This window comes from Tautonia sociabilis, assembly GCF_003977685.1.
GTDB classification, from domain to species: domain Bacteria; phylum Planctomycetota; class Planctomycetia; order Isosphaerales; family Isosphaeraceae; genus Tautonia; species Tautonia sociabilis.
The window spans coordinates 1-94,781 of sequence record NZ_RYZH01000027.1; the positions used below are offsets into that span (position 1 = coordinate 1).

Annotated in this window: 80 protein-coding genes; 36 read left to right on the forward strand and 44 right to left on the reverse strand. The window is 69.6% G+C overall.

Going from position 1 to position 94,781, the window contains the following annotated elements; all coding sequences use genetic code 11:
- The first annotated feature begins 515 nt into the window (after positions 1–515).
- A complete protein-coding gene (locus TsocGM_RS14340) occupies positions 516–797 on the forward strand; it encodes a hypothetical protein (RefSeq protein ID WP_126726158.1) in 282 nt (93 codons plus the stop codon).
- A gap of 100 nt (positions 798–897) precedes the next feature.
- Here the strand turns inward: TsocGM_RS14340 and TsocGM_RS14345 are convergent, their stop codons facing one another.
- The 7 genes from TsocGM_RS14345 to TsocGM_RS14375 all read right to left on the reverse strand — a co-directional run bounded on the left by TsocGM_RS14345 (position 898) and on the right by TsocGM_RS14375 (position 9,489).
- A complete protein-coding gene (locus TsocGM_RS14345; protein ID WP_233578885.1) occupies positions 898–1,782 on the reverse strand; it encodes a cation diffusion facilitator family transporter in 885 nt (294 codons plus the stop codon).
- A gap of 47 nt (positions 1,783–1,829) precedes the next feature.
- On the reverse strand, positions 1,830–3,032 hold the full coding sequence (locus tag TsocGM_RS14350; RefSeq protein ID WP_158633567.1) for a TolC family protein: 1,203 nt from the start codon (positions 3,030–3,032) through the stop codon (positions 1,830–1,832).
- A gap of 182 nt (positions 3,033–3,214) precedes the next feature.
- Entirely contained in the window at positions 3,215–6,376 is a 3,162-nt protein-coding gene (locus TsocGM_RS14355; RefSeq protein WP_126726161.1) for an efflux RND transporter permease subunit, read from the reverse strand.
- A 14-nt stretch (positions 6,377–6,390) separates the two neighbouring features.
- Positions 6,391–8,112 carry an efflux RND transporter periplasmic adaptor subunit gene (locus TsocGM_RS14360; protein ID WP_126726162.1) on the reverse strand — a complete coding sequence of 574 codons (1,722 nt, stop codon included), beginning with the start codon at positions 8,110–8,112 and terminating at the stop codon, positions 6,391–6,393.
- 110 nt (positions 8,113–8,222) lie between these two features.
- On the reverse strand, positions 8,223–8,735 hold the full coding sequence (locus TsocGM_RS14365) for a hypothetical protein (RefSeq protein WP_126726163.1): 513 nt from the start codon (positions 8,733–8,735) through the stop codon (positions 8,223–8,225).
- A 196-nt stretch (positions 8,736–8,931) separates the two neighbouring features.
- On the reverse strand, positions 8,932–9,219 hold the full coding sequence (locus TsocGM_RS14370; protein WP_126726164.1) for a type II toxin-antitoxin system RelE/ParE family toxin: 288 nt from the start codon (positions 9,217–9,219) through the stop codon (positions 8,932–8,934).
- 6 nt (positions 9,220–9,225) lie between these two features.
- Positions 9,226–9,489, reverse strand: a complete 264-nt coding sequence (locus TsocGM_RS14375; protein ID WP_126726165.1) for a type II toxin-antitoxin system ParD family antitoxin — start codon at positions 9,487–9,489, stop codon at positions 9,226–9,228.
- A 469-nt stretch (positions 9,490–9,958) separates the two neighbouring features.
- Here TsocGM_RS14375 and TsocGM_RS14380 point away from each other — a divergent pair, with 469 nt between their 5' ends.
- The 14 genes from TsocGM_RS14380 to TsocGM_RS14445 all read left to right on the forward strand — a co-directional run bounded on the left by TsocGM_RS14380 (position 9,959) and on the right by TsocGM_RS14445 (position 23,803).
- Positions 9,959–10,324 carry a hypothetical protein gene (locus TsocGM_RS14380; protein ID WP_126726166.1) on the forward strand — a complete coding sequence of 122 codons (366 nt, stop codon included), beginning with the start codon at positions 9,959–9,961 and terminating at the stop codon, positions 10,322–10,324.
- 2 nt (positions 10,325–10,326) lie between these two features.
- The gene (locus TsocGM_RS14385) at positions 10,327–10,884 is read left to right on the forward strand and encodes a hypothetical protein (RefSeq protein WP_126726167.1); all 558 of its coding nucleotides are present in this window, start codon (positions 10,327–10,329) and stop codon (positions 10,882–10,884) included.
- A gap of 675 nt (positions 10,885–11,559) precedes the next feature.
- Positions 11,560–12,633, forward strand: coding sequence for a DUF932 domain-containing protein (locus TsocGM_RS14390; RefSeq protein ID WP_126726168.1), 1,074 nt, complete (start codon positions 11,560–11,562; stop codon positions 12,631–12,633).
- Between the two features lie 71 nt (positions 12,634–12,704).
- Complete coding sequence (locus TsocGM_RS14395) at positions 12,705–13,022, forward strand: hypothetical protein (protein ID WP_126726169.1); 318 nt, start codon at positions 12,705–12,707, stop codon at positions 13,020–13,022.
- A gap of 641 nt (positions 13,023–13,663) precedes the next feature.
- Positions 13,664–14,317, forward strand: a complete 654-nt coding sequence (locus TsocGM_RS14400; protein ID WP_126726170.1) for a hypothetical protein — start codon at positions 13,664–13,666, stop codon at positions 14,315–14,317.
- A 624-nt stretch (positions 14,318–14,941) separates the two neighbouring features.
- Positions 14,942–15,205, forward strand: a complete 264-nt coding sequence (locus TsocGM_RS14405; protein WP_126726171.1) for a hypothetical protein — start codon at positions 14,942–14,944, stop codon at positions 15,203–15,205.
- Positions 15,206–15,283: 78 nt separating this feature from the next.
- Positions 15,284–15,841, forward strand: coding sequence for a hypothetical protein (locus tag TsocGM_RS14410; protein ID WP_126726172.1), 558 nt, complete (start codon positions 15,284–15,286; stop codon positions 15,839–15,841).
- 52 nt (positions 15,842–15,893) lie between these two features.
- Positions 15,894–16,472 carry a hypothetical protein gene (locus TsocGM_RS26070; protein ID WP_158633568.1) on the forward strand — a complete coding sequence of 193 codons (579 nt, stop codon included), beginning with the start codon at positions 15,894–15,896 and terminating at the stop codon, positions 16,470–16,472.
- A gap of 50 nt (positions 16,473–16,522) precedes the next feature.
- Entirely contained in the window at positions 16,523–17,290 is a 768-nt protein-coding gene (locus TsocGM_RS14420) for a class I SAM-dependent methyltransferase (RefSeq protein ID WP_126726174.1), read from the forward strand.
- A 330-nt stretch (positions 17,291–17,620) separates the two neighbouring features.
- Complete coding sequence (locus TsocGM_RS14425; RefSeq protein ID WP_126726175.1) at positions 17,621–18,001, forward strand: hypothetical protein; 381 nt, start codon at positions 17,621–17,623, stop codon at positions 17,999–18,001.
- A 4-nt stretch (positions 18,002–18,005) separates the two neighbouring features.
- On the forward strand, positions 18,006–18,623 hold the full coding sequence (locus TsocGM_RS14430) for a hypothetical protein (RefSeq protein ID WP_126726176.1): 618 nt from the start codon (positions 18,006–18,008) through the stop codon (positions 18,621–18,623).
- A gap of 20 nt (positions 18,624–18,643) precedes the next feature.
- Positions 18,644–19,387, forward strand: coding sequence for a hypothetical protein (locus tag TsocGM_RS14435; RefSeq protein ID WP_126726177.1), 744 nt, complete (start codon positions 18,644–18,646; stop codon positions 19,385–19,387).
- Positions 19,384–22,320, forward strand: a complete 2,937-nt coding sequence (locus TsocGM_RS14440; RefSeq protein ID WP_126726178.1) for a type IV secretory system conjugative DNA transfer family protein — start codon at positions 19,384–19,386, stop codon at positions 22,318–22,320. The genes TsocGM_RS14435 and TsocGM_RS14440 overlap by 4 nt, the downstream gene beginning before the upstream one ends.
- Positions 22,321–22,351: 31 nt before the next feature.
- Positions 22,352–23,803, forward strand: a complete 1,452-nt coding sequence (locus tag TsocGM_RS14445; protein ID WP_126726179.1) for a coiled-coil domain-containing protein — start codon at positions 22,352–22,354, stop codon at positions 23,801–23,803.
- 288 nt (positions 23,804–24,091) lie between these two features.
- Here TsocGM_RS14445 and TsocGM_RS14450 read toward each other — a convergent pair whose 3' ends face one another.
- The 4 genes from TsocGM_RS14450 to TsocGM_RS14465 all read right to left on the reverse strand — a co-directional run bounded on the left by TsocGM_RS14450 (position 24,092) and on the right by TsocGM_RS14465 (position 28,995).
- Positions 24,092–24,757, reverse strand: coding sequence for a hypothetical protein (locus tag TsocGM_RS14450; protein ID WP_126726180.1), 666 nt, complete (start codon positions 24,755–24,757; stop codon positions 24,092–24,094).
- A complete protein-coding gene (locus tag TsocGM_RS14455) occupies positions 24,750–27,839 on the reverse strand; it encodes an HsdM family class I SAM-dependent methyltransferase (protein WP_126726181.1) in 3,090 nt (1,029 codons plus the stop codon). The genes TsocGM_RS14450 and TsocGM_RS14455 overlap by 8 nt, the downstream gene beginning before the upstream one ends.
- A gap of 64 nt (positions 27,840–27,903) precedes the next feature.
- Positions 27,904–28,437: a helix-turn-helix domain-containing protein gene (locus tag TsocGM_RS14460; protein ID WP_126726182.1), complete on the reverse strand. Its 534-nt coding sequence runs from the start codon at positions 28,435–28,437 to the stop codon at positions 27,904–27,906.
- A 237-nt stretch (positions 28,438–28,674) separates the two neighbouring features.
- Complete coding sequence (locus TsocGM_RS14465) at positions 28,675–28,995, reverse strand: hypothetical protein (protein WP_126726183.1); 321 nt, start codon at positions 28,993–28,995, stop codon at positions 28,675–28,677.
- Between the two features lie 746 nt (positions 28,996–29,741).
- On the opposite strand from TsocGM_RS14465, the gene TsocGM_RS14470 reads away from it, so the two are divergent.
- From TsocGM_RS14470 to TsocGM_RS14490, 5 genes are all read left to right on the forward strand, one after another.
- Positions 29,742–30,809 (forward strand): DUF932 domain-containing protein, encoded by a 1,068-nt coding sequence (locus tag TsocGM_RS14470; protein ID WP_126726184.1) that lies wholly within the window; start codon positions 29,742–29,744, stop codon positions 30,807–30,809.
- Positions 30,810–30,854: 45 nt separating this feature from the next.
- On the forward strand, positions 30,855–31,169 hold the full coding sequence (locus TsocGM_RS14475) for a hypothetical protein (RefSeq protein WP_126726185.1): 315 nt from the start codon (positions 30,855–30,857) through the stop codon (positions 31,167–31,169).
- 136 nt (positions 31,170–31,305) lie between these two features.
- Positions 31,306–31,641, forward strand: coding sequence for a hypothetical protein (locus TsocGM_RS14480; RefSeq protein ID WP_126726186.1), 336 nt, complete (start codon positions 31,306–31,308; stop codon positions 31,639–31,641).
- Positions 31,625–32,545: a hypothetical protein gene (locus TsocGM_RS14485; protein WP_126726187.1), complete on the forward strand. Its 921-nt coding sequence runs from the start codon at positions 31,625–31,627 to the stop codon at positions 32,543–32,545. The genes TsocGM_RS14480 and TsocGM_RS14485 overlap by 17 nt, the downstream gene beginning before the upstream one ends.
- A 60-nt stretch (positions 32,546–32,605) precedes the next feature.
- Positions 32,606–33,922, forward strand: a complete 1,317-nt coding sequence (locus TsocGM_RS14490; protein ID WP_126726188.1) for an aminotransferase class V-fold PLP-dependent enzyme — start codon at positions 32,606–32,608, stop codon at positions 33,920–33,922.
- Here the strand turns inward: TsocGM_RS14490 and TsocGM_RS14495 are convergent.
- The 3 genes from TsocGM_RS14495 to TsocGM_RS14505 are packed head-to-tail and all read right to left on the reverse strand — an operon-like array spanning position 33,916 to position 35,536.
- Positions 33,916–34,743, reverse strand: coding sequence for a hypothetical protein (locus TsocGM_RS14495; RefSeq protein ID WP_126726189.1), 828 nt, complete (start codon positions 34,741–34,743; stop codon positions 33,916–33,918). The two genes, TsocGM_RS14490 and TsocGM_RS14495, sit on opposite strands and share 7 nt — an antisense overlap.
- A 6-nt stretch (positions 34,744–34,749) precedes the next feature.
- Positions 34,750–35,265 (reverse strand): GNAT family N-acetyltransferase, encoded by a 516-nt coding sequence (locus TsocGM_RS14500; RefSeq protein WP_126726190.1) that lies wholly within the window; start codon positions 35,263–35,265, stop codon positions 34,750–34,752.
- Positions 35,258–35,536, reverse strand: a complete 279-nt coding sequence (locus tag TsocGM_RS14505; RefSeq protein ID WP_126726191.1) for a type II toxin -antitoxin system TacA 1-like antitoxin — start codon at positions 35,534–35,536, stop codon at positions 35,258–35,260. Before TsocGM_RS14505 ends, TsocGM_RS14500 begins: the two co-directional genes overlap by 8 nt.
- Before the next feature lie 688 nt (positions 35,537–36,224).
- On the opposite strand from TsocGM_RS14505, the gene TsocGM_RS14510 reads away from it, so the two are divergent.
- Positions 36,225–36,551: a hypothetical protein gene (locus tag TsocGM_RS14510; protein ID WP_126726192.1), complete on the forward strand. Its 327-nt coding sequence runs from the start codon at positions 36,225–36,227 to the stop codon at positions 36,549–36,551.
- An 85-nt stretch (positions 36,552–36,636) separates the two neighbouring features.
- On the opposite strand, the gene TsocGM_RS14515 is transcribed toward TsocGM_RS14510, so the two are convergent.
- The 4 genes from TsocGM_RS14515 to TsocGM_RS14530 all read right to left on the reverse strand — a co-directional run bounded on the left by TsocGM_RS14515 (position 36,637) and on the right by TsocGM_RS14530 (position 43,192).
- Entirely contained in the window at positions 36,637–39,888 is a 3,252-nt protein-coding gene (locus tag TsocGM_RS14515; RefSeq protein ID WP_126726193.1) for an efflux RND transporter permease subunit, read from the reverse strand.
- 33 nt (positions 39,889–39,921) lie between these two features.
- Complete coding sequence (locus TsocGM_RS14520) at positions 39,922–41,280, reverse strand: efflux RND transporter periplasmic adaptor subunit (protein ID WP_126726194.1); 1,359 nt, start codon at positions 41,278–41,280, stop codon at positions 39,922–39,924.
- Positions 41,277–42,665, reverse strand: a complete 1,389-nt coding sequence (locus TsocGM_RS14525; protein WP_158633570.1) for a TolC family protein — start codon at positions 42,663–42,665, stop codon at positions 41,277–41,279. The genes TsocGM_RS14520 and TsocGM_RS14525 overlap by 4 nt, the downstream gene beginning before the upstream one ends.
- A gap of 146 nt (positions 42,666–42,811) precedes the next feature.
- A complete protein-coding gene (locus tag TsocGM_RS14530; protein ID WP_233578886.1) occupies positions 42,812–43,192 on the reverse strand; it encodes a hypothetical protein in 381 nt (126 codons plus the stop codon).
- Positions 43,193–43,505: 313 nt separating this feature from the next.
- On the opposite strand from TsocGM_RS14530, the gene TsocGM_RS14535 reads away from it, so the two are divergent.
- The 3 genes from TsocGM_RS14535 to TsocGM_RS14545 all read left to right on the forward strand — a co-directional run bounded on the left by TsocGM_RS14535 (position 43,506) and on the right by TsocGM_RS14545 (position 48,900).
- A complete protein-coding gene (locus TsocGM_RS14535) occupies positions 43,506–43,883 on the forward strand; it encodes a hypothetical protein (protein ID WP_126726197.1) in 378 nt (125 codons plus the stop codon).
- Positions 43,884–44,054: 171 nt separating this feature from the next.
- Entirely contained in the window at positions 44,055–45,695 is a 1,641-nt protein-coding gene (locus TsocGM_RS14540) for an efflux RND transporter periplasmic adaptor subunit (RefSeq protein WP_126726198.1), read from the forward strand.
- Between the two features lie 25 nt (positions 45,696–45,720).
- Positions 45,721–48,900, forward strand: coding sequence for an efflux RND transporter permease subunit (locus TsocGM_RS14545; RefSeq protein ID WP_126726199.1), 3,180 nt, complete (start codon positions 45,721–45,723; stop codon positions 48,898–48,900).
- Positions 48,901–49,141: 241 nt separating this feature from the next.
- On the opposite strand, the gene TsocGM_RS27085 is transcribed toward TsocGM_RS14545, so the two are convergent.
- Positions 49,142–49,504: a hypothetical protein gene (locus tag TsocGM_RS27085; RefSeq protein WP_233578887.1), complete on the reverse strand. Its 363-nt coding sequence runs from the start codon at positions 49,502–49,504 to the stop codon at positions 49,142–49,144.
- 310 nt (positions 49,505–49,814) lie between these two features.
- Between TsocGM_RS27085 and TsocGM_RS14555 the strand changes: the two genes are divergently transcribed.
- The 5 genes from TsocGM_RS14555 to TsocGM_RS14580 all read left to right on the forward strand — a co-directional run bounded on the left by TsocGM_RS14555 (position 49,815) and on the right by TsocGM_RS14580 (position 59,632).
- Positions 49,815–51,377 carry a TolC family protein gene (locus tag TsocGM_RS14555; protein WP_158633571.1) on the forward strand — a complete coding sequence of 521 codons (1,563 nt, stop codon included), beginning with the start codon at positions 49,815–49,817 and terminating at the stop codon, positions 51,375–51,377.
- A gap of 103 nt (positions 51,378–51,480) precedes the next feature.
- Positions 51,481–51,858, forward strand: a complete 378-nt coding sequence (locus TsocGM_RS14560) for a hypothetical protein (protein ID WP_126726201.1) — start codon at positions 51,481–51,483, stop codon at positions 51,856–51,858.
- Between the two features lie 381 nt (positions 51,859–52,239).
- Positions 52,240–53,562 carry an efflux RND transporter periplasmic adaptor subunit gene (locus TsocGM_RS14565; RefSeq protein ID WP_158633572.1) on the forward strand — a complete coding sequence of 441 codons (1,323 nt, stop codon included), beginning with the start codon at positions 52,240–52,242 and terminating at the stop codon, positions 53,560–53,562.
- Positions 53,563–53,615: 53 nt separating this feature from the next.
- Complete coding sequence (locus TsocGM_RS26525; protein ID WP_199756791.1) at positions 53,616–57,104, forward strand: efflux RND transporter permease subunit; 3,489 nt, start codon at positions 53,616–53,618, stop codon at positions 57,102–57,104.
- 173 nt (positions 57,105–57,277) lie between these two features.
- Entirely contained in the window at positions 57,278–59,632 is a 2,355-nt protein-coding gene (locus tag TsocGM_RS14580; protein WP_126726203.1) for a heavy metal translocating P-type ATPase, read from the forward strand.
- Positions 59,633–59,829: 197 nt separating this feature from the next.
- Here the strand turns inward: TsocGM_RS14580 and TsocGM_RS14585 are convergent, their stop codons facing one another.
- From TsocGM_RS14585 to TsocGM_RS14595, 3 genes are all read right to left on the reverse strand, one after another.
- A complete protein-coding gene (locus TsocGM_RS14585) occupies positions 59,830–60,774 on the reverse strand; it encodes a hypothetical protein (protein WP_126726204.1) in 945 nt (314 codons plus the stop codon).
- A 210-nt stretch (positions 60,775–60,984) separates the two neighbouring features.
- Positions 60,985–63,567, reverse strand: coding sequence for a heavy metal translocating P-type ATPase (locus TsocGM_RS14590; RefSeq protein WP_126726205.1), 2,583 nt, complete (start codon positions 63,565–63,567; stop codon positions 60,985–60,987).
- 22 nt (positions 63,568–63,589) lie between these two features.
- Complete coding sequence (locus TsocGM_RS14595; RefSeq protein WP_126726206.1) at positions 63,590–63,880, reverse strand: metal-sensitive transcriptional regulator; 291 nt, start codon at positions 63,878–63,880, stop codon at positions 63,590–63,592.
- Positions 63,881–64,099: 219 nt separating this feature from the next.
- Here TsocGM_RS14595 and TsocGM_RS14600 point away from each other — a divergent pair, with 219 nt between their 5' ends.
- Together TsocGM_RS14600 and TsocGM_RS14605 are read left to right on the forward strand one after the other, a co-directional pair.
- On the forward strand, positions 64,100–65,464 hold the full coding sequence (locus TsocGM_RS14600; protein WP_199756792.1) for a hypothetical protein: 1,365 nt from the start codon (positions 64,100–64,102) through the stop codon (positions 65,462–65,464).
- A 5-nt stretch (positions 65,465–65,469) separates the two neighbouring features.
- Positions 65,470–66,240: a transporter gene (locus tag TsocGM_RS14605; RefSeq protein ID WP_126726207.1), complete on the forward strand. Its 771-nt coding sequence runs from the start codon at positions 65,470–65,472 to the stop codon at positions 66,238–66,240.
- A 52-nt stretch (positions 66,241–66,292) separates the two neighbouring features.
- Here the strand turns inward: TsocGM_RS14605 and TsocGM_RS14610 are convergent, their stop codons facing one another.
- The 3 genes from TsocGM_RS14610 to TsocGM_RS14620 form a co-directional block, all read right to left on the reverse strand.
- Positions 66,293–66,613, reverse strand: coding sequence for a four-helix bundle copper-binding protein (locus TsocGM_RS14610; RefSeq protein ID WP_126726208.1), 321 nt, complete (start codon positions 66,611–66,613; stop codon positions 66,293–66,295).
- A 160-nt stretch (positions 66,614–66,773) separates the two neighbouring features.
- Positions 66,774–66,959: a hypothetical protein gene (locus TsocGM_RS14615; RefSeq protein WP_126726209.1), complete on the reverse strand. Its 186-nt coding sequence runs from the start codon at positions 66,957–66,959 to the stop codon at positions 66,774–66,776.
- A gap of 336 nt (positions 66,960–67,295) precedes the next feature.
- The gene (locus TsocGM_RS14620; protein ID WP_126726210.1) at positions 67,296–67,682 is read right to left on the reverse strand and encodes a hypothetical protein; all 387 of its coding nucleotides are present in this window, start codon (positions 67,680–67,682) and stop codon (positions 67,296–67,298) included.
- 674 nt (positions 67,683–68,356) lie between these two features.
- On the opposite strand from TsocGM_RS14620, the gene TsocGM_RS14625 reads away from it, so the two are divergent.
- Complete coding sequence (locus TsocGM_RS14625; protein ID WP_126726211.1) at positions 68,357–70,207, forward strand: copper resistance system multicopper oxidase; 1,851 nt, start codon at positions 68,357–68,359, stop codon at positions 70,205–70,207.
- A gap of 199 nt (positions 70,208–70,406) precedes the next feature.
- On the forward strand, positions 70,407–71,021 hold the full coding sequence (locus tag TsocGM_RS14630) for a copper resistance protein B (RefSeq protein WP_233578892.1): 615 nt from the start codon (positions 70,407–70,409) through the stop codon (positions 71,019–71,021).
- A gap of 26 nt (positions 71,022–71,047) precedes the next feature.
- On the opposite strand, the gene TsocGM_RS14635 is transcribed toward TsocGM_RS14630, so the two are convergent.
- Both TsocGM_RS14635 and TsocGM_RS14640 read right to left on the reverse strand, forming a co-directional pair.
- Complete coding sequence (locus TsocGM_RS14635) at positions 71,048–71,467, reverse strand: hypothetical protein (protein WP_126726213.1); 420 nt, start codon at positions 71,465–71,467, stop codon at positions 71,048–71,050.
- Positions 71,468–71,480: 13 nt separating this feature from the next.
- Positions 71,481–71,927: a four-helix bundle copper-binding protein gene (locus tag TsocGM_RS14640; protein WP_126726214.1), complete on the reverse strand. Its 447-nt coding sequence runs from the start codon at positions 71,925–71,927 to the stop codon at positions 71,481–71,483.
- An 857-nt stretch (positions 71,928–72,784) separates the two neighbouring features.
- Between TsocGM_RS14640 and TsocGM_RS14645 the strand changes: the two genes are divergently transcribed.
- Positions 72,785–74,320: a TolC family protein gene (locus TsocGM_RS14645; RefSeq protein ID WP_126726215.1), complete on the forward strand. Its 1,536-nt coding sequence runs from the start codon at positions 72,785–72,787 to the stop codon at positions 74,318–74,320.
- A gap of 65 nt (positions 74,321–74,385) precedes the next feature.
- On the opposite strand, the gene TsocGM_RS26530 is transcribed toward TsocGM_RS14645, so the two are convergent.
- Complete coding sequence (locus TsocGM_RS26530) at positions 74,386–76,044, reverse strand: multicopper oxidase family protein (protein WP_199756793.1); 1,659 nt, start codon at positions 76,042–76,044, stop codon at positions 74,386–74,388.
- 518 nt (positions 76,045–76,562) lie between these two features.
- On the opposite strand from TsocGM_RS26530, the gene TsocGM_RS14655 reads away from it, so the two are divergent.
- Together TsocGM_RS14655 and TsocGM_RS27090 are read left to right on the forward strand one after the other, a co-directional pair.
- Complete coding sequence (locus tag TsocGM_RS14655) at positions 76,563–78,038, forward strand: YncE family protein (RefSeq protein WP_158633573.1); 1,476 nt, start codon at positions 76,563–76,565, stop codon at positions 78,036–78,038.
- Between the two features lie 241 nt (positions 78,039–78,279).
- A complete protein-coding gene (locus TsocGM_RS27090; protein ID WP_126726217.1) occupies positions 78,280–78,528 on the forward strand; it encodes a hypothetical protein in 249 nt (82 codons plus the stop codon).
- Positions 78,529–78,836: 308 nt separating this feature from the next.
- Here the strand turns inward: TsocGM_RS27090 and TsocGM_RS14665 are convergent, their stop codons facing one another.
- The 16 genes from TsocGM_RS14665 to TsocGM_RS14740 form a co-directional block, all read right to left on the reverse strand.
- A complete protein-coding gene (locus TsocGM_RS14665; protein ID WP_126726218.1) occupies positions 78,837–80,906 on the reverse strand; it encodes a heavy metal translocating P-type ATPase in 2,070 nt (689 codons plus the stop codon).
- A 134-nt stretch (positions 80,907–81,040) separates the two neighbouring features.
- On the reverse strand, positions 81,041–81,856 hold the full coding sequence (locus tag TsocGM_RS14670) for a class I SAM-dependent methyltransferase (protein WP_126726219.1): 816 nt from the start codon (positions 81,854–81,856) through the stop codon (positions 81,041–81,043).
- A gap of 135 nt (positions 81,857–81,991) precedes the next feature.
- Positions 81,992–82,177 (reverse strand): hypothetical protein, encoded by a 186-nt coding sequence (locus TsocGM_RS14675; RefSeq protein ID WP_126726220.1) that lies wholly within the window; start codon positions 82,175–82,177, stop codon positions 81,992–81,994.
- A gap of 53 nt (positions 82,178–82,230) precedes the next feature.
- Positions 82,231–83,520, reverse strand: a complete 1,290-nt coding sequence (locus TsocGM_RS14680) for a site-2 protease family protein (protein WP_199756794.1) — start codon at positions 83,518–83,520, stop codon at positions 82,231–82,233.
- A gap of 162 nt (positions 83,521–83,682) precedes the next feature.
- Complete coding sequence (locus TsocGM_RS14685; protein ID WP_126726222.1) at positions 83,683–83,919, reverse strand: hypothetical protein; 237 nt, start codon at positions 83,917–83,919, stop codon at positions 83,683–83,685.
- A gap of 28 nt (positions 83,920–83,947) precedes the next feature.
- Positions 83,948–84,763, reverse strand: a complete 816-nt coding sequence (locus TsocGM_RS14690; protein ID WP_126726223.1) for a cytochrome c3 family protein — start codon at positions 84,761–84,763, stop codon at positions 83,948–83,950.
- Positions 84,760–85,512, reverse strand: a complete 753-nt coding sequence (locus TsocGM_RS14695) for a hypothetical protein (RefSeq protein ID WP_126726224.1) — start codon at positions 85,510–85,512, stop codon at positions 84,760–84,762. The genes TsocGM_RS14690 and TsocGM_RS14695 overlap by 4 nt, the downstream gene beginning before the upstream one ends.
- A gap of 1 nt (position 85,513) precedes the next feature.
- Positions 85,514–87,340, reverse strand: a complete 1,827-nt coding sequence (locus TsocGM_RS14700) for an FAD-binding oxidoreductase (protein WP_233578891.1) — start codon at positions 87,338–87,340, stop codon at positions 85,514–85,516.
- Positions 87,341–87,513: 173 nt separating this feature from the next.
- The gene (locus TsocGM_RS14705; protein WP_126726226.1) at positions 87,514–87,975 is read right to left on the reverse strand and encodes a hypothetical protein; all 462 of its coding nucleotides are present in this window, start codon (positions 87,973–87,975) and stop codon (positions 87,514–87,516) included.
- 114 nt (positions 87,976–88,089) lie between these two features.
- The gene (locus TsocGM_RS14710) at positions 88,090–88,395 is read right to left on the reverse strand and encodes a glycogen-binding domain-containing protein (protein WP_126726227.1); all 306 of its coding nucleotides are present in this window, start codon (positions 88,393–88,395) and stop codon (positions 88,090–88,092) included.
- Positions 88,396–88,445: 50 nt separating this feature from the next.
- On the reverse strand, positions 88,446–89,312 hold the full coding sequence (locus tag TsocGM_RS14715; protein ID WP_126726228.1) for a Spy/CpxP family protein refolding chaperone: 867 nt from the start codon (positions 89,310–89,312) through the stop codon (positions 88,446–88,448).
- Positions 89,313–89,570: 258 nt separating this feature from the next.
- A complete protein-coding gene (locus TsocGM_RS14720) occupies positions 89,571–90,665 on the reverse strand; it encodes a tetratricopeptide repeat protein (protein WP_126726229.1) in 1,095 nt (364 codons plus the stop codon).
- 82 nt (positions 90,666–90,747) lie between these two features.
- Positions 90,748–91,488 (reverse strand): hypothetical protein, encoded by a 741-nt coding sequence (locus TsocGM_RS14725; protein WP_126726235.1) that lies wholly within the window; start codon positions 91,486–91,488, stop codon positions 90,748–90,750.
- A gap of 342 nt (positions 91,489–91,830) precedes the next feature.
- A complete protein-coding gene (locus TsocGM_RS14730) occupies positions 91,831–93,306 on the reverse strand; it encodes a PP2C family protein-serine/threonine phosphatase (RefSeq protein ID WP_126726230.1) in 1,476 nt (491 codons plus the stop codon).
- Positions 93,307–93,493: 187 nt separating this feature from the next.
- Positions 93,494–94,135 carry a DUF305 domain-containing protein gene (locus tag TsocGM_RS14735; protein ID WP_126726231.1) on the reverse strand — a complete coding sequence of 214 codons (642 nt, stop codon included), beginning with the start codon at positions 94,133–94,135 and terminating at the stop codon, positions 93,494–93,496.
- A gap of 20 nt (positions 94,136–94,155) precedes the next feature.
- Positions 94,156–94,653, reverse strand: coding sequence for a hypothetical protein (locus TsocGM_RS14740; RefSeq protein ID WP_126726232.1), 498 nt, complete (start codon positions 94,651–94,653; stop codon positions 94,156–94,158).
- Positions 94,654–94,781: the final 128 nt, after the last annotated feature.

Genomic DNA, 94,781 nt, shown 5'->3' on the forward strand with positions numbered 1-94,781 from the left:
CGCTGCCCCTACCAGGTCCTGGGCCTGGTGCTGCCGACCGCCGACTTCTGGGAGCTGCTGCAGGCCGACCCCGCCGCATTGACGCAACAACTGTCAACCCAACAGGATGGCGGATGAGACAGTGCCCCGCATGTCACCGGATGTCGCGACGCAAGTCCTAGCGGCCGGAGAAATTCCGCGAATTGACCACGAATCCTCGCAGGCGCCGCAGCTACCGGCGGTTAGACTGGGATCCGTGCGAGGCCCGCGCGGCCCCGCTTCGAGATCTTTCTTTTCCCCCCCAACCCCTCACCGGGGCGTTTTCCAAACGAAGCAATAGGTGAGGCGTTTCCCCGACCCGCCGGGCGGTTCGCAAACCGAGCAATAGGCGGGGCCGTCGCGAGGCGGCGTTATCAACATGCCTTGCGGCCGACCTCAGAGGAGGCGTGCCGTGCGGCCGGCTGTGCCGAGGTCCGATCGCATCCCGAACAGAAAGGAGGGCCGGGCGCCAAGTACAGCATCATGCAGGAGTGACTATGTCACGCTACAAGTTCAAGGGGAGAGATCCCCGCCACACCATCGTCATCGGCTGGGACAACCCGCTGGAGACCTTCTTCGCCCAGGTCTGGGACGGAGAGCCGGCGGACGACGACGGAGTGGAACTCTGGGTCGGTTGCGAGATCGGCGAGATCGAGGACGTCGAAGAGCTCGTCGAGATCGTCGCGCCGTATGCCGAGATCCCAGCCGAGGTCGTCGCCAAGCTGGTCGAAGACCAGCGGAGCTGGATATCGGCCAGACTCAAGTTGATCCGGCGATGACGCGATAGGCGTACCGGGGGAGGGCGGACAACGTTCCGCCTTCCCCCTCTTCGCTTTCCCGCGGCATCGCTTCCGCTGCAGCATCCACAGAGGCGCATCATCAGCGGGGCGCCGGCTCGAACGGTTCCATGTGGATCGACGCCCCGGTCACGGCGGGGACCGCGCGTCGGATGGCGGACTTGACCTTCCCGCTGATCACGTGCGCCTCGTGCAGGGAGATCGCGGGGTCGGCCTGGACGTGCAGGTCGACGAAGTACTCCATGCCGAACTTCCGCACGCGCAGCTTCTCGGTCGCGAGCACGCCCTCGACCTCCCGCGACGCCTGCTCGATCCGGTCCAGGATCGGCCCGTCCGGCATCCGGTCGAGCAGGTCCTGAGCCGCCGGGCGGAGCAGGCGCAGGCCGTTGGCGGCGATGATGGCCGAGGCGACCAGCGCCGCCCAGTCGTCGGCGGACTCCCAGCCCGGACCGCCCCAGATCGCGAGCGCAATGCCGACGAACGCCGCGGCCGAGGTGAGCGCGTCGCTGCGGTGATGCCAGGCATCCGCCTTGACCGCCGTGCTCCCCGTCTCGTCGCCCACCGCGAAGACCCGGCGGAACAAGACCTCCTTCACCAGCACGACCCCCGCGACGACGGCCAGGGTGAACGGGGCGGGGACTTGGTGCGGCGTGAGGATCTCTCGGACGGCGACGACGGCGATGCTCAGCGCCGCGCCGAGTAGCATCAGCGCGACGACCGCCGCGGCGAGCGGCTCGGCCTTGCCGTGCCCGTAGGGGTACGCCTCGTCGGCCGGCCGGGCGGCCCGACGCAGGCCGCCCCAGACGATGAGCGAGGAGAAGATGTCGGTCGACGATTCGACCGCGTCGGCGACGAGCGCGTACGAGTTGCCGACGATCCCCGCGAGCAGCTTCGCGACGACCAGGCCGGCGTTCACCAGAAGGCCTACCTGCGCCGCGCGGATTCCACTGACGATGCTGCCATTCATGCTTCGAACCATATTTTCCTCATCCGAGCTGTCGACGCTCGAGAGCCTCACCCCTGAGCAGGCCGTCCGGTGACCCTTTCGAACTCGATGGAGGCCAGCGCCGCCTCCTCCAGCGCCCTGGCAAACTCGACCCGCGCCCCGAGGAGGCTCCGCTGCGCCTCGAGCATGGAAGCGATCGGCAGTTCGCCCGCCCGGTACGCCTGGCGGACGAGCTCGAGGTTTTGCTCCCGCTCGGGCAGGATCTCCGCCTCATACAGCCGGCAGACGGCGAGCGTCGAGGCGAGCCGCTCATGCGCCGCGCGGGTCGCCTGCGTCGCCTCGACGAGGAGGGCGGAGAGGAGCTCCTCCGCCTGCCGGTGGGCGAGCGCCGCCTTCGCGATCTGGGCCCGATTCTGGTCGAACAGCGGGATCTCCAGCGCGAGGCTCGGCCCCAGGATCGCGCCCGACGAACCGCCTCCCTCTCCGGTTCGCTCCTCCGGCCGCTCGTAGGCGGCACCCAGGCCAAGGAGCGAAAGGAACCCGAGCCGCTCGTAGCGGAGCGTGGCCTGCGCCGCCTCCACCGCCCGCCTCGCCGCGGCGATGTCGAGGCGGCCGTGCGGGATCCGCGCCAGCACCTCCTCCAGGGCTGGAGGAGTCGCGTCGGGCCGCGAAAGCGACTCGGAGAGCACCAGTTCCGCCGGGGGCGTGATCAGGCCGAGGCGGCCCGCCAGTTCCGCGCGTCGCTCGAAGGCGGCGAGCGACGCCGAGCGGAGCGCCACCTCGGCCGAGGAGAGCTCGGCGCGGGCAAAACCGACGTCGATGCCGCTCCCCTCGCCGCCCTTCCTGCGGGCAAGGGCCAGTTCGAGGAAGCGGGCGGCGATCTCGCGGTTCTCGCTGGCGATCGTCGCCAGCCGGTCCCCCGCGGCGGCCCGCACGTAGGCAGCCTTCGCCCCGTACGCCAGGCCGCTCACCTCGCGCGCGACCGCGACGATTGCCCGCCTGAGAGAGGCCTCCGACGCGCGCCTGCGGGATGGCAGCCGCCACAGCTCCGCGACATTCTGCAGGAGGCTCGCCTCGAGGTTCGCGCTCCCGCCGCCCGAGGGGAAGCGGAGCGCCATGGCGAGCGAGGGATTCTCCGGGAAGCTCGCCTGGGCGAACTCCGCGCGAGAGATGCCCGCGTCCAGCAGCACCGCGCGGAGCCGCGGGCTGTGCCGCAAGGCGATCGCGACCGATTCGTCCGCCGTGAGCCCACCTTCGAGGATCTTGCTCACCTGGCCCTCGGCGTCGCGTTCGTCGCCGGGCAGGCCAAGCTCGGGATGGCCGGTCGCCCGGGCGACCAGCCTCCCCACCTCCTGGTAGTCGGGCCTGGGGTCCAGCGACGCACACCCTTGCAGGGTGGCGACCAAGACGATCATCGAGCCGAGGAGCGTTTTGCTGATCCGTTTCATGTCCCTCAGGTGTGTGCTGCTACCGGTTCGTGCCAGGCAAGCTCCCCGCGACTCGCGGCGGGCTCGCGCGCCGCCGGTCGGCCGAAGCGGAGGTAGAGTGCCGGGAGCACGATCATGTTGAGCGCCGTCGAGGAGAGGAGGCCGAAGAGGATGACGATCGCCATCGGCGTCTGGATCTCGCTGCCGGGCTTCCCGCCGCCGAGCGCCAACGGCACGAGCGCCAGCCCGGCGCAGAGCGCGGTCATGAGGATCGGGGCGAGCCGCTCCATCGCCCCCCGGTAGACCGCCTCGCCGAGGTCCGTCACCCCGTCGAAGAGCTGCAGGTGGCGGATGTGGGAGACGAGCATGATGCCGTTCCGCGTGGCGATGCCGAAGAGCGTGATGAAGCCGACGAGCGAGGCAATCGAGACCACGCCGCCCGAGAGGTAGAGCCCGAGGACGCCGCCGATGAGCGCAAACGGCAGGTTCGCCATCACCAGCAGCGCATCGCGGGCCGAGCCGAACGACAGGTTCAGCAGGAAGGCGATGCCCAGGACGACCACGGCGCCCAGGACGGCCAGCAGCCGCGTCGTCTCCGCGGCGCTCTCGAACTGGCCGCCGTACTCGATGTAGTAGCCCTCGTACTGCCCGCGGCCGAATGGCACCGCGGCCGCGACCCTCGCGCGGATGTCCTCGACGACGCCGCCGAGATCGCGGCCGGAGACGTTGGCCATCACCACGATCTTCCGCTGCACGTTCTCCCGGCTGATCTGGTTCGGCCCCGTGCTCCGCTCGATCCGCGCCAGCGCCTTGAGCGGCACCTTCGCCCCGCCCGGCGTGTCCACCGGGAGGTTCTGGATGGCCTCGGGGGTGATCTCCCTCGGGTCGCCGACCCGGACCACGAGGTCGAACGCGTTCTGCCCCTCGAGGACCTGCGAGACCGCCTCGCCCCGGAACGCCGTCTCGACCGTCGACGCCACCTCCGCGACCGTCAGCCCGTGCCGGGCGATCGCCTCCCGATCGAAGCGGACCTTCAGGACCGGGATGTCCACCTGCTGCTCGACCGAGAGGTCGACCACCCCGGGGACGGCCGAGGCCTGCTCCCGCACCGCCTCGGCAAGCGTCCGGAGCTTGTACAGGTCGTCCCCGAAGATCTTCAGCGCGATGTTCGCCCTGGTGCCCGAGAGCATGTGGTCGATCCGGTGCGAGATGGGCTGCCCGATCGTGATGTTCATCCCCGGGACGAGCGAGAAGTCCTCGCGGAGCGCCGCGAGGAACGCCCCCTTGTCCCGCCCTTCGGCCAGCCGGAAGGAGACGTCGAGCTCGGCCGCCTCGACCCCCTGGGCGTGCTCGTCGAGCTCCGCCCGGCCGGTCCGCCTCGCCACCCCCGTCACCTCGGGGCGGGAGAGGAGCACCCGCTCGACCACCCGCCCCAGCTCGTCCGACTGCGCAAGCGAGGTCCCGGGGAGCGTCACGGCGCTGATCGTGAGCGATCCCTCGTTGAACTCCGGCAGGAACGATTGCCCGACGCGCGGCAGGTAGAGCAGCGCCCCGAGCAGGAGCAGCGCCGCCGGGGCGTAGACGAGGCCCGGGTGCCTGAGCGCCCGGGCGAGGACCGGCGAGTACAGCCGCTTGCAGGCGGAGACGATGCGGGGTTCGTGCTCGACCAGGACCGCCCGGCTCTCCGGCAGGAGGAGGGAGCAGAGGGCCGGGGTGAGCGTCAGCGCCACGACCAGCGACGCGAAGAGCGAGACGATGTAGGCCAGGCCGAGCGGCTGCAGGAGCCGACCCTCGACGCCGCCCAGGAAGAACAGCGGCAGGAACACGAGCAGGATGATGAAGGTCGCGAACACCACCGAGGCGCGCACCTCCAGGCTCGCCTGATACACGACCACCAGCGGGTGGCGCCGCCGATCCTCCGGCAGGCGGGCGTTCTCGCGCAGCCTGCGGAAGACGTTCTCGACGTCGATGATTGCATCGTCGACGAGCTCGCCGATGGCGATCGCCATCCCGCCGAGGGTCATCGTGTTGATCGTCGCGCCGAGGGCCTTCAGGACCAGCACGGCGGAGACGAGCGACAGCGGGATCGCCAGCAGCGTGATGAAGCTCGCCCGCAGGTTCGCCAAGAACAGCATCACGATGACGACCACGAGGATGCCGCCGTCCCGGAGCGCATGCTCGACGTTCCGGATCGCCGTCTCGATGAACTCCGCCTGGCGGAAGATGTCCCGGTTGATCGCCATCCCCTCGGGGAGCGATCGCTCAATCTCGTCGAGCGTGCGATCGAGGGCCCGCGTGAGCTCGAGCGTATTGGCCCCCGGCTGCTTCTGGATCCCAAGGATCACCGCCGGCTCGCCCTGGGCCGAGCCCTCGCCCCGCTTGATCGCCTCCCCGATCTGCACCACGCCCAGCTGCCCGACCAGGATGGGCACGCCGTCGCGGACGGCGACGACCGTCTGGGCGATGTCCGCCGGCGTGCGCACTCGGCCGAGGCCCTGGATGAGGAGCTCCTGCCCGCCCTGGACCAGGAACCCGGCCGAGGCGTTCTGGTTGGTCCCGGCAAGCTGCCTGGCCACCTCGGCGACCGAGAGCCGGTAGGCCTGGAGCCGCGCGGGGGAGAGCACCACCTGGTACTGCTTCTCGCCGCCGCCGATGGGGGTCACCTGGGAGACGCCGGGCACGGACAGGAGCCGCCGACGGACCACGGTGCTCGCGACGGTGCGGAGCTCGATGCCGCTGTGCCGGTCCGAGGTGAGCGCGAGGAAGAGGATCTCCCCCATGATGGACGAGATCGGCGCGAGGATCGGCTTCTCGACCTCCGGCGGCAGCCCGCCGGCCACCAGGCTCAGCTTCTCCGTCACGACCTGCCGCGCGGTGTAGATGTCCGTGCCCCAGTCGAACTCGACCCAGACTACGGAGATGCCGACGGCCGTCGAGGAGCGGACGCGGCGCACGTTCGCCGCGCCGTTGAGCGCCGCCTCGATCGGGAAGGTGACGAGGGTCTCGACCTCGACCGGGGCCATGCCGTGGGCCTCGGTGATGACCGTCACGGTCGGCGCGGTGAGATCCGGGAAGACGTCCACCGGCATCCTTGAGGCGACGTAGCCCCCGGCCGCGAGCAGCAGCACCGAGAGCACGATGACCAGGGCCCGGTTGGTGAGCGAAAGGCGGATGATGGCGTTCAGCATCGGGGCTCCCTCCGTCAGTGTGCGTGGCCGTGGGCGGGGATGACGGAGGAGACCGACGCGAGCCGGATCGCGTAGGCGCCCCTCGTGACGACGCGCTCCCCCGGTTCGATCCCGCGCCGCACCTCGACGAAGCCCGAGTCGCGGATGCCGAGCTCCAGGTCGCGCCTCTGGAAATGCTCCCCGTCGAGGAGCACGTAGGCGGTCGGGCGCCCGTCCTCGTCGACGATCGCCGTTTCCGGCACGGCAACCGCCTCCTCCCGGCGCGAGGTCTGGATCGCCACCTCGGCGAACATGCCGACGCGGAGCACCCCCTCGCGGTTCTCCAATTCGTAGCGGACCGGGAGCGTGCGCGTCGCGACGTCGACGACCGAACCCACGTCGATCAACCGGCCACGACCATCTCCGAGGATGTCATAGAGTCGGTCCGGGTAGGCGGCGAGCGTCAGGCTCGCGCCTGGCGCCTGCTCGACCCGCTCCAGGTCGAACTCGGAGACCTTCGCCTCGACCCAGACGCGGCCGAGGTCGATGAGCGTGAAGAGCGTGTGCTCCGGGTCGACATACTCGCCCTGCGTCGCCGCCGCGGACGTCACCGTGCCGGCGATGGGCGCGCGGAGCGGGAGGAGGGAGGAGGGGAGCGGCTCGGCGGGGGCGGCCGCCCCCGCGCTCGCGCCCGGATCTCCGCCCCGAGAGGTCGTGCCCGCCAGCGGGGTCAGCCGGCTCTCCTCGTAGATCCGCTTCGCCTCGAGCCGGCCCTGGTACTCGGCCTCCGCCGTGCGGAGCGCACGCTCGGTCTCGTCGAACTGGCGCCGGGAGATTGCGTCGGAGGCGACGAGCGTCTTCTGCCGTTCGTACACGGCCCGCGTGTGGTCAAGCTCGATCTTCGCCTTCCGGATCTCGATTTCCGCCTCGCGGAGCTTCTCCCCCAGGTCCGACTGCAGCACCTGGACGATGGCGACCACCTGCCCGGGCTCGACTCGCTGGCCGACCCGCGGGAACGCCCCGCCCGGCGGCGGGAGCAGCCGGCCGGCGAGCGGCGGGGTGACGACCGCCTTCGCCCCGGCGGCGGGGGTGATCTCCCCGGGTACGATCAGCCGCTCGACCAGCAGCCGCTTCCCCGCGGGCTCCGTGATGAGTCCGATCTTCCACGCCTGCTCCTTGAGGAAGGTGATGGCGCCTTCGGGCTCCTCCTCCGCGTTTTCGGAGGCGGCCTTCAGCGCCGCGGCCGGGCTCGGGTAGACGGCGACCGGGACGCGGATCGTGCCGCTCGCCTGGGGGCCCTCCAGCACCAGGCTCAGCTCGCTGGTCCCCGCCTCCGGGAAGGCGATGGTCGGCCCGTAGATGCCGGGGGTTTTGGGCCCCTCCTGGACGACCGTGACCGACTTCCCGCCGGGGCCCTTCGCCGTGGCGGTCAGCGTCCCGGCCCGGATCGGCATCCCGTCGGCGAGGACCGTGAGGTGGACGTTGAACTTCGCCCCCTGGCCCACGACGAGGTAGGGGTGCTCCATGAAGAGCTCCAGGCCGCCGGAGGCGAGGGTGACCGACTCGGTCGGCGCCTCCGCCTCCGCAAGTTGCGACCCTTCGTCGTGTCCCGCGGAGTCGTGGGGGTGGGCATGCTCGGCGGATTCGTGCGCGTGGTCGTGCTCGTGGCCGCAGCCGAGCGTGAGCATGAATGCGCCCAGGGCGGCGATGAGGGAGCCTCCTCGCCGGCCGAGCGGGATGAGTCGTCGGGATGTCATGTCGTTCTCTTGCCTGAATTCTGCCGATGTGGGGGACCGCCAGCGACGCAGCGCCACCCCTGGGGCGGTGCCGGCCACTTAACGCCGAGGAGACGCGGCGCAGACGGACATCAGCAGCGGAGAACGACGCCCCGGGAGCGCGGAGTGAGCGCCATTGCGGAGCGGACGGAGTCCGGGCTCGTGCGCGAGGAGAAGGCGAGGATCCGGGCGTCGCCCAGCGGTGAGACGAGGGCCGGGACCGGGTCGTACCAGACCGGCCGGGCCTCCGGCCGGTCGACGAGGGAGAAGTCCCGGGCCGAGACCGACGCGACGTGCGGCTCGGTGAAGGGGAAGGAGCCGCCGGGGGAGACCTGGGATCCGGCCGAGGGGATGGTCACCAGGAGGCCGAAGAAGACGCCGTGGAAGTGATGGAACGAGCCGGAGAGGGTGGGCTCCGCCTCGTGGTCATGCTCCGCGTGTTCGTGGGCGCGCCGGTGGTCGTCGGAGAGGAGTGCCGGGTGCCAGTGGTCGGCGTCGAGGCCGCCGTGGCTGTGCCCGAAGCTCGGCGCCGAGCAGAGGCTTGCGGCCAGCGTGACGAGCGCCAGCAGGAACCGCAGCGGGCTGGTGAATCGGGCTCGGCGCATCGTTGTCTGGAATCTCGGCTGGATGACCCTCATTCAACCCCTAAGCCTAATGGCCATCGCTCTTAGCGTCAAGTGTATGCGTCGAACCCCGCTCCCCGGTGCTTGAGTCGCTCGCCTGGCGACTGTTCTCTGAGCAAGCCTGGGGGCGGCGGAGCAAGGCATGATGCCCCTGCCGCACCGCCGCATGGCAGGGGATTCAGAGCTGCTCCTCGACGTCGCGCCGGCCGTGGAGCACGCGAACGATCTCGATCCCCCCGGCTGCCTCCCGGTAGAACACCACGAAGGACTCGATCGGGAAGCTTCGCAGGCCGGGTCCAAGTACGGGACGCTCCCGGCCCATCTCGGGATGCTCGGCCAGCGTCTGCAATGTGTCGTTCAGTTTGTCGAGCAGCCGGTCGGCCGCTTCCAGGTTATCTTCGGCGATGTACGCCCAGATCTCGATCAGGTCCCGCTCCGCCGCCGCGGAGCGAACAATTCTTCCCATCAGTCCTCATCGGCGTCGACCCGCGAGATGCTGCCTGCCCCTGGCCTTGATCGACTCGATGTCGAGCAGGTCGGATTCCCCTCGCTCCAGTTGCTCGAGGCCGAGGTTGATGTCGCCCTGGAGCTGCTTCAGCCGCAACTCGTGCAGCCGATCGCGCTCCTCGAGGAGCCTGAGCGCCTCGCGTACGACCTCGCTCGCGGTCAGGTACCTGCCCGACGCAACTTTCTCGCGGACGAACTCTTCAAGTTCGTTCGTTAGTGAAATGTTCATTTCAATTCACTGGGGCCTCCGCCTGCCCGGGCCGGGTCCCCGGCGGCGATCGACGCGCCGCAGGACCACTCCGAACAGTCGGGAAGTGCTCTTGATCGAGCCTCCATCAGCCCGGAGCGCGCCCTCAGGGGTTGCGTCGGCGGACTGGTGGGATGCCACACCATGATAATGAGGACATCGTGAAGGAGTTAGCAATTTTTGTCAAATCTTGTTATCCGGGCAAGCAGCTCTGCGCGTGGCCCTGGCCTGGGCGAGTTGGATCGACGGATGCTCGGGATTGCCCGTAAAATCACCCGGTCAAGTCGCGGACGGTCGGGACCCGGTTGAGGCCGCTTCGGCGGGCAACTATAGTGGACACGCGAAGAATGAACCAAATTCGGATCCGACCATGAAGCGAGTAATGCGCTTGATCCTCCCGGCCTGTACGTCCCTGCTCCTGACATCCTCCGCCCTTGCCGAGGGACCGACCATGCAGCAGGTCTGCGACGGCGTCCCGCAACTGATCGAGCAGACCCAGGTCGTGATGAAGCAGGAGCGAGGATGGCGGGAGGTCTACGTCAACAAGATGTGGGGGCGTCTGACATACGATGCAAAGAAGGGCATCGTCACGATGATCGCGAAGTGCATGCAAGAGCTCGAGGCCGTGACCGTCTACGACGGCTACAGCGGCAAGGAGGTCGCATCCTACGGGCCGTGGCAGGGGCTTCAAAGTGCACTGAACGGCGTTCTGGGCTCCGCTCTCTGCGGCGAAGATACTGCTCTACGAACAGTGGTTCTCTGGTTGAACAGCGAGTGGTACGACCCGAGGTCGCGGGACTGCAAATCGGGATTATGAAGTTGAGAAGGCTTTCAATTGAGGCGGTCCTGGTCATTCTCCTCGCCTGGACCAGCCAGGCTGGAGCGCAGGAATCGGGCAAGAAGGTCGAGGTGCGTGGGCTCTCCTTCGGCGCCGATGAAGCGACAATCCGCAGGGCCGAGAAGTCCAAGTTCGTCCGCGAGCGGCGAATCGGTGCGGTCAAGATCCTCCATTACTCGGACTCGCTCCTCGGGGAACCGGTGGCCGTCGGCTATCGGCTCCTGAACGGTGCCCTCTACGAGATTCGCTACATCTTCGAGAGGCCGGGCGGCTGTTCGCATTCTTTGTCCCTCTACGAGAAGCTTCATGCCGAGCTGGCGGTTAAGTACGGCGAACCGAAGGCCAAGTCCTTCGACGACGAACGCAAGTGTATAAGGATTACCGAGTGGAACTACAGCGGGGACGGCCGACCGACCACGATATACGTCGGCCTTGACGGCACCAAACATCGAAGCTCTCTCGCCGTATTTTACTTCGACCAAGAGCAGGCTGCCCGCGTCGACGCCGCCCAGGACGCCGTGGACGAGGGTAAGCTCTGAAGCCCGGGAGCACGACATCGGGACAGACGCGACTCGCCCAACCATCTCTCCTCTTCTACCCGACCAAAAATAAACGGGCGTTGCCCTCCGGGCCCGGGCTGCTCCGGGCTGCGCTTGCGCTCCGGTCCCGCCTGCGGCGTGACTGCTGCGCACCCTGCACATCCCTAACGCGCAAATAGCGCCGTCGCTGCGCTCCGCCGGCTTGTCCCGGCTCCGATCCTCTGCGCCGGCGGGGCTACCCCCCAATCCCGCTCCGCGGGAGTTGCCCGCCCCGTTGCCCCCGGTCGATTCCTGCTCCGCAGGACATCGACCTGCCACGCCCCGCGCGGGCCTCGCTGATTCCCGCTCGCGCGGGAGATGCTCTCGGCCCGCTCCCCGCCGCTGTCGACGGGCCCGGCCCGGGGCCCGCCGCCCGACCCCCTCGACGCAGGCCGCGCGGCCGTCAAGGTCCGCTCCGCTCTCCACCTGGACGGCCGCCCGGCCTGCCCGCCCCATCCCCGCCGTCGGTCGCCCGGGCCCGCGCCGTCCCCGAGGTTTCTGGTTGTTGCCACCGGGGCGGAGCTGGACCCCGGGGGGTTCCATCAGCTCCGCCCCGGCGGCAACAACATGCCGCCCGGCGGCCTATGACGAACCGGCGCCCCCGCGGACATGGGGCGCCCAACGAAGGCAACGACCATGAAAGAAGGAAGAGACCTGAACGCACTGCTGGCGGAAGTCCTGCGGCAATCGGAGACCAAGCACGATTACCTCGCGCCGTCCCGCTGCCTGGCCGTCACGACGTCCGAGGCGGGGACGTCGCTTGAGCTTGCAACGACCCGAGACCTCGCCCCGCTGCCGCTCAAGGACACCGCCCACGGGCAGCTTGCCGAGCGGTTGGGCATCCCCAAGGTGTACTACGACCGGATGCGGGAGGAGGCGCCGACGCTGTTTGACGCAAACGTGAACCACTGGCTTGCCTCGAGCGAGGACCGGCGGTTGGTCCGCACCCTCGACGGCCGCGCCCGGGCCATCCTCTCGGACCGCTACCGGGTGCTCGACAACCTCGACCTGGCCAGCGTCGCCGTGCCGGTGCTCCAGGACCACGGCTTCGAACTCGTGAGCGCCGAGCTGACCGAGAAGAAGCTCTATCTCAAGGCGACCACGCCCAAGATTCAGGCCGAGGTGAGGCGAGGGGACGTGGTGCAGGCCGGGGTGGTCATCAGCAATTCCGAGGTCGGGCACGGCACGCTCAAAATCGAGCCGCTCCTGTTCTTCCTCGTCTGCACCAACGGCCTGGTGATGCCCGAGGCGGCGATGCGCCGCCAGCACGTCGGCCGCCACATCGGCGACCTGGAGGGCGGGGAGCGGTACTACCTCGACGAGACGCGGCAGGCCGATGACCTGGCCTTCTGGCTGAAGGTGCGCGACACGCTGGTCGGCACGCTCCGGGAGCCGGCCTTCCTCCGCCACCTGGAGACGCTGAAGGGCGCCACCGAGCAGCCGATTCAAGCCGACCCGTTCGAGGTGGTCGAGGTGACCGCGCGGCGCTTCCGCCTCGCCGAGGCGGAGAAGAACGGCGTGTTGAGGCACCTGCTCGCCGGCCACAACGGCCGGGTCGAGCTGAACAAGTACGGCCTGATGCAGGCGGTGACACGGGCGAGCAAGGACGTCGACGACTACGACCGCGCCACGGAACTGGAGCAGCTCGGCGGGCAGATCATCGAATTGCCGCCGAGCCAGTGGAAGCTGATTGCCGAGGCGAGGGCCTAGCCGACGAACGCCGACGACGCCGGCCGGCCACGCGCCGGCCGGCACTCCCGAATGAATCACCCAGTAGAGGAATGACCATGACCCTGAGACTTGCAGGCGACAACGAAGAAGAGTTCAACGCGATTCGGCCCGACCGGCCGGCCAAGGTGTGCGGCCGCGGCGACATCCGCGCCCGAATCTGGGCCGACCCGACCCCGTGGGGCGACGTCGAATGGCGGGTGTCCTTCGCCCGCTTCAGCCCCGACCGCCCCGCCGTCATCTACACGCACGCCTTCGAGCGCGACGAGCTCGCCGACCTCATCCAGGCGACCTTCGACGCCCGGCGGTGGATTGCCCGGGCCGAGCGGCGCATCCGGCGCTATCGGCGCGGGCCGCTTTCATGGTTCTGAACTGATGATACAGGGGGCCGGGCGGCGGGCCCGGCCCCACCCCCGGACGGCGAGGCGGCGGGCGATGGAGATTGTCCCGTACGCTCGTCGTTTTTTCGCGCGGGCCGGGGTTCCCGATCGCGTGCGCGATCAGGAGACCCCGGCCCGCTCCCCGCCGCACCGCACGCCGTGCGGTGCTCCCCCTTGGCATTCCCCGGTACGTGCGTACCAGGGAGATGCCTCCCGCGGGATTCCCGACCGCTGCGCGGTCAGGACATCCCGCCCCCGCCGGGCTGGCGCATCGCCCTGCGGGCGATTCGGCATGTCGGCGGCTTCCCTGCGGTCGGCCGCTGGCGAGACAGGGCATCTCCGGCAATTCCGCCGATCGCTTGGCCAGTGGCCGGGCAAAAGTATATACATCCTAATTTGGAAACAGCAGAGCGTCAGAGGGCCATTCCAGGCAGGTTCTCGCTTGCCTAGTACAGAACAAAGTAAATGAGCATTTTAGAATTAAAATAATTCAAAGTAGCGCACAGTAAATTTTGATTTCGGATATCTTCCACATAACGCTTACGGCATTCCTAATCGTCGCCACCTTGGCCTTGCTTCCGGCCGCCTATTCGGTTGCCTCCGTCATTCTGATTGTAACATCAAGTTTGGCCATGAAAACGGCGCATTTCCTGGTCGTCGCTATCATGAGCATATTCGAGGAAGTTTGCATTTCCGTTTTAGAGTTCATCTGCGGCGTATGCATTGTTCTCCTGGAGATTGTTTCCGCAGTGTGGCGGCTGATCACCAATCCGCGGCGACTCGCAACGGTAGTGCTCGCGGTAGTGCTCGCGGTGGTGTTCCTTGTGGTGAGCCCCTTCGCTCTTCTGCTCGCAGTCGTCTCTGCTCGAGATGCGTTCTATCTCTCGAAGGCCTCCGCCGCTACCATCGGAACGTTCGGGGTTGCGGCATACTGCAATGCACTCATATGTTACTACGCGCTGAAAAACGCGATCGAGGTGAACCGCGCGAAATTCCTAGCAACTGCTTTCCTGTGGTCCTTCGTCCTGGCAACAGCTCCTCTCACCGCTGCCGGAATTTTTATTTTCGGAGGTACGCCCTTTGATCGCAAGGATATGACGCAATTGTCGTTGACGCTCCTTAGCTTCGTTGCTTCCGGACTGGGATGGCATGCCATCGCGTTCCAACGTCATCGGCCCTCAATCCAGGCCTTCCTCGAAATGATTGGTACCGCACGGATCTTTCGATCCAAGCTCGCGGAAGAATCCGAAGATCGCATTAAAGAAATCGTACCTGCGACAGATTGATGGCGAGCGCCCAGTGCAAATCGCGCAGTATTCGCAGGGCCGGTCCTCTTACGGATTGAGAGTCGGCAGTCAGTCAGATGTGTCTACGGCCGAGAAACGGGGCCACCACGATCACGCGTGCCGATCATCCGCAAGGCCGCGACGGCCGGCGCATCGGCATCTGCCAGTGGACTGGGAGCGTGGGACAGGGTCGAAACGTCTTACGTCAAGAATCACTTTGAGACCATTCAGGCGTTGCCCTCCGGGCCGGGGTGCTCCGGGCTCCGCTTCCGCTCCGGTCCCGCCTGCGGCGTGACTGCTGCGCACCCTGCACATCCCTAACGCATGGCCGCCCCGCGGCCACCCTGCGGGCCTCGCTGCGCTGCGTCCCGCCCGCCTCCGAGGACGGCCCGGGCGCCGGCAACTCTGGTCGCTGTGCTGCAGCCGTCGCGCCGGGACCTCTCCGCTGCGCTTCGAGAACCCGTCACGCCGCCTGCGGTCGCTCCGCTCCCGCCGTCCCGGTGCCCGCGCCGGGCTGCTTCGTTTTCCCACTGGGTGGGCCTCCAGGCAGGGGCGAGAGGCCCACCCAGCGGGAAAACAACGCGGGGGAGGGTCGAGGTGCGAACGAGACGGGAGCGACGCGCGATGAACGAGATGAACGGGACCAGGACCATCTGCCTCTGCTGCGGGAAGGAGTGGGCCATCGCGGAGGTGGCCGAAGATGACGGCAAGCGATTCATCCGCCGGGGATGCCTCATCGGCGCCTGCCCCGCCTGCGGCGGGACCAGGCCGGAACGGCTGGCGGAGGACGAGCGGCGGAGGCTGGACACCTTCAGCGGGCTTGCCGCCGCCTGCGGCGAGGACCTCGAGGCCTTCGGCTGGTTCCTCGAGGTCTTCAAGGTCATCTAGCGCCTCACGCCGCGCCTCATGCGAGACAACCCGCCGGGCGGCGAGCAAGGCCGCCCGGCCATCATCGGACGGGAGACCATGGCGGGGGAAACGGAGAAATACGACGGATTCAGCAACTACGAGACGTGGGCCGCCTGCGTGCTGCTGACCTACCTCGAGGAGTCGCTCACCTACTGGCTCGCGGAGGCCGAGGCGGTGCGCCGCGAGGTGCGAAGGGCCGGCGGGGACGGGCCCGAGGCGGAGTCCTGCCGGCGCCTGCTCGCCGAGCGGCTGCGGCGGATGGACCGGGCGGGGGGCCGGGGCGAAGCCCTCGGCGTGCGGTGGGAGGAGATTGCCCAGGAACTGCTCGTCGAGCCGCCGCCGGTGCGTCGCGAGCGCTTCCCGCTCGGCCGGCAGGTCATCACTCGCGAGGCGTTCGCCGTCCTGTCGCCGCTCGACGTCTGCGTCGCCATCGTGCTCCACAGCCGCGGGACCTGGGGCGAGCTTGATGAGGACGATTGTGAGGGGAACGAGCGGTCGCTGCGCGAGGGCGGGCGCCTGTTCTCGGCCTACGACGCCAAGGACGGCACCCGCTTCTACGTCGTGACCGAGCATGACCGCTCGGTCACCACCGTGCAACTGGCCGAGGAGTACTGAGCTTACGAACCTGCCGGGCCCCTGGCCCGGCCTTCACCATCCGGGGAGGACCATGGGACAGCAGAGATGTCACCACGAGCAACATCCGGCGACGGGAGACGAAGCGAAGGGCGGCGACGGGCTCGGAGACTATGAGCGGTGGGCGGCGGTCGTGCTGATGGGCTACTACGACTCGCTCCGCGACCTGCTCGCCGAGGCATGCCGGTTACAGGCGGAGGGCGACGGCTTCCAGAAGAGCTGGGGGGCGGCGCTCGCGAGACGGCTCGGGGCCGGACACCTGGCGGTGCCCTGCGGCGGCGCGTTGGTGGACTGGGACGAGGTCATGCGGGCGCTGAAGGCGGCCGGGCTGCCGAGGCGCCGTGCCCTGCTGCCGCTTGGCCGCCACGACGTGACACAGGCCGCCCTCGAGGACCTCACGCCGCTCGACGTCTGCGTCGCCGCCCTGCGCCACGGCCGCGGCGTGTGGGGCGAACTCGACGAGGACTTCCGTGAGGCAAACGAGCGGGGGCTGAGGGAGGGCGAACGGCTCGTCTCCGCCCACCGTGCCCGGGACGGCACGCAGTTCTTTGTCGTCACGGACCCCGACCGCGCGGTCACGAGCGTGATCGTGCCCGCAGAACTCGGCGACTGAAGGACCACCGCCGGGCGGAAAACCCGGCACGCAACCATCGAATGAGGACCATGCAGACCGAAGACACCCGACGACGAAGAGACGAACCACCCCCGGGGCCGACGCCCAAGGCGCCGCCCCTCAGCGACGGCACGCCGCTGCCCGAGGCGCCCCGGACGGGGAGCCCGGTCCCGTGGCTGACCAGCATCCACGCCCGCCCCGGCCGCGGGCCCTACGGCGACCGGCGCTATCGCGGCAACTGCTCGGGGCTCCTCATCGAGGACCTCATCCGCTTCTATAACCCCCGCCGCGTGCTCGACCCGATGGAGGGCGGCGGCACCTGCGGCGACGTCTGCCGGGCGCTCGGCATCCCCTACGAGGGGCGCGACCTGAAGCGGGGCTTCGACGCGACCGACCCCGAGCACTACGCGCGGCTCGGCCGCTTCGACCTCGTCTGGCTCCACCCGCCCTACTGGAAGATGGTCGCCTACAACCCCGGGGACGCCCGCTGCCTGTCGGGTGCCCCGACCGTCGCGGCCTTCGTCGGGCGCCTCAGGCAGGTCTTGCGGAACTGTCGCGACGTGCTCGCCGCCGGCGGGGTGCTGGCGCTCCTCATCGGGGACGGCCGGCACGAGGGGCGTTACCTCGGCCTGCCGTTCCGGGCGCTGGACGCCGCCGCGGCCGAGGGGCTCTGGCTCGCCGCGCCCGAGATTATCCGCTTCGGGCACGGCAGCACCTCCGCCCGCCGGGCCTACTCCGGGAGCTTCATCCCGCGGCTGCACGACGTCTGCCTCATCCTGCGGCGCGACCCCGCCGCGCCGCAGCTCTGGAGGGGCTGAGCGGAATCGGCCAACTTGCGGCCAGGCCCTCAGCCGGAGCCTCAGCAAGGGTGTTCCCCCCACCTTTGCGGCTCGCTGAGGGCCAATTCGACGCAACCCGTTTCCGAGCAACGCTGTCGCCTTTTCGGCGCCGCGCGCCCCGCCTCTTTCCGTGCGCGACGTCGCCTCGGGGGCACACTTCGGGCCGCGTCGCAGGGCCGCTGTCACCGGCTGTCGTCGGCTGTCGCACGCATCAGCATTTTCTGTTGGATTGGCCTTGAAGGGCCCGAAACGGCCCCGTACCTTCGATCTGGCACCGGACCCGATGAGGCTTCAGTCGGAGGTACCGCGATGGGGCTGCCGTTCATGGACTGGCTGGAGAAGCGGACGCGGGACGCGATCCTGCGGGGCGCGGCCGAGGCGGGCAAGGTCCTCACGGAGGGGGCGGAGGTGGTGGTCGAGCGGACCGAGGTGGTCGTCACGCTCGAGCGGGTGACGGAGTACGACTCATCGCCGGGCGCGGATCGCCCCGGGCTCGTGGAGGCATCCGACCCGCCGGGCGCGAAGCCGGCGCTGCCGCCTTCGGGCCAGGGACCGGGCACCGGCAAGCGTGAGGCAGGGCCGAAGGCGGGGCCGCCGGCGCGGGGCCGGCAGCCGGAGCGGGGACGTGCCCCCGCGACGACCTCCAAGACCGAGGCGATGTTCGATGCCAGCCCGGGCTCGAAGCCGTGAGCCGGTGCTGACCGGCCGCGACGAGGCGCTGCTGGAGTGCCTCACCGGCCGGTTCCGGCTGATCACCCCCGCGCTGCTGGCGCGGCTCTGGGGCTGCTCCGAGGCCTGCGTCCGCCGCAGGCTCCGGGCCCTCGACGCGGCGGGCCTGGTCCTCACCGCCCGGGTGCAGGCCCGCCCGCTGCTCGACCTCAGCGGGCCGCTGGTCCGCTGGGAGCCCGGCGGGCCGGAGCCGGACTTCGGCCGGGTGAGCTACCGGCTCAAGGCGCGCTGGCGCGAGCCGCCCGTCACGACCACCGTGTACCTTGCCGGCCGCCGGGCCGTGCACCTCTTCGGCGGCTCCGGCGGACGCCTCGACTACCCGCTCCAGGCCACCCACGACCTCCACGTCGCCGCCATCTACGCCCGGCTCGCCGAGGCGGACCCCGGCCAACTCGCCCGCTGGCGCGGCGAGGAGACGCTCCGCCGGGGCCGCAAGCGCGGCAAGATCCCCGACGCCGTCCTGGTCGACGGGCGTGGGCGGCCCACTCGGGCGATCGAGTTCGGCGGCAGCTACGGGCCGGCTCGGGTGCGGGTCTTCCACCGGGTCTGCGCCAACGCGCGACTGGCCTACGAACTTTGGTGAGGGGAGAGAGGAGAGGGGCGATGTCGAAGGCCGCCGCACGCACCATCAAGCTCACCGATCGCGACCGGGCGATCCTCGATCACGTCCATCGCTACCGGCTGACCACGATCGAGGTGCTCCGCCGCCTGTTCTGGGAGCCGGGCTGCACGCCCAACGCCGTATCGCAGGTCCTCGGGCGGCTCGCCGCCTTCCTCCACGAGGCGCCGCTGATCGGCCCGCAGAAGATCTACCTGCTCACGGCCGCGGCGGCGCGGGAGTACGGCGAGGATGAGGACTTCGCCCGGCCGCCCGGCCCGACGAGCCTGGCCCACCACCTGGCGATGCTCGAGTACTGCTGCCTGGCCGACGAGCGGCGCGAGCACATCACCGCCCGGGAGATCCGCGAGGGCTTCCCCGGCTTCGACGGGCGGGGGATCGCCCGGAACCGCTACTTCCACACCGAGGGCGAACGCCCGTGGCTCGGCTGGCTGGAGGTCGACTGCGGCAGCAACGCCGAGGCCCGGGTGAGGAAGTGCCACAAGCAGTTCGCCAAGCGTTATAATGCCGAGGGCCTGAAGTTCCGCGAGCTGGCCGACGCCGGCCGGTTCGGGATCGTCCTGATCACCACCTCCGACGGCAAGCGTCGGGCGCTGGAGCGGGCGCTCCGCAAGCTCGACCCGTTCCCCCTGGAGGTGCGGACCTCGGAGACGCTCCGACTGCTCCTGGGCCGCGGCGACGCGGCGGCCCGAGCTTCACCCGACGACGGGAGCGACGACGCCGGATGAGGGATTTCTACCGCGACCGCGATTCGCTCCGCGTGGAGCTGCTGCCCGAGGGCTGGGACCGCGAGGGGATGGCGTTCTCCTACCGGGCGCCCGGGACCCGCGCCGGCGAGACCCGAAACCCGTTCACACCCTACATCATCGCCTCGCTCGCGCTGGCGGCCTTCGCCGGGGCGCTCGCGACGCGACTCTTCTGCTACGTCGTGCCGCTGGGGACGATGGCCTTCTCCTGGCAAGTGATCGCGCTCTTCGTGGCGATCTCCCTGGTCGATGGCATGCCCAGCTACTTCGGCGACGATCCGCCCGAGGTCTGGATCACCCGGTTCCTTCGGGCGCCCCTGGTCTGGGCGACGATCGTGCTCCTGGCCCAGCCCCCGTGGGTGCTGCTCGTCGTGGTGCTCCTCGTCACGCTGCTGCTGGCCGACGCGCTGGCCGGGAACTACCTGGCCTGGCTCCTGGCCGACGCCCGGCTCGACTCCGACACCCGGGAGCTCATCCGGCGGCGGTGGAAGGGCCGCTTCGCGCGCGAGTCCTGGCTCACGGCGGTGCTGGGGCTCTTCGGCCACAACCGGCGGCCGCGGGTCCTCGACCATTACCTGGTCGGGCTCTTGCTCCTGGCGGCGGCGTTCGGGGTGGGGCTCCTGGCGTTGGCCTGCATGCCGGCCTACACGACGGGGATGGTCGTCGTCCTCGCCCTGCTGGCCTACCTCCCGCTCCAGGCGCTCGCCCTGCCGCACCTGCTCGGGCTCAAGCGCGTGCCGGCGCGGCTCCAGGCGGGGGTGGTGGCCCGCGCCCTGTCCAACTGGCTGAGCTACAACCCCCGCGACCGCTGGACGCCGGGGCTGCACCTGAGCCCCTACGGGGCGGCATGGCTGCGGCTGAGCCTCTTCGCCGCCGCCCTGCTGGTGGCCGGGGCGTCGCTCAACGTCGCCGCCTGCTTCTTCCCCGTGCTCATGCTCGGCCCGGAGGGGACCTCGCCCTGGCTCCGGGTGGGGGCGGAGCGGCGGGCGGCGTGGGGCGGCGGGCCGTCGCCGGACCCCGAGGTGCGGCTCTCGCCCCGCCAGCGGCTCTACTACGAGCAGCTCGAGGGCGAGGAGCGGCGCTCGGCGTACCTGCTGCGGGCGGCGCGCGCGCAGGCCGCCGCGCGCCGGGCGCCTGTCGGCCGGCGCGACGCCGGCGCCCTCACGACGCCCGAGTCCTGGATCCCGCCCAACTACGCCGGCGCCTGGAGGGGCCGGCCGCTGTTCCTCTGGACCTTCATCCTGGCCCTGGTGCTGGGCATGGCCGTACCGCCGCTCCTGCTGTTTGCCGCCTGCTGGTCGGCCTTCGGGCACGAGCTGGCGCTCCTGGAGCTGCGGCTCACCCACCCCGACTTCCGGCAGCACCGGCGCGAGGAGGACGGCGCCCCGGAGGAGTCGCCCGCGTGGTACGACCCCGAGTGGCAGGGCTACATCGACGCGCTGCACAACTCGCCCAACCCCCTGGAGCGCGAGCACCTGTTCCTCGGCTTCGCCCAGGACTTCGACACCGACGACGAGTCCCCGGTGCTGATGCACCGGGACATGCTCCGCGAGCACGTGCACGTGACCGGGGACAGCGGCTCGGGCAAGAGCAGCCGCGGCATCGCCGCGATGGCCGCCCAGCTCTGCCGCTTCGCCCGCGAGCGGGGGGACTGCTCCCTGCTCGTCATCGACCTGAAGGGCGACGACGCGCTCTTCCACGGCATCCGTCACGAGGCGCGCGGGCTGCCCTTCAAGTGGTACCGCGAGCAGATCGGCTGCACGACCTTCGGCTTCAACCCGCTCATGCAGTCCCACATGGAGTATTACAACCCGGAGCAGAAGGGCCGCGCCGTCATGGACGCCTTCGGCCTGCGCTACCAGGACGGCGGGGCGGACCGCTACTTCGCCGACATCCAGGAGGAGGTCCTCTCCCGGCTGTTCCGGCACCACCCCGAGGTCCGCTCGCTCGCCGATCTGCACCGCCTGCTCCAGGATCGCGGGATCCGCGAACGCCTCTTCCCGAACACGCCGCAGACCCACTGGGACAACTCCTACCACGTGCGCTCCCAGCTCGGCGCCTTCGCCAACTCGGCGCCGCTGAACGACACGAGCGGCGACCCGGACCGGTGCATCGACCTGCCCTCCCTGTTCGCCCGGCCGCAGGTGGTCTACTTCTACGTGCCGGCGCTCATGGGCGGCGGGGCCAACCAGCAGGCGGCGAAGTTCGCGCTGTACGCGCTGCTGACCTCGGCGCTGTTCATCCCGAAGTCGAACCGGCACCAGGTCTACTGCATCATCGACGAGTTCCAGGAGATCATCGGCGCCAACCTCGGCGTGATCCTCAAGCAGGCCCGCAGCTTCGACGTCGGCATGGTGCTCGCGAACCAGCTGCCCTCGGACCTCAATCGCGGCGGCGTGCGGCTGCACGACGTGCTCACGGCGACGACCGCGCTGCGCTGGTCCTTCCGCGCCAGCGACCTGGCCCAGCAACGCGAGCTGCAAGAAGCCTCCGGGGAGTACATCGAGTACCTCAGGACGGTGAATACCCAGGTGACCGTGACGCACTCGTCCGGGAGGAAGGGCGGCAGCGAGAGCGTCACCAGGTCGGTCGGCACGAGCCGCGCGGAGGTCTTCCGCCCGGCGTTCAGCCGGAACCGGATCCTCTGGGCGAATTTCGTCGACGACCTGTCCATCGCCCACTTCGCGCGGGGCAACGGCTACACGCAGTTCTTCCGCCCGTTCCCACTGCGCACGATGTTCCACATCAGCCGGGAGCTCTACGAGAAGCGCTCCCGCGAGCCGTGGCCGCTCCTGCCCTGGCCGCCGGGGCGGCGAGACGGCGCGGCCCCCGGCCCCGTGCCCGGGCCGGCCGATCGGCCGCTGCCCCCGCCCGACGGCGGGCAGCCGGGCGGTGCGACCGGCGAACGACCCTGATCACCCGCGACACCTTCGGAGGCGACGAGCGATGGCGGACTTCCTCAGCTGGCTGGTGGGCATCGCCGGGCTGTTCCTGCTGGTCTGGGCGATCGTCGGGAGCGTCGCCGCCGGGATGGAGCGGGCGCGCGCCCGGCTCGAGGGGCCCGAGCGGGCCGACGAGCCGGTCGACCGGGGGCCGGCCTCGGCGCTGCGAAAGAGCGTCCTGCCGCTCATCGGCCTGATCCTCTTCGGCGGGTGCGTAATCTATCAGTTCTTCGGCAGGCCCGGCGAGGAGGGCGCGGGGGCTGACCCGCCCGCGGTCGCCGGAGGCGGCGAGCAGGGCGTGCCGGGCGAGCCCGAGGAGCTCGACCGCTTCCTCGAGCAGTCGGAACTCGAGACGGTGGCGAGCATCAAGCGGGCCGAGCTCGCCTCGGCCAAGGCGAAGCAGCAGCAGGTCGCGACGCTGGGCGCCCGGGTGCGGGAGGCGCTCGCCGAGTGGGACCAGGAGTTCGACCGCTGGGAGGCCGAGGTGATCGGCCTGCTCGGCGACGATTCGGGCAGGGCGCTCGCCGGGCAGCCATCCTACGTCCGGCGTTACCGCGCGATCGCGGCGCAGGAGCGGCCCGGCCGCGAGGAGGCCGAGGGGCTCCGCTCCGCGTTGGAGACGCTCCTGGAGCCGGTGGAGGACGCGCTGGCCAGCCCCGCCGACGCGCTGATCCCCGACGAGGCGCTCGCCGGGCAGCTCGAGGGGCTCCTGAAGCAGGCCCGCGAGGGGAGGGATGCCTACCGCACCCCGCGGATCCAGGTCCAGACGCTGACCACCCACGCCAAGGCCGCCGGGGAGCCGGCGGCGAAGACGCTCCGCGAGGCGATCGCCGAGCAGGAGGCCGAGGAGGCGATCGCGGCGACGACCCTGATCGAGGCCGAGGAGGAGAAGGCCCGGCGCGAGCGCGAGGCGGCGCTCGCCGCGGCGCGCCGGGAGCAGCTCGAGTCCGAGGGCCGGGCGGAGGTCGAGCGCATCAAGGCCGAGACCGAGGCGAAGCGGATGGTCGGCGAGCAGGAGGCGCGGCGGATCGCCGAGGAGGCCGAATCGGTGAGGAGGCGTCAGGAGCAGGAGATGGAGGCGCGGCTCGCCGAGGCGCGGCGGGAGCAGCTCCGCAAGGCCTTCGAGCAGCAATGGCCGGGCATGCAGCCCTACCTGACCGCGTTCACGACGCCGGGCTACACCCAGCCGCGCCGGGACAAGTTCGTGCGGACGACCGACTACGGGCCGGTGTCCCTCGGCAAGCTCCGGGGCGCGGGGCTGCTCGAGCGGAGCGTCGAGTCGCTGCGGCGGCTGCACTTCGCCACCGCGGCCAACCAGATGAACGACCGGGAACGCGGCGGCTTCCCCACGATGGAGAACACCTTCGCCGAGGCGCAGGCGGACCTGCAGCGGATCCAGGAGTTCCTGGTCACCTACGGCGAGATCATGGTCGAGGAAGGGCTGCTCACGCCGTAAGAGCCGCCTTGCCAACGTGCTGCCGCCCGACGTGAGGATCGGGAATGCGGCTCTCTATTGGCTCCCGAGCCCGGTGTTCAAGGACCGAGGCATTGAGACCGACCGCCGGGTCTTCAACACCCTCGCAGACGATGAGAAGCGCGGAGCAGCAACTCGTCGCGTCGCTCATCCGTTTGCTGCAAGACCGAGGGTTCATCAGCTAGAACGATAGCTGTAACCCACCGCAATCGGGCGCAGGCACGAAGGCCCTCGCCAAGGAGTGGACCAATTGAACGAGACCGCGTTAAATCAATTAAGCGATACGAACAAATGGAGAAGGGTTATTTCGTGTTGAATGCCTACCTGGGTGTGCTTCGTGCTAAACAGGTTGGGGATGCGCCCGAACCTATCTTCCTGCCGCCACATCCAACTGGAGGAAATGGCCGTGACTGCGCGATCGAAGTCTTTGAGCCGCTTCTCTATCTGGCTCGCGACAACCCCGCATTCGCCCGCACAAACGTAGCCGACCATCGCGCCGTACGGATGGCCGAGGCTGTATTTCCCGATCACGAATCGATTCACACCGTCCGTTACGTAATAGCGGGACAGGTCTGAATCCGCATCTGCGAGCCTCTTGCACTCGATGGCGAAGTACTCGGTCTGCTCAAAGCTGTAGATCACGTAAACATCGATCAGTCCGATGCTACGGCTCTTATCTGGCAAGTCGCTCTGTGGCTCGCGCTCGAACCGCAAACGCGGCATGGGATTACGGCGCCTCTTCTCAGCGTCCATCTGCCAACGAAGCTCATCACTGATGTCGTCTTCGCTACTCCGCGCACTCACCTTGCCACCGGCGACCACTCGCGGCCAAGCCTTGATGGTGATGTCCAGGATGGTCGTGATAACGTCCTCGAGGACGAGCTCGCCAGCGGATCCGAAAGAGCCGACGCTCGGGGGCTTAATCAGCTCATTCACGGGCCGAACCCATCAGATCCTTTAGAACGGAATCGGCATCGGCCATGGCCGCCGAACGGCTCCAAAATCGTCTCTGAGCCGGTTTAACGATGTAGAACGTATCGTCCGCGTAGAGTCGGAGATGCCGTCGCGTGTAGAGACTCGCGGCCATCTCTTCGTCCAAGGACTCGGCGATCCTGTCGAGCAGCGGGGAGAGCGTCTGCTTCTCAACCACGCGTAGGGACGGCTTTGCATTCTGCTCGCGCACGAACTGGAATTTCGCAATCCTTAGAGGACCATCGACGTCGTAGACTTCGGCGGAGACCGCCTGCCTCCGATTCGTAACCAGCAGCGGTTGAATGACGTCGATGAGCGATTCGGCGTACCGCACACATTCTGGGGTGTCCGGCGCCACCAACGCCTTGGACTTGCCGTGGTTTCTCTGATGGTCGATGGTAAGCCCCACCATGTCCTCGACAAGCACCCGCTCCCAGCCTTCTAGCTGGTAGAGAGTGAAAACAGCGTCATCCAGTTCGGCCATGCCGGTCGCGGTTGGCTGAATCTTGCCGCTCTTCCTCAATGCCGACTCAACCCTCAGTACACGCGTGACCGCCACCGCGTCGGCCGTAGCCATGTCGGGCACCGGGATGCGCAGGAAGTCGTTCGGCAGGACCTCGTACTTCTCGATGCCCCACTTCGTCGCCGTCAGGAACACGAAGTAGGCGGCGAAAGACGAGTTCAAGACCGCGTTCAGGTAACTGGCTAGCTTCGGGTCCGTCCGGCCCATGGGGATCCCGCAATACGATAGCGAGTAGACCACGTCATCGTTGCAGACGGCCGCAACCAGCCGATTTCCACGAAGGCCGCACGCCGTGAGTAATAACGGCCCGCGGTAGATGTGAGGATCGCGAGGCCATTGGAGTCGTCGTTCTCGGAATTCTGGCAGCGGCGAGGCATCAAGATGAAACGGTATGAGCTTAGTTTTCGCAAGACACGGTAAGCCATGAAGCTCCACCGGCACCGGACGTGATTTGTCCCCGGGGATGTAGCCTTGGAACATCTCGAGGCCGAACCCTCGCAGGTAGTTAACCAAGCTCGGGTGGGTTTCCGCGACACGCTCCACCAGTGCCATGTCACGGGCCGTGCCCCAAGCTGCGACCTTCAGCGTGTACTGATTCGCCGCCGCCAATCGGACTGAGATTCGATGAATGTTCTCCGGGCCGACGCGCAATACCCCATGCTCCCGATATGTCAGATCCCGTTCGACCGTCACGTACAGGAAGGAGTCCTCTTGCTTCGCCGGAGAATTCTCGAACACGACGGCGACCGCCGGTTGTTCAGCGGAAGGGAAGAGTTTTTCCCGGTGAAGTGCCGACAGATTGAAGAAGATTCGAGGTGCGAAGGCTTGGAACAGCTCACGTTTGGCCTGAATGGACTGCGGATGATGGCTGAAGAAACGCTTCCCTTCGAGGATAAAGCCGAATCGAGCATTTGGCCGGGAGAAGTCTGCGGCCCGGTAGATGAAGGCTTGGTCCGGAGGATTTCGGAAAGGCAAGGTGACTTTGGGAACCCTCGTCTCGCAATACTCCACGTGCGCGGGGGCCGCGCCGGGACGACCGGACCGCGGGCCTTTGTGGCGAGTCCACGGAGGATTGCCGACGATGACAGAAAAATCCTTGTCCCTGAACGGTGGGGCCTGCTCGAACGCGCCCCCGGATTTAAAGGCATCGCCGACGAAGAGGTTCTGCCCCTTCAACTCGCGCTCGAAGCGGAGCGGGCGGGACGAGTTCGGGTCTGGATCCAACTCGAAGGCGGTGAGGCAGAGGCTGAAGGCAGCGATCTCAACGGCCGTCTCCTCAATGTCAACGCCAAAGACTTGTCCGTAGAGCGTCTCGCGAACTAGCTCACGTGTGTGCTCCTCGCCGCTTGCGATACGCCGGGCCACGAGGCGACGCAGAGCCTCCACCAAGAACACCCCGGACCCGCACGAGAGATCGAGGATCTTCGCATCGGGACCGAGGCTATCACCCTTGAAGAGGCCGTCGTCGAACACTTGCGAGAGGACCAGATCAACTAGGTTGACCGGCGTGTAATGCGTGCCCGCCCGCGTAGCACGCTCTGGGTCGGCCGCGTGGATAAATTGCTCGTAGATCGAGCTGATCAGCTCGATCGGGATGACATCGAAGTCGTAACGCCAGAAATTGAGGCTCTGCTGGAAGGTGGTTAGGTCGGTCCGGGCCAGGATGCAGCGCGGGATCTCCAACTGCGCCTCGGTAAGCAGGCCTTCGCTGCCCAGGGATTCCTCCCTCTTGGGGGGCGGTGGGAACAAGTCGCCATTGAAGGTCTCTCGCATCCGGGCGAAGAAGGTCTGCGTCGCTTCGGCGTCGCCGAGTACCTCCTCGAAGCAGGTCACCCCCAGGCCATGAAAGAGGTCTGGTGGCAGAATCTTCTTCGATTCGAGGTAGGCGATGAAGATCGTTCGGAGTAGGAGCCGATGCGCGGAGAGCCCTTGCATGTCTCGCTGCTTGAGCTTTGTCGCAGCGACCGTTAGGTCGGCAACCAGTTGTTCATCGATCCGAGTCGACCGATCGATCCGTCTGCCGAGCGGCCCGGACCAAAACTCGCCCGACGAGAGGGCATCGCGGGTGAGGCGGAGTTCTCGTAATCGCTCCAGGTTGCCGGCGACATCGCTGAAGAGTTCGACTTCGGGGTCGTCGACCCCCGCTCCCCCATCCCGCGGCGTGGCGAATGCATTGAATATCCTTATGCGAGAAGGCGTGCTTATCCATAGCATGCGAGCCAGGCCGTGGTTCCAGGCGGCCCGGTGCCAATTCTGAAGTTGTTCCGTGGTCGGCTCCGCCCCTACCGACTTGAAGTAGATGCAGGGCGACCCGTCGAGTTCGAAGATTTCGGTTACGCCGAGCTTGTCGCCTCCGAGGACGGCCTCATACTTGAAGGAACGATCAATTTGATTCGCGGGAACGCCAGCACGCCGGGCGTTCTTCAATTCCCCCGCGCGCAGCATCCCCTTGCTTGGTTCCCCGTTCCTGTAGAACCCAAGCTCTTCTAACTGGCTCTCGAACTGCTCATTATGCTCTGTCATGCTCTGCCAACTGGACGGTCAAGGGACGCGTGAGACAGAACGAAGTATCGCCCCGCTCGCGCATCTACGTTTCTCGGCTCCCGGGGGCGATGCTCTTCGCTCCATCGCCCGCGTCCCGACGAGTTTGGACGCCTCCGCTCCGACTATCGAGGAGGTCGGTCAAGGCATCCCACTCGGCCGATGAGGTGATCCCACGAGATCGGACGTAGAACCTCCGCCCCGAGGGCGATGCGACCATGTGCTCAAGTTCCGGTGGAACCTTGCCGGCGAGCATCAGGAGCTCGAGGGGATCTGCGCCCAGGACAGTCGCAAGTGCGCGAACCGTCTCCGCCGCCGGAACGAAGCCGGGTTTGTTGTTCTCGATCTTCGAGAGGTAGGTCTGGTTCACGCCTGCCGCGTGAGCCACCTCGCGTAGGGTCATGCCACGCTCGCGTCGCAACTGCCGCATCCGAGTGCCAAGCTCCATGACAGTACACCTCCTGCTCGCATTAACAGTACGTGGTAGTTGAGGTGACTTCAACTCAAAAATCGAACGGTGGTCGGAAATCGTTCTGAGGCCGGTCGAGGAGCGATTGACGCATCTCCTTTTGCAGGTCATCCGTCATAACCTACAAAAGACACGGTGAGTTGCGCCCAGAACTCGGCTTTGCCGAGCGACGCCCGTCCGTGCTAACCTCGGAAATGCGACAGGCTCCCTGCCGATGGCAAGGAGCCTGTTGTGGGAATCGAATGAATCGGCCATGGGCGTCCGTGCTCCAGGCGATTCGGGCGAGCGTCTCATCCGTGAAATCCCCTCGCCCTACGGTTCGTCAATCAAAGAGCTGATTGGTCGAGATTAGAGTCCCGTCAAAGAAACTAATCTCTTCCAGAGTGGGGGGCGGGAGCGCTTGCGCTCCGCCTTCCACCATTTTTCCAGCTGTCGCAAGGCCCGCCGGGCGTCGCGGAGATCGTTGAAGTAGACGTCGGGGACCGCGTCCGGCTCTCCGTTGATCTCCGCCAGCCTCGACACCGTGAAGCACTGGTAGTTCACCCCGCCCTCCGAGACCCGATCCCAGGCCTGCACGACCGCGTGGCCGCGCTGGAACTGCTTGATCGGCGCCTTCGGCCGGACCGGGAGCGACTTCACCACGTGCTCCACGTACTGCCTCGACTTCATCCTTCGTACATCCTCTTTGGTCCTCATAGACCTCCTGCTTGGTTTCGCCGCGTCGCATGGCCTGCTCCCAGGTCCAGCACGCGGAGGTTCATCATCGGCCGCCTCGCGACGGCCCCGCCTATTGCTCGGTTTGCGAACCGCCCGGCGGGTCGGGGAAACGCCTCACCTATTGCTTCGTTTGCGAACGCCCCGGTGAGGGGGTGGGGGGAAAAGAGAGATCTCGGGGCGAGTGCCGCGCGGGGCCTCGCATACGACCGATTCTAGGCGGCCGAGCCGGCGGTGTGTACCGGGATTTCCGGGATTTCTCGGGCGAATCACCCGGTCCTGCGCATGCCGGCGACAGGCGGCGACAGGATGCGACGCCGCACGGATTCCGATCTGCATTTCCTCGTCGAAACGATCGGCCGGTCGACCTCCCGCGGCATCTCGACGCCCCCGGATCGCCACCATCGGGTCGTCGAACGAGCCCCATGCCCCCGTCGTACCCGAACGGCGCGGCGATAGACCCAGAGGCACTCCGATCTCTGAGATTCGATCCGGGATAGACGAGACCAATCCACCCCCCGACCGGGCGACGAGGCCGGGTCGAGGGGCCGTGGTGCCAATTTGAGAAGGTTTGCGTCGGGCGACGACTCGTCGCGACGCGGTGTGACGGAAGGCGACAGGCCGAGCGTAGGGCCGCCCGCGTGGGCGGTCGAACGCTCGGTCCCTGTCCGCAACCCGTCACCCCGTCCGGAGCATCGCCCATGACCAGGCAGAACCTCACCCGCGCCCACGAGCAGCTCTTCCGCCGCGACCCCGACGAGTGTGCGACCGACCTCCAGGCCCTCTGGGACCACTGCCGCAGGCAGAAGGAGGAGGGCCGCGACCGTTGGCAGCTGCCGCAGACGATCCGGCCTTTTGCCCGAGACGGGCAGATTCTGCTGGAGCTCGGCGACGACGGCGCGAGCCTCCTCAACGACTGGTCGTTCTCACAGCTCTGCCGGATCGCCGGCGTGAGCAAGGACACGATCAACCGGCTCAGCCCCGAGACCGCCGCCACGGCGCTCGCGGAGACCCTGCCGCGCGGCAACCGGCCGACGCAGGTGCTCACCGAGGGCGACTCCGTCCGCTCGGTCCACGGCACGCACTACACGCGGCTCTGGAACGCCGACCTGCTGGCCGTCGTCGCCGAATTCGCCGTCGACTTCCAGCCCCCGCCACGGGCCTACTCCGGCGGCACGGGGCTGTACGCGGGCGAGCAGGACATGTTCGCCTTCCAGATCGACCCGGCCGGCTGGGCCGAGGTCGAGGGCGAGGCGTTCGCCCCGGGCTTCTTCGTCTGGAACAGCGAGGTCGGCCGGCGGGCGCTGGGCGTCTCGACGTTCTGGTTCCAGCATTGCTGCCGCAACCACATCGTCTGGGACGCCGTCGAGGTCACCGAGTTCACCGCCAAGCACACCTCGCGTATCGGCGACGCGCTCGGCGAGGTCCGCCGCATCATCGAGGCCCTGGTCCGGCGGCGCGACGAGCGCCGAGACGGCTTCGTCCGCGTCGTGGCCAAGGCGATGAAAGAGCGGCTGGGCGAGGACGCCGACGAGGTGCTCGATCGCCTGCAGACATTCGGCGTGCCGCGCGGCCTGGGCTCGAAGGCGGTGGAGCTGGCCCACGGGCAGGGCTTCACCATCTTCTCCGTTGTCGACGCGCTGACGCGCCTGGCGCAGGAGATCCCCTACGCGGGCGAGCGCACCGAGGCCGACCAGAGGGCCGCGCGGCTCCTCGATCTCGTATCGGCGAGGGGGGAGGCGACGCAGACCGCGGCGCTGGCCGTCTGACCGGGAATTCTGACGATCCCCCCGATCCCGGCTGGAGGACTTCCGATGAGTCATTCGAAGGCGAAGGCGCGGCCGCGCGCGGAGCACAACGGGCAGGATCCGCCGGAGGAGGCGCCGGACCGGAATCGGCCGGTGCACGTGGTGCGGCTGCGGAACATCCGGGCCGCGATCTGGGCCAACGAGACCGAGGCGGGGCTGCGCTACAACGCGACCGTCACCCGGCTCTACAAGGACGGCGAGCAGTACTGGCGGACCTCCGACAGCTTCGGCCGCGACGACCTGCTGCTCCTGGCCAAGGTCGTCGACCTGGCCCACACCTGGATCAGCGAGCAGATGCAGGCAGCCGACGTGCCGTTCTGACGCGACGGGCTGAATGGCCGACACGGAGGTCGGCCACGCCCCGCGAGAGGTTCCCCGAGAGGAGGCACCACCGCCCGACACCAGCCAACCCGGCGAGCCGGCTCGAGGCGGCCAACTCGCTCTAATTGGAGGGCGCATGGACGAGGGGAAATGGACCGTGAAGAGCTACGCGGGCGCGAAGGGCGAGCGGATGTGGGCCGTCGTGCACCGCGAGCGGCCGATGTTCCTGGCGATCGTCGCGGATCGCTCCGTCGACGCGCTCTGCGAGGTCCCGCCCGCGGCCGTGTACTGGGCGAAGCCCGAGGTGCCGGACGATGCGGCCTCGTACCGCAGGCGGGCGATCGAAGTGCTCAGGCAGCGACGCGATGCGTCTCCGCCCCATCGCCCGGCCCGCCCAAACCGACGCGTGAAGGGGAGAGGGAAGTCCAGCCGCGCAACCGGGACGCAGCCGCGCCATGCCAGGTCGAAGTGACTCATGCCGGCCCCGCCCGGCGGTGCTGAGCTTCCGGTTCGTCGGCACGGCGATGGTTGGCTCGCTGGCGATGGCGCTCGTGTCGATCTTCGCCCCGCCGCCGGCCCAGATCGCCGCCCTCGGGGCGTGCGTTAGCATGCTGGCCGGTCTGTTCGTCGCCTACCTCGAGCAGGAGGCCGAGCGGGAGCGGGAGCGGGCCCGACTGCTGGAGCAGCTCCGCATCCCGATGGCTCTGGCCCCCGAGCATGACCTGTTCGACCTCTATCGCTCCTTCTCCGATTCGCTCGCAGATCTGTCCCTGCAGGGCGACCCGGCGCTCCGCCGCTTTGCCGTGCTGAAGCTCACCTCGCTCGCGGCGGAGGTCCATTCGCTCGCGCGCGGCACGATCGTCTTCCACGGCACCGAGACCTGGCGCACGGTCTACGAGGAGTTGCTCGAAGGCCCGGGGCTCGGCTCGTATCTCTCGGTCTCTTGGGTCAAGACACGCGACTACTGGCAGGACCGCCCCGGCTGGCGGAGCATGCACCTGAACTTCGCCCTCGCCGAGCGGGGCCTGCACATCGAGCGGATCCTGATCCTCCGCGACCACCTCTGGCCGATCGGCGAGCCGCTGCCGAGCGAGGCGATCCGCCCCTGGATCGACGCGCAGCACGGCCGCGGCATCCGGGTGTCGCTGCTGCGGGAGTCGGAGATCGCCTCCGAGCCCGACCTCCTGGTCGACTACGGCATCTACGGCGACCGGGCCACCGGGACGCACGAGCTCGACGAAATGGCCCGCACCCAACGATTCGTCGTCGAGTTCGGGCCGCAGGCGCTCAAGCTTGCGCGCGACCGGTGGTCGCGCACGGCGCTGTACGCGACCTCCTACGCCGAGATCCTGGACTCCGTGGGGGAAGCCGCCTAAGATCGGATCAACGAAAGTGGATCGAATCTTCGCCGACCTCACGCACCGGGGAGCACGCCGGTGTACACCACGCTCTATCTGGACACTGCACGCTTCGGGAGGATGCGCTTTCGCGCCCGGCGGGCGGCGGCGGATCACGCCCGGCTCTGCTCCGACGAGGGCGGCTCGCGTCGCGTCGAGGAGCTGCTGGTCGGCGGCCACGAACCCTGGCCCCGGGCGTTCCAACTCCGCTATCCCGGCCTCGCCGACTGGGGAGGGCTCGCATCGTTACGAAGCGACCTCCGGACCATGCTCGGTGCGCCGACCGAGGCGAACGTCCTCCTGGCCGCCCGCTCGGCGACGCTGATGCGGATCGGCGCACGCGCACTCGCGCGACGTTGCAGGAGGATCCTCCACACCGACCTCGAATGGGACAGTTACGTCGGCCTGCTCCACGAGGAGGCGGGGCAAGCGGGCCGCGAGGTGATCTCGCTGCCGGTCCGGCATCTCCTGGACGGGGGGACGATCGGCGCCGATGACATCGTGCGCCTCATCGCCGATGCGTGCCGGGCGCGAAGCTGCGAGGGGTTGTTCCTCACCGACATCAGCCACGACGGGATGCGGATCCCGGTCGCATCCATCGTCCGCGAGCTGGAGCGGGGTGGTGCCGAGCCGCTCCTCGTGGTCGACGGCTCGCAGGCCCTCGGGCAGGCACCCGTTCAGCTCGACGGCTGCGACCTGTATCTCGCCGGGGCCCAGAAGTGGCTCAGGGCGGGGCATCCGATCGGCATCGCCCTGGTCCCGCGGGAGAAGAGCCGGGCGCTCGTCGCCGGCGAGATCGCGAGGCTGGTGGACTCGAGGTCCGTCTCCGACCCGCTGCTCGACCTCGTCGATCAGATCGACAGCACGGCCTCTCACCCATACGGCGAGACGGCCGACCTGGGGGCGCTCTTCTGCCTCGCGGCGGCCGTCCGTGCGGAATGCGCCGAGCGGCGGAGCACGGACCAGCGATTCGCGCTCCGCAAGGCGAACGCGGCAAGGGTCCGCGAAATCGCCCGGCGGGTCGGCTGGGAGCCCTTCGTACCGTCATCGGCGCTCCTCACCGGGATCGTGCTGCTCCGTGCGGCCGATCCGGGAGTCCGTTCCTGGCCGGCCGAGCGGCTCCGCTCCGAGCTGCATCGCCGCGGACTCGCCGCGACGGCGTATGACGGTGGCGTGGTCCGCCTGTCGATGCCCGGCGAGCTCTGGGAGGACGAGGACCTCGAAGTGATGCGATCGGTGCTCGCTGGCGTCGCCCGAGGAATGCCGGCCTCGGTGGCACGTCGCGCCGGTCACGCCGGACGACGGTCGACTCTCGAACCCGGAGGCCGCCTCGAGTGCGCACGCCGCGTTCAGTAGGGCGCCTCGATCGGCTCGAACGCCATCGCGCCGAAGTCGTAGAGCTCGGCCTCCCCGACCATACCACCTCCCGCCAGGGTGGCGGCCATCAGCTTGCCGCCGGCCGCCCAGACCAGACGCTCCCCATCGAGATCCGCCCACTCCCAGTCCGGGCAGCGGATGCACCGGCCCGTCTCGAGATGAACCAGCTCGTGCTCATCCCAGTAGCATCCCTTGCCCTGCTGCGCCCCCAGCTCGGCATGGGCGATCTTCCGCAGGACCCAGCCGCTCCCCGCCGGCTTCTCGAAGATGTCTCGGTCCTTCCACTTCGCGACGTTCTCCCGCTGCACGAGCTTCCAGCCGTCGCGCAGGAGCCGTGGGTAATAGACCCCGAGGCATTCCCCGCCGAAGTGCTGATCCGGTCGGTACTTCGCGTCGCGCCGGACTTCGACCGCGTCGCGGAGCACGGAATGACCGAACCCGTCGTTCAGCCAGTAGGTGTCCATTCCGGTGAATAGGCCGCCGCCGTGCCAGCAGTCGCCCTTGGGGAACAGCGCGACGGCCTTCAGGTACGGTGCCCGAGAGATCGCGGTCCAGGAGCCCTTGGCCTCGGAGTCCCAGCGGCCGTTCATCGCGAAGTAGATCAGGTGGGAGCCGTCGGGCGACAGGTCGCTACGCCGCTCGTAGATCCGGCCCTTGAGCCACTGTCCGAGGCGGAACTCATCCCGACGTCGGTCCCAGAGGATCGTGCACACGCGCTTCGACGGGCCGCGGCGGATGACGACCCCCACCGGTGCCCGGCGCGCCAGGAGCACGTGGACCCTCGGCCCGATCTCGGCCATCGCAATTCACCCCCCGCGAGGGCCGAAGGCCTGCTCGATGGTCGCCATCGGAAGATAGAGGTGACGCGGGTCGTCCTCCAACGGGACGAACCCGTACTTCGCGTAGAAGGCCGCGGCATCCTCGTCGATCGCATCCACCGCGACCGCGTGGATCGCGATCTGCTCGGCGAGCGTCAGGCAGCGTGCGAGGGCGTCCGTCAGGAGCGCCGCGCCCAGGCCGCGGCCCTGCATCGAGCGATCGACGGCAAGCCTCGCCAGCAGGGCGACGGGGACGGGATGGCGCGGGAGCTTCCGTGAGGCCTCCGCCGGCAAGTTCTCGAACGTGACGGAGCCCGAGGCGAGGGTGTAGTACCCGACGACTCGCTTGGTAACCGGGATCACCGCCACGTAGGTGCGTCCCAGGTTCCGCTTCTCGTACTGCGAGACCAGCTTGCGCAGGAAGTCGTCCAGCGGCGGCCGGCCGCAGTCTAACGCGGAGCGGTCGTGCGAGCGGTCGAGCCGCTCGATCGCCCAGTCAGCCATGATGCTTCAGGTGCGTCGCGGCCGCCCGCCTGAGGGCCTCGTTCGGGGCCGGCGGGTTGTCGAGCAGCGTGAGGAAGCGGTCGCGGTCCCGGTCGGAGAGCGGCGCGGCCGACTCCTCGGCGAAGCGCAGCTCGTCCTCGGGGACGACGACGGCCTTGCGGATCCGCAGCTCCGTCTCGCTGACCTGCTCGACGATGACCGTCGCGTTGGCGAACGAGCGGGGGAGCGTCACCCGGCCCTTGGCGTCGGTGTTCCTGGTCTCGGTTTCCATGGTCCTTCCTCGACGTGATGACAACTCGATTGTCTCACGCAGGCGGGAAAGTGGTCAAGCGGGACCGTCCCACCACGCCGAAAGCCGCTAAGATGGCGAATTCGCCCGGAAAACCCGACTCCCGATAAGAGCAGTTATCGGGCCTCTTGGGCTCGAATCGGCTGATTTGGCTTTATAAGTCCCACTTCCGCCACGGCGCGAATAATCTCCGTAGTATTCACCCGCACACGAGCGAGGATCGAGTCCATGGGAGCCCTTTGCTGCAATCCCGCGCCGTCCAACGCCGCCACGGCGGCCGAGCCGAATGGAGACAACGCCTTCCGCCCGGAGAGCCCGCGGAGCCACAGCCCCACTCATCCGCATCGTCACGACCCTAACGAGCTCAGCGAGGCCCACCGGCGATGCCTCGCCCACGTCGATCGCCTGAGCTGGGCGCAGGTCGCAGGGTGTCCCGCGGGCGTCGCCGGGCTCCGCCTACCCCCGAGGCCTCTCGAATAGGAACAGCGTTCCTCGATCCACGTCGGGCGTCCGGCGGGATGACCGGGGGCGAGCCGCATCGGCGAACTGACAACCGCTTGCCCGCGAACTGCCACCTGGGTTGGGCACAACAGATTAGAATCGCCAAACTCGGGTCATTGCGAATCAGCATCGTCATGCCCCCAACCCTGTAGAGAAATAGACCGTGCGGATGAATAATCCCTATCGCGCGCCGCTTTCATCGGCCGTGCATGTTGCGCCAGCGAGCGGCACCCAGCTCGGTGGGGGATCGAGCGAGGGCCAGCATGCGAGTGGAGGGCTGATGGGCTATCTCGGGCTGGTCGGCACGACGACGAGTCGTAAGCTGCTCGTCTGGACATGGCTGCTCTTCATCGCCGTGTTTGCCTTCACGAACTGGCTGTTCAACGATCATGGCTCGTCCACTCGCCCTGAGGACGGCCAGACGATCGGAGGCCTGTCCACCACGGGCGGATTGCTCCGCGATTACGCCCGGGGCGCGGAACCGGAACGAGACTGAGGCGAATCGAAAGGCTGCCGCTGATGCCTCGGCTGCCATTCAGTCCGCACCGGCTCGTGCCGGCCTACGCGCGGATACCGGCCGATCAGTCGGTTGCGACTTCCTCCCTGTGGAACATGCGGTAGAGCGCCGGCAGGACGACGAGCGTCAGCAGCGTCGAGGAGAAGATGCCGCCGATGACCACGGTCGCCAGCGGCTTCTGGACCTCCGCCCCCGTGCCCGTGGAGAGGGCCATCGGGACGAAACCCAGGGCGGCGACGAGCGCCGTCATCAGTACCGGCCGCAGCCGGGTCACCGCGCCCGAGACGATGGCGCGCTCGAGAGGCATTCCTTCCCGCCGCAGCTGGTTGATGAACGTCACCATCACCAGGCCGTTCAGGACCGCCACGCCCGAGAGCGCGATGAAGCCGACCGCCGCGGAGATCGAGAAGGGCATGCCGCGGAGCCAGAGCGAGAGCACCCCCCCCGTCAGGGCGAGCGGCACGCCCGAGAAGACCAGCAACGCGTGCTTCACCGAGTTGAACGTGCTGAAGAGCAGCAGGAAGATCAGGAAGAAGCAGAGCGGGACGACGAGGCTCAATCGCTTCCTCGCCTGGATCAGGTTCTCGAACTGCCCGCCCCAGTCCAGCCAGGTGCCGGCCGGCATCCTCACCTCCTGGTCGATGCGCCGCTGCGCCTCTGCGACATAGGAGCCGATGTCGCGGCCCCGGACGTTGGCCTGGACCACCACCCGACGCTTGCCGTTCTCCCGGCTGATCTGGTTGGGCCCCTCGCTCATCTCGATCGCCGCGAGGGACCCGAGCGGCACATAGCTCGCCCCCGCCCGCACCGGCCGGCCCGCCGCGTTATCTCCCGCCGGAGCCGGAACCTCCTCCCCGTGGGACGGGAGCGGGATCGGCAGATTCCTCAGGGCGTCGATGTCCCGCCGGATCTCATCGGGCAGGCGGACCACCAGGTCGAAGCGGCGGTCGCCCTCGAACACCTGGCCCGCCTCCTTGCCGCCGATCGCCGCCGCCACCACGTCCTGCACGTCCGCGACGTTCAGCCCGACACGCGCGATGGCCGCGCGGTCCACCCGCACGGTCATCACCGGCAGCCCCTCGGTCTGCTCCACCTTCACCGAGGTGCCGCCCTCCACCTCGCCCAGGACCCGGGCGATCGCCTCCGCGGTCGGGACCATCTGGCCGAATTCGTCGCCGTAGACCTTCACCGCCACGTCGCTCCGCACCCCGGCGATCAGCTCGTTGAACCGCATCTGGATGGGCTGCGTGAACTCGTAATTGTTGCCGGGGGCCGCCGAGAGGGCCTCCTCGATCCGCCCGATCAGCTCCGCCTTCGGCTCATCCGGCTCGGGCCACTCCTCCCGGGGCTTGAAGATGATGAAGGTGTCCGAGACGTTCGGCGGCATCGGGTCGGCCGCCATCTCCGCCGTCCCGGTCTTCGAGAAGACGAACGCCACCTCGGGGAAGTCGGAGACGATCTCCTCGACGTGGAACTGCATCGCCGTCGACTCGGTGATCCCGGTGCTGGGGATGCGCATCGCATGCATCGCGATGTCCTTCTCGTCGAGCGTCGGGATGAACTCCTGGCCCAGGACGAAGAACAGCAGGAGCGACGCGAGGAACCACCCGGCGCCGCCTGCCACCACGGCGCCGCGGTGCCGCATCGCCCAGCGCAGCAGCGGCGCATATCGCTCCTTGGCCCGGTGCACGAACCAGTTCTCCTCCTCCTTCACTCGCCCGGTGATGCCGATCGCCACCATCGCCGGGACGAAGGTCAGCGAGAGGACGAAGGCCGAGATCAGCGCGAAGATGACGGTCGCCGCCATCGGCTGGAACATCTTGCCCTCCACCCCGGTCAGCGCCAGCAGCGGGATGTAGACCGCGATGATGATCGCCTCGCCGAAGGCGGTGGCGCTCCGCACCTGCACGCTCGCCTGGAAGACCACCTCGAGCCGCTCCCGGAGCGTGAGCGTGCGGCCGAGGCGGTGCTGCTCCTCGGCCAGGCGCCGCAGGCAGTTCTCGACGATGATCACGGCGCCGTCGACGATCAGGCCGAAGTCGATCGCGCCGAGGCTCATCAGGTTGCCGCTGATCTTCGTCCGCACCATGAACGTCGCGGTGAGCAGCATGGACAGCGGGATGGCCAGCGCCGTGATGAACGCCGCCCGGAAGTTCCCCAGCATCGCAAAGAGGATCACGATGACCAGGATGGCCCCTTCGGCCAGGTTGTTCCGCACGGTGCGAATCGTCGCGTCGACGAGCTTCATCCGGTTGAGCACCGTCTTGGCCCGGATGTCCGGCGGGAGGCTCTTGTTGACCTCAGCGAGCTTGGCGTCGACCGCCGCGGCCACGGTCCGGCTGTTGGCGCCGATGAGCATCAGCGCCGTGCCGACCACGACCTCCTCGCCGTTCTCGCTCGCCGAGCCGGTGCGGAGCTCCTTGCCGATGCCCACGCTCGCCACGTCCCGCACATAGACCGGCACTCCGCCCCGCTCCGCGACGACGATGCTCTCGATCTGCTCGGGCTGCTCGATGCGGCCGGGGACGCGCACGAGGTACGCCTCGCCCTTGTGCTCGATGTAGCCGGCGCCGATGCTCTCGTTGTTCCGCTCGAGCGCCTCGATCACATCACCGAAGGTCAAACCGTAACTCATGAGCTTCATCGGATCGGGCTGCACATGGTACTGCTTCTCGTAGCCGCCGATGGCGTCGACCTCCGCAACGTCCTTCACGCCCTTCACCTGCGGCCGGATGATCCAGTCCTGCACCGTCCGCAGGTACGAGGCCCGTTCGAGCTCGGTCCGAAGCCGCAGCCCTTCCGGCGTGAGGTAGCTCCCGTCGCCCTGCCAGCCCGGTTGGCCATCGACCGCCTCGGCACCCTCACCTCGCGGGTGCTCGTACTCGACCACCCACATGTAGACCTCGCCCAGGCCGGTGGAAATCGGCCCCATGCGAGGCTCGGCCCGCGGAGGGAGGTTCTCCCGGGCGAGCCCGAGACGCTCCGCGACCTGCTGCCGCGCAAAGTAGATGTCGACGTCGTCGTCGAAGACGGCGGTCACTTGCGAGAAGCCGTTGCGGGAGAGCGAGCGGGTGTAGTCGAGCCCCGGGATGCCGGCCAGGGCCGTCTCGATCGGGAAGGTCACCTGCGTCTCGATCTCGAACGGCGAGAGCGCCGGGTACTCGGTGTTGATCTGCACCTGGTTGTTGGTGATGTCCGGGACGGCGTCGATGGGCAGCTGCTGCAGCGAATAGGCGCCGACCGATGCCGCCAGCACGGTGATCAGCACGACCAGCCAGCGGTGGTCGATGGAGAACTTCAGGATACGATCAAGCATGGGCCTCCTGTGACTCGTGGGCGAGCTGCGTGCTCAGTGTTCGTGCGCTGCGCCGGCCTTGCCCAGCTCGGCCTTGAGGATGAAGGTCCCCGCGGCGACGTAGCGCTCCCCCTCCTCGAGCCCGGAGAGCACCGGCACCATCCCGCCGACGGCCGGGCCGACGCGGACCGGGCGCTTCGCGAAGGTGTTCGCCTCGCCCTCGACGGGCACGAACACCGCGGGCGAGCCTTCGACCGTCTGCACGGCCTCGCTCGGGACCGCGAGCACCTCCTCGGCCGCGCCGGCCGGGGGGAAGATCGTGGCCTCCGCGAACATCTCCGGCTTGAGCCGTCCGCGAAGGTCCTTCACCTCGATGCGCACCTCCGCGGTACGGGTCGCACGGTCGAGCGCCGGGTCGATGACGGTGACCACACCCTCATACGGCTCCCCGGGGGCCGCCGGGACCTTGACTCGGGCCGACGAGCCGACGACGACGTCCTTGAGGCGTCCCTCCGGCACGTCGGCCAGGACCCAGAGCGTGCCCGTATCGGCGATAATCAGGAGTGACTCGTGCTCGGGCCCAACCAGCTCGCCGAGCATCGCATGCCGCTTCACGACCGTCCCGCCAAGCGGCGAGCGGATCGGATAGCGCGAGGTCGTCTCGCCGGACTTGAGCAGGCCGGCGATCTGCGCGCTGTCGAAACCAAGCAGGCGGAGCTTGCTCTCGGCCGCCTGTGCCTCGGTCTCCGCCACCCGCAGCTCCACCTCCCGCTTCTGCACCTCGCCCAGGGCGATCCCCTGCGACCGCTCCAGCAGCGTCTTTGAGCGCTCGTACGCGCTGCGCGCGGCATCGACGGCGGCGCGCCTCGATCGGAAGTCGTTCTGCGCCTCCCCGAACTGGGGGCTCTCCACGATCAGCACCACGTCCCCCGGCTGCACCCGATCGCCGAGCTGCACCTTCAGCTCCACGACCCGACCGGGGACGGGAGAGCCGACGTGGGCGAGCCGATCCCGGTCGTATGACACCCGGGCCGGTGCCGTGACCGAGTCGTTCAGCGCCTGTTTCCTGGCGACCTCCATTCGGAGGCCGTAGCGCTCGATCGCGGCCGGCGCCAGCGTCGCCTCGTCGATATGCTCGGCGCCCTCGCCGTGGCCGTGTTCGCCGTGTTCGTGCTCATCCTCGCCCTCCTCGCCATGCCCATGCTCGTCCTCCCCACTCCCGTGGCCGTGCTCGTCGTGACCACTCTCTTCGCCGTGCTCATGCCCATGCTCATGCTCGTCCCCGCCGCTACGACCCTCGCCGCGGCAGCCGGCGACGAAGCCGGCCAGCAGCAGGAGGAGCAGGAGGGTCAGGATGCGGCCGGGCAGATGGTCAGCGGCCCTGGTGGTCTGCGATTGATCACCGGTTCTCATCGTTCCGATTCCTCTGATGCTTCCCCGTGTGCCTCCGGGGTCGTTCCTAGTCCGCCGGCTGCGACGCCCGGCTTCGTCTGCGCCGCAGCCTCCAGCTCCGCGGCCACCCCGGCCCCTCCCACGGCACGCTCCAGGCGGATGAGCGCGACGGAGGCCTTCCGCTGGAGCTCGATGAGGCGCGTGTGCGCCTCGTGCAGATCCTGCTCGGCCAGGAGCAGCTCGGTGATGTCCGTCTCCCCGGTCTTGAACTGAAACTGGGCCTGTCCGAGTCGCCGCTCGGCCAGCGGCATGAGCTCCCTCTCGACCCGGGCCAGGTTCGCGAGGGTCGCGGCATACGCTTCGTGCGCGCGCCGGATCTCCTCGACGACCAGCCGCTTGATCCCCGTCAGCTCGTGGCTTGCCTCAAGCACCGCCGCGCGGGCCCGCGCCCGCCGGGCCTGGCCGAAGTCGAAGATCGGTAGAGGCAAGGCGATGCTCGGGCCGACCGACCACTCCTCCTCGCGCTCCGCATCGACCCCCACCCCGGCGCCCTCAAGCGGCGCAAGCCACGCCAGGCGGCGCTCCGCGCCGAGCGCCGCAAGCTGCCACTCCTTCGCCTGGACCTCCGGTCGCCGCACAAGCGCCGCTTCCGCCCAACGCCGGTCCGGGACGGTGATCGGATTCGGCGGGTCCCAGGCGGGGAGGCGCCAATCCGCCGCGCCGCCCGGCTGGCCGATCAGCCGGGCGAGGGCCAGCCGTTCCTCTCGCCGCTCAAGCTGTCGCTCGGCGATCTCCGATTCGATCTCGAGGCGCTGGGCCTCGGCGGTCGTCAGGTCGAGCAGCGTCCCCTCGCCCAGCTCCAGCCTCGCCCTCGCCAGTTCGATGAGGCGGGCGTTGAGCCGCTTCCGCTCTTCCAGCTCGGAACAGAGCGAGTCGAGCGCCTGCGCCGCGACAAACCGCTCGCCGAGCGAGGACACCGCGTCGAGGACGGCCGAGACGGCCTCCGCGCCGGCCGCACGCAGCCGGTCGTCCGCGGCGGAGACGAGCCCCGGCCTCCGCAGGACCGACAGGAGGTCCTCCGCGAGCCCCGCCTCGACGACCGCCCGCCCGCCGGAGTCCGGGATGCGGAATGCGACGCTCAAGATCGGGTTGGGCAGCAGCCGGGCCTGGTCCGCATCTGCCTGGGCGATGCGCACCCGCCCCAGCGCCGCCTGGATGCCGGGGTCGTTCTTCAGGGTCAGGCGCAGCGCCTCGGGAAAGCTCAGGAGTTCGGGCGTGGCGTCGTCCTCCTCCACCGGCATCGGCTGCTCACGAAAGACGATCGCGCCGGCCAGGCCGATCGCGGCGGCCGCCTCCTCCTCGGGCGGCGCAATCGTCTGCAGCCGACAGCCGCTGAGGAGGATCAAAGACACTCCGCAGAGGGCCGAAAAACGCGATATTTCCATAACTCGGGACAGGACAAAGTGTACGGTCGGTGTGAGCGAGGAGCCGCGAGGCCCCACGCGCGTCGATTCGTCCCGGGGGCAGCCGGGACCGAGGGTGGGCGGAACGATCAGATCAGGAGGATCGTGGTGCGATGGGAGGTGAGCGTACGTGCGAGAGAGGCTCCGACATCAACGGTCGGGGCGCATTTGGGGAGAGCTACCGCGGTCGGGGCGATCGCGGCGATGACCCGCGCGAGAACCAGCGGCCCGACTTCCAGACCTGGCTCCTGGATCTTGAGTGCGGTGCGGCCGGGCAGGACGAGGTCGGTGCAATCTGCCGATGCTGCCCGATCCGCGATCCGCGCGGCCTGAACGCCCGACGTGTCCGAGGGCGTCGACTCGCCGTGGCACCGGTCGTCCCCGGCCGGCCCCGCGAAGGCGACATGGCCGTCGGCCCCGACGCACAGCAGCTCGGCATGGACCGCCCCGACGCCGACGACGGCGTACACGAAGAGGGCGAGGGCCGAGACGAAGGAACGGAGGCGACGCTGCATAAACCCTGGTGGTGATGGGACTCCCGGCGCATGCTACCCCTGAGGGTGCCCATGCGCAATCTCCATTCCGGTCGGCCACTCCGCGCGGACGCTTGAGGACCAGGGGCATCTCCGCGGTATGACTGCAGAAATCTCGGCCGCCGGCCCGATCTTGGATGATGAGTCGGCGGAACGCCGGTGGTCAGAGAACCCCACGTTCCGAGCTTGATCGGGGTCGAAGAGACCGTATCATTCAAGCTAGGTCCATCCTCCCCTGTGGAGGCTCGTCGTGCGAAGCCTGGTCGCCGTGCTCCTGGTCGGCCTCATCGCTGCCTGCCCCCTCGTCTGCGAGGCGGCCGGGTCCGATCAGAGTCTGCACCAGTGCCAGCCGGACACGACCTGCGACGAGCCCGGGGCCCCCGACCCCGCGCCGTGTTCGGATGACGGCGGCAATTGCATCTGCAGCGGGGCCATCCAGGGGGTCGGCGTCCGCGTCTCCGACCACGATCCCACGCCCCTTCCCACCCCCACCCTCTTCGCCCTGCCCGCGCCCGGCCTCCGCCAACCGCTCTCTCCCTACCTCGCGCGGGACGGTGCGGCCGCAGGCCCAGGCCGCTTCGGCGACTCGGGCACCGTCCGGGCCCTCATCCAGGTCTATCGCTGCTGATCCCCCCGTCCCGCCGCCGGCGTGACCGCGCCCGGCCCGCGCGCGTCCTGCGCCCCCCGGCCCCGTCCGACGGGCCGTCAGCCAACTTCCGTGCCTGACACAAGACGACCCGGCCCTCGGGCGCCGCGCCCGCGCGCCCTTGGGCCAGCCCCTCCACACAAGGACCGACCGATGAAACGGATCGTCCTCGGCGTGACGATTGCGCTCGTCGTCGTCGCGGCGACCGGCGCCGGCCTGGCCGTCGCGCGCCCCGACCTCGTGCCCGCCTGGGCCGGCATCGACCCCGCGCGGCTGCCGAGCTGGGCCCGCCTCGCGGCCGCGGCCCCCGGGCCCGTGGACTATGGCCTGTACTGCAAGGAGCATGGGGTGCCGGAGAAGTTTTGCACCCTCTGCCACGAGGAGCTGACCGGGACGCTGCTGCTCTGCACGGAGCACGGCGGCATCCCGGAGGACATCTGCACCCTCTGCCACCCGGAGGCGGAGGCGAAGTACGACCTCGCGATGTGCACCGAGCACGACCTGCCGGAGCAGTTCTGCGGCGAGTGCGGCAACGGGCCGGGGGCCGCGGCGGCCCTCCCGGACGACGGCTGGTGTGCCGCGCACAACATGCCCGGGGCCTGGTGCATCGAGTGCAAGGCCGCCGGGGGCTGTGCGACGGGCGACCATGCCGATCACCCGGGCCATGAGGATCACGCGGGCCACGCGCATGGCCCTGCGGAGGCCGAGGTCTGCCGCGTGCCCCTGCCGATCGTCCGGCTCCGGACGCCGGGACCCGCCGCGCGGCTCGGCATCGAGACCGCCCCGGCCCGGCAGGAGCGGCTGGTGCCCCGCCTGCTGGCCAACGCCGAGACGGCCTTCGACGCCAACCGCTGCGCCGAAGTCTACCCGCGCGTGGGCGGCTTCCTCCGCGAGGCCCGGGCCGACCTCGGTCAGCCGGTCCGCCGGGGCGAGGTGCTGGCCGTCGTCGACTCGGCCGAGATCAGCGGCGCCAAGAGCCGCTTCCTCGCGGCGCGGTCGGCAGCCGAGCTGGCCAAAGTCGCCTACGACCGGACCGCCAAGCTCACCGAACGGGGGGCGCTGCCCGCCAAGAACGAGCTCGAGGCCCTGACCGCCCTGAACCAGGCCCAGGCCGAGATGATGGACGCCGAGCAGGCGCTGCGCAACTTCGGCTTCGCCGACGCGGATCTCGCGCGGATCGCCGAGGCGAAGGACACCTCCAGCCTGCTCGACGTCGTCGCGCCGATCGACGGGGTCATCACGGCCCGGCACGCCGTCCGCGGCGAGGCGGTGCAGCCGACCACCCAGCTGTTCGACGTCACCGACACCTCGCGCATGTGGCTCTGGGTCGACGTCTACGAGGCGGACATCGCCGCGGTGGCGCTCGGCCAGCCGGTGCGCTTCATCATCCCCGGGGTCGACGGGGCCGAGTCCGAGGGCACGGTGACCTGGGTGGGGGTCCAGGTCGATCCCACGACCCGGACCACCCGCGTCCGGGCCGAGCTGGCCAACCCCGACGGCCGCCTCCGCGCCAACCTGTTCGGCCAGGCCGAGATCCAGCTCGGCGAGGAACGTCAGGCGGTGGTGGTCCCCAAGGCCGCGGTGCAGCGCAAGGACGATGCCGACGTGGTCTTCCTGTTGCAGGACGACGGCGTCTATCGCCCGCAGCGGGTGGTTGCCCGGCCCGTCGACCGCCGCGACGTCGTCGAGGTCGCCTGGGGCCTGCAGGACGGCCAGCGGGTCGTCACCAAGGGCTCCTTCCTGCTCAAGACCGAGATCATGAAGGGCGCCATCGGCGCCGGGTGCTGCGAGTGACCCCGTCGCCGATGGAGGAGCCTACATGCTCAACGCGCTGATCGAATTCAGCCTGAAGAACCGGTTCGTCGTCCTGCTGGCGACGGCGATCCTGATCGTCGTCGGGGTGCAGGCGGCCCTGCAGCTGCCGCTGGACGCCTTCCCCGACACGACTCCGGTGCAGGTCCAGGTCAACACGACCGCCCCAGAGCTCGGCCCCGAGGAGGTCGAGCGGCTGATCACCTTCCCCGTCGAATACGCGATGGGGGGCCTGAAGGGCCTCGAGGAGGTCCGCTCGGTCTCGAAGTACGGTCTGTCCCAGGTCGTGCTGATCTTCAGCGACGACACGGACGTCTACTTCGCCCGGCAGCAGATCAACGAGCGGCTGGGCGAAATCGACCTGCCCGAGGGCATCGAGCGGCCGACCATGGGGCCGGTCGCCACCGGCCTGGGCGAGGTCTACCACTACCTGCTCAAGAGTTCCGACCCCGAGATCGGCCTCGATGAGCTGCGCACGCTCCAGGACTGGGTGATCCGTCCGCGGCTGCTCCGCGTCCCGGGGGTGGCCGAGATCAACCCCTGGGGCGGCCTGGCCAAGCAGTTCGAGGCGCAAGTCGACCCGATGAAGCTGGCCAAGTACGGCCTCACGCTCGACGACGTGATCGGCGCCCTGCGCGAGAACAACCAGAACGCGGGGGGCGGCTACGTCGTGCGGGCCGGTGAGGCCAGCCTGGTGCAGGGGGTCGGGCGGACCAGCACCCTCGCCGAGATCGCCGACGTGGTCGTCGCCGCCAAGGACGGCGTGCCGGTCCGCGTCCAGGACGTCGCCGAGGTCGGCATCGGCCACGTGATCCGCCGCGGCGGCACGACCGCAAACGGCGAGGGCGAGGTCGTCCTCGGCCTCGCCTTCATGCGCATGGGCGAGAACTCGCGCGACGTGACGCTGGCCCTGGACGCGGCCATGGAGGACGCCCAGCGGGCCATGCCGCCGGGCGTCGAGATCGACGTCGTCTACAAGCGGACCGATCTGGTCGATCAGGTGCTCCACACCGTCGAGAAGAACCTGTTCGAGGGGGCGATCCTGGTCATCGCCGTGCTCTTCGCCTTCCTCGGCAACCTCCGCGCCGGGCTGATCGTCGCCTCGGCGATCCCGCTCTCCATGCTCTTCGCCGTGACGATGATGCAGAAGGTGGGCATCGCCGGGAGCCTGATGAGCCTCGGGGCGATCGACTTCGGCCTCGTGGTCGACAGCTCGGTGGTCATGGTCGAGAACTGCGTGCGGCGCATCGCCCACGACCGATCGGGTCGCTCGAAGCTCGCCATCATCCGCGACGCCGCCGTCGAGGTCCGCAAGCCGACGCTCTTCGGCGAGCTGATCATCATGATCGTGTATCTCCCGATCCTCACGCTCCAGGGCGTCGAGGGGAAGCTGTTCCGGCCGATGGCCCTCACCGTCATCTTCGCGCTTGGCGCGTCGATGGTCCTCTCGCTGACGCTGATGCCGGTGCTCGCCTCGCTCGGCCTGCCGCGGCGGATGTCGGAGAAGGAGACGATCGTCGACCGCATCGCCCACGCGGTCTTCCAGCCCATCCTCAAGCTCGGCCTCCGCTTCCCGAAGGCGACGCTGGCCCTGGTCGGGGCGATCACCATCGGGGCGACGATCCTCGGCCTCTCCCTCGGCTCGGAGTTCGTCCCGCGCCTGAACGAGGGCTCGGTGGTCATCAACACCGTGCGGCTGGCCAGCGTGAGCCTCGAGGAGTCGATCGAGTACGGCACCCACATCGAGCAGATCCTCAAGGAGGAGTTCCCCGACGAGATCCGGTCGATCTGGAGCCGGACCGGGACGGCCGAGGTGGCGACCGACCCGATGGGCTTCGAGGTCAGCGACGTCTACATCATGCTCACCCCCCGCGAGCAATGGCGGCGCGCCGAGACCCAGGAGGAGCTCGTCGCCGAGATGGCCGAGCTGACCGGGACGTTCCCCGGGATGCGGGCGGTGTATTCCCAGCCGATCGAGCTGCGGATCAACGAGATGGTCGCCGGCATCCGCGCCGACCTCGGCGTCAAGCTCTTCGGGCCAGACCTGGAGGTGCTCAAGGAGAAGGCGGCCGAGATCCAGGAGGTCCTCGAGCAGGTCCCCGGCGCCGCCGACGTCAGCGCCGAGCAGATCACCGGCCTGCCCGTGCTGCGGGTGGAGGTCGATCGGCCGGCGCTGGCCCGCTACGGGGTCTCGTCCCGCCAGGTCCTCGACGCGATCAAGGCCGCGGGGGGCTTGCAGGTCGGCGAGGTGCTGGAGCCCGACCGGCGGTTCCCGCTCGCGGTCCGACTGCCCGAGGACTACCGCGACGATCCGCGGTCGCTGGAGCGGATCCTGATCACGACGGCCGGCGGCGAGCGGCTCCCGCTGACCCGCCTGGCGAACCTGGAGACCGTCGTCGGGCCCTCGACCATCCAGCGCGAGTGGGGCGAGCGGCGGATCGTCGTCCAGGCCAACGTGCGCGGCCGGGACATCGGCTCGTTCGTCGAGGAGGCGCAGGGGGAGATCGCCCGGCGGGTGGAGCTGCCCCCCGGCTACACAATCGCCTGGGGCGGGCAGTTCGAGAACCTGATCCGCGCCGAGCGGCGGCTGATGATCGTCGTGCCGCTGGCGCTCGCGCTGATCCTGAGCCTCTTGTACCTGACGTTCCACTCGCTGCGCGACGCCTTGATGATCTTCAGCGGCGTGCTGTTCGCGCGGGTCGGCGGCGTGCTGGGCCTGTACGTCATGGGCCTGCCCTTCACGATCTCGGCGGGGGTCGGCTTCGTCGCGCTGGCCGGGGCATCGATGCTCGAAGGGCTCATCCTCGTCAGCTACATCCGCGATCGGATGGCCCACGGCGTGCCCAAGCGTGAGGCCATCGAGCAGGCACGTCTTGCCCGGCTGCGGCCGGTGCTCATGACCGGCACGGTGGCCGCGCTCGGCTTCGTCCCCATGATGCTCTCGACGGGCATCGGGGCCGAAGTGCAGCGGCCGCTGGCCACCGTCGTCGTCTTCGGCATGGCCTGCGATACCTTCCTCACCATGCTCGCCCTGCCGGTGCTCTACTTGCTCTTCGGCAAGGGGCCGCAGCCCGAGGCAGGTCCGGGGCGAGACGACGACCGCCGTGACCATGGCCTCGAGCCCGATCCCGAGGACACCGGGCACCGCATTGTTGCCGCCCACGAGCCGCAGGCGGTGGGGACATGAACGGGAGGCCACGCGGGAGGACGCTCGAGGAGGATGTGTGCGAGATGACGCCGGGACGCGATGATCTCTCCGCGGCGCTACGCGGGCTCGCGCGGGACGCAGGGCGCCGCCGGTCGAGCGATGTTCAAACAAGGTGATCCCGATGCCCGACAGCCAGGTCCGATCTCGTAAAGGGCCGGGCCCGGCGTGGCCTCCATGCCGGGCCCGGCGAGGGCATCGGGGCCGATCGAGCGACCTGGCATCAGGCCGCCGGGTCCGCCTCGCATTGATTGCAGAAGTGCTCCGGCAGGCCATGCCCCTCCGGGCACATCACGAGGTCGTACTTCGCCTCGACCTCCGGGTGGCAGAGCGTGCAGATGTCCTCCGGGATGTCCCCGTGCTCCTTGCACAGGAGGAGGCTCTCCTTGAGCTCCTCGTGGCAGAGGGTGCAAAACTTCTCCGGCACCCCATGCTCCTTGCAGTAGAGGCCGTAGTCCTCGCCAGCGACCGACGCCGTCTCGGCCGCGCCGGGCGGGGACGAAGGCTGGCCGCCGCAGCCAGTACCGAGGAATGCCGTCGCCGCGACCATCATCCCGATCGCCGCGGCGGAGAGGAACCGTCCCATGTCTCGCTCCTTCGTTCGACCATGCCGTCATCGCGCGGTGCCGAGGGCATGCCGTCGACACCGGCAGGCCACGGCGGCCCGCCCCTGCGGCCTCGACTATACGGCCCCGCGTGCGGCCCCTTCAACCGCAGGTCTCGCACCACCGCTACATCCGATCCCCGCCGGCCCGACCGAACGGGATCGAACGAACGCCGGAAACCCATCGATCCGAAGACCTGATCATGGCTTGGCAGGTCCCCGCGCACGGAGTGCGCGGTGCACGGACGGGACGGAGGATCCCGCCCCCGCCCCGAGGAAGGAGCCTCGAATCATGCCACGACCCGTCGTCTTGTGTTTCCTCGCGTCCACGATTGTCGCCGGCATCAGCGTTCCCTGGGCCCAGGCGCAGGTCCCAGACCCTTCCGGTCCGGGGTCTGGCGAGTCGACCCTGGGCGCTTCGCCCGGCTCCGACGGGAGCACGCCCGGCCAGGGCCCCGGCGGCGAGGGCGTCATCGGCACCGGCCCCGGGCCCGGCTTCCCGCGCGTGCCCCAGGGCATCACCCGGCCGGGCCAGCCGTTCGGGGCCCCGGCGGAGCTCGGGATCGGGCCGGTCCCGTCCCTGCCCGAGGCCGAGCTGCCGCTCTACGGCCGCCTGGAGGTCCCGACCGGCCCCGAGGGGGCGGGCCCCCCGGGCGGCCTGACCCTGGACCAGGCCATCGCCCGGCTCTTGCACGCCAACACCGACCTGCGCGCCAAGGCCATGGAGATCCCCAAGGCCCAGGCCGACATCATCACCGCCGAGCTGTGGGCCAACCCGCTGCTGTTCTTCGACTCGCAACTGATCCCCTACGGCGGCCCCTTCGCGGAGGAGGCCGGGCCCACCCAGTACGACATCAACATCACCCATCCGATCGACCTCAACGGGAAGTGGAAGCGGCGACGCGAGGTCGCCGTCCTGGCCAAGAACGTCATCGAGGCGCAGTACCAGGACGCCGTGCGGCTCCAGGTCGACAACCTCTACACCGCCTGGGTCGACGTCCTGGCCGCGCGCGAGACGCTGCGCTACCTGCGCTTCAGCGCCCAGGCGCTCGAAGATCTCGTCGAGGCGACCCGGGCGCTCCTCGAGCAGGGGGCCGCCACCCCGGCCGACGTCAACCGCGTCGAGATCCTGCTCGACAGCACCAACGTCGCCCTGGTCGAGACCGAGGAGACGCTCCTCGACGCCAAGCGGACGCTGGCCACGGTGCTGTACCTGCCGCCGGATGCGGCGATGACCCTGGAGGTCAGCGGGGTGCTCCGCGCGCCGGACCCGCCCGTGCCGCCGGTCGAGGAGCTGATCCCCATGGCGCTGGCCGTCCGGCCCGACCTGGCCGCCTACCGGATCGGCATCCGCCGCGCCGACGCCAACGTGCGGCTGCAGCGGGCCAACCGCTTCGAGGACGTCTTCCTCTTCTACCAGCCCTACACCCACCAGGCGGGGAGAGCCGACTCAGGTACGAACACCTCCTGGGCCATCGGCGCGACGATCCCGCTGCCGATCTACAACCGTAACCAGGGGAACATCGAGCGCGCCCGCCACACCGCCGTCCAGACGAAGATCCAGCTGGCCGACCTGGAGCGCCGCGTGATCACCGAGGTCCAGCGCGCCGAGCGGGCCTACGCCGTCTCGCTGGCCTCCGTGCGGCGCCTCGAGGAGGACATCCTGCCCAAGGCCCGCGAGAACCTCGAGACCGGCCTCGAGCTCTACAAGGCCGGCGAGGAGAGCCAGATCACCTACCTCGAGGCCCAGCGGAACTTCAACGAGGTCTCGCGCCAGTACCGCGACACGCTCGTGCGTCACCGGCGCGTCATGCTCCAGCTCAACACGGCCGTCGGCCGACGGCTGCTGCCGTGAACCGGCGCCGGCGTGCAGGCCGAGTCCGTCCCCCGGTTGTCGCCGGTGCTTGCGTCCGACTAGGATGGATTGGTTGACGAGTCGATCTTTCGACGGGCCTGCCATGTTCCGCACAGCGATCATCCTCGCCGTCGTCTGCCTGCTCGCGGCCGATCCGATCCTGTGTCGGACCGCCCACGGGGAGACTCCCTGCCCGGGACATGGCCGCGCCTTTGCCGCCGCCACCTGCCCCGGTCATCCCGAGCCTCCCGACTCTGGCCAGGAGTCGGCCCACGGCTGCATCTGTCGGGGGGCCACCTCCGACCCCACGGCGAAGCAGCGGGTGCACGAAGCGTCTTCCGATGCCCCAGTCTTCCCCCCCGCGCCACTCCCGACGTCGCACCCCGCGCCCACCGGCCGCCCCTCCCCTCCTCACTTCGACCCGCGCGGCCCCGCGACTGGCCGCGCGATCTGCATCGCCAAGCAGACCCTCCTGATCTGAGGCGTCCCCTCCGCCCCCCATCGCGCCGCGGGCCTTCGCCACGCCGTGGGCCCGGCCCGCTCGACGCTGCGCGCGCACCGCGACCCTTCTCCGCATCGAATCTCCTTACCTGCAATCGGTGGCCCGACCATGAATCCAGCTCCCGAGCCGGGGACCCGGCTCCCGAAACCACGCGCACGTCCAACGCTGATGATCGCGCTCGCCCTCCTGGCCGGGGGCGCCGCCGGGGCTGGGGCAATGTATGCGGCCGGGGGGCTGCTGAGGACGCCCGGGCCGGGCCGACCCCCGGCCGACGGAACCGCGGACGTCGCACAGCACGACGAGCACGGGCACGCCGCGGTTGGAGTCGAACATGAGGAACACGGGCCCGGCGTCGTCAAGATGCCGCGAGAGAAGTGGGAGGGCGCCGGGATCGCTGTCGCCCCCGCCCGCCGCGACCGCCTCACCCTGACGAAGTGGGTCACCGGCAAGGTCACGCCCAACGAGGACCGGCTGGCCCACATCTACTCGCTGGTCGAGGGGATCGTCCACGAGGTGCGCGTCCGCTACGGCGACCGCGTCCGGGCCGGCGATGTCCTGGCGGTCGTCGACAGCGTGAAGGTGGGCGAGGCGAAGCTCGCGCTCGTGCAGGACCGGCTCGACGTCCGGATCGCGGAGGTCAACCTCGACTGGAAGCAGACGATCGCCGAGAACACCCGGGCCCTGATCGAGGCGCTGGAACAGGGGATCGCCCCGCAGGAGATCGCCGAGCGGTTCCAGGGCCGGCCGATGGGCGCCTACCGCGAGCAGCTCGTGTCCGCCTATGCGCGGCTGCACCAGGCCCGCGCCGAATACGAGCGGGACCGCAACCTCTACGAGCAGCGGCGGGCCATCAGCGAGCAGCAGTTCCTCAGGACCAAGGCCGACTTCGAGGCCGCGCAGGCCACGTCCGGCGCCCTGATGGAGCAGTCCCGATTCACCATCGAACAGGAGCTGATCCAGGCCAGGCAGGCGCTCGAGGCGGCGCAGGTGGCCGAGGGGACGAGCCGCTCGGCGCTCTACATCCTCGGGTACGGCGAGGACGAGGTCGCGGCGCTCGATCCGCTCGGCCAGGGCGAGGAGGTGGCCCACTACGCGATCGCCGCCCCGTTCGACGGCACGATCATCGCCAAGGACGTCGTCCGCGACGAGCGGGTGGGGCCCGACACGAGGCTGTTCGACCTGACCGACCTGTCGACCGTCTGGACCCGGGCCGACATCTACGAGCAGGATCTGCCGTACCTGGAGGGGCTGGGCGGCGGGGCGATCCGGTTCCGGGCCGGCGCCTATCCCGATCGGCTGTTCGAGGCGAAGGTCTTCTACGCCGGCGACGTGGTCGACCCGGAGACCCGCACCGTGCGCATGATGGCCGTGGCCGACAGTCACGACGGGACCCTGAAGCCCGGCATGTTCGTCGAGGTGGAGCTGCCGATCGGCACGGCCGACGACGTGGTGCAGGTGCCGAAGTCGGCCATCCAGGCCGACGAGGGCCGGACCTTCGTCTTCGTCCAGCACGGGGCGGAGGAGTTCGCGCGGCGGGACGTGGCCGTCGGGCGTGAGGGGGCGGACGTTGTCGAGATCATCGAGGGGCTGCAAGGCGGCGAGCCGATCGCGGTGCGGGGCACCTTCGCGCTGAAGGCCGAGATGATGCGCGGCGAGCTGGCCGAAGGCGGGCACTCCCACTGACGGCAGCCCGAGCGAGCTAAGCCCCTCCTCCCCCGCGAGAAAGGCCCCGATTCATGCTCAACAAGATCATCGAGTTCTCGCTGAACAACCGCTTCCTGGTCCTGGTGTTCACCGCCATCCTGGTCGGCTCCGGGATCTACTCGGCCCTGCGGCTGCCGATCGATGCGGTGCCCGACCTGACCAACATCCAGGTGCAGATCCTGACCAATGCCCCGGCCCTGGGGCCGTTGGAGGTCGAGCAGTACATCACCTTCCCGGTCGAGACGGCGATGAGCGGCCTGCCGCGCATCGAGCAGATCCGCTCGGTCTCCCGCATCGGCCTGTCGGCCGTCACCGTCGTCTTCGAGGAGGGGACGGACATCTACTGGGCGCGGGCGCTGATCCTGGAACGATTGGGCCAGGCCCGCGACGCGATCCCCGAGGGCTACGGCGAGCCCGAGATGGCCCCGATCTCCAGCGGGCTCGGCGAGATCTACCAGTTCGAGGTCAAGGGCGAGGGCTACTCGGCGATGGAGCTGCGCACCATCCTCGACTGGTACGTCGCCTATCAGCTCAAGACCGTGCCGGGCCTCGTCGAGGTCAACACCTTCGGCGGCGAGCTGAAGACCTACGAGGTGCAGGTCGAACCGCAGCGGCTGCTCAACTACCGGGTCTCCATCAATCGCGTCTTCGAGGCCCTGCGCGAGAACAATGCCAACCAGGGCGGCGGCTACATCGTCCACGACGACGAGCAGCGGATCGTCCGCGGACAGGGGCTGATCAAGTCGCTCGACGACGTGGGGGACATCGTCCTGGCCAGCCGGGAGGACGGCACGCCGATCCTCGTGCGCGACGTGGGCGAGGTCCGCTTCGCCCCGATGCTCCGCCAGGGCGCCGTGACCCGCGACGGCGAGGGCGAGGCGGTCATCGGCATCTGCATGATGCTCATGGGCGAGAACTCGCGCGTGGTCGCCGACCGCGTCAAGGAGGCGATCCGGCGGATCGAGACGACACTGCCGCCGGGCGTAACGATCGACACGTTCTACGACCGGACCGACCTGGTGCGGCGGACCATCATGACGGTGCTGAAGAACCTCTCCGAGGGCGGGCTGCTGGTTATCGTCATCCTGTTCCTGCTCCTGGGGAACTTGCGGGCCGGGCTGGTGGTGGCCTGTGTCATCCCGCTGGCGATGTTCTTCGCCGTGGACAACATGCTCTACTGGGGCATCGCCGGCAGCCTGATGAGCCTCGGCGCCATCGACTTCGGCCTGGTCGTCGACAGCTCGGTGATCATGATCGAGAACTGCGTGCGGCGGTTGTCCGGGCATGGCTCGGCAGAGGACGTCGATCGACCGCTGCTCGACGTGGTGCGCGATGCGGCGATCGAGGTGCGCAAGCCGACGATGTTCGGCGAGCTGATCATCGCCATCGTCTACCTGCCGATCCTGGCGTTGCAGGGCATGGAGGGGAAGCTGTTCCGGCCGATGGCGTTGACGGTGATCTTCGCCCTGGCCGGGTCGATGGTCCTGTCGCTGACCCTGATGCCCGTGCTCGCGTCGCTGACCCTGCGCCGGCCGCACGATCCGGCGAGCCCGGTGGTCCGCTGGTGCCGCGCGCACCGCGTCCTCAGCTCGCTTGCGATCGTTGCCGCCTCGCTCGGCCTGCCGCTCGGGCTGATCTTCGCCAACCTCGGGCTGCCGCCGTCGGCCCTCGGGACCCCCGCCGAGGCGTACGCGCTGATCCGCGAGCACCTACCGGCCGAGGAGCTGGTCCTGCTGCTCGCGATGCCCGCCATCCTCCTGGCGCTGGCCCTGACCGCCGTCCTCCTGGGCGGGCCGGTCCGGGAGAAGGACGTGTTCCTGATTCGCTGGGCCCGCGCCGCCTACGAGCCGATCCTGCGACGGGTACTGCACCACCCCGTCCTGACCTTCGGCGCGGCCGCCGCGCTCTTCGCCGCCAGCCTGCTGATGGCGCGGGGCCTGGGGGCCATCTTCATGCCCCAGCTCGACGAGGGCGCCCTGGCCCTGCAGGCGTGGCGGCTGCCCAGCGTCTCGCTGGAGAAGTCGATCAAGGACACCACCCAGATCGAGAAGGTCCTCAGGGCGTTCCCCGAGGTCGAGACGGTGGTGTCCAAGACCGGGCGGGCGGAGATCGCCACCGACCCGATGGGCGTCGAGATCAGCGACATCATGGTGATGCTCCACCCGCCCGAGGAGTGGACCACGATCGACAGCCCCGAGAACCTGGCCCGGGTGATGCAGCGGGTGCTCGGGGATGGCGAGCCCGCCGAGCTAAGGCGGCGGGCCGAAGCCGTCTTCGCCGAGTTCGAGGAGCGCAACCTGTTCAACCCGAAGGACCGGCTCGTCACGGCGCTCGACGAGCTCCTGAACGCCGTCGTCCCGGGCAACGTCTTCAGCTACTCGCAGCCGATCGAGCTCCGCGTGCAGGAGCTCATCGCCGGGGTCCGCTCCGAGCTGGGCATCAGCCTCTACGGCGACGACCTGGACGTGCTCGAGCAGAAGGGGGAGGAGATCGTCCGCGTGCTCCGGCAGGTCCGCGGGGTCGCCGAGGCCAAGGCCCAGCCGATCGCCGGGCTGCCGGTGCTGCGCGTGGACGTGGACCGCGACGAGATCGCCCGCTACGGGATCAACGCCTCGGACGTGCTCGACGCCGTGGGGACCATCGGCGGCATGGTGGTCGGCCAGGTCTTCGAGGGGCAGAGGCGCTTCGCGCTCCAGGTGCGGTTCCCCGAGTCCGTCCGCCAGGACCTGGAGTCGATCCGCCGGATCAAGGTCGCCGACCCGCTGGGCCGGCAGATCCCGCTCGAGCAGCTGGCCGACCTGGAGATCGAGCAGGGGCCGCTCCAGGTCTCCCGCGAGAACATCCGCCGCCGCCAGCTCATCGAATGCAACGTGCGCGGCCGCGACGTGGCGGGCTTCGTCGCCGAGGCCCAGCGGCGGATCGCGGCCGAGGTGGAGCTGCCGCCGGGGTACTCGCTGCACTGGGGCGGCCAGTTCGAGAACCTGATCTCGGCCTCCCGCCGGCTGGCGATCGTCGTGCCGCTGGCCCTGGGGCTGATCTTCCTCCTGCTCTACTCGACCTTCAACTCGGCGCGGCTGGCGCTCTTGATCTACCTGGCCGTGCCGATGGCCGCCATCGGCGGCATCGTCGCCCTCTGGCTGCGGGGGATGCCGTTCTCCATCTCGGCCGGCGTCGGCTTCATCGCCCTGTTCGGCGTGGCGGTCCTGAACGGCCTGGTTCTGGTCAGCCACGGCGAACACCTGCGCTCCGACGGCATGGAGCCCGGCGAGGCGGCATACCAGGCGGGGCTCGTGCGCCTGCGGCCCGTCCTGACGACGGCGCTCGTGGCGAGCCTCGGCTTCCTGCCGATGGCGACATCGACCAGCGCCGGGGCGGAGGTGCAGCGGCCCCTGGCCACGGTGGTCATCGGCGGGCTCATATCCTCGACGCTCCTGACCCTCTTGGTCGTGCCGGCGATCTACCACTGGTTCGTCCCGCCCGGCCCGCCCGCCAACGATCCGAGCCCTGACCGGGCTCATTGAACGCCCGGGCCCGCAAGGCTAGAAGGGTCGTGCCTGGCGAGCTGTGTGGGCTGAACGAGCGAAGGATCGAGCGTACTCGTTCCCGGGGCGACAGACCGTCGGCCCGTCGGCTTGACCCGGCCGTCCCCCCGGGGCACGCTTGCCGCGATGCGAGGGACCCATGGGACCGAATCGTGGATAAGACGACGAGAATCGACCTGGAGCTCCTCCTGCCCGACGTGCCGGACGCGCGCGATGCGTGCGTGCGTCGGCTCGAGGCGAGCCTCTCGGGAGAACCGGGGATCCGCCGCGCCCACGTCGCCGGCGAGGAGCAGGCGACCCCGTCGCTCTGCCTGCACTACGATCCCGCGGTGACCACGCTCGCCCAGGTCGAACGGCTCGCGAGGGCGGCGGGGGCGCGGATCACGGAACGGTTCGGCCACGCCGTGCTCCCGGCCCGCATCGTCGGGGCTGAGGATGCCGCACGCCGCTTCGAGGAGGAGCTGGCCCGTGCGCCGGGGGTCCTCGGCGCCTCCGTGAACCTCCCAGCCCAGCGCGCCCGCGTCGAATTCGACCGCGAGCGGACGTCGCTCGTGCGGATCGAGGAGCTGCTCCGGGAGCTGGGGGCCCGCACGCAGCCGCCGGCCGTGGAGGAGGAGGGCTGGTATGCCCGGAACAGGGAGCTGGCCTGGAGCCTGATCGCCGGCGCGCTCCTGCTTGCCGCCTGGATCGGCCAGCGCTGGGCGCAACTGCCGAGCGGCGCCGCGCTCGCCCTCTATGTTGCCTCCTACGCCTTCGGTGGGCTTGATCTGGCGCGCCACGCGGTCCGCTCGATCCGCAAGGGCCGGTTCCACCTCGACATCGATACCCTCATGCTCCTCGCCGCGCTTGGCGCCGCCGTGCTCGGGGAGTGGGCCGAGGGCGCCTTCCTGCTGTTCCTGTTCTCGCTCGCCCACGCGCTCGAGCATTACGCGCTGGATCGGGCCCGCGGCGCCATCCGGGCTCTGGCGGACCTCGCACCACCCGTCGCCCGCGTCCTGAAGGACGGGCGGGAGGAGGAGGTGGCGATCGAGCGGGTGGCGCGCGGAGACGTGGTCGTCGTGCGCCCCGCCGAGCGGATCCCCGTCGACGGCCTAATCCGCTCCGGCCGCTCGGCGGTCAACCAGGCGCCGATCACCGGCGAGTCTGTTCCGGTCGAGAAGGAGCCGGGGGCGGAGGTCTTCGCCGGGACGATCAACGGCGACGGCGCCCTGGAGATCACGACCACCGGAGCCGCCGGGGATCGGACCCTGGACCGCGTCATCCGGCTCGTGGAGGAGGCGCAGACGCAGAAGGCCCCGACCCAGCGGCTCACCGAGCGATTCGAGGCGATCTTCGTCCCCGCCGTGCTCGTCGCCGACGTCCTGCTTATCGTCGTCCCGCCGCTCCTCGGGTTCTGGGGCTGGGGCACGAGCTTCTACCGCGGCATGGCGCTGTTGGTCGCGGCCTCGCCCTGCGCGCTGGCGCTCGGGACGCCCTCGGCGGTGCTCGCGGCGATCGCCCAGGCGGCGCGCAACGGCGTGCTGATCAAGGGCGGCGCCCACCTCGAGCGCCTCGGGACGCTGCGGGCCATCGCCTTCGACAAGACCGGCACTCTGACCGTCGGCAAGCCGGAGGTGACCGAGTTGCAGCCGATGCCGGGCGTCGCCGAGGAGGAGCTGCTTCGCGTCGCCGCGGCCGTGGAACGGCGCAGCCAGCATCCCCTCGCCCAGGCGGTCGTGCGGCGTGCCGAGGCCGAGGCCCTCACGCTCCCCGAGGCGGGCGAGCTGGAAAGCCTCACCGCGCGCGGTGTCCGCTCCGAGCTGGAGGGAGAACCGGTGGAGATCGGCAGCCTGCGGCTCTGGGAGCAAGACGGCGTGGCCGTCCCCGACGAGGTGCGCGGCGCGGTCCAGCGGCTCCAGGCAGGCGGGCGGAGCATCATGGCGGTGCGACACGGCGAGCGGTGGCTCGGCGTGCTGGGGCTCGCGGACCGGCCACGTGATGACGCGCGAGACGTGCTCGAGCGCCTGCGCCGCCTCGACCTCCGCCCGCTCGTGATGCTCACCGGCGACAACCGCGGCGTCGGCGAGGCCATCGGCGGGGAGGTCGGGGTCGACGAGGTCCGCTCGGAACTCCTCCCCGAGGACAAGGTCGCCTCGATCCAGGAGCTGCTCGATCGCCACGGCCAAGTCGCCATGGTCGGCGACGGCGTCAACGACGCCCCTGCCCTGGCCCACGCCACGGTCGGCATCGCGATGGGCGGCGCGGGGACGGCCGTCGCGCTGGAGACCGCCGACATCGCCCTCATGGCCGACGACCTCGGCAAGCTGCCCTTCGCCATCGGCCTGAGCCGGCAGGCCGCGGGCGTTATCCGCCAGAACCTCGGCATCTCGCTCGCCGTGATCGCGCTGCTCATCCTCGCCACCACGACCGGCCTGCTCGGCATCGGCCCGGCCGTAATCGTCCACGAGGGGAGCACGCTCGTCGTGATCGCCAATGCACTCCGGCTGCTAGGCTTTCGAGCGCGGTGAACGGCCGCGAGGAAGGAGAAGTACGCCGCCGGGTCATAAGCAGAGAGCGATGAAACTCCCGGGACGATCTGAATCTCGATGCAGGACGGACTCCTGTAGGGGCGTTATCAGTCCCGCCTACGTCTTCGCTTCAGAAGTCCGGCACCCAGGCGATTGAGCCCTTGAGATAAGCAGGGATCATAGAAGTAATGCCCCACTTACTGCTGCCGTCGCAGCCGCATGACTTCTTTGGTGACTGGCCGAAATGTAAATGGCAGGACGCTTAGGGTCTCATATTGAGAGATGGCGGCGCTGATACTTCCCGGCGGACCGTCGTGTGCGACAAATAGCGTGCCGAACGTGTCCGGAAAGATGAATTCGTGAATCCCATGATCGTTCCGAGACGACGGCTCCAGAGCTGCGCCACCGACTGGAAACTGGCCTGCGCCGGTACGAGCTATATACGTAATGCGACTGAAAATCGTATCAACATCGTGACCGAGCAAGTTGGAGACCTCAAGGTATGCGAAATCAGTAGCAACCAGATTGTAATTGCCGACCAAGGTGGTCTCCTGGCACTCAAGTAGCGTTGTGGATGAATTTGGCACTGAAAACTCGAGCGGGAGGGCGACGCGTCTAGTCTCCGTAAGAAAGAAACAGAGGCGCGTACGCTCTGGTGCCGGATGGTTGTCCCCGACGGGAATCTGCGGCGCAAGCGTTCCCGTCGCATTATGGCCGAACAGTGAGGCTACTGGCGTTCCGGTTTCTACATCAATGATGCTTTCTTTGAAACGAGCAAAATCGGCAATGTCCGTGGTCCGGACCGAACAGCAATAGCTCCGAGCCGCCTCGGCAGTAACAACCAGGCGGTCGTCCGTGTGCAGTCCGGAAAACTGTTGCAGCGTACAGGACTCACGACTGTCAACTTGCACCCTCACATCCAGGGCAAAAGCATCCGCAGCTGTCAACGGCAGCCGGAGGCAAGCTGCTGCTACGGCAAGTATCAGGGTGAGGCGTTGACGCCTGCTGTGTGCTGCCACTGCCAGTCCCCTCAAATGCTGTCGAATCTGCATATTGGAAAAAATATTTGTAATCACTAATTGTTCGCTTAAGACAGTTCGTTTTTCCGCCCCGATCCTTGGTTCGACCTTCCAGCGGCCCATAACAAACGGGCCAGGTGGATCAGTGGCGAGCGACCCGACATTCGCTGCGATCGACAGTTAACCCTATGGCGTAGAGCACCTTAGAGTCAACGAAGTCCATCGGCAACGGCACGAGGCATCTCAAGGCAGGAGAGAGCCCCGGCGCAGGGGCCGAGCGCTCTCCGCCTCCGGGTCCAGGCCGTAGCAGTGCTCACCGTCGTCGATTCGGCGTCAGGACAGCTCCACCCTGCGGAGCCGCAGCGCGTTGGCGATCACCGACACGGAGCTGAGCGTCATGGCGGCGCTGGCGATCATCGGGCTCAGGAGCAGCCCGAAGAACGGGTAGAGCACCCCCGCGGCGACCGGCACGCCGAGCACGTTGTAGAGGAACGCGAAGACCAGGTTCTGGCGGATGTTCCGCATCGTCGCCTGGCTCAGCGCCCGCGCCCGGACGATCCCGCGCAGGTCGCCCTTGACCAGCGTCACCCCCGCGCTCTCCATCGCCACGTCCGTGCCGGTGCCCATCGCGATCCCGACGTCGGCCTGCGCCAGCGCCGGGGCGTCGTTGATCCCGTCGCCGGCCATGGCCACGCGGCGGCCCTCCGCCTGGAGCGCCCGGACCGCCTCGCCCTTCTGCTCGGGGAGGACGTCCGCCCGGACGTCATCCAGCCCGAGCTTCCGCGCCACGGCCTGGGCCGTCGTGCGGTTGTCGCCGGTGAGCATGATGACCTTCAGCCCCTCCTCGTGCAGGCGCCGGACCGCCTCGGCGGCGGATTCCTTGATCGGGTCGGCCACGCCGAGAATCCCCGCTGCGCGCCCGTCGACGGCGACGAAGACCACCGTCTGCCCGTCGCGGCGCAGCTCCTCGGCCCTGTCGACGAGGACGTCCGCCTCCGCCCCCACCTCGCCGAGCAGCGCCCGGTTGCCGATCGCCACCGCATGCCCCTCGACCACGCCCCGGACGCCCTTGCCGGTCGTGGATTGGAAGTCGCCCGCCGCGGCCAGCGCCAGCCCCCGCTCCCCGGCCCCGGCGACGATCGCCGCGGCCAGCGGATGCTCGCTGGCGCGCTCCAGGCTCGCGGCGAGCCGGATGAGCCCCGCCTCGTCCTGCCCCGGGGCGGCGACCGCCGACACCAGGCGCGGTTTACCCTCCGTGAGCGTGCCGGTCTTGTCGACCACGAGCGTGTCGACCTTCTCGAGCACCTCGAGGGCCTCGGCGTTCTTGATCAGCACCCCGGCCGTCGCCCCGCGCCCGGTGCCGACCATGATCGACATCGGCGTGGCCAGGCCCAGGGCGCAGGGGCAGGCGATGATCAGCACCGCCACCGCGTTGACCAGCGCGTAGGTCATCCGCGGCTCGGGGCCGATCGCCGCCCAGGTGACGAATGTCAGGACGGCGACGACGATCACCGCCGGGACGAAGTAGCCCGAGACCAGGTCGGCGAGGCGCTGGATCGGGGCCCGCGTGCGCTGTGCCTCCCCGACCATCTTGACGATCTGGGCGAGCATCGTCTCGGCGCCGACGCGCTCGGCTCGCATCACCAGGCTGCCCGTGCCGTTGACCGTGCCGCCGATGAGCCGACCGCCCGCCGTCTTCTCGACCGGGATCGGCTCGCCGGTGACCATCGACTCGTCCACGGCGCTGGTACCCTCCAGGACGACGCCGTCGACCGGGACCTTCTCGCCCGGCCGGACCCGCAGCCGGTCGCCGACCTGGACCTCCTCGAGCGGGACGTCCGCCTCGGTGCCGTCGTCCCGCAGCCGGCGTGCGGTCTTCGGCGCCAGCCCCAGGAGCATCTTGATGGCGCTGGAGGTCTGGCTCCGCGCCCGGAGCTCGAGCACCTGGCCCAGGAGCACGAGCGTGACGATGACCGCCGCGGCCTCGAAGTAGACCGGCACGTTCCCCGCGTGGTCGCGGAACGCGGCCGGGAACACGCCCGGCAGGAGCGTCGCGACGACGCTGTACAGATAGGCCGCGCCGGTGCCGATGGCGATCAGCGTGAACATGTTCAGGCTGCGATTGACCACCGAGGCCCAGCCGCGGGCGAAGAATGGCCAGCCGCCCCAGAGGACGACGGGCGTGGCGAGCACGAGCTGGCTCCAGGACGCGGCGCGCCCCGAGACCAATGCACGGCCGAGGACCATCTCGCCCATCGCCAGCACAAGCAATGGCAGCGTGAGCACCGCCGAGATCCAGAATCGGCGCGTCATGTCGAGGAGCTCCTCGTTCGGCCCCTCGTCCAGCGACGGCGCCATCGGCTCGAGTGCCATGCCGCAGATCGGGCAGCTCCCCGGGCCGTCGCGCACGATCTCGGGGTGCATCGGGCAGGTGTAGAGGGTGCCCGGCGCGGCGACGGGCGGCCCGGCCGGCTGCCCGTCGGCCGCGAGGTACGTGCCGGGATCGGCGCGGAACTTCTCCAGGCAACCCTGGCTGCAGAAGTGGTAGGTCTTGCCCGACCATTCGTGGCTCCCGGCGGCATGGGCCGGGTCGACCTCCATGCCGCAGACCGGGTCCCTGACCGCGGGGCCGGGCGATCGGGGCCTCGCGCCGCGGTCGTCGTGGTGGGCGTGATGGGCATGATCGGCGTGCGGCGCCGCCGCGGCGCCGTCGAGCTTCGCGGCCGGGTACCCCGCCCGCCCGATGGCCCCGGCGATCGCCTCGTCCGACGCACGCTCGTCGTGGGTGACGGTCACGGTCTTGCCCGCGACGTCGACCTCCACCGCCGAGACGCCCGCGGCCGAGCCGACCGCCTCCCTGATCGTGCTGGCGCACCCCTGGCAGGTGATCGTTGGGACTGAGTATGAGGTTTTCATCGAACGCTCCTGTCTGACTCGGCTACTTGAGGAAGCGGGCGAGCACCGTCCGGACCTCGGCGACGAGCTCCTCCCTGGTCATCTCCTTCGCCCGCTCGTGCTCCCCGCGCGCGCCCTTCCCGAGCACGCACGATTCGAGGTGCTTCGAGAGGAGCTCGATGCCGAGCGCATCGAGCGCGGATCGGGCCGCGGCGATCTGGTTGAGGACATCTACGCAGTAGCGCCCATCCTCGACCATCCGCTCGATCCCCGCCACCTGACCGGCGATGCGCCTGACGCGGGACCTGACCTTCTTCGCCGATTGCTCGTCCATCGCCGACTCCGCTCACGCCTGCCGAAGTTCGTCCGTGCACCATGATATACCCCCTGGGGGTATAAGGTCAAGTACCCCTTGGGGGTATATTGCGGGCGCGGCCGGTCGGCGTGAGCGGAGTCTCGGCGAGATTTCCGGGGCGGCGGATGATCCGGCTCATAGCAGCCGGCCAGGCGCTACGCGATGCTGCCGCACGCGAGAATGAGGAGACCGAGGAAGATGACGAGAACCTTGGGCCTACTGGGCTCCGCGCTGTGCCTCCTCGTGGGCTCCGCCTGCGGCGGGATGCACCTCGAGCAGCGGGACAGGGTTACCTTCATGCGAGGGCCGCACAACTACGACTTCTACTCCAGGCACAACGATCCGTTCGAGACCTCCGCGGCGATCCACTTCGCCCACGCCAAGGCGCACGATGTCCTGCAGCTGACGCCAAAGGGAAAGGCCTACTACCACGACGCCGCGTTCAACGCCGAGTCGGTCGCGTACACCTACAATCCGCCGCGCCTCGAACCACACATGGAGCTCTACGGCCCCTACACCGGCCGCTTCCTGTGGCAGCTCTACCGGGCGATCGACTGGACCCACGTCCACCACGGCGAGACGTATGACATCCTCTCGTCGCGGCAGATCGACTGGGACCGCAAGAAGGAGTGGACCGACAGGCAGGTCCGCTACTACCTGGAGCTGAACGATCGGGCGCGCAGCCCCGCCCCGCTCGACGTCACGATGCGGCGCGCCAACGTGATGATGAAGCCCTACTTCGGCATATTCCGCAGCCTCTACCCGCAGTCGACGACCTACTTCTACGTGGCCCATTGGTGGCACCCGGCGATCTACGAGGCGATGATGCTCGGCGGCAACGACGAGGAGCAGGACGAGGCGGTGCGCGAGACGCACGAGCAGACCTTCTCCCGCGTGTTCCACGATCGGCCGTCGCGGATGCTGCTGAGCCGGGAGATGATGCCGCGCTACAGCAGGCTCTCGCCCGAGTCGGCGAACATCTTCGACAACCTCCACATGATCCACGGCATTGCCTACGCGATCCTCGCCTACGAGGGTTGGGACGAGGAGCAGAAGCGCGCGGAGATGTACCGCGTCCTCGACGCGTTGGGCTACCAGCCCGGCGACGAAGAGCTTGCCAGGAAGTTTTCCCTCCCCTACCCGGACATGGACCCCCGCTGCTACGAGGGCTGGATGAAGGGGTACGAGGGCGAGATGAACCGGATCATGGAGGAGATGCTCCGCGAAATGTGGCCCGGCATGAGCGCCGACGGGAGCAGCGATCCCCCGCCCAATGTCATGCACCAGCTCCGGCTCAAGCTCAGCCCCGGCTACCAGCCGGGCGAGCACCCGGGCTCGCTCCACCAGGCCCTGATGAAGGAATACCCCCAGATGAAGATGGACAAGGAAGGCATGGCCCCCGGCAAGGCTTCCGAGAAGATGGTCCGGACGATGATCAAGGGCTGGAGCGAGAAGTACGGGAACATGCCGGAGGTGCCCCCCATCGCGATGACCGATGAGCCGTCCCTCCGCCCCGCCCCCTGCGGGCCCGAGGAGCGACACCACAGCGCAGGGAGGCGGTAACGATCATGCGCATCCTGGTCATCACCATGCTGGCCGTCGGCGCCCTCGCGATGCCTGCCCGGGCCGACGTGTCGGACCTGGAGGAGGGATTCCCGACGGCGCTCACCGACGCCTATCCGAAGGAGTACCTGGGCCGGGAGGCGCAGCTCGTCAACCGCTTCATCCGGACCGATAAGGAGGAGGACGGGTTCTTCTTCGAACCTCGCCTCGAATTCGGCTTCCCGCGAAACGCGCAGATCAGCGTCGCGGTGCCCTTCCGCGCCGGCGAGCTCGAGCCGGATGGGCTGGGAGACGTACGGGTCGAGGCGCTCTACAACTTCAACCAGGAGACGCTCGGCGTCCCGGCCGTCTCCCTGATCGCAGGGCTCGAGACGCCCACCGGGGACGACAGCGAGGGGGTCGATCCGATCGTGGGCGCCGTGTTCAGCAAGACGCTCGGACGGAGCTCGCTGCTACACCGGCTCCACCTCGTCGGCCGGTACCAGTTCAACTCCGAGGAGCAAGCCGACGAGCGGGACGGCCGCTACGAGGCGGTCGTCGGCTACAGCCGCCGCGTCTCGCCGCAGCTGTTCATCCTCTTCGACTACCTCCGCGAGCAGGACCTGAAGGAGCACGAGGAGACGAACCTCGTCGAGGCGGGGCTGCGCTACGGCTTGAGCCCGATCTGGGTGCTGTCGGCCGGCGTGGGGTTCGGCATCGGCGCCGAGTCGCCGGAGGTGCAGGCGACGGTCGGGCTGCAGCGGGAGCTGCTGATCCCATACTCGAGCCCCGAGTAGCGCGCGGATGGCCCCGCCCGTGAGCCCTCGGGCGGGGGAGTGGTGACGGCCGTCAGGCGGCCACCTTGCGGCACTCCTCGGCGCAGCGCCGGCAGGCCTCCGCGCACCGCTTGCAGTGCTCCGCCTCGTGCTCGGCGCACTCGGCGGCGCAGCGGTCGCACGCCTCGGCGCAGGCCCGGCACACCTCGGCCGCGAGCGTCGAGCCGCGGCTCATGAAGCCCGAGCAGGTCCAGCACAGCTCGGCGCAATCCCGACAGGTGCGGACGCACTCGGCCATCTGGGGCTGGCCGATGCAGGCGTCGCCGCAGCGCTCGCACTCCTGGGCACAGGCGACACACGCCTCGATGCAGCCTCGGTACTTCTCGTGGGTCATCGGTTCCTCCTCGGTGGGCCGCCGGGATGGCTCGTCCCGAGCGGCAGGGATCCAGGTCCTTACGCATGGGAAGGAGCGTCGTTCGATCCCGGCGTCCCCCCCACCCGCTCGCGATGGCGGGCAGGAGACATGCCGAGGGCGAGAGGCCGACGTTTGCGGCTCAGCGCGAGCGGCCGCCCTGGCCCTGTTGCGCCATGGTCCGGAGGTGTCCGTGGTGCGGATGGTGCTCGTGCGGATGCTGTTGCTGCTGGCCGCCCCGGCCCTGGGCGAGGGCCGCGGCGCCGCCGGTGGCGAGCAGGCCGGCGGTGCCGGCGCCCACGATCGACAGCAGTTCCCGGCGATCCATTGGCGTCCTCCTGTTGCAGCGATCAATGGATGGACGCGGCCCGCACCCCGCGGGCCGGCGATCGCCCCCGAAGGGGCCCGGTGAACCAGCCTGAGCCCGATCGCCCGCTCCTGACCGGGGCGACCTCTGCTCCACCGTCGCCACCCGATCGCGGGCCGACCGGCTGATGGCCGTCGATACCGCGATGGATAGCCGGATTGGTGGCTCGCAAGTCTCGCGCCGATTGGCCCGCGCGGCGCCACAACCTCGACCGCCGGCGATCCGGCCGCCACGTCGCGGATCGACTCCCGCCGGTGCATGCCCGCGGCGGCGTTCCCAGCGCCGGCTCCCCGTTCGTCACCAGGGGTAGTAGACGTAGGGCGTCGGCGGCGAATAGCTCCGGGTCCGCCAGCTGTTGTAGCTCTCGATCCCGTAGGGCGTGACGGTGTGGCCGTGCGGCCGGTAGTCGTGCCGGCCCGTCCCGTACCACCCGAAGCCGCCGAACGGCGTGCGCCTCGTGTGCCAGTGCGGTGCGAAATCATGCCCGCCCTGCCCGTAGTAGCCGTAGGCCGGGACGCCGTAGACGCCGCCGTGATGGCCTCCGTGGTAGCCTCCACCATGCTGATAGTAGCCGGGGTAACCGCCGTACCCATACCCCTGGGCCGTGGCCTCGGAGGTCCCGAGCGCCAGTCCGCCGATCGTGAGCACGCTCGCCAGCGCGATCATCCGCCATGCCAATCGCATGATGCTTCCCCGTATCTCTTTCAACGCGGTGAAGTTGTCCTGATCCCGGTGCGAGGACGAGCCCAGACCCGTCGCATCGGAGGATTTCGCGCACTCGAGCGTCTTGACAGTGCAGACGACGGACCGGAGACGAAGATTGCCCCCGCCGGGCCGCTCTCGCTCGCCGCAACAGCATGAGGGATAGGGATTTGGATGGCGATCATCTTGGCCCGATACTGGCATCCGCCCGGCGCCGACGAGACGACACACCCCAGGATCCTGGCCCGTGACAGGAACCTCACGCGCATCATCAATGGTCACGAGGTTTGATCGCGGGGATCGCCCGGAGCAACGCTCGCGTATCGGCGGCACGGAAACCTCCGCGGCATGTCCCGGGTCATACCCGGCCCGGGTATGGCCTCTGGTAGCCTGTCGCCGCCGGCCATCCGGGGAGGGCCCTCGATCACCCGGCCACCCGCCATGTCGGCCCGGCCCGTCAGCGACATCCCATGGGGCGGGCGATGCTCGTAATCCCCCCGGGACGACGGCCGCGGCCGCTGGACCGTGAAAGGTGAAATTGGACGCAGCGCTGCAACCATGATACTTTTGCGTTTCGCCGTGTCCCCGGCATGGGCGCAGGCGAGGCCGACCCTGGGCCGCGCGGGATGAGACGAGCAGGATCACCTGGGAGCAACATGAACCGCCGATCACCCACCGAGGTGCCCGCATACCACAGCCGGCGTTCCTTCCTCGCCTCCGCGGCGAGCCTGGGGCTGTGGGCCGCCTTGCGGGGCACCGTGCCGTCCTACGCGCTCGGGCCTGCAGTGGCGGTGGGCCGCGCGAGCGGAATCCCTCTTGGCGATCGCGTCAAGCTGGGCATCGCCGAGACGCGGATCAATCTTGGTTCCGAAGGGGCCACGGCGACGGCGATCAACGGCACCGTGCCGGGGCCGCTGCTCCGGTTCCGCGAGGGCCAGGAGGCCATCATCGAGGTCACGAACGGGCTCCGGGAGGACACCTCGATCCACTGGCACGGGCTGATCCTCCCGCCGGGCATGGACGGGGTCCCGGGAGTGAGCTTCGCCGGGATCAAGCCGGGGGAGAGCTTCACCTATCGCTTTTCCATCAACCAGAGCGGCACCTACTGGTATCACAGCCACTCGGGCCTGCAGGAGCAGACCGGGGTCTACGGCCCATTGATCGTCGACCCCAAGGAACCAGAGCCGTACGCCTACGAGCGGGATTACGTCGTCCTCCTCTCGGACTGGACCTTCGAGGATCCCTACGAGATCCTGGCCAATCTCAAGAAGCAGAGCAACTACTACAACTTCCAGCAGCGGACCCTCGGCACGCTCTTCCGGGACGTCGAGCAAAACGGGTGGTCGGCGGCGATCGGGGACCGCCTGATGTGGGGGCAGATGCGCATGGACCCCACCGACATCTCCGACATCACCGGCTACACCTACACCTACCTGGTGAACGGCCTGCCACCGGGCGCAAACTGGACGGGGGTCTTCGCGCGGGGCGAGCGCATCCGCCTGCGCTTCATCAACGCCGGGGCCGCGAGCTACTTCGACGTCCGCATCCCGGGGCTCAAGATGACCGTCGTGCAGGCAGACGGGCAGGACATCCAACCGGTCGTCGTCGACGAACTGCGGATCGCGATCGCCGAGACCTACGATGTGATCGTCGAGCCTGGGGAAGGACCGGCGTACACCATCTTCGCCGAGGCGATGGACCGGAGCGGCTTCGCACGCGGCACCCTCGCCGTGCGAGACGGCCTCTCCGCGCCCATTCCCGAGCGGCGGCCGCGCCCCCTACTGTCCATGGCCGATATGGGCATGGGGATGGATCACGGCGGCGGGCATGGCGGGGGCCATGGCGAGCATGGGGGCGGCCACGGCGGCCCGAAGCCCGCAGCGCCGCATGTGATGGAGCACGGGGCCGATGCTCACGCCGCCGGCCATGGCGATCGACGGTCCGCGATGCAGCACGGGGCAGCCGGGGCGGCGAACGCCGGTGGCGCCGTCCCGCACGGCCCGGAGGACCACGGGCCGGGCAACGCGATGGTGCCGGACGCGACCAAGGACCGCACGGGCGAGCCCGGCATCGGCCTGGAAGGCTCCGGACGGCGGGTCCTGCTCTATGCGGACCTCCGCAGCCTCTCGCCGGGGAGCGACCCGCGGCCGCCCTCCCGGGAGATCGAGCTGCACCTCACCGGCAACATGGAACGCTACATGTGGTCGTTCGACGGCAAGAAATACTCCGAGGCCGACGGGCCGATCCGGTTCTTCTACGGCGAGCGACTCCGGCTGACCCTCGTGAACGACACGATGATGAATCACCCGATCCATCTGCACGGGATGTGGTTCGAGCTCGTCAATGGCTCCGGGGCGCACAAGCCGAGGAAGCACACAGTGAACGTCAAGCCCGCCGAGCGGCTCTCGGTCGACATCACGGCCGATGCGCGCGGGGACTGGGCGTTCCACTGTCACATCTTGTACCACATGGAGATGGGGATGTTCCGTGTCGTCACCGTTGCTTGAATCATCCGCGGCGCGCGAAGCGACGACCTCCGCCTGCACGAGGAAGCTCCTGGCGGGCATCCTCCTGGCGGCTGTCTCGCTGCTGACGATGGCCCCTTGGGCCTTCGCCGGTGACGGTGACCTCACCGGGGCGCCGGTCGGCGAGGATGGCGGATGAGCGCCGCCGATCGACGATCAGCGGTGGTATCGCTACCTCCTGCTGGAACCGTTCGAGTACCAGCTCCGGGACGGCGACGACACCTTCAGCTGGGAGGCCGACGGCTGGGTCGGCGGCGACGACGAGCGGCTGTGGCTCAAGACCGAGGGCGACCTGGCCGAGGACGAGGGCGAGGCCGAGGCGCAGCTGCTCTATAGCCGGCTGATCGCGCCCTTCTGGGACCTCCAGCTCGGTGTGCGCTACGACCAGCCGTGGGGCTCCGATGCCGACTCCTCGCGCGCCTTCGCCGTCGTCGGCCTCGAGGGCCTGGCCCCCTACTACTTCGACATCGAGCCGGCGCTGTTCCTCAGCGACGATGCCGACGTGTCGGCGCGGCTGGAGGCGACCTTCGACCTCCTGCTCGCCCAGCGGCTCGTCCTCCAGCCCCGCCTCGAGCTGGACGCCGCCGTCCAGGAGGTACCGGAGCACGGCGTGGGGCAAGGCCTCAACGACTTCGAGCTCGGGGCGCGACTCCGCTACGAGCTGAGGCGGGAGTTCGCGCCGTATGTCGGCGTGTCCTGGACCCGGAAGACCGGCGAGACCGCCGGGATCGCGCGCCGCGACGGGGAGGAGGTCAGCGACTTCGCGGTCATCTTCGGCGTCCGGATGTGGTTCTGACCGTCGCCCGTGCGGCGGCGCTCCGGTCAACCAGCCTCGGGCCCAGGTCCTTCGCCCGCAGCACATCTCGGGTCGTCGGCGTACGTCGCGTGGGTGATCAGGAGCCGGGAGCTCTCGGGCGGCTCCACCCGCAGCCACGCCTCGAAGACCGGGGGATGTCCCGCACGGTGATGGCGGTGCCGGACGACAGGCGTTCGCGTCCGGGACAGGACGTCGCCCTCCGGGCCCTCGACGACGACGTCGACGCAGCCGAGGGGCTCGCGTGCCTTCACGTAACCCTTCACCAGGAGCGACTCGCCCGCCTGGAACGCCTCGATGGGCCCGATGGTGACGCCCGCGGCCTCCCTGCATTCCACCTGCAGCGCACCGCCCGCGACGAGGTCGCGGCGGTAGACGCAGCTCATGGAGAGCATGACTGCAAGCGCGGCGAAGCATCTGATTAGCATGGGATCCAACGTGCTACGCGGCCGAGGCGTGGCCCCCCGCCCTACCCATCTTGCGGCAGTGCTCCTCGGCCGTGCGGCAGGCCCGGGCGCAGTCCTGCAGGATCTTGTCCCCGGCGATCTTCTCGCACGACTCGGCGCACGCCCGACAGACCTCGGCACACGCGGCGTGCGCGTGGTGCGCGACGGGGCTGCCCCGACTTGTCAGGTCGGCCGACAGCGAGCAGAACTGCTGGCAGTCCCTGGTCAGCTCGTGCGCGCGGGCATACGCCTCGCGTTGCTCCGTGCCCTTGCGGAGTTCCTCCAGGCAGTGGTCGGCCGCCCGGCCGCAGAGGTTCCGGCAGTCGTCGAGGATCTCGGAGTGCCCGCGGTGCTCGTGCTGCTGGGCGTGGCCGGTGCCGCCCAGGGCGACGAGGCTAGCGGCCCCGGCCCCCAGGACGCCCAGCATGTTGCGTCGGTCCATGTTCGTCCTCCCACTCAGATGTATGGCGATTTCCGGGCGCTATCGACATTCGCTCGGAGCTCGGGCGAACGCATCGGCGTGCCGGGCGCTCCAGCTCAGTTCGGCACGCCACGCCTGCGCACGCCTGCCCCTGCCGGCGCCCTCGAACTCCTCTGAGGAAGTAATCCAATAACCACACGGAGGACCATGATCACCACCAGTTGCCCGAACCCGTCAGACGTTGGCGCGGCGGCGGCGTGGGAATGATCGCCCGCCGTCCGGCACTCACTCCCGAGCGCGAGGCGCCCGTATCCTCGGACATGGCGGCGAAGCATCTGACCAACATGGGGCCCAAATACGAGGCCCGCCCTATATGTAGCCCATCCCGCCGCCACCGGGGCCCAATGGCCGGGCCCGCGGCAGGCTGCCGGGCCGCCAGGGCTTGGGCCGCGCTGCCGAGGAGCAGCGCGAGCCCCAGGAGAGCGGCTCCCAGGGCGGGGGTGGGTTGATTCGTGATCTGGTCGACACAAGGGTCTCCGTGGTCTCATCTGGCGTTTGCGCCCGCCTCAATCTCGCGTGGCATCATTCTCGTAGGGAAGATGCATGATCTCGGCCTCCGACCGGCGCGGACGACGATCGCCGGGCCCAGTCATGGAGAACCAAGGCCCACGCGATCGCCCGGGCCCGAGGGGGTAGGCCGGTTCGAGGTGGTTCCCAGCACGGCCCGACCCTGCGCCCGGCGAGCCGGTAAATGAGGGCGGGAAAGTCGGTGACCTGTGCGTTTTCCGGGCCACCCCGCTGCAGCCCGGCCCGGCCGGCGGCCGATATCACCGACATCCGATCGCGTCGGGCTCAGCGCGTCGGGCGAGGAGCGAGCGATGTTCAGGAAGGACCTGAAAGGCGGGGCGGCACCGGCCCGCCCGGCGCTCGCCCATGCCCTCCGGACCGGGATGACGCTCGCCTGCCTGGCGTCGGCCCTCGGTCCCCAGGGATGGGCCCACGCCGAAGACCGACACGCGACCAGGACCGCCCAGGCCGCGCCGGTACACGACCCGTCGGCCCATGGGGACGCAACGCGCGCGCCGGCGGGAGTCCCGCCGGCCCTGCCGGAACCGATGGCGGCGCCGACCACCATCGCCACCACGCCCGCCCCGGCGGCAGGGCTGGGGCTGGCCGACTTCGAGCGGCTGGCGCTGGAGCGAAACCCCACCCTGCGACAGGCGTTCGCGCAGCTCGACGCCGCCCGGAGCCGGTCGTTCCAGGCCGGCCTCTACCCCAACCCGGTCATCGGCTACACCGCCGAGCAGATCGGGGTGCCCTCGGAGGTCGCCGCGGAGGGGACCTTCGGCCGCAACCGCACCCCCGGCGAGCTGCAGGGCGGCTTCGTCCAGCAGGAGATCGTCACCGGCGGCAAGCTCCGGCTCAGCCGCGCCAAGTTCGCCGAGGAGGCCAACACGGCGCGGTGGCAGGCCGAGGCGCAGCGATTCCGCGTCCTGAACGGCGTCCGCGTCGCCTACTTCGAGGTGGCCGCCGACCAGGGGACGATCGAGCTCGAGCGGCAGCTGGTCGCGATCAACGAGGACGCGGTCCGGACGACCGAGGAACTGGTCAACGTCGGGCAGGCCAACGAGCCGGACCTGCTCCAGGCCCGGGTCGAGGCCCACCGCGCCCGCGTGGCGCTGCGCAACGCCGAGAACCGGTACCGCGCCGACTGGGAGATGCTCGTCGCCCTGGCCGGGGCGCCGGAGCTGCGCCCGCTGCCGCTCGACATGCGACCGCTCGAGGCCGAGGCCGCGCCCCTGGACTTCGACGCGGTGCTGGCGGACCTGCTCCATCGCAGCCCCGAGATCCAGGCGGCCCTGGCGGAGATCCGCCGCGACCAGATCATGGTGCGGCGCGAGCGGGCCGAGCCGATCCCGAACATCACGATCCAGGGCGTGACGGGTTACAACTACGAGTTCGGCATCACGACCGCCGGCGTCCAGGCGAGCATCCCCCTGCCGGTCTGGAACCGCAACCAGGGCACGGTCCGCGAGGCGATGGCCGACCTGTCGCGGGCCCGGGCCGAGTACGAGCGGGTGGGCCTGTCGATCCGGCAACGCCTGGCCGACGCCTACAACCGCTACGAGGACGCGCGGCAGTCGGTGGAGGACTACCGCGCCGAGACCCTGCCGCTGGCGCGGCGGGCCTTCGAGGTGCAGTCGGAGAACTTCCGCCAGCGCCGGGCGGCCTGGCCCCAGGTCCTGGTGGCCCGGCGGACGCTCGTCGACCTGCAGCTCGACTACACCATGTCGCTGCTCGAGCTGCGGCGGGCCGAGGTGGAGATCGCCGGCATGCTGCTGGTCGACGGGCTGACCCCGCCGGCTGGCCCGACCCCGCAGGGCCACATCGAGGCGACGCCCCAGCCGCGGTGACCGGGCGAGCGGGGCGGTCCGGGCGGCTCTCCCCCGCCGGACCGCCCCGTAGCGTGACCCCAAAGCTAACGCGGGTAGCCCTCGTGCCCGCCCGCCGGCACCGCGGGGGCGGGCGCCGGGCCGTGCCCCCGCATCCGGCCCGACTCCGACTCGGGCCGGTGCCCCCCGTGCGGCTCGACCGGGCCGGGCCCGCCCCCGGGGATGCTCGCCCCGGGCGCGACCTCGCCTTGGCCCGACATGACCGCCTCGAACAGGTCCGGCGGCAGGACGCGGACGACGGTCATCAGCCCCTCGACGCCGGTGTACCAGCCGCGGCGCATGCCGCGCGTCTCCGGCTTGTTGAGCTTGGCCAGGTGCTCCGGGGTCCACTCCGCCGGCATGTCCATCATGCCGGCCGGGAACCCCGGCACGCGCCGGCCCGAGGCGTCACGGCCCATGCCCGCGTGGCCGCCGTGACCGCCGGCGCCCGACGATCGCGGCCCCACCGTCATGTTGCCGACGGTGCGCTCCGTGCCGATCTGCTCGCCCATGCCCCGCCCCAGGCTCGGGCCGAAGGACTCCGAGAGGGCGCCGCCGCCGGTGGCGATGCCCATGCCGCCGGACGGGCTCAGCCCGGCGCCCATCCCGGAGACGGTGTGGCCGCCCATCGGCCCGACCATGGTGCTCATGAAGTTCATCGTGTGGTGGAACATGTGGCAGTGGTACGGCCAGTCCCCCACGTTGTTGGCGATGAACTCGATCTCGCGCACCTGCGCCACGGCCACGAGCACGGTGTTGCCCGGATACCAGGCCGACTCGGGCATCCGCCCGCCCTCGGTCCCGGTCACCCAGAAGGTCAGCCCGTGGAGGTGGAAGGGGTGGTGGTCCATGGGGCTGAAGTTCAGCGTCCGGATCCGCACCCGCTCGCCCAGCTTGCACACCAGCGGCGTGACATACGGGCCGGCGCGGCCGTTGAAGGTCAGGACGTTCCACTCCATCGTCATCGTGTTGGGGACGGTCGCCCCCGGCAGGACGCCCCACGCCTGGCTGATCAGGGCGAAGTCGCGGTCGACCCGCGGCTCGTGCGCCTCCCTGGGGTAGATGATGAACAGGCCGACCATGCCCATGGCGTCCTGCATCCCGTCGTGCGAGTGGTAGAAGAACGTGCCGTCCTGGTGCAGGTCGAACTCGTAGGCGTAGGTCTCGCCGGGGCGGATCGGCGGCTGGGTCACGCCGGGGACGCCGTCGAAGCGGACCGGCATCTCGAGGCCATGCCAGTGGATGCCGGTCGACTCGGGCAGCTCGTTGTGGACGACGAGCCGCACCCGGTCGCCGACGGTCGCCTCGATGGTCGGGCCGGGCATCAGGCCGTTGAAGCCCCAGCAGTCCAGCGTGAACGTGGGCAGCAGTTCGCGCCGGACGGCCTGGCAGCGGATGTGGAATTCCTTGGCGCCGTTAACCATCGTCCAGGGCAACCGCTCGGGCAGGTCCGGTACGATCACTCGGACCGGGGGCTCGCCGGGCCTGATGAGGCCCGGGACGAGCTTCCCGCGGTCGGTGGGGCTGCCGACCGGCCCGCCGGGCCCGGGCCGGTCGCGGGGATATTCTTGTCCGTGCTCGTGCTCGGCGTGGCCCGGAGGGGCGGCCGTGTCCTGGGCGCCGGCGGTCGCGCCCGCGGAGAGCGCCCCCGCGACCGCGGCCGCCCCGCCCTGGAGGAAATGTCGCCTGCTCGACTCGTTCTCCATCGCATCACCTCGACCGGGACAGGGGCCATCCGCCGGCCGGGAGCCCACCAGCCGAACACTCCATTCTACCCGTCCGACGATCGCCCGGCATGGGCGGCTGGGCGCCGGCACCCGGATTGCTGGCCAAATCGACCCCGGGGAGGCGCTGCGCGCCGGCGGCAAGCCGGCATGACCGGTGTCATGTCCGCCAGCCCTCCTGGGTGCCATTGTCGCCTGCGGTGTAGGCCTCCCCCGCGCCTCCGCGACCCCCGCCGGGGATCGGGACCGTCCGATGGGCGAGGGGCCGCATGGACCGCGTCCCCGATGACACACCGCCCCGGAGGGAATGCCCATGGCCCAACGAAGAACGTCGGAGCTGTATCGAAGCCTGCGCCGAGCGGTGCTGGGCGTGCGCCGGCTTCATGAGCCGGGGCTCCCAGCTCAACCGCGGCGAGAGTCGGCAGAGCGTGGCCCCCGCCGATACCATGTTCCACACCGATAGGAAGGCTACCATGAACCGCCGCGAGGCTCTCCGATTGATGGGAGCGACCGCTGTCGTTGCTCCATTTGGCAGGCTGGTCGCCCAGGAAGCCTCCGGCCCTGGAGAACAACGGACCAAGGACCGCCTGATCGGCGAGTACCTGGGCCGCTGGATCTGCCTCCTCCCCACCAAGCTCGGCGGGGGCGCGCACGCCTATGACATGGCGACCGGCAAGTCGCTGGCGTGGATTTCGTATTGGAACTACGGCGACGACTGTCCCATTTCGCACCACTTGGCCGCCTTCCCTTCGCCCGATCCGTACAAGGGATTCGAGTTCATCAACAGCAACCAGGGGGGGAAGAACCTCCTGATGTGGGGCATCCCGACCCCGGTGACGGAGCCGGGCGAGGGCTTCAAGATCTACCGCGTCAAGTACGACGGCCAGCAGATGGGGGTCGTAGAGGACGTCTCCAAGACGACGGGATTGGGGCTCGGCGTCCACACCACGATCGCGCCGGACGCGGAGTCATACGCCGTGGCCGACGGGCAGAAGGACGTCCTTGCGGTCTTCGATCGCGCCACTTCCGAGGTCCTGGCGGCCTACTTCTTCGACTGGGAAGGCCGGGACAAGGCCCTCAAGGGCACCTGGGTCGGCGGCGGGACGATGACCATCAAGCGGATCTATCCCGACCCCGAGACGAAGAAGTTCGACTTGGAGGGCACCAAAGGGATCAAGATGGATTGGGAGATGCCCCCCGGGGGCGAGCTTCAGGTCGAGGAGGGGAAGATCCCGGGGGCGCGGCTCGCGAACGCCGTCGGGTGCGACGGGGTCGTCTTCGACCCGCGCGGCCGTTGGGCGGTGGCCAGCATCCGCCTCCTCGGGCTCAGCGTCGTCCTCGACCGGCGTAACGAGTACGAGCCGGTCGCTGCCCTGCACACGCCCAAGGGGTCGCAGCTCCATTACGACGTCCTGCCCGCAGGGGAGGACACCTGGCGGGTGGCCATGGACCGGGTGCTCTCCCCCGCCCATGAGGCGGGGTTCTCTCCTTCCGGGGAGGACTACGTGGCCATGAACAACCTTCGCCAGAACAACGTCGCGGTCGTTGATGCCAGGGACGCCGACCCCCGCCGGTGGGAGATCAAGACGCACATCGAGCACCCGATGTGGAGCGGGCGCGTGCCAATCCCCTTCCACGTGGCCTTCAACCCCGACGGCACGAAAATGTTCGTCGTCATCTGGGATGAGAAGCCGAGGCCGAGTCACCTCATGATCGTGGACGCCCGAACGTGGAGGCCCATCACGCTCATCAAGGACATCGGGCCGGACGTCCAGCCCTCGGCGGTGACCTACGACGGCAAGTACGTGTTTACACCCTTCAGCGGCTTCCAGAGGCTCGCCAGCGGGATCTGCGTGACCGATGCCGTGACCAACGAGCACGTCGGGTACTTGCCCAGCCCCGGCGGGCACCACGACTGCGTCGTGGTGCCGCGCACGATCGAAGAGTTGCGGATCAGCCGCTGTACCACCATCTGACATGGTCGGGTAATGGACCTCGTTCGATGATGCCCGGCGAGAGCGTAAAGCAGATCTGGCCGCGGGCCTCGTGCGAAGATTCGACGCATCGGCTATGGTGGCCCTGCGGCTCGGGTCGTTCGCCGCTGCAAGCAAAATGAGGAATATGATCAGAAAAGTGATTTTGCCAGTTATTGTGATTATGGCCGCTTCGGCCTGCGCAGTTTCCGCACCAAGGGGGCCAAACAGGGCGGCCGTCGTGATGAAGCTCGACGAGACCGAAGGCCACATCTGCATGGGGGCTGGCGAGGTGAAGCCGGGCGACCGCGTAACCCTCTTCAAGAACCAGTGCACGGGGCCGACCCCGGGCAAGAAGGTCGTCTCCCCGGCGTGCAAGAGACAGCAGCTGGGCGGAGGGGAGGTCATCCGAACGCTGAACGAGCATTATTCCGTCATCCGCGTCGACCCCGGCGTGCAGTTTGAAGTGGGAACGATGGTCGAGAAACTCTGAGCACCAACGAGCATGGCCACCGTGGTCGCCTGCTGCGTCGTCCCAGCCGTCGTCTTGACGGCGCGGGGCCGTGGCGGCGAATGAGTTGTCGGAGGCGCGAGGAGCGGTGACCACCCCGTCCTTGGCGCCGCGCGACCACCGCGGCGTGATGCCGGGGCCGCCGGGCGACGGAGCTGAGCGACCAGCAACGTCCACATGGCGACACTACTGCTCGTTCTGTTCGTCTGTTCAAGATGTTGAAACCGCGCTCGCCGGGCCTGATGAGGCCCGGGACGAGCTTCCCGCGGTCGCGGGGCTGCCGACCGCTGTTACACGGCTCGGCGCAAGAGCTGCGCGTTGATGGCCACGATGACGGTGCTCAGCGACATGAGCACCGCACCGAGCGCCGGATGCAGCAGGATCCCCCAGGGGGCGAGGACGCCGGCGGCCAGCGGGATGGCGACGATGTTGTAGCCGGCCGCCCACCACAGGTTCTGGATCATCTTCCGGTAGGTCGCCTTGCTCAGGTCGATGATCGCCGGCACGTCGCGCGGGTCGCTGCGCACGAGCACCACATCGCCCGCCTCGACGGCGACATCGGTTCCCGCGCCGATCGCGATGCCCACGTCGGCCGTGAGCAGCGCCGGCGCGTCGTTGACGCCGTCGCCCACCATCGCCACGCGCTTGTTCTGGGCCTGCAGTTCTTCAATCTTCGCCACCTTGTCTTCGGGCAAGACCTCGGCAAAGACCGCGTCGATGCCGAGCTCCTCCGCGACGGCAGCTCCGACCGCCCTGGAATCGCCCGTCAACAGGACGACCTCCAGCCCGCCGGCGTGCAGGCGTTCGACCGCCTCGAAGGACTCGGGACGGATGGCGTCGGCGATCGCAAAGACGGCGAGGACCCGATCCCCTTCAACCAGGTAGGTCGCCGATTGGGCGTTGGCTGCCGCCGTTTCGGCGTCCCGGCGAAGAGCATGCGGCGGCTCGACGGCGAGCATTCGCAGGAGCGCCGGGCCGCCGACGTGGAGCGTACGCCCCTCGACGACGGCGCGCACGCCGCGGCCGGGCAGGGATTCAAAGCCCTGCGACCGCGGCACGTCGATGCCCCGCTCCTCGGCGCTCGTCAGCAGCGCCTGCGCGATGGGGTGCTCGGCATCGCGCTGAACGGACGCGGCCAGGCGAAGCGCCTCGGCGTCGCCGATCCCCTCCGCGGCGCCGATCTTCACGACGCGGTGCGAGCCGAGCGTGAGCGTCCCCGTCTTGTCGAACACGACCGTATCGAGCAGGCGGGCCTCTTCGAGGCCGCGTCGGTCGCGCACGAGCAGGCCGTGCCGCGCGCCGAGCGTGGTGGAGATCGCGATGACCAGGGGGATCGCCAGCCCCAGCGCGTGCGGGCAGGCGATCACGAGCACCGTCACCACGCGCTCCATCGTGAAGTCCCACGGCCGACCGAGGATGGGCCAGAGGATGGCGGTCAGCGCCGCGGAGGCGATCGCGATGATCGTGAGATAGAACGCCGCGCGATCCGCCAGCGCCTGGGCGCGCGAGCGCGACGACTGGGCCTGCCCGACCAGTCGCATGATGCCCGCGAGCGCGGTCTCGTCGCCCGTGCCGGTCACCTCGACGCGCAGCGAGCCCTGGCCGTTGACGGTGCCCGCGATCACCTCCTCGCCCGTCGCCTTGTCCACCGGCTTGGACTCGCCGGTGATCATCGATTCGTTGACTGCGCTCTTCCCTTCCCTCACGACCCCGTCGGCGGGAATACTCGCTCCCGGCCGGATGAGCAGCAGGTCACCCCGCTTCAAGTCCGAGACCGGCACGTCCCTGGTGTTGCCGGCCTCATCCAGGCGCACGGCCGTATCGGGCAGCAGCTTGGCGAGCTCCTTGAGGGCGCCCTGCGCCTGCGTGATCGAGCGCATCTCGATCCAGTGGCCCAGCAGCATGATCGCGACCAGCGTGGCCAGCTCCCACCACAGGTCCATCCCGGCGACGAGGCCGAGCGTGACCAGGACGCTGTAGAGGAACGCGACGGTGATCGCCAGCGAGATGAGCGTCATCATGCCCGGCAGGCGATCGCGCAGCTCGCGGTACCCGCCCTGGAGGAACGGCCAGCCGCCGTAGAAGTACACGATCGTGCCGAAGGCCGCCGCGATGTACGCCGACCCGGGGAACCGCGGCGCGGTGTAGCCGAACCACTGCTGGATCATCCCGCTCCAGATCACGGTGGGGACGGTGAGCAGCAGCGTGAGCCAGAACTTGTCGCGGAACATCGCCACGCTGTGGCCGGCATGCTTGTCGTGCCCGGCGTGGTCCTCGTCATGCGCGGCTGTATGGGATCGTGGGGCGTGGTCGCCGTGGGCGTGATGATCGTGCTGCTGATGGCCGTGGCCGTGACTCATGTTCCGTTCCCTCCCCTTGCGCTGTTATTTTCGAAGCGGATGTGCGGCTTCAGCCCTGGCCCACTTCGATCATCCCCATTCTTATGCTCGTGCAAGCATGCGTACGCGAGCGATGATTCCCGTCTGCCAGCTGACTACGCGTATGCAACTGCCATGTGTGTGGACATCGGGAAAGTCAACTTGTCCCCATCGCGGTAACGGTGCATGACGGCTTCGACCTCGAGAGAAACCGTCTCGACGAGTGCGGAGCGCGCCGCGGCATCCAGTTGGGCAAACGCGGGGATCGTCGTCGCCGCCCCCAACACTGTCAGTTCCACGAAGCGCTCCGGCGCCGGAAGGCGAATGTCGAGGGACTGTGGAGTAATCTCGATGCGTTGGAAGCCTGCGGCCCCCAGCAATGCACGTAGCTCCTCGGCGTCCGACAGGGAAAAGGACGACGCCACGTCGGGGATTGCCGCGCCCAGCCGCCGGGCCGTCGCTTCAAACAACGCCTCATACACGGGATGGCGTTGGAGGGCCTGCCACACGCTCAGGCCGACACGCCCGGCATCGGTCAGGACGCGCCGCATCTCTCGCAAGGACGCGGCGCGGTCGGCGAAGAACTGCAATCCTTGCTGGCACAGCACGAGGTCGAACGCGGCATCCGGCAGGGCGAGGCCGATCGCATTTCCTTCCCGCCACTCGATCGTCGCGCCGGTCGGTGCGGGGAGCGCACGGGCCACGGCCAGCATTTCGGGGCTGATGTCGAGCGCCACCACCTTCCCTTGAGCCCCGACCAGGGGTGCGACGTGCCGCGCCACGCTGCCGGTGCCGCACGCCAGGTCCAGCGCACGCTCGCCGGGCCGCGGAGCTGCGTGCTGGAGCAGCACGCGAGTCCAAGGGTCCGCGATTGCGGGGCCGAGATAGTGCTCGTAAGCCTCGGCCGGATTCGGACTTTGCTGTCGGCTCATCGGCTTCTCCTCTCGAACGATACGATTTCCGCCGCGTAGAAACGGGACAGAGCACCTCACGGGGTCGTCCCGACCACGACCAGGGCGCCAACGCTATTGCGGGGCCTCTGGACGACATCGGCCGGCCCTTGTCCCTCAGTCGGATGAGCCGGGCTCGTGAGGCCGCCCCTCCCCGGGCGGCCGTGGTTCGCCCGCTGCCGTCTCGTCGCGACCGCGCGGCCGATGCGAGCCCATGCCGCCGCAGCATCCGCCGCCGTGGCGCATCATCAGGAAGAACATCAGGCCGACCGCGGCGAGCGAGATGAGCGAACTCCAGTCCATGTGAATCCTCCGTTTCCGTTCCGAGATCGGGCCAACTCCGGGCCTCCTTGCGATCACATGTAGGGGCAGCGGATGCCCGCGGCACCCCACAGCGTGTGCGGCAGCGGGGCGAGGATCAGCGCGAGGACCGCGAATGTCGCGTAGCCGAGCCATCGCCGCGCCGGCGTCAGCGGCGTCAGGTCGTCCAGCGGCGGCGCGCCGCGGCCGGCGATGAAGAAGATGATGACCGCCCACGTCAGGAGCCCCGGCCAGACGAACAGCCCGAGCAGCAGCAGCGTCCACATGGCGACGCTGCCGATGGTCTCGCCCGCGCGGCGTCCGAACATGGCGCGGGCGATGTGGCCGCCGTCGAGCTGGCCGATCGGCAGGAGATTGAGCGCGGTCACCATCAGCCCGAGCCAGCCGGCGAAGGCGAGCGGGCTGAGCTGGAGCAGATGGCCTTCGAGCAGCGCCGGGCCGAATGACAGCTTGGCCAGGAGCGCCAGCATCACCGACGAGCCGACATCGGCGCCGCCATGCATCACCCCGGCCGCCGCCCCGGCCGGCGGCGCCACGATGGCCGACGAGCGCAGGCCGATGAGGAGCGTCGGGACCGCGACGGCTAATCCCGCCAGCGGCCCGGCGACGGCGACATCGAAGAGCGCGCGCCGATCCTCGGCGGGCGAACGCAGCTGGATGAACGCGCCGAACGTGCCCAGCGCGAACGGGACCGGGATGAAATAGGGCGGCGTCACGCGGATGCGATGATGCCGGGCCGTGAAGTAGTGGCCCAGCTCGTGGACGCCGAGGATCGATAAGAGCCCCAGCGCGTAGGGCAGGCCGGCGCCGAAGCGCCCCGGCTCGGCGAGCAGATCGATGCCTTGATGCGCCGCGCCGGCCCAGGTGGTCGTGACGACGGTGAGTGCGAACAGCAGCCAGTTCACCCAGGGGCTCCCGTGCGGCTCGGCCGCAGCATCCACGACCGGCCCCGGCAGGAGCACGATGGAGGCGCAGAACTGCTCATCGGCCTGCACGCTCGGCGCGGCACCCTCTCCGAGGGCGTGCTTGAGCTTGGCATAAACCGACGCCGCCGGCTCTCGCAGCCGCCCGCGGAAGATCCGCACCCCGGCGACTTCCTCGGCGAGGCCGACATCCATCACCTCCTTCACAACCGCGGGCTGGTCGTCGGAGGTCAACACGCGTGCGGTCATCACCGGCTCACTCTCCGCGATCGGCCCGGAAAGCATCGAGATCAGCCAGAAGGTCACCAGCAGCCCGACCCAGAAGAGCAGACCGCCGCCGAGGATCCCGCCGGCCGGCAGGAGGAAGAGGACCATCACGGGCATCAGGATGCAGAGGATCATGAGGAGCTGGATCCCCAGCCCTTTGCTACCGGCTCGTCTCGGGGGTTTGGTGTGGTGATTCGTTGCCATCGCCTCCTTCATTGGCGTCTCTAGAGCATGGGTCGGGACTTCCGTCAATCATCGCAGGCCGCTGCCGTGGTCGAGGTGTCATCCGCAGGCGGCTCACTCGCGATCGCCGCCCTCCCCCTCGGCGGGAGCCTCGCTCGCATCGCGCCCGGCATGACGGGAGTGCTTGGCACCGAACAGGCCGGGGAGGCAATGGCCGAGCAGGCACGCGGCCGGGACCAGGAGGAGCAGCCAGGAGGCCGCCCCGCCCCCGGAGCGGGGGAACAGGAGCAGGACCAGCACGGCGGCCAGGCAGCCGAGCATCGCCAGCCAGAACATCTTCGATCGGATCACATCCTTCGCGCCTCCGGGGCTGCGCCCCTCAATGGTGTTTGTAGTAGCCCACCCCCTTGATGTCGTTCCACGACGTCGTCTGGTGGCAGAGGTAGCACTGCTCGACCCGGGCCTCGTGGTGCCCGGCGACCGACGCCGAGACCATCTGGAAGTGCATCATGTAGTGGCTCGGCGGCGCCTGGTGGCACTGGGCGCAGTCGCGCGACTGCGGCGAGGGGTGGCGGAACGCCGCGATCGCCCAGGCCGTCGTCCCGTGGCACTGGGCACAGTCCCTGCCGAAGAACTCGCGGTGGCGATCCTGGTGGGCGTGGCAGCTTGTGCAGTCGAGGATCGCCTCCCGCGGGGCGATCTCCGGGTGGCCGGCCGGTCCCGAGTCGCCGGCCTCGCGCAGCCACGCCACGAGCTGCTCGCGGACGGGGGCCCCCTCGTCGCCCGGTCGGCCGGTGGCCCGGGGCTGCCGCAGCCCGATCGCGGCCAGCGCCGCGTGGTCCATGTCGGTCGGCCGGCGCGCGACGCCCCGGTGCTCGAGATGGCACTCCCGGCAACTGCCGATGTCGGCGTGGAAGGCCGTCGGCTGGCGCCCGAGCAACGATTCATTATTGGCGTGGCAGGCGATGCAGTTTGCGGCCTCGACGCCCCGGGCCGGCGTGTGGCAGGCGGCGCAGTTGTGCTCCAGGAACGCGTGCGGCCGGGAGAGCGCCCCGGGGCTCGCCATGCGCTGCCAGGCCACCGCGCTCAGCACGCCCGGACGCTCGCCGCCGGGGTGGCCGCGCAGGAAGTAGAACCCCGCGAACAGCGCCAGACAGAGCGCGACCGCCGGGAGCACGAAGTACCGTAGCTTCATGGGAACCACCTCAGCCCGAAGTAGAGCCCGGACCAGATATGCAGCGCCAGGAGCGCGTACAGCGCCAGGCTGGTGACGATGTGGAACGCGGCCCAGCGGGCGAAGGCCCGCTTGAGCGCCCCGTGGTTCCTGATGGCGTACTCCAGGTCGGCCATCGACTCGGCCAGCCGCAGCGCCCGGATCGGCGTCGCCGCCAGGGCGTCGTCGTCGCGGACGAGCAGCCCCGCCGCGAGCCGGGCCCAGAAGCCCGTCACCGGCCGCAGCAGAGCCGCCTGGTCGGGATGCGCCGCGAGCTCACCGGCCGTCTCCCGGTAGGCCAATTCCAGTTGGGTCAGGAGCTCCTTCTTCTCGCGGATGTCTGCCGAGACCTGGCCCATCAGGTAGCGGCCCACGAAGCCGCTCAGGACGACCAAAAGCATCATCGCCGTGAGCGCGATGCCCAGCGGGCTCTCGAACTTGTGGCCGGTGTGCAGCAGGCCGAGGATCGGCCCGACGATGCCGGCGTAGACGTGCCAGGTCAGCAGCGTCCGCAGAGAGACCCTCGGGGTGACCGCCCGCTTCAGCGGCGGGATCCGCTTGACGACCGTGTAGGCCAGCGGCACGAGCATGACGAGCGCCCCGGCGACGCCGAGCACGCCGCCCCAGGCGCTGCCGGCGAAGCGCGGCGAGCGGTGGACGAGGAAGCCCAGCCACAGCACCAGCATCAACGCGACCAGGCCGGTGGCGGCCAGGCGATCGCGCTCCTTCATCTCAGGCCTCCACCGTGACGTCGCCCGCCGACTTGGCCTGGCAGGCGAGGATGATGCGGTTCTCCTTATCGCCCGGCTCCAGCCCGTCCTCGACGGCCATCGTCACCTCCCCGGCGAGGAGCTTCACCCGGCAGATGCCGCAGGTGCCCACGCGGCAGGAGTTGTCGATCTCGACGCCGATCTCGTCGGCGACCTCCAGCACCACCTTGTCCGGGGGCAAGGGCGCCGACTTGCCCGAGGCGGAGAAGGTCAGCGTGGGCAGCGCCACGCCGGTCGCCGGCGCCTCTGCCGTGGCCACGGCCGACGGGCTCGTCGGCTCGGGCCTGCCCAGGGCCGGGCCGAACGCCTCGGTCTTGATCCGCTCGGCGGGCACGCCGAGCTCGGCCAGCGCCTTCTTCATCGACTCCATGAACGGCACCGGCCCGCAGATGTGCACGTAGCGCGACGCGAGGTCGGGCACGGACTGGGCGATCAGCTCCTTGGTGATCCGGCCCGTCGGCCCCGCCCAGCCGGTCCCCTCGGGGCGCGTGACGGTGACGACCACCTTCAGGTTCGGGTGGCGGTGCTGCAGGTACTCCAGCTCCTCGCGGAAGATGATGTCGCGCGGGCTCTTGCAGCCGTACAGCAGGAAGATGTCCCCGGGCCAGCTCCGGTCGATCAGGTAGCGCAGGACGCTCATCAGCGGCGTGATCCCGACGCCGGCGCCGATCAGGAGGATGCACTTGCACTCCCGCCCGGTGAAGGTGAACGAGCCCGTCGGCCCGGAGAATTCCAGCAGGTCGTCCTCCTTGACCCGCTCGTCGAGGTAGCCCGAGACCACGCCCCCCGGCTCGTGCTTGACGGTAATCTCCGCGAAGTCCTGCTGCGTCGGCGAGGAGGCGATGGTGTAGCTCCGCCGCACCGGCTTGCCGTCGACCGGGACGGCGACGGTGAGGAACTGGCCGGGGAGATAGGCGAAGGGGAGCACCCCGCCGAGCGGGTTCATCAGCCGGAACGTCTTGACGTTCGGCGTCTCCTGGAAGATCCGGGCGACGCGCAAGCGGCCGGACCACCTCCGGCCGGCGGCGGTGCGGGCGGCGTCACCGGGCGGGGCCTGCCCCACGGCGGACGAAGCCGATCTTACCGGCGGCGCAGCGGCCTCGGGCGCCACGCCGGGCGGCCCGCCGCCGGTCAGGCCCTGGAGCAGCCGCGCGGCGCGGCGCATCTTGGAGAAGTACATCGCGATCATCGCCGCGGCGAACGCGACCAGGGCCACCATGACGAACCCGTGGAACCAGGAGACGCCAATCGAGCCCGCCTCGCCCGCCGTGCCGGCCGGGGGCAGGAGGCTCATCTCCCGCTTGAACCACTGCAGGGCGACGTTCCGCGGGCTCGTGCCCTCGGCCAGCGCGCGATGCGCCGCCAGCCCGCTCTCGAACTGCGCCAGCCCCTCGCGCATCCGCGCCGTCGCCGCCTGCATCGCCGCGAAGTCGTCGCCCGGCGCCGAGCGGGAGAGCTGGTCCAGCCCCTCGGACAGCAGCGCCGTGCCGGCCTGCATCCGCCCGTGGGCCTGCCGCTCGAGGCCCGCACGCCGCTCCGGGGGCAGCTCCGGCAGCGCCATGAGCGACGGGTAGAGTTCCTTCGGCGGGGGCCCGTGCATCTGCTCCATCATCTCGCCCATGCCGCCCATGCCGCCGCCGCCCATCATCCCCGACATCGGGCCGGCGGGCGGGGTGGCCGAGGGCGGCCCGGCCGTGGCCGCCCCGGGATGGTGCTGCGCGTGCTCCTCGGGCGACACCTGGCCGTAACTCGGAAGGGCCAACGCCAGACCGACCGAGACGGCGAACACGCCGATCCTGAAAAGCCGGCTCGTAGTCGTCCCTTGGGGTGGCAGATATCTCATGTTCATGTCAGCTCGATTGGGCGGTTCATGCTGTTGGGGATAAGCTCCCGGACTGCCGGGCTGGTGTGGCAACCTGTCGCTCACACCGGCCCGGCGCAGTCCGGGTAACCGCTGTCGCGTTACTCCTCCTGGTGTTCCGTGTCCTTCACGGCACCGCTGCCGGGCTTCGTCGCGCAGACAAACATGGCGTCGTCCCCGCAATTCGAGCAGACGTGGTTCACTTCCTCGTTCTTTCCTTCGCCTTTGCCGGTGCCGACGACCGTGACGGTTCCGCCGCAAACGCATGTGTGCTTCTGGCCGATGGTCATCAGCTTGACGTGCGAGTTGTCCTCGGTCACATGCTGGACCATCACGTGCCTGCACTTGCTGCAGGCCATCGCGATCGCGTCTCCCGGCTTCAGGGCTTCGGCCTCGGCTTGCGTCGTGATGTGGTTCAAATGCGCCACCGGATGGCCCTGGTGCGCATCTTGCTCGTCGTCGGCGGCTTGGGCCGCAACGGACGACCACACTGCAAGCGCGACGGCGAGTGCGAGTCCCGAGGTGAGGCCGATCTTGCTGAAGAGGCTGGTTCTGGTGGTCATGAGTAGTTCCTCATTCTTGGTGGGTGTGCTTGCTGACGCGTTAACGCGGCTCTCTAACGGTCGCGGCCGTGCTGCTTCTGCACCTCCTTTCATAGTCCAAATGTGGCGGAGTAGTTATGCGTTGTCGACGACGCGGTTCATGGTGCCGGACGGGTTGGGCACGCACTTGGGGCAGCCGTGGTGCGGCCCGTCACAGCCCGGTTCGCAGCACCAGGTGCCGTCCACGACGAACTTGGACTCGTGGCGCCCCGGCGGCAGGTCCAGGTGCACGTCCCAGTCGCCCGAAGCGTCCCTCGCCAGGGGCGTCGCCGCGGGGTACCGGTCGTGGAAGGTCCCCGCCACGGACACCGCCTGCGCCTGCGGGGCGTGGCAGGAGAGCTGGGCCGGCCGAGGATTCTTATTACGTTTTGATTTTTTCATATGACTAAATATCGCCTATGGGTGAATCGATCGGTGCGGTCCGCGCCTGCTCAGGGCGGGGGGGTAGACGACGTGGGGCCGGGCCCGCCCGCGGCCGCCCCCACGAGCTGTTGCCGCTGCTCGGGGGTGAGCACCTTGGCGGCCTCGCCGACCGCGCGGATGAACGCGAGGCGCTGGTCGGCGCCGAGTTTCGCGACCTCCCGCACCTTGGCCTCGATCGCCTCGACGTCCGGCTCGTCCGCGGCCGTGAGCGACCAGAGCTCTTGCTCGGCCTCGTCGACCTGGCGTTTGGCCGTGGCCCCGGCCAGCAGGGCCTGCTGCTTGATCCGGTTGAGCGACGCCTCCTGCTCGGCGGAGAGGGTGATGTGCTCGCCGTCGTGGTCCAGGAAGAAGCCCGTCGACCCGACGTGGTAGAGGTGCGAGGCGCCGGGGAAGCCGGGCAGGGCCGAGCCCATCGTCAGGCCCGCCATCCCGCGCGCCTGGCCCATGGCGCCCATGCCCATCATGCCCATGTCCATGCTGCCCATCATCCCCATGCCGCCCTGACCCATGCGCATCATGCCCATGTCATCCATCATCATTCCCATGCTGCTGCCCATGCCACCACCACCCATCATCTCCATGCCCATTCCCATGCCCGGCGACGATCCCCCGGCGGCCGGTGCACCCCCGCGGTGGCCCTGCCCCAGCGCCGCCTCCAGGGTGTCGACCTTGGACTGGAGCTGGCGGAGTTGCTCGGCAAGCGGCACCTCCCCTTTCGCCGCCTCCGGGTGGGCGTGCTGCGTGTGATCCGGCGACTTGGCGGCCTGGGCCAGCGCGTCTCCCGCCGGCGCGCAGGCCCCGACGACGGTCAGCGCCAGGGCGGCCAGGGGGGGCAACGCCCGCCGGGATGCGGTCGTTCGACTCGGGGCGCTCATCTCGGGTCTCCTCTGGTTCCCGGCCAGCCGAACTCATCGGTCCGGCGGACACGGTTGCGGGGATGATTCGAGACCATCACAGTCACGGCGCTTGTGCAACCACGCGTAAATACCATGGCGGGAGAACGCCACCCTGCCGCAGGCCGGCCTCGTTCTGGGGCGCCGGCCTGCCCCCCCTTCGCGGCCCTGATATCCCCCAGCCTGCCGGTCGCGAGCGCGGGCGGTCTGGCGGCGCTCATGGACGGGTCGGGACGCTGGCTACCTATCCGGCGTGGGGGGTGGGCCCTGCGACTCCCGCAGGGCCCGGGCCCGCGCCTCGGCCTCCTCCGCCTGGGCGGCCCGGCCGGTGTTGCGCAGCACCTTTGCGTATTCCTCGAGCGCACGGGCAAACCCCAGCGGGTCCGCCCCGGGCGCCTTCTCGTAGATCGAGATCGCCTGCTTGCAGCACGACTCGGCCTCGGCGTCCTGGCCCAGCGCGCAACAGGCGTGGGCCATCTTCGCGCAGCAGCGGGCGACGTGGGGGTGGTCCGGCCCGAGCGCCGCCTCGAAGATCGCGAGCGCCCGCCTCAGGAGCGGCTCCGCCTCGCCGTGCCTGCCCTGCTTCGCATGGAGCCAGCCGAGCGCCTCGAGGCTCGTCGCGACGTCCGGATGCTCGCCGCCGAGGGCCTCTTCCCGGATCGACAGCGCCCGGCTCAGGAGCGGCTCCGCGTCCGCAAACCGACCCCCGTCCAGGTAGAAGGTTCCGAGGTTGTACAGGGTCGGGGCCAGCTCGAGCGGCCGTTCGCCCGCGGTCCTCTCGCGGATGGCGAGCGCCCGCCTGTACGCCGCCTCGGCCCCGGCGTCATTGCCGAGGACGTGGTCGATCGTGGCCAGGTTGTCCAGGGTGGCCGCCACGCCCGGGTCGTCGGGGCCGCGGAGCTTCTCGGTCAGGGCGAGCGAGCGCTCGTAGAGCGGCCGCGCCTCGGCCAGCTTCCCCTGCATGTCGTAGACGCAGGCGAGCGTGTTGAGGCTCGCCGCGAGCTCCGGGTGCTCGGCACCGAGGGCCTCCTCGCGGATGGCGAGGGCCGACCGGGCGAGGCGCTCCGCCTCGGCTCCCTCCCCCGCGGCGCAGAGCACCCAGGCGAGGTGATCGCGCGTCGTCGCCAGCCGCGGATCCGACTCGCCGAAGGCCCGCGCCTCCCCCTCGGCCGCCCGGAGGCGTCGCTCGGCCTCGTCGAGCCGGCCCTGCTTGAACGCGGCCCAGCCCGCGTCGTGCTCGGACTGCCAGTCTGCCCCCCGGGCCTCGGCCGTCGCCAGGATGGCCGAGGCCCCGAGCAGCATCGTCATCAGCCTCGCCGTCGCCTTGCGATTCATCGCGGTCTCCTCGTGTGAAAGTCCTCTCCGCGCGGCCCAGCCCGCGCGGCGCGCGTCGTCTCTCCCGGCGATGATTCCGGCGTCAGTCCCTCGGGCTCAGCCAGGGCTTCGCCAGCGGGATATTCCGCCCGGTGGACCAGTCGCGGTGGTTCGGGCCGACGAAATGGCCGGCGCCCGAGGGCCGCGTCGCGGGGCGGGCGCTGTAGCGGGGGGGCGCGCCGAAGTAGGTCGGGGCGGGTGCCGCCTGCCGGGGAAGGGTCTCCGGGCCCGGGTAGGCGTAGTAGCCGTAGCCGTAGTAGCCGGGGGCGTAGACGTAACGCGGGCTCGGCATCTCCGCGGCCGCGGGCGGTGCCACCGCCACCGGTTGGGCGGGCGCCTGCGGCACGAATTCGAGCGGGACGGCGAATGCGGCCGACGGCTCGGCCGGGTCGGCGAGGCCGGTGATCTGGAAGGCGACCTTCGCCCCGGACCGCGGGACGTTCGCCAGGCCGATGGCGAGGTCGAGGGACCCGTCGGCCGCGCCCAGTTGCCGCGTGAACCACGGCGTGTCGGGGACGTTGGGATGGTAGAAGGTCGCCGTCGCCCGGAGCGTCGAGGCGCCGAGCGGCGTCCCCGCGCTGTCCCGGGGGAAGACGCGAACCCCGGTGGGGTAGAAGAAGACCTCGAACCGGTGCCGCGAGGTCTCGGCGAGGAGGCCGCCCCGCGCGGATCTTGAGGGCGCCTCCCCTTCCTGCGCGTCGACCTCGCCGACGCGACCGTAGGCCCCGGCGCCCGCCAGGGCGACGGCGCCCGCGAGCGCGATCCACTTCAGCGCCGGACGCATTGTGCTCACCTCATTCGTTCGGGATAGACGCATCGGTCCATTCCCGGTGCGAAGGCGAGCCCAAACCTCGCGCCCCAGGGATATCAGGTCGTTGTTCCGGGCGCCGGCCGCAAGCCTCGCCTGTCGGGGCCCTGCGGGCACGGTGCATCAAGCCGAGTCGAGCCTGTTCCGGGATGTCACCTCCGAAGGCTGAGCGGATGGGCGAGTTGTTGCGGCGCGGCGGGCGGCCGCGAGGTGCCCGCCCGTGCGACGTCGCGTCGCGCGCCCCGGTCGAAGTGGAGATCGGCAAGCCTACGGCGCGGTCGTGCGCCGATCAAGGAGGGAGCTTCGGGGCGACACCGTTCATCGCGGCACGCTCCCCGCCCCCGCGCCCGCCGCGGCATTCGGCCCGACCGCGGATGATGCGTAGTCGGCGACGACGACGGTGACGTCGTCGTGCGGGGACCCGTCGGCGCGGACCTCCGCCCGGCGCCCGATGAGCCGCTCGACCAGTTGGGCCGGACCCGCCCCGGCCCCCGACGCGAGGATCGCGGGGAGTTCGTCAGCGCCCCAGAGCTTCCCCGCCGGATCCGAGACCTCGATGAGGCCATCGGTGAACACAAGCAGCCGACCCGCCGGATCGAGCTCGACGTCCGCCTCGGATGCCGCGAGGTCCGGCATGATGCCCAGGAGCGGCATCGTCGGGCCGAGTTCGCTCACCGTGCCCGACGGCCCCAGCAGGAGCGCCGCGGGGTGGCCGGCGCTGGCGTAGCGAAGCCGGCCGGAGCGTGCCTCGAACCAGCCGAAGAAGGCGGTGGCGAAGTGCTCCTCGGGGAGTTCCCGGCAGAGCCGCCCGTTCAGCCGCGCCAGCACCTCACCCGGCCCGGGCGCCTCGTCCGCCTCGCGCCAGACGATCGCCCGGACCATCGCCGTGTGCAGCGCCGCGGCGACGTTGTGGCCCGAGAGGTCGGCCACGAGCAGCGCGACCCGGTCGCCCGAGAGCGGCCGGACGTCATAGAGGTCGCCGCCGACGGGGCCGGCCGGCACGCAGCGCCCGGCGACGCGGACGCGGCCCAGCTCCAGCTCGGGGGGCGGCAGGAGGTGGGCCTGCACCAGCCGGGCCACCTCCATCTCCCGGCGCTCGGCCTCCGCCCGCTCGGCGAGCGCCCGCGACATGGCGTTGAACTGCCGGGCAAGCGCCCCCAGCTCGTCGCCGTTGGGCGAGGCGACCTCCACCCCCAGCCGACCCCGTTCCAGCGCGCGGACCGCCCGGGAGATGCGCCGGATCGGGCGGAGCACCGCATGACGCATGACGACGTTGACCGCGCCGAGGAGCAGGACCCCGGCGCCGAGGAACCAACCGACCTGGCTCCGGAGGTTTGCCCGGACGTGGTCGCGCACCGCGCGCGTCGACTCGGCCACGACGACGCGCCGCGGGCCCGCGGCCGCCACGCGGATCAGGAACGAGTCGTCGCCGATGCGGCGGGTCCAGAAGCCGTCGCCCAGGCCGGCCAGGCGGGCCGGATCCATCGGCCGCCGCGCATGCTCCGCGGCGCTCGCCACGACCCGACCCCCCGCGTCGACCACGGCCACCTGATGCTCCGGCGAGGCCGATGCATCGCTTGCGTGGCAGAACGCATGCAGGAACGGCCCGAAGCGCCCGGATGTGCCGAACGAGCGGTACGCCGCCTCGACGAACCGCGCCTCCTCGTCGAGCCGGGCCCGCAGCAGCGCCAGCCCCGTCGCCTCCTGGCGCCGCCACTCCCAGGCGAGCGACGCCACCAGGATCAGGACGAGGATCAGGTTGATGGGCAGGACGAACTTGTACCGGAGCGTCATCGCCTACAATACCGTGTTTGGAGGATGAGCCGACTCCGGCCCGGTCCGCCGCCCGCCTTGCCCGGCCTGGCCCCGAGGGATCGCCGCGCTGCGGGGCTCAAGATCGCAACGGAGGTCTCCGCCGAGGTTTGGCCGGGGGGCGGGCGGCGGGCCGGGCCGGAGTCGGTCACCGGGACCGGCGCCGTTCCTATCCGTGGTGGCCGCCCGCCCCGTCGGTACCCGTCATGCGGCCCGCCTGGCCGAGCATGGCCCGCATCTGCCGGATCTCCGCGGTCTGGGTGGTGATGATGTCCGTGCCCAGGCGTCTCAGGCCGGGGTGGGAGGCGTTTGCCAGGAGGCCCTCGGCGTCCTGGACGGCCTGCTCGTGATGGCCGACCATCTCGGCGAGGAACGCCCGGTCGAACGCCGGTCCCCGCAGCGAGCGGAGCCCGGCCAGCATGGGCACCTCCTCGGCGGCGATGCGCGGCCGGAACCCGCGGATGCCGTAGCCGGCCGACAGCCAGGCCTGCATCTGCCCGATCTCACGGGCCTGGGCCCGGACAATCCCGCGGGCCAGGCCGAGGACCTCCGGGCTCTCCGAGTTCCGCAACGCCTGCCGCGCCATCCGGATCGCCATGTCGTGATGGCCGATCATGTCGCGCATCCATTGCACCTCGAACCGCGCCGTCCCGCGGTCGACCGCCGGGCCCCGGGCCGCGCGGACGACGCGGCCCGGTTGCACCGTCGGCGTCGCCAGCTCGGCCGGCGCGCCCAGGGCCAGGCCGCTCAGCGCCAGCCGGCCCTCCAGGGCGTCGAAGCCTCCGGGGCGGAATGCGTTGCTCTTCCTCATGGCCGTGCGCGCTCCCCTGTTCACTCGTGGTGCTGGTGGTCGTGCTCGGCCGCGGCCCCCGGCTTCACGCCGCCGGAGAGGTACTTGTCCGGGTCGGCCTGGATCGGCTCCAGGCAGCCCTTGCAGCAGATGAAGGTCGCCTGGTCGCCGCGGGAGACCTTGAGCGGGCCGCCCATCGAGTCCAGCTCCTCGCCGCTCACGGGGCAGAGCTTGAGCGCGCCGATCGCCGCCCGATCGGCCTCGGTCGCCTTGGTCACCGCGATCTCGGCCGCCTTGGCGAAGGCGAACGGCACGGTGAATGTGGCGGTCGGCTCCGCCGAGTCGGCGAGACCCTCGAGCCGGAACGCAACCTTGGCGCCCTCCGCGGGGACTTTACTGAGATCGATGGCCAGCTCCAGCGCCTCGGCCGGGTGCCCGGGATGGGATGGCGCCGCGCGGAGCGGCCGGCTGAACCAGGGCTTGTCGGGCAGATTCGGGTGGTAGAACGTGGCCGACGCGGCGACGCGCGACAGGTCCACGGGGTGTGACCGACGAATGATGTGGTTCGCGGCCCCTCCGGACTCGCTTACGCCGCCACCGGGTATCCCTCCCGGCTGAGCCTGCCCCAGAACTGCTCCCAGCGACCCGTCGTGTACGTCAACGCTCT

Bases quoted from the DNA above. Each gene is read 5' to 3' on its own strand.
- TsocGM_RS14370 (WP_126726164.1), bottom strand. From the start codon at position 9,219: ATGGGAAGAATTGTTCGCTCCGCGGCGGCGGAGCGGGACCTGATCGAG.
- TsocGM_RS14455 (WP_126726181.1), bottom strand. From the start codon at position 27,839: ATGACAGAGCATAATGAGCAGTTCGAGAGCCAGTTAGAAGAGCTTGGG.
- TsocGM_RS14475 (WP_126726185.1), top strand. From the start codon at position 30,855: ATGAGTCATTCGAAGGCGAAGGCGCGGCCGCGCGCGGAGCACAACGGG.
- TsocGM_RS14515 (WP_126726193.1), bottom strand. From the start codon at position 39,888: ATGCTTGATCGTATCCTGAAGTTCTCCATCGACCACCGCTGGCTGGTC.
- TsocGM_RS14625 (WP_126726211.1), top strand. From the start codon at position 68,357: ATGAACCGCCGATCACCCACCGAGGTGCCCGCATACCACAGCCGGCGT.
- TsocGM_RS14365 (WP_126726163.1), bottom strand. From the start codon at position 8,735: ATGCGCCGAGCCCGATTCACCAGCCCGCTGCGGTTCCTGCTGGCGCTC.
- TsocGM_RS14615 (WP_126726209.1), bottom strand. From the start codon at position 66,959: ATGGATCGCCGGGAACTGCTGTCGATCGTGGGCGCCGGCACCGCCGGC.
- TsocGM_RS14485 (WP_126726187.1), top strand. From the start codon at position 31,625: ATGCCAGGTCGAAGTGACTCATGCCGGCCCCGCCCGGCGGTGCTGAGC.
- TsocGM_RS27090 (WP_126726217.1), top strand. From the start codon at position 78,280: ATGAAGCTCGACGAGACCGAAGGCCACATCTGCATGGGGGCTGGCGAG.
- TsocGM_RS14665 (WP_126726218.1), bottom strand. From the start codon at position 80,906: ATGAGTCACGGCCACGGCCATCAGCAGCACGATCATCACGCCCACGGC.
- TsocGM_RS14380 (WP_126726166.1), top strand. From the start codon at position 9,959: ATGCAGCAGGTCTGCGACGGCGTCCCGCAACTGATCGAGCAGACCCAG.
- TsocGM_RS14725 (WP_126726235.1), bottom strand. From the start codon at position 91,488: ATGCGTCCGGCGCTGAAGTGGATCGCGCTCGCGGGCGCCGTCGCCCTG.
- TsocGM_RS26525 (WP_199756791.1), top strand. From the start codon at position 53,616: ATGCTCAACAAGATCATCGAGTTCTCGCTGAACAACCGCTTCCTGGTC.
- TsocGM_RS14355 (WP_126726161.1), bottom strand. From the start codon at position 6,376: ATGCTGAACGCCATCATCCGCCTTTCGCTCACCAACCGGGCCCTGGTC.
- TsocGM_RS26070 (WP_158633568.1), top strand. From the start codon at position 15,894: ATGGGACAGCAGAGATGTCACCACGAGCAACATCCGGCGACGGGAGAC.
- TsocGM_RS14620 (WP_126726210.1), bottom strand. From the start codon at position 67,682: ATGCGATTGGCATGGCGGATGATCGCGCTGGCGAGCGTGCTCACGATC.
- TsocGM_RS14715 (WP_126726228.1), bottom strand. From the start codon at position 89,312: ATGAGCGCCCCGAGTCGAACGACCGCATCCCGGCGGGCGTTGCCCCCC.
- TsocGM_RS14440 (WP_126726178.1), top strand. From the start codon at position 19,384: ATGAGGGATTTCTACCGCGACCGCGATTCGCTCCGCGTGGAGCTGCTG.
- TsocGM_RS14645 (WP_126726215.1), top strand. From the start codon at position 72,785: ATGTTCAGGAAGGACCTGAAAGGCGGGGCGGCACCGGCCCGCCCGGCG.
- TsocGM_RS14675 (WP_126726220.1), bottom strand. From the start codon at position 82,177: ATGGACTGGAGTTCGCTCATCTCGCTCGCCGCGGTCGGCCTGATGTTC.
- TsocGM_RS14710 (WP_126726227.1), bottom strand. From the start codon at position 88,395: ATGAAAAAATCAAAACGTAATAAGAATCCTCGGCCGGCCCAGCTCTCC.
- TsocGM_RS14605 (WP_126726207.1), top strand. From the start codon at position 65,470: ATGCGCATCCTGGTCATCACCATGCTGGCCGTCGGCGCCCTCGCGATG.
- TsocGM_RS14730 (WP_126726230.1), bottom strand. From the start codon at position 93,306: ATGACGCTCCGGTACAAGTTCGTCCTGCCCATCAACCTGATCCTCGTC.
- TsocGM_RS14595 (WP_126726206.1), bottom strand. From the start codon at position 63,880: ATGGACGAGCAATCGGCGAAGAAGGTCAGGTCCCGCGTCAGGCGCATC.
- TsocGM_RS14610 (WP_126726208.1), bottom strand. From the start codon at position 66,613: ATGACCCACGAGAAGTACCGAGGCTGCATCGAGGCGTGTGTCGCCTGT.
- TsocGM_RS14705 (WP_126726226.1), bottom strand. From the start codon at position 87,975: ATGACCACCAGAACCAGCCTCTTCAGCAAGATCGGCCTCACCTCGGGA.
- TsocGM_RS14360 (WP_126726162.1), bottom strand. From the start codon at position 8,112: ATGACATCCCGACGACTCATCCCGCTCGGCCGGCGAGGAGGCTCCCTC.
- TsocGM_RS14340 (WP_126726158.1), top strand. From the start codon at position 516: ATGTCACGCTACAAGTTCAAGGGGAGAGATCCCCGCCACACCATCGTC.
- TsocGM_RS14640 (WP_126726214.1), bottom strand. From the start codon at position 71,927: ATGGACCGACGCAACATGCTGGGCGTCCTGGGGGCCGGGGCCGCTAGC.
- TsocGM_RS14470 (WP_126726184.1), top strand. From the start codon at position 29,742: ATGACCAGGCAGAACCTCACCCGCGCCCACGAGCAGCTCTTCCGCCGC.
- TsocGM_RS14465 (WP_126726183.1), bottom strand. From the start codon at position 28,995: ATGAAGTCGAGGCAGTACGTGGAGCACGTGGTGAAGTCGCTCCCGGTC.
- TsocGM_RS14375 (WP_126726165.1), bottom strand. From the start codon at position 9,489: ATGAACATTTCACTAACGAACGAACTTGAAGAGTTCGTCCGCGAGAAA.
- TsocGM_RS14695 (WP_126726224.1), bottom strand. From the start codon at position 85,512: ATGAAGGAGCGCGATCGCCTGGCCGCCACCGGCCTGGTCGCGTTGATG.
- TsocGM_RS14510 (WP_126726192.1), top strand. From the start codon at position 36,225: ATGAATAATCCCTATCGCGCGCCGCTTTCATCGGCCGTGCATGTTGCG.
- TsocGM_RS14585 (WP_126726204.1), bottom strand. From the start codon at position 60,774: ATGGGCCGCTGGAAGGTCGAACCAAGGATCGGGGCGGAAAAACGAACT.
- TsocGM_RS26530 (WP_199756793.1), bottom strand. From the start codon at position 76,044: ATGGAGAACGAGTCGAGCAGGCGACATTTCCTCCAGGGCGGGGCGGCC.
- TsocGM_RS14445 (WP_126726179.1), top strand. From the start codon at position 22,352: ATGGCGGACTTCCTCAGCTGGCTGGTGGGCATCGCCGGGCTGTTCCTG.
- TsocGM_RS14400 (WP_126726170.1), top strand. From the start codon at position 13,664: ATGAAAACGGCGCATTTCCTGGTCGTCGCTATCATGAGCATATTCGAG.
- TsocGM_RS14670 (WP_126726219.1), bottom strand. From the start codon at position 81,856: ATGAGCCGACAGCAAAGTCCGAATCCGGCCGAGGCTTACGAGCACTAT.
- TsocGM_RS14435 (WP_126726177.1), top strand. From the start codon at position 18,644: ATGTCGAAGGCCGCCGCACGCACCATCAAGCTCACCGATCGCGACCGG.
- TsocGM_RS14690 (WP_126726223.1), bottom strand. From the start codon at position 84,763: ATGAAGCTACGGTACTTCGTGCTCCCGGCGGTCGCGCTCTGTCTGGCG.
- TsocGM_RS14425 (WP_126726175.1), top strand. From the start codon at position 17,621: ATGGGGCTGCCGTTCATGGACTGGCTGGAGAAGCGGACGCGGGACGCG.
- TsocGM_RS14680 (WP_199756794.1), bottom strand. From the start codon at position 83,520: ATGATCCTCTGCATCCTGATGCCCGTGATGGTCCTCTTCCTCCTGCCG.
- TsocGM_RS14560 (WP_126726201.1), top strand. From the start codon at position 51,481: ATGTTCCGCACAGCGATCATCCTCGCCGTCGTCTGCCTGCTCGCGGCC.
- TsocGM_RS14410 (WP_126726172.1), top strand. From the start codon at position 15,284: ATGGCGGGGGAAACGGAGAAATACGACGGATTCAGCAACTACGAGACG.
- TsocGM_RS14520 (WP_126726194.1), bottom strand. From the start codon at position 41,280: ATGAGAACCGGTGATCAATCGCAGACCACCAGGGCCGCTGACCATCTG.
- TsocGM_RS14655 (WP_158633573.1), top strand. From the start codon at position 76,563: ATGGGAGCGACCGCTGTCGTTGCTCCATTTGGCAGGCTGGTCGCCCAG.
- TsocGM_RS27085 (WP_233578887.1), bottom strand. From the start codon at position 49,504: ATGGGACGGTTCCTCTCCGCCGCGGCGATCGGGATGATGGTCGCGGCG.
- TsocGM_RS14545 (WP_126726199.1), top strand. From the start codon at position 45,721: ATGCTCAACGCGCTGATCGAATTCAGCCTGAAGAACCGGTTCGTCGTC.
- TsocGM_RS14395 (WP_126726169.1), top strand. From the start codon at position 12,705: ATGACCATGACCCTGAGACTTGCAGGCGACAACGAAGAAGAGTTCAAC.
- TsocGM_RS14540 (WP_126726198.1), top strand. From the start codon at position 44,055: ATGAAACGGATCGTCCTCGGCGTGACGATTGCGCTCGTCGTCGTCGCG.
- TsocGM_RS14405 (WP_126726171.1), top strand. From the start codon at position 14,942: ATGAACGAGATGAACGGGACCAGGACCATCTGCCTCTGCTGCGGGAAG.
- TsocGM_RS14480 (WP_126726186.1), top strand. From the start codon at position 31,306: ATGGACGAGGGGAAATGGACCGTGAAGAGCTACGCGGGCGCGAAGGGC.
- TsocGM_RS14390 (WP_126726168.1), top strand. From the start codon at position 11,560: ATGAAAGAAGGAAGAGACCTGAACGCACTGCTGGCGGAAGTCCTGCGG.
- TsocGM_RS14555 (WP_158633571.1), top strand. From the start codon at position 49,815: ATGCCACGACCCGTCGTCTTGTGTTTCCTCGCGTCCACGATTGTCGCC.
- TsocGM_RS14735 (WP_126726231.1), bottom strand. From the start codon at position 94,135: ATGAGGAAGAGCAACGCATTCCGCCCCGGAGGCTTCGACGCCCTGGAG.
- TsocGM_RS14720 (WP_126726229.1), bottom strand. From the start codon at position 90,665: ATGAATCGCAAGGCGACGGCGAGGCTGATGACGATGCTGCTCGGGGCC.
- TsocGM_RS14565 (WP_158633572.1), top strand. From the start codon at position 52,240: ATGCCGCGAGAGAAGTGGGAGGGCGCCGGGATCGCTGTCGCCCCCGCC.
- TsocGM_RS14500 (WP_126726190.1), bottom strand. From the start codon at position 35,265: ATGGCTGACTGGGCGATCGAGCGGCTCGACCGCTCGCACGACCGCTCC.
- TsocGM_RS14495 (WP_126726189.1), bottom strand. From the start codon at position 34,743: ATGGCCGAGATCGGGCCGAGGGTCCACGTGCTCCTGGCGCGCCGGGCA.
- TsocGM_RS14590 (WP_126726205.1), bottom strand. From the start codon at position 63,567: ATGAAAACCTCATACTCAGTCCCAACGATCACCTGCCAGGGGTGCGCC.
- TsocGM_RS14505 (WP_126726191.1), bottom strand. From the start codon at position 35,536: ATGGAAACCGAGACCAGGAACACCGACGCCAAGGGCCGGGTGACGCTC.
- TsocGM_RS14420 (WP_126726174.1), top strand. From the start codon at position 16,523: ATGCAGACCGAAGACACCCGACGACGAAGAGACGAACCACCCCCGGGG.
- TsocGM_RS14600 (WP_199756792.1), top strand. From the start codon at position 64,100: ATGACGAGAACCTTGGGCCTACTGGGCTCCGCGCTGTGCCTCCTCGTG.
- TsocGM_RS14345 (WP_233578885.1), bottom strand. From the start codon at position 1,782: ATGAATGGCAGCATCGTCAGTGGAATCCGCGCGGCGCAGGTAGGCCTT.
- TsocGM_RS14460 (WP_126726182.1), bottom strand. From the start codon at position 28,437: ATGACCTGCAAAAGGAGATGCGTCAATCGCTCCTCGACCGGCCTCAGA.
- TsocGM_RS14635 (WP_126726213.1), bottom strand. From the start codon at position 71,467: ATGCTAATCAGATGCTTCGCCGCGCTTGCAGTCATGCTCTCCATGAGC.